This is a genomic window from Enterobacter cloacae complex sp. P6RS, from assembly GCF_014982245.1.
In the GTDB taxonomy this organism is placed as follows: domain Bacteria; phylum Pseudomonadota; class Gammaproteobacteria; order Enterobacterales; family Enterobacteriaceae; genus Enterobacter; species Enterobacter bugandensis.
This window is the reverse complement of the sequence record NZ_JADCLB010000015.1, coordinates 111,556-213,220: the sequence shown is the minus strand read 5'-3', so window position 1 is coordinate 213,220 and position 101,665 is coordinate 111,556. Positions and strand designations below refer to the sequence as shown.

Genomic DNA, 101,665 nt, shown 5'->3' with positions numbered 1-101,665 from the left:
TGTTTTAATTTAGGTCATTAATAAATAAAAACAGATACATAATTAATATCTATAGCAGGCGCTGCATTAGCAGGATAAGTTTTTTAAATCGACAGGGAACATATTGTGCGAGCCGGCTAAATCTGTGGATTGACTTTGTTTTTGCCAGTGGCATGATGCGCACGAAATCTGAACTTCCTCACGGTTTTTAATCCATGACCACCTATACCCGGCCAGTGCTCCTGTTGCTCTGTGGCCTGCTTCTGTTGACCCTGGCGATCGCCGTGTTAAACACGCTCGTCCCGCTGTGGCTCGCCCATGAAAACTTACCGACCTGGCAGGTGGGTATGGTCAGCTCGTCCTTTTTTACCGGGAACCTGTTGGGCACATTATTAACCGGTAGCCTGATTAAGCGTTTTGGCTTTAATCGCAGCTATTATCTGGCCTCGCTGATTTTCGCTGCCGGGTGCGCCGGGCTGGGTCTGATGGTGGGCTTCTGGAGCTGGATGGCATGGCGCTTTATCGCCGGCGTCGGCTGCGCGATGATTTGGGTGGTGGTTGAAAGCGCGCTGATGTGTAGCGGTACCTCCCGCAACCGCGGACGTCTGCTGGCGGCCTATATGATGGTTTACTACGTCGGTACCGTTCTGGGTCAACTGATGGTCAGCAAACTGCCAACCGACCTGATGAGCGTGCTGCCGTGGGTAACCGGCATGGTGCTGGCCGCGATCCTGCCGCTGCTCTTTACGCGCATTGTGAACCAGAACAGCGAACATCAGGAAGCGACCCACGTCTGGCCGATGTTGAGACTTCGTCAGGCGCGTCTGGGCGTAAACGGCTGCATTATTTCGGGAATTGTACTGGGCTCGCTCTATGGCCTGATGCCGCTCTACCTGAATCATCAGGGCGTCAGCGATTCCGGAATTGGTTTCTGGATGGCGGTGATGGTCAGTGCGGGTATTGTGGGGCAATGGCCGATTGGCCGCCTGGCGGACCGTTTTGGTCGTCTGCTGGTGCTGCGCGTTCAGGTCTTCGTGGTGATCATGGGATGCCTTGCGATGCTCAGCAACGCCGCGATGGCACCTGCACTGTTTATTCTCGGGGCCGCAGGATTCACGCTTTACCCGGTCGCGATGGCGTGGGCCTGTGAGAAAGTAGAACATCACCAGCTCGTGGCAATGAACCAGGCGCTATTATTAAGCTATACCATCGGTAGCCTGCTGGGACCGACATTTACCGCGATGCTGATGCAGAATTATTCCGACAATTTGCTGTTTATCATGATTGCCAGCGTGTCGTTTATTTATCTCCTGATGCTGCTGCGCAAAGCGGGCGAGCATCCAACCCCTGTGGCGCACGCCTGATTAAATAAAAGCCTGTCGATGACAGGCTTTTTTGTCCCTGTCACATATAAGACTTTTACGCATTGTTTGTTTTCCCCGCCTGGCGATAATTCAAATGAGTTCTACCACAAAAGGCAACAATCATGTCTATACGTCGTTTTTCCACTACCGCACTTGCCGTAGTGTTGTCTTTAACGTTTGCAACGGCTCCGGTCATGGCTAATCCTGGAAACGGGAATGGCGGTGGTCATGGAAACAGTGGCGGACAAGGTAATGGCGGCAATCATGGTAACGGGAATTCTGGTAATTCCGGTAACCATGGTAATAAGCAAAATAGCGGAAAGGAAAACCCTGGAAAATCGGATAAGAGCTTCAAAAACAGCAAAGATGTCGGTAATGACGTCGACGCTCGCGTGAGCTTCGATCATGCCCGCCACCTGGCACTGAATTATGGCTTAACGGGCTATGAGTCTCTGCCTCCGGGGATTGCGAAAAACCTCGCACGCGGTAAACCGCTTCCTCCGGGCATTGCGAAGAAGACCGTACCAGCCTCTATGCTCGGCCAGCTTCCTTCCTACCCGGGCTATGAATGGCGCGTGGTCGGGGACGATCTGGTCTTAATTGCGTTGAGTACGGCGATTGTGACCTCCGTAATTAACGGCGTCTTTAAATAGAATATAAAAAGGCCCGGTTCTTACCGGGCCTTCTCTTTAATACATGACCTTGTGGCCGTACTGCTCAAGAATACCTTTCACGCGTTCCATCGTCTCTTTTTTCGGCGGCTTCACGCCATCAAGCTTGTACTCTTCGCCCATCGCCACCCATTTATGTTTACCCAGCTCGTGATAGGGCAGAAGCTCAATTTTCTCGACGTTGCCCATGTCGCGGGTAAATTCACCCAGGCGATGCGCGGAGTCATCGTCATCTGACCAGCCGGGAACAACAACGTAGCGGATCCAGGTTTTGATGCCTTTATCGGCGATGTATTTGGCAAACTCCAGCGTACGGTGGTTAGAAACGCCAACCAGATTCTGGTGGATCTCATCGTTCATCTGTTTGAGATCGAGCATCACCAGATCGGTCACGTCGAGCAGTTCATCAATGACCGGATCGTAGCGGCGCACAAAGCCGTTGGTGTCGAGACAGGTATGAATGCCTTCTTTATGGCAGGCGCGGAACCAGTCGCGGACAAACTCAGCCTGAAGAATAGCTTCACCGCCGGACGCGGTCACGCCACCGCCGGATGCGTTCATAAAGTGGCGGTAGGTCACCACCTCTTTCATCAGATCTTCCACGGTGACTTCTTTACCGCCGTGCGTGTCCCAGGTGTCGCGGTTATGGCAGTACAGGCAGCGCATCAGGCAGCCCTGGAAAAAGGTAATAAAGCGGATCCCTGGGCCATCGACGGTGCCACAGGATTCAAAGGAGTGAATGCGACCAATAGTTGACATTGCGGTGATATCTCCGAATTTGGCCCATCCGGGGGCCTGTGTAGTTGCACAGCTCAAAGGCTATGTCGAGTCTGTTTTGGCTGTTATCCATAAAGTATAGATAGCGGACAAAAGAGACTGGTGAAGCGAGGGTGTTAAAAAGGCCCCACTTGCGTGGAGCCTTTATTGTACGCTTTTTAACGCGTGATTTCAGTCAATTCCACTTACATGGACTGAGTGAAAGTACGGGTGATAACGTCCTGCTGCTGTTCTTTCGTCAGGGAGTTAAAACGTACTGCGTAGCCAGATACGCGGATGGTCAGCTGAGGATATTTCTCAGGATGTTCCATCGCGTCGAGCAGCATTTCACGGTTCATTACGTTCACGTTCAGGTGCTGACCACCTTCGATGGACGCTTCGTGGTGGAAGTAACCATCCATCAGACCCGCGAGGTTAGTTTTACGCACTTCGTCGTCTTTACCCAGCGCGTTTGGCACGATAGAGAAGGTGTAAGAGATACCATCTTTCGCGTAAGCAAACGGCAGTTTAGCAACGGAGGTCAGAGAAGCTACAGCACCTTTCTGGTCACGACCGTGCATTGGGTTAGCACCTGGGCCAAATGGCGCGCCAGCACGACGACCGTCTGGGGTGTTACCGGTTTTCTTACCATACACAACGTTAGAGGTGATGGTCAGAACAGACTGAGTCGGGATAGCGTTACGGTAGGTAGTGAGTTTCTGAATTTTCTTCATGAAACGTTCTACCAGGTCAACCGCCATGTCATCAACGCGAGCGTCGTTGTTACCAAACTGCGGATATTCGCCTTCGATTTCGAAGTCTACGGCCAGGCCGTCTTCGTCACGAATTGGTTTAACTTTCGCGTATTTGATTGCAGACAGGGAGTCAGCCGCAACGGACAGACCTGCGATACCACACGCCATGGTGCGGATAACGTCACGGTCGTGCAGCGCCATCAGAGAGGCTTCGTAGCTGTACTTGTCGTGCATGTAGTGGATAACGTTTAGCGCGGTCACGTACTGCTTAGCCAGCCAGTCCATGAAGTGGTCCATGCGCTCCATGACTTCGTCATAGTTCAGCACGTCGCCTTTGATTGGCTCAGACTTAGGACCAACCTGCATTTTCAGTTTTTCATCAACGCCGCCGTTGATAGCGTACAGCATGGTTTTCGCCAGGTTTGCACGCGCACCGAAGAACTGCATTTGTTTACCAACAACCATTGGGCTCACGCAGCAAGCGATAGCGTAGTCGTCGTTGTTGAAGTCCGGACGCATCAGGTCATCGTTCTCGTACTGCAGAGAAGAGGTATCGATGGACACTTTAGCGGCGAATTTCTTGAAGTTCAGAGGCAGTTTTTCAGACCACAGAACGGTGATGTTTGGCTCCGGAGAAGGACCCATGGTGTACAGGGTGTTCAGGAAGCGGAAGCTGTTTTTGGTTACCAGCGTACGGCCGTCAACGCCCATACCGCCGATTGATTCTGTTGCCCAGATTGGGTCACCAGAGAACAGCTCATCATATTCTGGGGTACGCAGGAAGCGAACCATACGCAGTTTCATGACCAGGTGGTCAATCATTTCCTGAGCGTCTTGCTCGGTGATTTTGCCTGCTTTCAGGTCACGTTCGATGTACGCATCAAGGAAGGTGGATACGCGGCCGAAGGACATTGCTGCACCGTTCTGAGACTTAACAGCGGCCAGGTAGCCGAAATAGGTCCACTGAATAGCTTCCTGAGCGTTGGTCGCAGGACCAGAGATATCGCAGCCGTATTTAGCCGCCATCTCTTTGATCTGACCCAGCGCGCGGTGCTGTTCAGCAATTTCTTCACGCAGACGGATAGTCGCTTCCAGGTTTACGCCGTTTTCCAGGTCAGACTGCAGGGAAACGAACTGCGCGTATTTGTCTTTCATCAGGAAGTCGATACCGTACAGCGCAACGCGACGGTAGTCACCGATGATACGGCCACGGCCATAGGCATCTGGCAGACCAGTCAGAACGCCAGATTTACGGCAGTTCAGAATGTCTTTGGTATAAACATCGAATACGCCCTGGTTATGGGTTTTGCGGTATTCGGTGAAGATTTTTTTCAGCATTGGGTCCAGCTCGCGGTTATACGCTTTGCATGAACCTTCAACCATTTTGATACCACCGAACGGGATGATGGCGCGTTTCAGTGGTGCTTCAGTCTGCAGACCAACAATTTTCTCAAGGGCTTTGTTGATGTAGCCAGCATCGTGAGAAGTGATGGTGGATGCAACGGAGGTGTCAAAATCAACTGGCGCGTGAGTGCGGTTTTCCAGTTTAACGCCTTCCATTACGCTGTCCCACAGCTTGGTGGTCGCGTCAGTTGCGCCAGCCAGGAAGGATTCGTCACCTTCATACGGGGTATAGTTTTTCTGAATGAAGTCACGGACGTTGACTTCATTCTGCCAGTCACCTTTCGCAAAACCTTCCCAGGCTGTGGCTAACTTTTCATTAAGCTCGGACATGTAACACCTACCTTCTTAAGTGGATTTTTTATTTACTGCCTGAGACAACCATTAATGATGGTCGCCGCCACGCAGGTAAATGACCCAGTATGTCAACCCAACTAACAGACCCCCACCGATAATGTTCCCGATAGTGACGGGGATCAGGTTATCAGTAATGAAATTCATAATAGTCAGGTGAGAGAAACTTTCCGGGGATGAACCAACTGCGGTCCAGAACTCCGGGCTTGCAAAGTTGCGGATAACAATCCCCATCGGGATCATGAACATATTCGCAATACTGTGCTCGAAGCCGCTGGCAACAAACATCGCAACCGGCAGAACCATAATCATGGCTTTATCCATCAGGCTACGGCCAGAGTAGCTCATCCAGACCGCCAGGCAGACCATCAGGTTTGCGAGGATGCCGAGAGCAACGGCTTCGATAAATGTGTGATGCATTTTGTGGTCAGCGGTTTGCAGGACATTAAGCCCCCAGCCACCGTTGGCGGTCATATACTCGCCAGAGAGCCACATCAACAGAACAAAGAGCAGACAGCCAATCAGGTTACCAACGTAGACGTTAAGCCAGTTGCGCGCCAGTTGACCCCAGGTAATTCTTCCGCTGGCTTTCGCCACAACAATCAGCACCGTTGAGGTGAAGAGGTCGGCGCCGCAAATGACGCAGAGAATCAGACCCAGTGAGAAGCAAATGCCGCCAATCAGTTTGGCCATGCCGAAAGGCATTCCGGCAGTACCGGTGGTGGCGGTGATGTAGAAGACGAAAGCGATAGAGATGAACACACCAGCGGTGATCGCCAGATAGAACGTCTTCATCGGGTGTTTCGTTGCTTTATAGACACCCGCTTCTTCGGCAACTTTTGCCATCGCGGCGGGGAGTAAAAGATCAAAAGGGTTGTCAGCTTTCACACTAACTCTCTCTTTATTTAGTCGGCGACGAGATACTAACAAAGCATTATAGAAGAGAAATTGATATAGATCATATCTCGCCTGGCTTATAGGCCCGCAGTATGTATGGTTTTACAACAAATGCGGAGTAAGTATTTGATTATCCGTATAAAAATAAATTTTAAAAGTTATGAAAAGAGTTGAATTTTTTCGTTCGGCCCCCTTCGAAACAGTTAATTAATATGGAGTATTTACCATAAAAAGTAACAACAAAGCCCAGGCAAATATTATTATATTTACCCGTGTTTAACTTTATTATTACAATCAACAATCATTGCCGAAGAGAATAAAAAACGGGGCAATGAAATTGCCCCGTAATATAGCCCAGACGATTGAATACGCCTACTGCCGTTAATGTTATATGCGTTTATTTTGACCAGTAAGCGGCTTTTGCTTTCTGCAGCTTTTCATAGGCCTTCAGCAGAGACTGATGCGCCGGGAAGGCTTTCAGATCGCTGTCAACCGCCTGCAGACCGTAGAACGGCTCTTCACCGCTCAGCGCCGCGCTGGCGGCTTCAACCGCTTCAGCACCGTACATACGTACGAAAGCGTTCAGGTACTGCAGTGGCTCACGATCGTCTTCCTGCGCAAGCAGCAGCAGGGTTTGCAGGCAGCGGTAATAGTTGGTGCGCTCGGCGGAGAAGACCGACTGGTTAAACTCCATGGTCCATTCTGTCCAGGCCAGAGCCTGATCCAGATCGCCGCCCGCGAGGGCCAGCATCGCTTTCAGTTCACCGATGCGCAGCGTGTACCAGCCGTTGTCTTTCCCGGTCGCCAGACCCAGCAACTCGCGCACGCGGGTAAAGTCATCGTGGCCTTCATCGTCCAGCTGGGCTATCAGGTTGAGATAATCTTCTTTTTCCCACTCGCTGCCCGGCAGGGAGAGTAGGGTTTCACGCAGGTGCGCGCCCATGCTGTTGTTTGCGAGCCACAGATCTTCCGCCGGGTAGATATCGGACATGCCAGGTACGATGATGCGGCACGCGTAAACGCCCAGGTGTTCGTAGTCGGCAATGTAGACTTCCTGATCTTCGGCGTCGAAGATTGCCATCAATGTAGCGAACTCTTCTTCGGTGGTACCGGCAAAGCTCCAGTCCACGAACGGATAGTCCGCGTCCTGCTTGAACATATCCCAGGAGATCAAACCGCTGGAGTCGATGAAGTGGGTTTCGAGGTTGGTGTGCTCGGCTACTTCTTCATCGTCAAACGTTGGCGGGGTGAATACGTCGAGATCTTTCAGGCTACGGCCCTGCAGCAGCTCGGTCACGGTACGCTCCAGCGCCACGCCGAAGTCAGGATGCGCGCCGAAGGAGGCGAAGCAGGTTCCGTTAGTCGGGTTAAACAGCACGACGCAGATAACCGGATATTTACCGCCCAGCGAGCCGTCATAGGCAAAGATTGGGAAACCTTCCGCTTCCAGCTTCGCGATGGATTCCACCACGCCCGGGTAGCGCGCCAGCACGTCAGCCGGGATCTCCGGCAGGCTGATGGATTCAGCGATGATGCGGTTTTTAATGTGACGCTCGAACACTTCAGACAGGCCCTGCACGCGCGCTTCATTGCGGGTGTTACCGGCGGACATACCGTTGGACACATACAGGTTGCCGACGATGTTCATCGGGATATAGACGGTCTGCTCGTCAGACTGACGGGTGAACGGCAGGGCGCAGATCCCACGCTCTTCATTCCCAGACTGCAGATCGATCAGCATGCTGGCGGTCAGTTCGTTTTCCGGATCGTAGAAGGCACGCAGACGGCCATCCAGAATGCCTTCCGGCAGTTCATCGTCTTCGGTCAGCGGGAACCATTTTTCGTTCGGATAGTGAACGAACGGGCCGTTGGCGATGGTTTCACCCAGCCAGAAGTCAGCGAAGAAATAGTTGGTGGACAGACGCTCAAAATACTCACCCAGCGCAGAGGCCAGTGCCGCTTTTTTCGTCGCACCTTTACCGTTGGTAAAGCAGAGCGCGCAGTCTTTGTCGCGAATGTGCACGGACCAGACGTGAGGCACCGGGTTCAGCCAGGAGGCTTCTTCGATGTTAAAGCCCAGGTCGGTCAGTTTCTGCTGGAAGCGAGCGATGGAATCTTCCAGAGCGGCGTCTTTGCCGGGGATAAACGTTTGAGTCATGGCGTTCACTTTTATCGTACGTAAAGCGCGCAATGATACGGGTTTTGCGTGACGGGTGCTATCTCCGGCGAAAATAAATGGCTGGGCTATGCTTAGTAGCAGTAACTGACTGTTAAGGCATAGAAAAATGAAAGCATTTGATCTCCAGCGGATGGCGTTTGATAAAGTTCCACCTGAATTTCTGGGCGAAGTGGCGCTGCGCAGCCTGTATACCTTCGTACTCGTCTTCCTGTTTCTCAAAATTACCGGCCGTCGTGGCGTTCGTCAGATGTCGCTGTTTGAAGTGCTGATCATCCTGACGCTGGGCTCGGCGGCGGGGGACGTAGCGTTTTATGACGACGTGCCGATGGTGCCGGTGTTTATCGTATTTGTTTCCCTCGCCTTGCTTTACCGGCTGGTGATGTGGCTGATGTCAAAAAGTGAAAAGCTGGAAGATCTGCTTGAAGGGAAACCGGTCGTTATTGTCGAGGACGGTCAACTGGCCTGGGAAAATGTGCAAAGCGCCAATATGACCGAGTTTGAGTTCTTCATGGAGCTGCGCCTGAATAGCGTTGAACAGCTCGGACAGGTGCGGCTGGCGATCATGGAAACCAATGGGCAAATCAGCGTCTATTACTATGCTGATGACGACGTTAAGCCCGGCCTGTGTATCCTGCCGGATATGTTAGTAGAACGGTTCAGGGTGATACCTGAAACCGGGGAGTATGCATGTATAAAATGTAGTCATGTTGTGGGGATGCATGCGGGCGATCATCAATTATGCCCTCGTTGTGCAAATCCGGAATGGACAAAGGTTAGCCGGGCTAAACGCCTCGTCTGACAGCGATTTTGTCGGTTTTGTGACGACGAGGCGGCAGATTGTTTTGTGTGACGAAGGGCACATTTCCCCGGTCATAAGTTTTAGACATTGCGGCGCGTGTCACTGAATGATAAAACCGATATCCACAGTTATAACTTATGGCTTTTAGCGTGGTGAGGAGAAATGGCTCAAGTTTTTAATTTCAGTTCAGGTCCGGCAATGTTACCGGCAGACGTACTCAAACAGGCTCAACAGGAGCTGTGTGACTGGAACGGTCTGGGTACGTCGGTGATGGAAATCAGCCACCGGGGTAAAGCGTTTATTCAGGTGGCGGAAGAGGCAGAAAAGGATTTTCGCGATCTGCTGAACATTCCCTCGAACTACAAAGTATTGTTCTGCCATGGCGGTGGACGCGGTCAGTTTGCGGGCATCCCGCTCAATCTGCTGGGCGACAAAACCACCGCTGATTACGTCGATGCCGGCTACTGGGCAGCCAGTGCGGTAAAAGAAGCGCACAAATACTGCACGCCGAACGTTATCGATGCCAAAGTGACCGTCGACGGTCTGCGCGCCGTGAAGCCGATGAGCGAGTGGCAGCTGTCTGACAACGCCGCGTATCTCCACTACTGCCCGAACGAAACCATCGACGGCATCGCCATTCACGAAGAGCCAGACTTTGGCGACAATGTCATTGTGACGGCGGACCTCTCTTCAACCATTCTGTCCACTCCGCTGGACGTCAGCCGCTACGGCGTCATTTACGCAGGTGCTCAGAAAAACATCGGCCCTGCTGGGCTGACTATTGTCATCGTCCGTGAAGACCTGCTGGGGAAAGCCCATAAGTCCTGCCCGTCAATTCTCGATTACACCGTCCTGAATGACAACGACTCCATGTTCAACACCCCACCTACGTTTGCCTGGTACCTCTCCGGCCTGGTCTTTAAATGGCTGAAGCAAAACGGCGGCGTGGCGCAGATGGACAAGATCAATCAGCAGAAAGCCGAACTGCTGTACGGCACGATCGACAAGAGCGATTTCTACCGTAACGATGTGGCGAAAGCGAACCGTTCCCGCATGAACGTACCGTTCCAGCTGGCAGACAGCAGCCTGGACAGCGTGTTCCTGGAAGAGTCGTTCGCGGCGGGTCTGCACGCGCTGAAAGGCCATCGTGTGGTTGGCGGGATGCGTGCTTCCATTTATAACGCCATGCCGCTGGAAGGGGTTAAAGCCCTGACCGATTTCATGATCGACTTCGAACGTCGTCACGGTTAATTTGCTGTTTTTCACCCCCGCAGCGTCCCTGCGGGGTTTTTATTATGTTGAGTTGAGAGTTTAGTTTTCATGGAATCCCTGACGTTACAACCTATCGCGCGGGTAGATGGCACCATCAATCTGCCTGGTTCAAAAAGTGTCTCGAACCGCGCTCTGCTGCTGGCAGCTCTGGCAAACGGCACCACCGTCCTCACCAACCTGCTGGACAGCGATGACGTGCGCCATATGCTCAATGCGCTGAAAGCGTTGGGCGTTCATTACACACTCTCTGACGATCGCAACCGCTGCGAAGTGACCGGCAACGGCGGCGCGCTGCAGGCGAGTGAGGAGCTTGAGCTGTTTCTGGGTAACGCGGGTACCGCGATGCGTCCGCTGGCGGCGTCCCTGTGCCTCGGGAGCAATGACATCGTGCTGACCGGCGAGCCGCGCATGAAGGAACGTCCGATCGGCCATCTGGTAGATGCCCTGCGTCAGGGCGGCGCGCAGATTGAGTATCTGGAGCAGGAAAATTACCCGCCACTGCGTCTGCGCGGGGGCTTTACCGGCGGTACCGTCGAGGTTGACGGCAGCGTCTCCAGCCAGTTCCTGACGGCGCTGCTAATGACCGCGCCGCTGGCCCCGCAGGATACGGTTATCACGATTAAAGGTGAGCTGGTCTCCAAACCGTATATTGATATTACGCTGCATCTGATGAAAACCTTCGGCGTTGAGGTTGAAAACCAGTCTTATCAGCGTTTCGTGGTTCGCGGCGCGCAGCAGTACCAGTCGCCGGGCAACTACCTGGTTGAAGGCGATGCTTCATCCGCATCCTATTTCCTTGCCGCTGGCGCGATTAAAGGCGGTACGGTAAAAGTGACCGGCATTGGCCGCAACAGCGTGCAGGGCGATATTCGTTTTGCTGACGTGCTGGAAAAAATGGGCGCGGTTGTCACCTGGGGGGATGATTTCATCTCCTGTACCCACGGTGAGCTGAACGCCATCGACATGGACATGAACCATATCCCGGATGCGGCGATGACCATTGCCACGGCGGCGCTGTTTGCCAAAGGCACCACCACGCTGCGCAACATCTATAACTGGCGCGTAAAAGAGACGGACCGCCTGTTCGCGATGGCAACCGAGTTGCGTAAAGTCGGCGCTGAGGTAGAAGAGGGCGAAGATTACATTCGCGTCACGCCGCCGGCAAAACTGAACTTTGCTGAAATCGGGACCTATAACGATCACCGTATGGCGATGTGTTTCTCGCTGGTGGCGCTGTCCGATACCCCTGTGACCATTCTCGATCCGAAATGTACGGCGAAAACCTTCCCGGACTATTTCGAACAGCTGGCGCGCATTAGCACCCTGGCATGATGAAGTCTTGCCGCATCACCTGATGCGGCATTTCCTTACGCTTCCTGACGATCTTTCCCGCTCATTTCTTCTACACTCTGCTTCTATCATTCCGTAATTTGCACGCAAAGGTAACAGTTGCGCACGTTGGCGCGTATAATGCGCGGCGTTCATGTTAACGGTATGCCTTATTTAAGGAGAAAAAGATGACGGCAGTTGCCCCGGTAATCACCATTGATGGGCCGAGTGGCGCAGGGAAAGGTACTCTGTGCAAAGCGATGGCGGAAGCATTGCAATGGCATCTTTTAGATTCGGGAGCAATCTATCGCGTGCTGGCGCTGGCTGCGCTGCATCATCACGTGGATGTCGCCTCTGAAGAAGCGCTGGTACCGCTGGCTGCGCATCTGGATGTGCGTTTTGTTTCTACCGATGGCAACCTGGAAGTGATCCTGGAAGGGGAAGACGTGAGCGGCGAAATCCGTACGCAGGAAGTCGCTAATGCGGCCTCCCAGGTGGCGGCTTTCCCACGCGTTCGTGAGGCGCTGCTGCGTCGCCAGCGAGCGTTTCGTGAAGCCCCGGGTCTGATCGCTGATGGACGCGACATGGGAACCGTGGTCTTCCCTGATGCGCCAGTAAAAATCTTCCTTGACGCCTCTTCGGAAGAACGTGCTCAACGCCGTATGCTTCAGTTGCAGGAAAAGGGGTTTAGTGTTAACTTTGATCGCCTTTTATCCGAGATAAAAGAGCGCGATGACCGCGATCGTAACCGCGCCGTCGCACCGCTTGTTCCTGCAGAAGATGCATTAGTTCTGGATTCAACCAGTTTAACTATTGAGCAAGTGATTGAAAAAGCGCTACAATATGCGCGCCAAAAACTGGCACACGCGTAATCGCGACCGATTTAGCAGTACCCCCGCTGCAATGGATTGACGGCGGGTATGTGAAACAACCCCATCCGGCACGGAGCCAGGTGGACGTTAATATTAACCTGAAGATTAAACATGACTGAATCTTTTGCTCAACTGTTTGAAGAATCCTTAAAAGAAATCGAAACCCGTCCGGGTTCCATCGTTCGCGGTGTTGTTGTTGCTATCGACAAAGACGTAGTACTGGTTGACGCCGGTCTGAAATCTGAGTCCGCCATTCCGGCTGAGCAGTTCAAAAACGCCCAGGGCGAGCTGGAAATCCAGGTTGGTGACGAAGTTGACGTTGCTCTGGACGCAGTAGAAGACGGCTTCGGCGAAACCCTGCTGTCTCGTGAGAAAGCTAAACGTCACGAAGCATGGATCACGCTGGAGAAAGCTTACGAAGAAGCTGAAACTGTGGTCGGTGTTATCAACGGCAAAGTTAAAGGTGGCTTCACTGTTGAGCTGAATGGTATTCGTGCGTTCCTGCCAGGTTCACTGGTAGACGTTCGTCCAGTCCGTGACACCCTGCACCTCGAAGGCAAAGAGCTTGAGTTCAAAGTAATCAAGCTGGACCAGAAGCGTAACAACGTTGTTGTTTCCCGTCGTGCCGTTATCGAATCCGAAAACAGCGCAGAACGCGATCAGCTGCTGGAAAACCTGCAGGAAGGCATGGAAGTCAAAGGTATCGTTAAGAACCTCACTGACTACGGCGCATTCGTTGACCTGGGCGGCGTTGATGGCCTGCTGCACATCACCGACATGGCGTGGAAACGCGTTAAGCACCCAAGCGAAATCGTGAACGTGGGCGACGAAATCACTGTTAAAGTGCTGAAGTTCGACCGCGAGCGTACTCGTGTATCCCTCGGCCTGAAACAGCTGGGCGAAGATCCATGGGTAGCTATCGCTAAGCGTTACCCAGAAGGTACTAAACTGACTGGTCGCGTAACCAACCTGACCGACTACGGCTGCTTCGTTGAAATCGAAGAAGGCGTTGAAGGCCTGGTGCACGTTTCCGAAATGGACTGGACCAACAAAAACATCCACCCATCCAAAGTTGTTAACGTTGGTGATGTAGTGGAAGTGATGGTTCTGGATATCGACGAAGAACGTCGTCGTATCTCCCTGGGCCTGAAGCAGTGCAAAAACAACCCATGGCAGCAGTTCGCGGAAACCCACAACAAGGGCGACCGTGTTGAAGGTAAAATCAAGTCTATCACTGACTTCGGTATCTTCATCGGCCTGGACGGCGGCATCGATGGCCTGGTTCACCTGTCTGACATCTCCTGGAACGTTGCAGGCGAAGAAGCAGTTCGTGAATACAAAAAAGGCGACGAAATCGCTGCAGTTGTTCTGCAGGTTGACGCAGAGCGTGAGCGTATCTCCCTGGGCGTTAAACAGCTCGCAGAAGATCCGTTCAACAACTGGGTTGCACTGAACAAGAAAGGCGCAATCGTAAACGGTAAAGTGACTGCAGTTGACGCTAAAGGCGCAACCGTAGAACTGGCTGACGGCGTTGAAGGTTACCTGCGCGCTTCTGAAGCTTCACGTGACCGCGTTGAAGATGCCACTCTGGTTCTGAACGTAGGCGACGACGTTGAAGCTAAGTTCACCGGTGTTGACCGTAAGAACCGTGCAATCAGCCTGTCTGTACGTGCTAAAGACGAAGCTGATGAGAAAGATGCAATCGCAACTGTTAACAAACAGGAAGATGCAAACTTCTCTAACAACGCAATGGCTGAAGCTTTCAAAGCAGCTAAAGGCGAGTAATATCAGGTTCTCAGCATCATTTGAGCTGTAACGCATTTACAGCGCGAAGGATGATGAGCAGACTTGACAGATTGCAGGATTCGTCCTGTAATCAATAACAAAGGGCGGCTACGGCCGCCCTTGTTTAATGAGCTGTTCAGCTAATTGGTTTGAAAGGAACCGGAGGAATCATGACCAAGTCAGAATTGATTGAAAGACTTGCCAGTCAGCAACCGCATATCCCTGCCAAGGCAGTGGAAGATGCCGTAAAAGAGATGCTGGAGCATATGGCCTCCACTCTTGCCCAGGGCGAGCGCATTGAAATCCGCGGTTTCGGTAGTTTTTCTCTGCACTATCGTGCTCCACGTACCGGGCGTAACCCGAAAACTGGTGATAAAGTCGAGCTGGAAGGGAAGTACGTTCCACACTTTAAGCCGGGTAAAGAACTGCGCGATCGCGCCAATATTTACGGCAACTGAGTTTAGCCAGCCGGTTAAACTGGGTTCGAAAGAAAGCACCTGCGGGTGCTTTTTTTGTCTCCGTCACTTTCATTCTGAAGGTGTCTCGCATTTTAAGTTGCATTTTCTGCAACGCGCTAAAAACCTTGCAGCGCTTGCTGTAGATTGCATTTTTCACACCTGACACCCCGCTCGATCTGCCCGCATACTGCCACCCAGAAACAGGGAGGTAGCAATGGGAATTCCCGCTTTAGGTATCTGCGCCATTCTGGCGATAGCCCCGTTACTCTGGTTACCTGAACTGCCATCGCGTTATACCATCTGGATAATGATGGCTGGCGGGGTTGCACTGGCCGCACGCCAAAACGTACGGCTGAAGTATGTGGGGTTGACGCTGCTATTTTGCGTGTGGGGCATTCTGGCCGCGCAAGAGAGCGTCTGGCCGATGCAGCATTTAACCGCAGGTGCCGTGCAGGCCGAGGTGGAGATCGCCGCGACTGATGGTGCCACTGTGCATCAGGGAAAAATACTCACCGTTGATGGCCAGCGCTGGTGGGCGTCAACGGGTGTAACGCTTTATGGTCATTATCTGCCGCAGAAAGCGTGTGCCGGTCAGCGCTGGGCGATGACGCTCCGGCTCAGGCCTGTACACGGCGAACTGAACGACGGAGGGTACGACCCCCAGCGCAGCGCTATTGCCCGCCATCAAACGCTAAGTGGGCGTTTTACCCATGCAGAACTCATCGATGGACGCTGCAGCCTGCGAGCACAATACCTTACATCGCTGCAAAACCGACTTTCAGTTTATCGCTGGGGCGCGGTTATCCTCGGGCTGGGCATGGGAGAACGTCTGGATGTCCCCAGGGAAATAAAAGACCTGATGCGTGAAACCGGCACGCTGCATCTGATGGCGATTTCGGGTCTGCATATCGCGCTGGCGGCCTCCATCGTCTGGTTTCTTGTGCGCGGGCTTCAGTTTTTATTACCTTGCCATCGGGTCAACTGGCAAATGCCTCTGCTGGCAGGGTTATTCTTTGCTGCTTTCTACGCCTGGCTGACCGGTCTGCAACCGCCCGCGCTACGCACGGTCATCGCACTTTCTGTGCTGGCGGCGCTGCGGATCGGTTCCCGGCAATGGTCTCCATGGCAGGTGTGGATCTGCTGTGTCGCGGCGATCCTGATAAGCGATCCCTTAGCCATACTTTCGCAGAGTCTGCTTTTGTCTGCATTTGCCGTCGCCGCGCTGATTTTCTGGTTTCAGTGGTTGCCGCTTCCTCACTGGCAGTGGGCTCGCCGGATACGTCCGCTGCTGAACCTGGTCTATCTGCAGGTCGGCATGCTGTTACTTCTCATGCCGCTACAGGTTCTGATTTTCCACGGCTTTAGCATTTCTTCGTTGATCGCCAACTTCCTTGCTGTTCCGTTGGTGACGTTTGTCTGCGTACCGCTGATTTTACTCGGCATGCTGCTCCATCTGCTGCCGCTGGCGGGGCTGGAAAGCGGCATCTGGTATGCAGCCGATAAGACGCTTGCCGGGTTGTTCTGGTTGCTAATGCGCCTACCAGACGGCTGGCAGAGTGTGGACCAGCGCTGGCAGTACATGACGTTACTGCCGTGGCTTATCCTCATCGGCTGGCGTTTCCGTGCCTGGAAAACCGTTCCTGCCGTTTGTCTGGTGGGAAGTATCTTACTGGCTTCTCCCCTCTGGCGAGCGGCGAAAAGCGACGCCTGGACGCTCCATATGCTGGACGTGGGGCAGGGGCTGGCAATGGTTATTGAACGACAGGGAAAAGCCATTCTTTACGATACCGGGCTTGCCTGGCCGGGCGGGGATAGTGCACAGCGGTTAATTATTCCATGGCTGCGCTGGCATCATCTGCAGCCGGAAGGCGTTATTCTCAGCCATGAGCATCTCGACCATGCGGGAGGCCTTGTATCGCTGCAAAAAACATGGCCCGAAATGTGGGTAAGAAGTCCGTTGCACCAGACTGGGCATCGTCCCTGCTTTCGCGGGCAAAGATGGCAATGGCAGGGGTTAACGTTCACCGTCCACTGGCCCACTGAAAATTATCCGGCTCAGGGTAACAATCACTCCTGCGTGGTAAAAATTGACGACGGCGAGCAGAGCGTTCTGCTGACGGGAGACATTGAAGCACAGGCAGAACAGGCTATGCTTAGCCATTACTGGCAGCATCTAACGTCCACCCTCATACAGGTACCTCATCACGGCAGCAATACCTCGTCTTCATTGCCGCTGGTACAGCGCCTGGAAGGGGAGATTGCGCTGGATTCAGCGGCCCGCTATAACGCATGGCGATTCCCGTCGGCTAAAGTCGTCCGGCGCTATCGAAAAGAGGGATATATCTGGCACGATACCCCCCATTCCGGGCAAATATCGGTGACATTTTCGCACCATCGCTGGCAAATCCGGCGCGTGCGGGATCAATTTTTACCCCCCTGGTATCATCAGTGGTTTGGCGCGCCCGTAGATAACGGGTAGAATATGCGGCTATTTCAACAAATGCTGGTTTTTTGAATGCATAACGACAAAGATCTCTCCACGTGGCAAACCTTCCGCCGACTCTGGCCGATGATTGCACCCTTTAAAGCAGGCCTGATCGTGGCGGGTGTAGCGTTAATCCTCAACGCAGCCAGCGATACTTTTATGTTATCGCTCCTCAAACCGTTACTGGACGACGGTTTTGGTAAAACGGATCGCTCAGTGCTGCTATGGATGCCCCTGGTGGTCATCGGGCTGATGATCTTACGTGGTATCACCAGCTATATCTCCAGCTACTGCATCTCCTGGGTATCCGGGAAAGTGGTTATGACCATGCGCCGTCGTCTGTTCAGCCACATGATGGGCATGCCGGTCTCATTCTTTGACAAGCAATCCACCGGGACGCTGCTGTCTCGTATTACCTACGATTCAGAGCAGGTTGCCTCCTCCTCTTCAAGCGCGCTGATTACCGTCGTGCGCGAAGGGGCGTCGATCATCGGTCTGTTTGCAATGATGTTCTATTACAGCTGGCAGCTGTCGCTGATCCTTATCGTGCTGGCACCGGTCGTGTCCATTGCTATCCGCGTCGTCTCAAAGCGCTTCCGCAATATCAGTAAGAATATGCAGAACACCATGGGGCAGGTGACGACCAGCGCAGAACAGATGCTGAAAGGGCACAAAGAAGTGTTGATCTTCGGCGGTCAGGAAGTTGAAACCAAACGCTTTGACAAAGTCAGCAACAAAATGCGTCTGCAGGGGATGAAGATGGTCTCGGCCTCTTCCATCTCTGACCCGATCATTCAGCTGATTGCCTCACTGGCGCTGGCGTTCGTTCTTTATGCGGCAAGCTTCCCGAGCGTAATGGAGACGCTGACGGCGGGTACTATCACCGTAGTCTTCTCCTCGATGATTGCCCTGATGCGCCCGCTGAAATCCCTGACGAACGTGAACGCCCAGTTCCAGCGCGGGATGGCCGCCTGCCAGACGCTGTTCAGCATTCTGGATTCTGAACAGGAAAAAGACGAAGGTACACGCGAGGTAGAGCGCGCGCGTGGCGACGTGGAGTTCCGTAACGTGACCTTCACCTATCCAGGCCGCGAAACGCCGGCTCTGCGCAATATCAACCTGACGATTCCGGCAGGTAAAACCGTTGCGCTGGTAGGCCGCTCCGGCTCCGGTAAATCCACTATTGCGAGCCTCATCACTCGTTTCTACGATATTAACGAAGGTGAGATCCTGCTGGATGGTCACGACCTGCGGGAGTACACCCTGCAGTCGCTGCGTAACCAGGTTGCGCTGGTTTCTCAGAACGTGCATCTCTTCAACGATACGGTTGCCAACAACATTGCTTATGCGCGCACTGACGAGTACAGCCGCGAGCAGATTGAGAACGCAGCGCGTATGGCGTATGCAATGGACTTTATCAACAAGATGGATAACGGTCTGGATACGATCATCGGTGAAAACGGGGTACTGCTCTCCGGCGGTCAGCGCCAGCGTATCGCCATTGCGCGCGCGCTGCTGCGCGATAGCCCGATACTGATCCTGGACGAAGCAACCTCTGCACTGGATACGGAATCTGAACGCGCGATTCAGTCGGCGCTGGATGAACTGCAAAAGAACCGTACGTCGCTGGTGATTGCGCACCGTCTGTCCACTATTGAGCAGGCAGATGAGATCGTCGTGGTTGAGGACGGCATCATTGTTGAACGCGGAAGCCATGCCGATCTGCTGGAACATCGTGGCGTTTACGCCCAGCTTCATAAGATGCAGTTCGGCGAATGATTGCACGCATCTGGTCCGGTGAATCCCCGCTGTGGCTGCTGCTTTTGCCGCTCTCCTGGCTGTACGGCCTGGTGAGCGGCATTATTCGCCTGTTTTACCGTCTGGGGATCAAGCGTGCCTGGCGCGCGCCGGTTCCGGTAGTCGTGGTGGGTAACCTCACGGCGGGCGGCAACGGCAAAACGCCAGTGGTGATCTGGCTGGTGGAGCAGTTGCAAAAACGCGGCATCCGCCCCGGCGTGGTGTCGCGTGGGTATGGTGGTAAAGCGGCGCACTACCCATTGCTGCTGTCGGCGGAAACCACGACCGCAGAAGCGGGTGATGAGCCAGTATTGATTTTCCAGCGTACCGGTGCGCCGGTTGCGGTCTCCCCGGTGCGCAGCGACGCCGTGCAGGCGCTGCTTGCCGGGCATGCAGTACAAATCATTATTACTGACGATGGCCTGCAGCATTACGCTCTGGCGCGTGATAAAGAGATTGTAGTTATCGACGGCGTTCGTCGTTTCGGCAACGGCTGGTGGCTGCCCGCTGGCCCCATGCGTGAACGCGCTTCGCGTCTGAAGTCCGTTGATGCGGTGATTGTTAACGGCGGTGAAGCAAAGTCGGGTGAAATTCCTATGCGTCTGTTACCGGGAATGGCGGTCAACCTGGTGACGGGTGAACGCCGGGCGGTTGCAGAACTGCCTTCGCTGGTGGCAATGGCGGGTATTGGTCATCCGCCGCGCTTCTTCGCGACGCTGGAGCAGTGTGGCGCCCGGCTGGAAAAACGCGTTCCGCTGGCTGACCATCAGGCGCTGGCGGCAGAGCAGGTTGAGACGCTTACCGCGCCTGGCCAGACGCTCATTATGACCGAAAAAGATGCGGTGAAATGCCGTGCCTTTGCCAAAGAAAACTGGTGGTATCTGCCGGTTGACGCTGAACTCAGCGGCGAACAGCCGGAACAATTGCTTAAGGAACTGATTGCGTTGGTGCAGTAGAGGCTTACGCGGTTCTGGTGGCGCTTTGACTGACAGGAAAACGCATGTCTTTACCGCAACTCTCGCTTTCAGCCGCACGTCATTTACACCTTGCCGCGCAGGGGCTGCTCAAAAAGCCCCGTCGCCGCGCGCAGCTTGCCGATATCCTCTCTACCGTCCAGCGCATGTCGCTGCTCCAAATCGACACCATTAACATTGTCGCCCGTAGCCCTTACCTGGTGCTGTTTAGCCGCCTGGGGAGTTATCCTCCGCAGTGGCTCGATGAGGCGCTCTCCAAAGGGGAGCTGATGGAGTACTGGGCTCACGAAGCCTGCTTCCTGCCCCGCAGCGATTTCGCCCTGGTGCGTCACCGTATGCTTGCTCCGGAAAAGATGGGATGGAAATACCGGCAGGCGTGGATGGAGGAACATGAGGCCGAAATAGAGCAGCTTATCAGCCATATTCAAAAAAACGGCCCCGTTCGATCCGCCGATTTTGAACATCCGCGCAAAGGTGCAGGCGGATGGTGGGAGTGGAAGCCGCACAAGCGTCATCTTGAAGGGTTGTTCACGTCAGGCAAAGTCATGGTCATTGAACGGCGTAATTTTCAGCGCGTTTATGATCTGACGCATCGCGTGATGCCTCACTGGGACGACGAGCGGGATCTGCTTACCCAGGAGGTGGCCGAGGCCAGCATGCTGGAGAACAGCGCCCGCAGCCTGGGCATTTTCCGTCCGCAATGGCTGGCAGACTATTACCGCCTCCGTCAGCCCGCTCTGAAGCCTCTGCTGGACACGTGGCAACGCGAGAAGCGCGTCATTCCCGTTACCGTGGAAACGCTGGGCGAAATGTGGCTGCACGCGGAACTCCTCCCGTTATTGCCTCAGGCCCTGGAGGGCAAACTTCAGGCGACCCACAGCGCGGTATTGTCGCCGTTCGACCCGGTTGTCTGGGACAGAAAACGCGCCGAGCAGCTGTTTGACTTCAGCTACCGGCTGGAATGCTATACCCCGGCGCCAAAGCGGCAATACGGCTACTTTGTTTTACCGCTGCTGCACAAGGGACAACTGGTCGGGCGCATGGATGCCAAAATGCACCGCAAGACCGGCACGCTTGAAGTCATTGCCCTTTATCTGCAAGAGGGCATCAGGGTCACGGCGAGCCTGGAAAAAGGGTTAACGTCCGCCATTAGCGAGTTCGCGCGCTGGCAGGAGGCTCGCGACGTAACGCTTGGCCGGGTACCTGACGGGTTATTCACATCCTGTCGAAGTGGCTGGGAAACAGGCACGCCCTGAAAAGGGAATGTGTTAAGCTTTAGCGATTACCCATACGGAGGAACTATGGATCACCGTTTACTTGAAATTATTGCCTGCCCGGTATGCAACGGCAAACTCTACTACAGCCAGGACAAACAGGAGCTGATCTGCAAGCTGGACAGTCTGGCCTTCCCGCTGCGTGACGGCATTCCGGTACTGCTGGAAAATGAAGCCCGTTCCCTGGTGGCAGAAGAGAGCAAACCATGAGTTTTGTTGTCATTATTCCTGCACGTTATGCCTCAACGCGTCTGCCGGGTAAACCGCTGGTAGATATCAACGGCAAGCCGATGATTGTGCATGTCCTTGAGCGGGCGCGTGAGTCCGGTGCCGACCGCATTATCGTTGCAACCGATCATCCTGATGTCGCCCGTGCGGTTGAGGCCGCAGGCGGTGAGGTGTGCATGACCCGCGCCGATCACCAGTCCGGCACCGAGCGTCTGGCGGAAGTGGTTGAGAAATGTGGTTTCAGTGACGATACGGTCATCGTCAACGTGCAGGGCGACGAGCCGATGATCCCGGCCGTTATTATCCGTCAGGTGGCGGAAAACCTGGCGCAGCGTCAGGTCGGTATGGCGACGCTCGCGGTGCCTATTCACCACGCTGAAGAGGCATTCAATCCGAATGCGGTGAAGGTGGTGATGGATGCCGAAGGCTATGCGCTCTATTTCTCCCGCGCTACGATTCCGTGGGATCGCGATCGCTTTGCGCTCTCTAAAGAGACCATCGGTGATTCTTTCCTGCGTCATATTGGGATCTACGGCTATCGCGCCGGCTTTATTCGCCGCTATGTAGCCTGGGCGCCGAGCCCGCTGGAGCATATCGAAATGCTGGAGCAGCTTCGCGTGCTCTGGTATGGCGAAAAAATCCACGTTGCCGTTGCCCGCGAAGTACCGGGAACAGGCGTTGATACGCCGGAAGATCTTGAGCGCGTCCGCGCCGAGTTGCGCTAATCCCGCCTGCATCCCTCCTTTCGGAGGGATGTCCTCTCCCCGCAAATTCCCCTTTCTTTACCCTAATTGATCTCTTCCGGGTGACATCTTCACGCTGTGCGCTCATTATAAAAGCAGTAGTCTTAATGGGGGTAATCTCATATGGAACAGCTGCGTGCCGAACTTAGCCATCTGCTGGGTGAGAAGTTAAGCCGGGTCGAATGCGTGAGTGAAAAGGTCGATACCGCGCTCTGGTCGTTGTATGACGGCCAGGGCAACCCGATGCCGCTGATGGCACAAAGCTTCTCGTCACCGGGCGTGGCCAGGCAGCTTGCCTGGAAAATGTCGATGCTGGCACGGGAGGGAACCGTCCGTATGCCGACCGTGTACGGCGTGATGACCCACGAGGAACATCCCGGCCCGGACGTACTGCTGATTGAGCGTTTACGCGGTGTGCCGGTTGAAGCGCCCGCGCGTACGCCGGAACGCTGGGAACAGCTGAAAGATCAGATTGTTGAGGCGCTGCTGGCCTGGCACCGACAGGATAGCCGCGGGCTTGTTGGTCCGGTTGACAGCACCCAGGAAAACCTGTGGCCGCTGTGGTATCGCCAGCGGGTGGAAGTGCTGTGGGGGACGCTTAACCAGTTCAACAATACCGGTTTGACCATGCAGGACAAACGTATTCTGTTTCGCACCCGCGAGTGCTTACCGGCGCTGTTCGACGGCTTTAACGACAACTGCGTGCTGATCCACGGCAATTTTACTCTGCGCAGTATGCTCAAAGACTCCCGCAGCGATCAGCTCCTGGCGATGCTAGGGCCGGGGATCATGCTCTGGGCACCGCGGGAATATGAGCTGTTCAGGCTCAGCGACAGCGGGGCGGCGGAAGGTTTACTGTGGCACTACCTTCAACGCGCGCCCGTTGCAGAGGCGTTTCTCTGGCGTCGCTGGCTTTATCTGCTCTGGGACGAAGTGGCGCAGCTGGTCAACACCGGACGTTTCAATCGCGCCAACTTCGATCTGGCGGCTAAATCACTCTTGCCCTGGCTCGCCTGACGAGCCTTTCAGCCACTGCCAGAGGCGTCCGAGCGTCTCGTAGCCAACGCGATCGCTATGCATCAACCACATCGGAGAGGGGATCACCCGTTCCCATGGGTTGAGCGGCGCGCTGATGGCCATCTGGTTTGCCGGTGCGGGAAGCGGGTGCAAACCTTGCTTCTCGAAGAAAATCATCGCTCTTGGCAGGTGCGAGGCGGAGGTCACCAGTAAGAACGGAACATCGCCAATCGCCTGCTTCACCGCGGCAGCCTCTTCCTCGGTATCCTTTGGGCTGTCCAGCGTGATGATAGAGGAACGCGGTACGCCGAGCGATTCCGCGATTCTGGCCCCCGCTTCAGCTGTACTCACCGGGTTGGTTTTGGCCGCTGCGCCGGTGAAGATCATTTTTGATCCCGGATTCGCCAGCCACAGGCGAATACCTTCGTTTAGCCGCGGCAGGCTGTTGTTGATCAGGTTCGAACTGGGGGCCCAGTCAGGGTCCCAGGTATACCCGCCGCCCAGCACAACGATGTAATCAACTTTCTGGTTTCCCTGCCACGTAGGGTACCTGTTTTCGATGGGGCGCAGCAGTCCATCCGCCACTGGCTGCAGGCTCAGCAGCAGCAGGACCAGCCAGCCGAACGTAATAAGCGTTTTGCCACTCTTCTGAAAGCGACTAAACCACACCAGCGCCAGCCCCAGCGCGATGATAATAAGCAGCAGCGGAAGGGGAAGCATCATCCCTCCAACGTATTTCTTAAGGGTAAAAAGCATCCTTTTTGGTTCCTTTTTTGACCATACAGCAGATGATTACCGGTGATATTACACCAGAGAGGTTCATTCTCCGCGCGGGTGTGACAAAATAGCGGTTTTGCAGTTAGCGAGTGGAACTCTCCCAATGCGGGATCGCAATTTTGATGACATCGCGGAAAAGTTTTCGCGCAACATTTATGGCACCACGAAAGGGCAGCTCCGTCAGACGATCCTCTGGCAGGATCTGGACACTATTCTGGCGACGTTCGGTGGTCAAACGTTGCGCGTGCTGGACGCCGGTGGTGGTGAAGGGCAGACGGCGATAAAAATGGCTGAACGCGGTCATCACGTCACGCTTTGCGATCTTTCTGCTGAAATGGTCGCCCGCGCGACGCGTGCCGCAGAAGAGAAAGGTGTGAGCGACAACATGCATTTTATACAATGCGCCGCTCAGGACATCGCGCAGCATTTGGAAACCCAGGTTGATCTGATATTGTTTCATGCGGTGCTGGAGTGGGTTGCCGATCCGCAAAGCGTGTTACAAACCCTGTGGTCAATGTTACGTCCGGGCGGTACGCTGTCGCTGATGTTCTACAATGCTAACGGCTTCCTGATGCACAACATGGTGGCAGGGAACTTCGACTATGTTCAGGTCGGGATGCCGAAAAAGAAAAAACGCACGCTTTCCCCGGACTATCCGCGCGATCCGCAGCAGGTTTACGGCTGGCTGGAAGAGATTGGCTGGCAGATCGTCGGGAAGACGGGCGTCAGGGTGTTTCATGATTATCTGCGTGAAAAACACAAACAGCGTGACTGTTTTGACACCTTAACAGAATTAGAAACGCGGTATTGCCGCCAGGAGCCGTTCGTCAGCCTTGGCCGCTATATTCACGTCACCGCGCACAAGCCGCAGATGCAAGGATAACCTATGAGTGAATTTTCCCAGACAGTCCCCGAACTGGTTGCCTGGGCCAGGAAAAACGATTTCTCCATCTCGCTGCCGGTAGACAGACTCTCTTTCCTGCTGGCGGTTGCCACGCTGAACGGCGAACGGTTGGATGGTGAAATGAGCGAGGGTGAACTGGTGGATGCGTTCCGCCACGTCAGTGATGCGTTTGAGCAAACCAGCGAAACCATTAGCGTGCGTGCCAATAACGCAATCAACGATATGGTGCGTCAACGTCTGCTGAACCGCTTTACCAGCGAGCAGGCGGAAGGAAACGCCATCTATCGCCTGACGCCGCTGGGCATCGGCATCACCGATTACTACATTCGCCAGCGCGAATTTTCCACGCTGCGTCTCTCCATGCAGCTGTCGATCGTGGCGGGTGAGCTTAAACGTGCCGCCGACGCGGCCGATGAAAACGGTGACGAATTCCACTGGCACCGCAACGTTTACGCGCCGCTGAAATACTCGGTGGCCGAGATTTTCGACAGTATCGATCTCACTCAACGTCTGATGGATGAGCAGCAGCAGCAGGTGAAAGACGATATCGCGCAGCTGCTGAACAAAGACTGGCGTGCGGCCATTTCCAGCTGTGAACTTTTATTGTCAGAAACCTCCGGTACGCTGCGTGAGCTGCAGGATACGCTGGAGGCCGCAGGGGACAAGCTGCAGGCCAACCTGCTGCGCATCCAGGATGCGACCCTGGCGCACGACGATCTGCATTTTATCGACCGTCTGGTGTTTGATCTGCAGAGCAAACTTGACCGCATTATCAGCTGGGGCCAGCAGTCGATCGATCTGTGGATCGGCTATGACCGCCACGTGCATAAATTTATCCGTACCGCGATTGATATGGATAAAAACCGCGTCTTTGCTCAGCGTCTTCGTCAGTCGGTACAGACCTACTTTGATGCACCGTGGGCGCTGACCTATGCCAATGCCGATCGTCTGTTGGATATGCGCGACGAAGAGATGGCGCTGCGCGATGAAGAGGTCACCGGTGAACTGCCGCCGGATCTGGAGTACGAAGAATTCAACGAAATTCGTGAGCAACTTGCGGCGATGATCGAAGAACAGCTCGCCGTCTACAAAACCAGACAAGCGCCGCTGGATCTTGGGCTCGTGGTGCGCGACTATCTGGCGCAATATCCGCGCGCGCGCCACTTCGACGTTGCCCGCATTGTGGTAGACCAGGCGGTGCGCCTGGGTATCGCGCAAGCAGACTTCACCGGACTGCCGCCGAAGTGGCAGCCAATTAACGATTACGGAGCCAAGGTACAGGCGCATGTCATTGACAAATATTGAACAAGTGATGCCAGTTAAGCTGGCACAGGCGCTGGCGAATCCGTTATTTCCGGCGCTGGACAGCCAGCTGCGTGCCGGTCGTCACATTGGCCTGGACGAGCTGGATAATCACGCCTTTTTGATGGACTTCCAGGAGTACCTGGAAGAGTTTTACGCCCGCTATAACGTGGAGCTTATCCGCGCGCCGGAAGGCTTTTTCTATCTGCGCCCGCGTTCCACGACCCTGATCCCGCGCTCCGTGCTCTCCGAGCTGGACATGATGGTTGGCAAAATTCTTTGCTATCTCTACCTCAGCCCGGAACGCCTGGCAAATGAAGGCATCTTCACCCAGCAGGAGCTGTACGATGAACTGCTGACGCTGGCGGATGAGAGCAAACTGCTTAAGCTGGTGAATAACCGTTCGACGGGGTCGGATCTTGACCGTCAGAAATTACAGGAAAAGGTTCGCTCTTCCCTGAACCGTCTGCGCCGTCTGGGGATGGTCTGGTTTATGGGCCACGACAGCAGCAAATTCCGCATCACGGAATCGGTCTTCCGCTTCGGCGCCGACGTTCGTGCGGGCGATGATGCGCGTGAAGCGCAGCTTCGCATGATCCGCGACGGTGAAGCGATGCCGGTGGAAAACCATTTGCAGCTCAATGATGAGCATGAAGAGAATCTGCCGGATAGCGGGGAGGAAGAGTAATGATTGAACGCGGTAAATTTCGCTCACTGACGCTGATTAACTGGAACGGCTTCTTTGCCCGAACCTTCGATCTGGATGAGCTGGTCACGACTCTCTCCGGTGGTAACGGGGCAGGTAAATCCACCACCATGGCGGCGTTTGTAACGGCGCTGATCCCCGACCTGACGCTGCTTCACTTCCGTAACACCACCGAAGCGGGCGCGACAAGCGGCTCCCGCGATAAAGGCCTGCACGGTAAGCTGAAAGCGGGCGTCTGTTATTCCGTGCTGGACGTCATCAACTCTCGTCACCAGCGCGTGGTGGTGGGCGTACGTCTGCAACAGGTTGCCGGCCGCGACCGTAAAGTGGATATCAAACCGTTCGCCATTCAGGGGCTGCCAACCTCCGTACAGCCGACCGCGCTGCTGACGGAAACGCTGAATGAACGCCAGGCGCGCGTCCTGACGCTGCAGGAGCTGAAGGACAAGCTTGAAGCCATCGAAGGGGTGCAGTTTAAGCAGTTCAACTCCATTACCGACTACCACTCCCTGATGTTCGATCTGGGCGTGGTAGCGCGCCGTCTGCGCACCGCTTCAGACCGTAGTAAATACTACCGTCTGATCGAAGCGTCCCTGTACGGCGGTATCTCCAGCGCCATTACCCGTTCCCTGCGTGACTATCTGCTGCCGGAAAACAGCGGCGTGCGTAAGGCCTTCCAGGACATGGAGGCGGCACTGCGTGAAAACCGCATGACGCTGGAAGCGATTCGCGTTACCCAGTCTGACCGCGACCTGTTTAAACACCTGATCAGTGAAGCGACCAACTACGTGGCGGCGGACTACATGCGCCACGCCAACGAGCGCCGCGTCCATCTCGCTCAGGCATTAGAATATCGCCGCGAGCTGTTTACCTCCCGTAAACAGCTGGTGGCCGAGCAGTACAAGCACGTCGAAATGGCGCGCGAGCTGGGTGAGCACAACGGTGCCGAAGGCGATCTGGAAGCCGACTACCAGGCCGCCAGCGATCACCTGAACCTGGTGCAGACCGCGCTGCGTCAGCAGGAAAAGATCGAACGCTACGAAGCGGACCTGGATGAGTTGCAAATTCGTCTCGAAGAGCAGAATGAAGTGGTGGCCGAAGCCGCCGAGATGCAGGAAGAGAACGAAGCCCGCGCCGAAGCCGCCGAGCTGGAAGTGGACGAGCTGAAAAGCCAGCTTGCGGACTACCAGCAGGCGCTGGACGTGCAGCAGACGCGTGCGATTCAGTACAACCAGGCGCTGCAGGCGCTACAGCGTGCGAAAGAGCTGTGTCATCTGCCGGATCTGACGCCGGACAGTGCCGACGAGTGGCTGGACACCTTCCAGGCCAAAGAGCAGGAAGCCACCGAGAAACTGCTCTCGCTTGAACAGAAAATGAGCGTCGCGCAAACGGCGCACAGCCAGTTTGAACAGGCTTATCAGCTGGTAGTTGCGATTAACGGCCCGCTGGCGCGTAGCGAAGCCTGGGACGTTGCCCGTGAATTGCTGCGCGACGGCGTCAACCAGCGCCATCTGGCCGAGCAGGTGCAGCCGCTGCGTATGCGCCTGAACGAGCTGGAACAGCGTCTGCGCGAGCAGCAGGAAGCCGAGCGTCTGCTGGCCGAGTTCTGCAAGCGTCAGGGTAAACATTACGATTTCGACGAGCTTGAGGCCCTGCATCAGGAGCTGGAAGCGCGTATTGCGGCCCTGTCCGATACCGTATCAAATGCCAGCGAACAGCGTATGACGCTGCGTCAGGAGCTGGAGCAGCTTCAGTCCCGTTCGAAGGCGCTCCTGCAGCGTGCGCCGGTCTGGCTGGCAGCGCAAAGCAGCCTGAACCAGCTCAGCGAACAGTGCGGCGAGAAGTTCGAATCCAGCCAGCAGGTGACCGAATACCTGCAACAGCTGCTGGAGCGCGAGCGCGAAGCCATTGTTGAACGTGACGAAGTGGGTGCCCGCAAGCGTGACGTCGATGAAGAAATCGAGCGCTTAAGCCAGCCGGGCGGGTCAGAAGATCCGCGTCTGAACACGTTAGCCGAGCGTTTTGGCGGCGTACTGCTGTCTGAGATTTACGATGACGTTGGCCTGGACGATGCGCCGTACTTCTCCGCGCTGTACGGTCCGTCCCGCAACGCAATTGTGGTGCCGGATCTGTCGCTGATTTCTGAGCAGCTCGCAGGGCTGGAAGATTGCCCGGAAGATCTCTACCTGATCGAAGGGGATCCGCAGTCGTTCGATGACAGCGTTTTCAGCGTTGACGAGCTGGAAAAAGCGGTGGTGGTGAAAATCGCCGATCGCCAGTGGCGTTACTCCCGCTTCCCGGAGCTGCCGCTGTTTGGCCGCGCCGCGCGCGAAAGCCGCATCGAAAGCCTGCACGCCGAGCGTGAAACGCTGTCTGAACGCTTTGCCACTCTGTCGTTTGACGTACAGAAAACCCAGCGTCTGCACCAGGCGTTCAGCCGCTTTATCGGCAGCCATCTGGGCGTGGCGTTTGAAGCCGACCCGGAAGCGGAAATCCGCAAGCTCAACACCCGCCGTGGCGAGCTGGAGCGCGCGATTGCCAGTCATGAAAGTGACAACCAGCAGAGCCGCGTCCAGTTCGAACAGGCGAAAGAGGGCGTCGCTGCCCTTAACCGCATTCTGCCGCGCCTGAACCTGCTGGCTGATGACACGCTGGCCGACCGCGTGGATGAGATCCAGGAACGTCTGGATGAAGCCCAGGAAGCCGCGCGCTTCGTGCAGCAGCACGGCAACCAGCTGGCGAAGCTGGAGCCCGTCGTGTCTGTACTGCAGAGCGACCCGGAACAGTTCGAGCAGTTAAAAGAAGATTATGCCTGGTCGCAGCAGGTGCAGCGCGAAGCGCGTCAGCAGGCGTTTGCCCTGACGGAAGTGGTGCAGCGTCGTGCGCACTTCGGCTACTCCGATTCGGCTGAAATGCTGAGCGGTAACAGCGACCTGAATGAAAAACTGCGCCAGCGCCTTGAGCAGGCGGAAGCGGAACGTACCCGCGCTCGCGAAGCGATGCGCAGCCACTCCGCTCAGCTGAACCAGTACAACCAGGTGCTGGCCTCGCTGAAAAGCTCCTTCGACACCAAGAAAGAGCTGTTAAACGACCTGCAGAAAGAGCTGCAGGACATTGGCGTTCGTGCCGACAGCGGGGCGGAAGAGCGCGCGCGCATTCGTCGTGATGAGCTGCATAGCCAGCTCAGCAATAACCGCGCGCGTCGTAATCAGCTGGAAAAAGCGCTCACCTTCTGCGAAGCGGAAATGGATAACCTGACCCGCCGCCTGCGCAAGCTGGAGCGCGACTATCATGAAATGCGCGAGCAGGTCGTGACGGCGAAAGCGGGCTGGTGCGCTGTGATGCGGATGGTGAAAGACAACAACGTTGAACGTCGCCTGCACCGTCGCGAGCTGGCATACCTTTCTGCCGATGAGCTGCGTTCGATGTCGGATAAGGCGCTGGGTGCGCTGCGTCTGGCGGTGGCGGATAACGAACACCTGCGCGATGTGCTGCGCATGTCAGAGGATCCGAAACGTCCTGAACGTAAAATTCAGTTCTTCGTTGCGGTTTATCAGCACCTGCGCGAGCGTATTCGTCAGGACATTATCCGTACCGACGATCCGGTCGAAGCCATCGAACAGATGGAAATTGAGCTGGGCCGCCTGACGGAAGAGCTGACCTCCCGCGAGCAGAAGCTGGCGATCAGCTCCCGCAGCGTGGCGAATATCATTCGCAAAACCATTCAGCGCGAGCAGAACCGTATCCGCCAGCTGAACCAGGGGCTGCAGAGCGTCTCGTTTGGTCAGGTCAACAGCGTGCGTCTTAACGTCAACGTGCGTGAAGCCCACGCGACGCTGCTGGAAGTGCTCTCTGAGCAGCACGAGCAGCATCAGGATCTGTTCAACAGCAACCGTCTGACCTTCTCCGAAGCGCTGGCGAAGCTGTATCAGCGCCTGAATCCGCAGATTGATATGGGCCAGCGTACGCCGCAAACCATCGGTGAAGAGCTGCTGGACTATCGTAACTACCTGGAAATGGAAGTTGAGGTAAACCGTGGTTCAGACGGCTGGCTGCGTGCGGAATCCGGAGCGCTGTCGACCGGTGAAGCGATTGGTACCGGGATGTCGATTCTGGTGATGGTGGTGCAGAGCTGGGAAGATGAAGCGCGCCGCCTGCGCGGGAAAGACATCTCCCCATGCCGACTGCTGTTCCTCGATGAAGCGGCGCGTCTTGATGCCCGCTCGATTGCCACGCTGTTTGAGCTTTGCGAACGTCTCGATATGCAGCTCATCATTGCGGCACCGGAAAACATCAGCCCTGAAAAAGGCACCACCTATAAGCTGGTGCGTAAAGTGTTCCAGAACAGCGAACACGTGCACGTTGTCGGGCTGCGTGGCTTTGCGCCGCAGCCGCCGGAATCATTGCCGGAAACCACGGCGGACGCTTCCTGAGGCGTTTTGTTACAAAGAGCGGCGCAGAAGCGCCGCTTTTTTTATTCTCTTAACTTGTGTTCAGGGCTGCGTTATCTTTAAACTTCTTTACATAAGGTAAGGCAACAGAGTTGTCGTCTACCTATAATAAAAGAAAGCCCCACCGTGATGGGCATGTCGTGAAAACAGGGGGCAAGGGATGTTGCTAAAGAAAGAATGTGGTCGTCAGCTGTCAGCGCTGAGTTTATGTCTGGCAGTGATGTTTGCTCCACTGTTAACCGCCCAGGCCGACGAGCCTGAAATTGTGCCGACTGACAGCACCGCAACGACAGGCGCGCAGCCGACGTCATTGTCTCAGCCGCTGGAACAGTCTACGGCTACGGCCATCATGGCCGGGATTAAGCCGCTGCCGGAAGGCATCGACGTTGAATCGCTCAGCCAGCAGCTCCAGACAGGCCTGCCTGCAGGCTACACGCCTGCCTATATCAATCAGCTCACGCTGCTTTATGCTGCCCGCGATATGAAACCCATGTGGGAAAATCGTGATGCCGTGCGCGCCTTCCAGCAACAGCTGGCGGAAGTGGCGATTGCGGGATTCCAGCCGCAGTTTACGAAGTGGGTTGAGCTGTTAACCGATCCTGCCGTCACCGGTCAGGCGCGGGACGTGGTCCTTTCCGATGCCATGATGGGTTACCTGCAGTTTGTGGCGGGTATTCCGGTCAATGGCAACCGCTGGCTGTACAGCGATAGGCCCTATAAGCTGGCGACGCCAGCCCTGTCGGTGATTAACCAGTGGCAATTAGCGCTGGATAACGGCGATCTGCCGCGCTTCATTGCCAGCCTCGCGCCGGCGCATCCACAGTATGCCACGATGCACCAGTCGCTCCTCGCGCTGGTGGGGGACTCGCGTCCATGGCCGCAAATGCGGGGGACCGCAACGCTGCGTCCGGGTCAGTGGAGCAGCGATGTGCCAGCCCTGCGCGAGATCCTTAAACGCTCCGGTATTCTTGATGGCGGGCCGAACATTGCCCTGCCGGGCGACGATCCGCAAAGCGCGGTGGTCAGCCCGTCAGCGCCCATAAAAGAGAACAAGGCCACTACCCTGAGCAATAAGCCCGAGGCTTACGATCGCGAGCTGGTCGCCGCGGTTAAACAGTTCCAGGCCGCTCAAGGGCTGGGAGCCGATGGCGTCATTGGACCTTCAACGCGTGACTGGCTTAACGTATCGCCTGCGCAGCGGGCCGGGGTGCTGGCGCTTAATATTCAGCGTTTGCGTTTGCTGCCGGGCACGCTGTCTACCGGCATTATGGTCAATATCCCTGCCTATTCACTGGTTTATTATCAGGATGGTAGCGAGAAGCTGGCCTCGCGCGTGATTGTCGGGCGTCCGGATCGCAAAACGCCGATGATGAGCAGCGCGTTAAATAACGTGGTGGTTAACCCGCCGTGGAATGTGCCGCCGACGCTGGCGCGTAAGGACATTCTGCCTAAGGTCTGGAACGATCCGGGTTATCTGGAACGTCACGGCTATACGGTCATGCGTGGCTGGAACAGTAAAGAGGCGATCGATCCTTATATGGTCGACTGGTCGACGATCACGGCCTCCAACCTGCCGTTCCGCTTCCAGCAGGCTCCCGGAGCGCATAACTCGCTGGGGCGCTACAAATTCAACATGCCAAGTTCAGATGCTATCTATCTGCACGATACGCCGAACCACAATCTGTTCCAGAAAGATACCCGGGCACTGAGTTCAGGCTGCGTGCGCGTGAATAAAGCCTCGGAGCTGGCCAACATGCTGCTGCAGGATGCGGGCTGGAACGATACGCGTATTTCTGACGCCCTGAAGCAGGGTGATACGCGCTACGTGAATATTCGCCACAACATTCCGGTTAATCTTTATTATCTGACAGCGTTTGTGGGTGAAGACGGTCGCACGCAGTACCGTACAGATATTTACAATTATGATCTCACCGCGCGATCCGGCGCACAAATTTTGCCAAAAGCGGAACAATTAATCAGGTAAATGAAGTAGTTCGGGAAAAATGATTGTCGTAAGTTATGGTGAATCGGGGCCAATATCGCTGTAAGCCGCGTATTCACTGGGGTTAGGCGCCTTGACGTACCCTGTTTTGCCAGTTAAGGTGCCCTTCGTGCGCTAAGCATATTACGATTTCCTTGACCTGTAGACCTGATTATCATGGACAAATTTGACGCTAATCGCCGCAAGCTGCTGGCGTTAGGTGGTGTTGCGCTTGGCGCAGCGGCCATCTTACCGACGCCAGCATTTGCCACCCTCTCGACACCTCGTCCGCGCGTTTTAACGCTCAGCAATCTTCACACCGGTGAGTCGCTAAAAGCGGAGTTTTTCGATGGCAGAGGCTATATTCAGGATGAATTAGCAAGACTCAACCATTTTTTCCGTGATTTCCGCGCGAATAAAGTAAAAGCCATCGACCCAGGACTGTTTGATCAGCTTTTCCGCCTTCAGGGCCTGCTGGGCACCAGCAAGCCGGTGCAGCTTATTTCTGGTTATCGCTCAATTGATACCAACAATGAACTGCGCGCCCATAGCCGTGGGGTAGCGAAAAAAAGCTACCACACGAAGGGACAGGCAATGGATTTCCACATTGAAGGCGTTTCGTTAGCCAATATTCGCAAAGCCGCGTTATCTATGCGCGCGGGTGGTGTAGGATATTACCCACGTAGCAACTTTGTGCATATTGATACCGGGCCGGTTCGGCACTGGTAATAACGAAACACAGGAGCAGTATGAACTATCGTATTATTCCGGTTACCGCGTTCTCCCAGAACTGTTCATTAATCTGGTGCGAGCAAACCAAACTGGCCGCGCTTGTCGATCCCGGCGGTGACGCTGAGAAAATCAAGCAGGACGTTGCCGACAGCGGCGTGACGCTGATGCAGATTTTACTGACGCATGGTCACCTCGACCACGTAGGCGCAGCGGCTGAACTGGCTAAACACTACGGTGTGCCGATTATTGGCCCGGAAAAAGAAGATGAGTTCTGGCTGCAGGGGTTACCCGCCCAAAGCCGCATGTTTGGCCTTGATGAGTGTCTGCCATTGACGCCCGATCGCTGGCTGAACGAAGGAGAGCGCGTTAACGTAGGGAATGTGACTTTACAGGTGTTGCATTGTCCTGGGCATACGCCAGGCCATATCGTCTTCTTTGACGACCAGTCCCGTCTGCTGATTTCCGGCGATGTGATTTTCAAAGGTGGTGTAGGACGCAGCGATTTTCCGCGCGGCGATCACGGGCAGCTGATTCAGTCGATTAAACAGAAGTTATTGCCGCTGGGTGATGACGTTACGTTTATCCCTGGACACGGTCCGATATCGACGCTGGGCTATGAACGGCTCCATAACCCGTTCCTTCAGGATGAAATGCCTGTCTGGTAACCAGCATAAAAAAAGCCTGCTTAACGCAGGCTTTTTTGTGAGCGCAAATTACAGGACGGCGACAATCGCTTCGCACAGTGGCGCCATGTTGTCAGGGGTCATGCCTGCAACGTTTACGCGGCCAGAGGCTACGGCGTATACGCCAAACTCTTCACGCAGACGCAGAACCTGCTCTTTGGTCAGGCCGCTGAACGAGAACATACCGTTCTGTTTGATGATGAAGCTGAAGTCGCGGTCAGCGCCTTTCTCAGCCAGGGTGTTCACAAACAGCAGGCGCATGCGCTGGATACGCTGACGCATATCGTTCAGCTCTTGTTCCCAAATCGCGCGCAGCGCATCGTTGCTCAGAATGGTCGCAACAACAGACGCACCGTGTGCCGGCGGGTTAGAGTAGTTTGCGCGGATAACGGATTTCATCTGGCTAAACGCGCGATCGACGGTCTCATCGTTAGCCGCAACCAGCGTACAGGCGCCTACACGTTCATTGTACAGACCAAAGTTCTTGGAGTAGGAGCTTGCAACGATCAGTTCCTGATGCACGGCTGCGAACGCGCGCAGGCCTTCGGCATCTTCTTCCAGACCGCGGGCGAAGCCCTGGTAAGCAAAGTCAAACAGCGGCAGCCAGCCTTTTTCTACGGACAGCTTCGCCAGGTGTTCCCACTGCTCAAGCGTTGGATCGATACCGGTTGGGTTGTGGCAGCAGCCGTGGAACAGCACCACGTCACCCGCCTGCGCTTCGCTCAGGCTTGCCAGCAGGCCGTCAAAGTCCAGAGAGTGATTGGCCGCGTCGTAGTAAGCATATTCACGCACTTCCAGGCCCGCAGAGTTAAAGACGCTCTTGTGGTTCGGCCAGCTTGGATTGCTCACCCATACACGCTTCACAGAGGTGTTTTTCGCAAGGAAATCCGCCGCCACGCGCAGCGCGCCGGTACCGCCAGGGGTCTGTGCCGTGCGGGCACGTTTGTCACTCACAATTGCGCTGCCTTTACCAAACAGCAGCTCCTGGGTGCAGCGACCAAATTCAGGAATACCATCAATACCGAGGTAGTTTTTGGTGGTTTCATTTTCCAGCAGATACTGCTCAGCTTTCTTAACGCTGGTCAGTACCGGAGTTTTGCCGGTTTCATCTTTATATACACCAATACCCAGGTTGATTTTGCCAGGGCGGTCGTCGGCACGAAACAGATCGGCCAGGCCCAGAATAGGGTCGGCAGGAGCGGCGGTAATGTTCTCAAACATGACGAAGTTCCATTGTGATTACAGAAGTGAAATCCGCTATCAGGTTAACGGTAGATTTACAAAATGCCAACCGTTTGCGACGAAAAGCGTGCGGCTTTTCAAAAGTCGCCATTATTTTCTGTCAGGCATAAAAAAACAGGGCCGAAGCCCTGTTCTTTATGCATATAACAAAGAGGTGTTCTGATTAGAACTGGTAGGTTACACCCACAGCAGCCATATCGTCGTTGCCGTTCAGACCGCCAACAGCTTTCGCGTAGTCGGTGTCTTTATCCAGCAGGTTGATGTAGTAGTCAGCCCACACGTTGAAGTTTTTGTTGAAGTAGTAAGTGGTACCAACCTGGATGAATTTAGCCAGGTCTGCATCGCCACCGCTGAAGCCGCCGACGGCAGCCAGGTCTTTACCTTTGGTCTGCACGTAGGAGATTGCTGGACGCAGGCCGAAGTCGAACTGGTACTGAGCAACCACTTCGAAGTTCTGAGTTTTGTTAGCAAAACCTGCATCACCGCTAGAACCGGTACGGGTGGTGTTACGGGTTTCTGCATAGGTAGTTGCCAGGTAGAGGTTGTTAGCGTCGTATTTCAGACCCACGCCCCATGCTTCAGCTTTATCACCCTGGCCATCAGCTTTCTGGTTCAGAGTACGGTTAGCGTTGCTGTAAGATGCGATTGCACCGAAGCCTTCACCGAAGTCGTAACCCAGGGAGTAACCTACGCCGTCACCGTTAGAGGTTTTAACGTCAGCACGGTCATTTTTACCCTGGTACTGTACGCCCAGGCTCAGACCGTCAACCAGACCGAAGAAATCGCTGTTACGGTAGGTCAGCAGGCCGGTGCTGCGGCTGGTCATAAAGTTATCAACGTAGTTACCGCCCCAGGTCATACCGGAGAAGGACGGCGCCATATCGGTGTATGACTCAACGTCGTATACGATACCGTAGTTACGACCGTAGTCGATGCTGCCAGCGTCGCCCGCTTTCAGACCAGCAAAGGCCAGACGGTTTTTGTTAGCCTGAGCGGTGTTCTCAGCCTGGTTAGCCATGAAGCGGTATTCCCACTGGCCGTAACCGGTCAGCTGGTCGTTGATCTGAGTTTCGCCTTTGAAACCGATCTGCGCGTAGGTAGCGTCGTTATTGTTAGTGTCATCGCCGGAGGTCACGAAATCGTGCTCGGCGTTAACTTTACCGTAGAAGTCCAGTTTGTTGCCGTTCTTGTTATAGATTTCTGCAGCGTTAGCTGCACCGGCTACCAGCAGGGCAGGGATTACCACTGCCAGAATATTGCGCTTCATCATTATTTATTACCCTCATTGGTTTTTTTATGACACTCGCCACTGCCGTCAATAAATTCTGTCAATAAATATTTCCGGAACTATTGATGAGAGTTTGGTGTCTTTATGTATCTGACAGGCATCTTTCCATTCACCGAAGCGTTTCGCTAGCCTGAAAGTGCTACAATTCTCAAGATTGAGTTACAGAAAGAAAATATGTGTAACTAAATGTGTATTTTTGGGAACTTTGTGAACCATCTCAAATTTCAGAACCCCCTGGCGAATTAAGCATCGGTTTGTTTCCTATATATATGAATTCCTTATGATTAATTTGGATAAAGGCAATTCCTATAAACGAATGTTAAACGACTCGTTTTTTCTTATGACCCAATAAAGACTTCTGGATGGCTGAAAAATTGGTTGAAATTTGTGCTATTACTTCAGGATGTAGTAATCGCAATAAGAATGAGGTTAATTTTTTGTGGCTGGATATTTCGCGGAAACAAAACGTAACAAGTAGCGGTTGTGACGGGGTAGTGGTTTAAAAACGCTGACTTTACGCTGACAAAAACTGACAGGGCAGAATAAAATAATGGCCAGCAAATGCTGGCCATTGTCTGTTGCGTTGCTTAGAAGCTGGCGTTGCGTGGTGTACGCGGGAACGGAATTACGTCACGCACGTTCTGAACGCCGGTAACGTAGGCGATCAGACGCTCGAAGCCTAGACCGAACCCAGCGTGCGGAACGGTGCCATAACGGCGCAGATCGCGATACCAGCTGTAGTCCGCAGGGTTGAGCCCCATCTCTGCCATGCGCGCGTCAAGCACGTCAAGACGCTCTTCACGCTGAGAACCACCAATGATTTCACCGATGCCCGGCGCCAGTACGTCCATCGCTGCCACGGTTTTCCCGTCTTCGTTAAGGCGCATATAGAAGGCCTTAATGTCTTTCGGGTAGTTTTTAACGACAACCGGCGCTTTGAAATGTTTCTCGGCGAGATAGCGTTCGTGCTCAGACGCCAGATCGACGCCCCAGTAAACCGGGTTCTCAAACTTCTCACCGCATTTCTCAAGGATCGCTACCGCATCGGTATAGTCCACCTGTGCAAAGTCGGCAGAGACGAAACGCTCCAGACGTGCCACAGCATCGCTGTCTACGCGTTCAGCGAAGAACTTCATGTCGTCAGGACGCTCTTCCAGCACCGCTTTGAAGACGTACTTCAGCATCGCTTCTGCGAGACCTGCAACGTCATTCAGATCGGCAAACGCCACTTCCGGCTCCAGCATCCAGAACTCCGCCAGGTGGCGGCTGGTGTTGGAGTTTTCGGCGCGGAAGGTTGGGCCGAAGGTATAGATCTTAGACAGCGCACAGGCGTAGGTTTCGCCGTTGAGCTGGCCGGATACCGTCAGGAAGGCTTCTTTACCAAAGAAGTCTTTGTCGTAGTCGACTTTACCTTCCGGCGTGCGCGGCAGGTTTTCCATGTCCAGCGTCGAGACGCGGAACATTTCGCCTGCGCCTTCCGTATCGGACGCGGTGATCAGCGGGGTAGACACCCAGAAATACCCCTGCTCATCGAAGAAGCGATGCAGCGCCTGGGCCAGCGTATGGCGCACGCGAGCCACCGCACCAATCAGGTTGGTACGCGGACGCAGGTGTGCGACTTCACGCAGGTATTCAATGCTGTGACGTTTAGCCGCCATCGGGTAGGTGTCCGGATCTTCAACCCAGCCGGTCACTTCAATGGCAGAGGCCTGGATCTCGAAACTCTGGCCCTGGCCCGGAGATGCCACGACCACACCGGTGACGATAACGGAACAACCCGTCGTCAGGCGCAGAACGTCATCATTGTAATTGGGCAGAGAATTATTAATGACGGCCTGTACAGGATCAAAGCAGGAACCGTCATAGACGGCAAGGAAGGAGATGCCAGCTTTAGAATCTCGGCGAGTACGCACCCATCCGCGCACGGTGACCTCCTGGTCAACGGCGACACGGCCCTGGAGTACGTCGGCTACAGGCACAACGCTCATAATATTCTCTCTGTTAATAGTCGGAAAAAATAAACACTTGTCCACCCCAAGACGGGGGGATATCTATGTTACCTGCCAACCGCTATCAGACAAGTAAATTTCGCAGTCAAAAGAGAAGAATTGAGAAATAAATAAGGGAAGGGAGCCCTGAAGGCTCCCGTAAGCGCTTAACTGGCTTTTTTGATCTGGGGGAGATCGAACGCTTTGCGCAATGCGCGAACAAACGCTTTGTCATGGCAGATGGTTTTACCCGGGCTGTCGGAGAGCTTTGCCACCGGCTTGCCGTTACATTCCACCAGCTTTATCACGATATTCAGAGGTTTTACCTGAGGAATGTCGCAGGTCAACCGGGTACCGATCCCGAAGCCCAGATTAATTCTGGCATTGAAATGACGATACAGTTCGACGGCTTTTGCCAGGTCGAGATTATCGGAGAAGACCAGCACCTTGCTCATCGGGTCAATGCCGAGTTTTTGGTAATGAGCAATCGCCTTTTCGCCCCATTCAACCGGATCCCCGGAGTCGTGGCGTAACCCCTGGTAACGCTCAGCGAACTCGGGACCAAAGTCGCGCAGGAAGGCATCCATCGTAATACAGTCGGTCAGGGCGATCCCGAGTAGATTCGGGTACTCTTCAAGCCACGCAGCCAGCGCCGCACGCTGGCTGTTAGCCAGGTCCGGGCTAATTTGCTGATGCGCCTGGAACCACTCGTGCGCCTGGGTGCCCATTGGCGTCAGGTTGAGGCGACGCGCCAAATCGTAGTTGCTGGTACCCACGAACCACGACTCCTGCTGCAGACGTTCAACGATAGCCTGCTGAACCTCGCGAGAGAAGCGGCGACGGGTGCCGAAATCCATCAGGCGGAAGCGGGACATATCCAGCCCTTCGGTCAGCGTTGAGAATGCCTCAAGTTTGTTCTCCAGCGAGGCGACCGCCTGTTCGACGCCCGTTTCAGGCGAACGGTAGCGGTGAGCCAGCTCGCTGATGACGGCCAGAAGCGGCACTTCCCACATGATCACTTCCCGCCACGGACCTTCAAGACGAATATCCAGCTTGCCGTTCTCGTTGGTCACGCTGACCTGTTCAGGCTTATAGCGGAAGTCGCGCAGCCAGTTCAGATAGTCCGCTTTAAAGAAAGGCAGGCCAGAAAGCCACTGATATTCGTCATCGGTGAGCGCCAGATGCTGCATCGCATCGACCTGTTCACGAATGGAGTCTGCGTAGATACCGAGCAAGTCGTCACCACGGCAGCGGAATTCCGCCGCGACGTGAACGTCATAGTAATGGTGGAAAACGGCTTGCTGCATATGCAGTTTATACGCGTCGGTATCCAGCAACGTATGCAGAACCGGAGAAGCGAATTGAGTCATAGGTGCGCTGTAGCATCCTCTCACGGGAGCGTTTAGTACAATAAACAACTCCGGAGTATACCTTGTTTAGTGATTTATTGAACCCCGATCACAACATAAGCACACTTTATGGTCGAGAGCATTTCGTGCCCCGTGTTATACAAATGTAGCGAAAAAGGTGTTTAAGCCTGAAAAGATGAACATTCTGCATAGCGCGTTTTACGCAACAGGAATATATTGAAACGTTACTCGACAAACGATGCATAAGGTTTTCTATGACACAACAGCCACAAGCCAAATACCGCCACGACTACCGTGCGCCGGAATACCTGATTAGCGATATCGACCTGACTTTTGACCTGGATGCCACAAAAACCGTTGTGACGGCGGTAAGCCAGGTGACGCGCCACAGCGCGACTGCCGTACCGCTGCGTCTGGATGGCGAAGACCTGACGCTGGTCTCCCTGCACATTAACGATGAAGCCTGGTCAGATTATAAAGAAGAAGGCAACCAGCTGGTCATCGACAACCTGCCGGAACGCTTTACGCTGCGCATCGTGAATGAAATCAGCCCTGCCGCCAACACGGCGCTGGAAGGGCTCTACCAGTCAGGCGTGGCCCTGTGTACCCAGTGTGAAGCCGAAGGCTTCCGCCACATTACCTGGTACCTGGACCGCCCGGACGTGCTGGCGCGCTTTACCACCAAAATCATTGCCGATAAAACCCTCTATCCGTTCCTGCTCTCCAACGGTAACCGCGTGGGTGAGGGCGAGCTGGAAAATGGCCGTCACTGGGTGCAGTGGCAGGATCCGTTCCCGAAACCGTGCTACCTGTTTGCGCTGGTGGCGGGTGATTTCGACGTGCTGCGCGATACCTTCAAAACCCGCTCTGGCCGCGAAGTGGCGCTGGAGCTGTTCGTTGATCGCGGCAACCTTGACCGCGCGCCGTGGGCGATGACTTCACTCATTAACTCCATGAAGTGGGACGAAGAGCGTTTCGGCCTCGAATACGATCTCGACATCTATATGATCGTCGCCGTCGACTTCTTCAACATGGGCGCGATGGAGAATAAAGGCCTTAACATCTTTAACTCCAAGTACGTGCTGGCGCGTACCGATACCGCCACCGATAAAGACTACCTCGATATCGAACGCGTTATCGGCCACGAGTATTTCCATAACTGGACCGGTAACCGCGTCACCTGCCGCGACTGGTTCCAGCTGAGCCTGAAAGAGGGGCTAACCGTCTTCCGCGATCAGGAGTTCAGCTCCGATCTGGGCTCGCGGGCGGTCAACCGCATCAACAACGTGCGCACCATGCGCGGCCTGCAGTTTGCGGAAGATGCCAGCCCAATGGCGCACCCGATCCGTCCGGATAAAGTCATTGAGATGAATAACTTTTACACCCTGACGGTGTACGAGAAGGGCGCTGAAATTATCCGCATGATCCACACCCTGCTGGGTGAAGAGAATTTCCAGAAAGGGATGCAGCTTTACTTCGAACGTCACGACGGCAGCGCGGCTACCTGCGACGACTTTGTGCAGGCGATGGAAGACGCGTCCAACGTTGATCTTTCTCACTTCCGCCGCTGGTACAGCCAGGCCGGGACCCCGATTGTCACCGTTAAGGACGACTACAACCCGGAAACCGAGCAGTACACTCTGACCATCAGCCAGCGCACGCCGCCAACTGCCGAGCAGGAAGAAAAATATCCGCTGCACATTCCGTTCAGCATTGAGCTGTACGACAACGAAGGCAACGTCATCCCGCTGCAGAAGGGCGGCCACCCGGTACACCACGTGCTGAACGTGACCCAGGCAGAGCAGACCTTTATCTTCGATAACGTCTACTTCCAGCCGGTGCCTGCGCTGCTGTGCGAGTTCTCCGCGCCGGTGAAGCTGGAGTACAAGTGGAGCGACCAGCAGCTGACGTTCCTGATGCGTCACGCCCGCAACGATTTCTCCCGCTGGGACGCGGCGCAGAGCCTGCTGGCAACCTACATCAAGCTTAACGTGAACCGTTACCAGCAGGGCCAGCCGCTGACGCTGCCGGTGCATGTGGCAGACGCGTTCCGCGCCATCCTGCTGGACGAGAAGATTGACCCGGCGCTGGCGGCTGAAATTCTGACGCTGCCGTCCGCGACTGAAATTGCGGAGCTGTTCGACATTATCGACCCGATTGCCATCGTGGCAGTGCGCGAAGCGCTGACCCGCACGCTGGCGACCGAACTGGCGGATGAATTCCTGGCTCTCTACAACGCTAACAAGCTTGACGCGTATCGCGTGGAGCATGCGGATATCGGCAAGCGTACCCTGCGCAATACCTGCCTGCGCTATCTTGCGTTTGGTGAGCCCGAACTGGCGAACGCGCTGGTGAGCAAGCAGTATCACGAAGCGGATAACATGACTGATGCGCTCGCGGCCCTGGCAGCAAGCGTTGCCGCTGAACTGCCGTGCCGCGATGCGCTGATGCAGGAGTATGACGACAAGTGGCACCAGGATGGTCTGGTGATGGACAAGTGGTTTATTCTGCAGGCGACCAGCCCGGCAGCCGATGCGCTTAGTAAGGTTCGCAGCCTGCTGAAGCACCGTTCGTTCACCATGAGCAACCCGAACCGCGTTCGCTCGCTGATTGGTGCATTTGCCAGCAGTAACCCGGCCGCGTTCCACGCCGAAGACGGCAGCGGATATCAGTTTATGGTGGAAATGCTGACCGAGCTGAACAGCCGTAACCCGCAGGTTGCATCACGTCTGATTGAGCCGCTGATCCGCCTGAAACGCTATGATGCGCAGCGTCAGGCGAAGATGCGCGCCGCGCTTGAGCAGCTGAAAGGGCTGGAAAATCTGTCTGGCGATCTGTACGAGAAGATTGCTAAGGCGCTGGCCTGATGTAAAAAAGCCCGGTGGCGCTACGCTAACCGGGCCTACGTGGGTGCGCGGGGCATCGGTTTTCTCCCTCTCCCTGTGGGAGAGGGCCGGGGTGAGGGCATCAGGCATTGGCCTTTATCCGCTGAATCTCCGCTTCCCCACGTTTCATCACCCGATCCAGCACTTCGGCTTCCAGCTCCGCCAGTCTGGCCGATCCCACGCGGCGAGGACGTGGAATATCTACCGTCAGATCCAGACCAATTTTACCTTCTTCTATTAACAGCACCCTGTCTGCCATCGCCACGGCTTCGCTGACGTCATGCGTCACCAGCAGTACCGTAAAGCCGTGCGCCTGCCAGAGGGATTCAATCAGATCCTGCATTTCTATCCGCGTCAGGGAATCAAGAGCGCCGAGCGGCTCATCAAGCAACAGCAGGCCCGGACGGTGAATCAACGCCCGCGCCAGCGCCACCCGCTGCTTCTGGCCGCCCGACAGCGCCGCAGGCCATTCACCTGCACGGTTTTCCAGCCCGACGGCGGCCAGCGCCTGACGGGCTTCATCCCGCCAGTTGCCTTTGAGCCCCAGCCCGACGTTATCAATCACCGTTTTCCACGGCAGCAGGCGCGCGTCCTGAAACATCATGCGCGTATCGTCCTGAATATTGGCCAGCGGCGTGGTTCCTGCCAGAATCTCTCCTCCGTTGGGGGCTTCCAGCCCGGCTAAAAGACGCAGGAGCGTGCTTTTTCCGCCGCCGCTGCGCCCGACTACAGCCACAAACTGGCCGGCGGGAATGTGCAGATCCAGCCCGTTAAGGATGGTGTTTTCGCCGTAGCGTTTGGTTACGCCGTTCAGCAGCAGCGGCGTGCCCTGATTTAGTCGTGCGGTATTCATGCTTTCGCCTCCTGAAGGGTATAGGCCGGGTTCCAGCGCAGCCAGCTGCGCTCCAGCCACTGTGCGCTGACGTCGGCGAGTTTGCCGAGCAGTGCATACAGAATGATGGCGACCACCACCACGTCCGTTTGCAGGAATTCGCGGGCGTTCATCGCCAGGTAGCCAATACCGGAGTTGGCTGAGATGGTTTCCGCCACAATCAGCGTCAGCCACATCAGGCCGAGCGCAAAGCGCACCCCGACCATAATGGAGGGCAGGGCGCCCGGCAGAATCACGTGAGCAAAGAGGGAAAAACCCGATAAGCCGTAGCTGCGCGCCATCTCCACCAGACCGCGATCGATATTGCGGATGCCGTGCCAGGTGTTGATGTATATCGGGAACAGCGTGCCCAGCGCCACGAGGAAGATTTTGGCGCTCTCATCGATCCCAAACCACAAAATGACCAGCGGGATCAGCGCCAGATGCGGCACGTTGCGCAGCATCTGGATGGAGGTATCCAGCAGCCTTTCCCCCCAGCGTGAAAGGCCGCTTATCAGACCCAGCACCAGACCGATGCTGCCGCCGATGGAAAACCCAATCACCGCGCGCCAGGAGCTGATCGCCAGATGTTGCCACAGCTCTCCGCTGACGCTCAGCGACCAGAACGCTTCGATAACGCCCTCCGGAGAGGGCAAAATGCGGCTCGACAGCCAGCCGGTGGTCGACGCGAGCTGCCAGAGCGCCACGATGCCGACGGGCAAAAACCACGGGGCGGCGCGCAGCAGCCATTTTTGTGAGGTGGCAGACATGGTCACTCCTTAGCTCTGTGCGGCTTTGCGCGGAATAAATTCGTTTGCCACGGCTTCGCCCTGCAGCTGGAGCCGCTGCGGCTGCGGAATTTCCGGAACGGCGACATCCAGATGCGGGAATAACAGCTCGCCCACCCTGTAGGCCTCTTCCAGGTGCGGATAGCCGGAGAGAATAAAGCTGTCGATGCCCAGGTCAGCGTATTCATTAATACGTGCAGCCACGGTTGGCCCGTCGCCGACCAGCGCCGTGCCCGCGCCGCCGCGTACCAGACCCACGCCCGCCCACAGGTTCGGGCTGATTTCCAGATTCTCGCGCTTGCCGTTGTGCAGAGAGGCCATGCGGTGCTGCCCGACGGAGTCGGTTTTGGCAAACGCAGCCTGCGCCTTCGCAATGGTCTCATCGTCCAGATGGGAGATCAGACGGTCTGCCGCCTGCCAGGCTTCTTCATTGGTTTCGCGCACAATCACGTGCAGGCGAATCCCGAAGCGCACCTTGCGGCCATGGGCGGCGGCTTTGGCGCGGACCTGGGCAATCTTCTCTTTCACCAGCTCGGGAGGCTCGCCCCAGGTCAGATAGAGATCGACCTGCTCGGCGGCCAGATCCTGGGCCACATCCGACGATCCGCCAAAATAGAGCGGAGGGCGCGGCTGCTGCACCGGCGGGAAGTAGAGCTTCGCGTCGCGAACGTGAATATGCTTACCTTCAAAGGTGACGGTTTCGCCTTCCAGCAGGCGTCGCCAGACGCGGGTAAATTCGGCGGAGGCTTCATAGCGCTCGGTATGGTCGAGGAACACGCCGTCACCCGCCAGCTCCTGCGGATCGCTGCCCGTCACCAGGTTAAACAGAGCGCGGCCGTTGGAGAGCCTGTCCAGCGTTGCTGCCTGACGCGCCGCCACGGTGGGTGAAACGACGCTCGGACGCAATGCAACCAGGAATTTAAGGCGCTGGGTGACCGGGATCATCGACGCGGCCACCAGCCAGGCATCCTCGCACGAGCGTCCGGTCGGGATCAGCACGCCGGTAAAACCGATTCGGTCCGCCGCCTGGGCAATCTGCTGAAGATAGCCATGGTCAACCGGGCGCGAGCCCTCTTCTGTACCAAGATAGTGTCCATCCCCGTGGGTGGGTAAAAACCAGAAAAGATTCAGACTCATGATTTAGCTCCTTCTTTGCCAGCGGGCTGCCAGATGCGTTCGCGAATATCGACCTGTTTTGGTACCAGGCGGTTTTGATAGAAGAGGTCAGCGGTCTGTTGCTGAAGCGCGGCGACGTGCGCGTCGACAGGCGCAATGGTGGTGGGCGGACGGTGACTGAGGTAGCTCGCGATCACCGGCTCAGGTAAGCCCATGGTTTTTGCCAGCAGGGCGATGCTCGCCTGACGCTGGCTCTGGGTCAGGGCATCTGCCTGCGTAAAGGTATCCAGTACGCCCTGAATAAACGCGCCGTTTTTTTCGGCGTAAGGGCGTGAGGCGAGGTAGAACGAACCGGTTTGCTTCAGCGTGGTACCGTCTTTCAGCACCCGTACGCCACCCTGCAGTAATGCCGCGGAGTAGTACGGATCCCAGATAGCCCAGGCATCAACGTTCTTCTGCTGGAACGCGGCGCGCGCGTCGGCGGGCGTCAGGTAAACGGGCTGAATGTCGGTGAACTTGAGCCCGGCTTCCTGTAAGGCGCGCAGCAGCAGGTTGTGCGAGCTGGAACCCTTCTGGAATGCGACCTTATGGCCTTTGAGATCGGCGACGCTTTTAATATCGCTGTTTTCAGGCACCAGAATCACCTCGGCCTTCGGCTTAGGCGGCTCAACGCCTACATAGACGAGGTCCGCTCCCGCGGCCTGGGCGAAAATGGGGGGAATATCGCCCGTGCTGCCCAGATCGATACTGCCCACGTTCAGGGCCTCCAGCATCTGCGGGCCGGCAGGGAACTCCACCCAGGAGAATTTGGTGTCCGGGAAGCGTTTTTCCAGCAGCTGGTGGCTTTTTGCCAGCACCATACTGACGCTGCCTTTTTGGTAGCCAATCCGTAAACTGTCCGGTGCGGTTTCTGCGGCATGGGCCAGCGAGGTAAACGCCATCAGGCCAGCCAGTCCGAGGCGGGTTAAGGTTTTAAACATGTGCGACTCCCTGCGGCGGATTAAAAGAAGGAACCTGGATATCCCGGCGATGCAGCGCGTGCCAGAAAGTTTCCAGCGAGGCATCAAGGCGCGTTTGCAGATTCGGCGTGAAGTGCGGCTTATGCTGGTAGTCAATGACCTGCGAATCATCCGCGAAAACGCCGTGAAGGATCTCCTGCGCCTTCAGGGCGTTCAGCACCGGCTTCAGGGCGTAATCCACCGCCAGTAAATGGGCCACCGTGCCGCCCGTTGCCAGCGGCAGAACCACTTTGCCGTCCAGTGCGCGCTCGGGGAGAAGATCGAGCAGCGTTTTCAGCGCGCCCGAAAAAGAGGCTTTATAAATCGGGGTCGCAACGATGAGGCCGTCCGCTTCCTTGAGCTGCTCAGTGAGGGTTTTCAGCGCGGGGCTGTCGAAGCGGGCATACAGCAAATCTTCAGGTTCGAAGTTATGCAGATTCCAGTGGCACACTTCGACGTCCAGGGCATTGAGCTTGTCTCGGGCATATTCCAGCAGGGCGCTGGAACGCGAAGGGAATCGTGGACTTCCGGCCAGGGTAATGACGCGCATACTTCCTCCTTATAACTAATTGTTTGCTTTTGTCTAACATTCATAACAATTTTCAGGAGTGTGACACCGCGCGGTTATTCCACTAAATGATTTATCCGCAATTAAACTGCGAAAAACTGCATAAGAAAGAGAGGGGGAGGTAAACGATTGCGTTTTACGCCGATTTTTTTGCCGCAGGTCAATTCCCTTTCGTGACGGGATCGCCCATAATCCCCTCCCGGTTTGCACACCGGGAATCCAGGAGAGTTCATGTACTACCCCTTCGTTCGTAAAGCCCTTTTCCAGCTCGACCCTGAGCGCGCTCATGAATTTACATTCCAGCAATTACGTCGTATTACCGGAACGCCGCTGGCGGCCCTGGTGCGTCAAAACGTGCCGGCAAAGCCTGTGCAGTGCATGGGGCTGACCTTTAAAAATCCGCTGGGTCTGGCGGCCGGTCTGGACAAAAATGGCGAGTGCATCGATGCCCTGGGCGCGATGGGCTTTGGCTCCATCGAAATTGGTACCGTCACGCCGCGCCCGCAGCCGGGAAATGACAAGCCGCGCCTGTTCCGCCTGGTCGAAGCCGAAGGGCTGATCAACCGCATGGGCTTTAATAACCTCGGCGTTGATCATCTGGTAGAGAACGTGAAGAAAGCCCATTTTGATGGGGTGTTAGGCATCAATATTGGCAAAAATAAAGATACGCCGGTTGAGCAGGGTAAAGATGACTACCTGATTTGTATGGAAAAAGTCTACGCCTATGCCGGGTATATCGCGGTGAACATTTCCTCACCCAATACCCCTGGGCTGCGCTCCTTACAATATGGCGAAGCGCTGGACGATCTTCTGAGTGCCATTAAAAATAAACAAAATGAACTCCAGGCGATCCACCATAAATATGTTCCGGTCGCGGTGAAGATCGCGCCGGATCTTTCTGTCGAAGAATTGATCCAGGTTGCCGACAGTTTGGTTCGCCATAATATTGACGGGGTGATTGCAACGAATACCACGCTCGATCGTTCGCTCGTTCAGGGAATGAAAAACTGTGACGAAGCGGGTGGGTTAAGTGGCCGTCCGGTACAATTAAAAAGCACCGAAATTATTCGCGCGCTGTCTGCGGAATTAAAAGGCCGTTTACCGATTATTGGCGTCGGCGGTATCGATTCGGTGATTGCTGCGCGCGAGAAGATGGCGGCCGGTGCGTCACTGGTGCAAATCTATTCCGGCTTTATTTTTAAAGGCCCGCCTTTGATTAAAGAAATCGTTACGCATATCTAATCTTTTTTCTTAATCAGACAACCAGGGCTTTATTTCCAGCCCTGGTTGTTTTATATTCCGTCACTGTTGCTTATTTAGACATTATCGTCTTTTATTACTAGTGTTATAAACGAAGCGGCGAACAGGACATTTTTAGTACAGGACGTTTGGGGACGGGAGAGACACATGCGAATTAAACCTGACGATAACTGGCGCTGGTATTTTTGCGACGAGCATGACCGTATGATGCTCGATTTAGCCAATGGCATGTTGTTTCGTTCTCGTTTTGCCCGCCGAATGTTAACCCCGGACGCGTTTTCTCCATCGGGCTTTTGCGTTGACGATGCGGCGCTTTATTTCTCCTTTGAAGAAAAATGCCGCGACCTGATGCTCTCTAAAGAGCAGCGTGCCGAACTGGTATTAAATGCGCTGGTGGCTATCCGTTTCCTGAAACCGCAAATGCCGAAAAGCTGGCATTTCCTGCCTCACGGCATGGACTGGACGCCAGCAACGGGCGATGCGGCCAGCGTTAACCTGAGCGATACCGCCGAAGAGGTGAGCCTGTTAGTGGTTGAGCCGGGCGAAAATGCCGCACTCTGTCTGCTGGCGCAGCCCGGCGTGACGATTGCCGGGCGCGTAATGCAGTTAGGTGATGCGATCAAAGTCATGAATGACAGGTTGAAGCCACAGCTGCGCGTCGATGCCTTCAGCCTCGAACAAGCGGTTTAAGCTTCCAGCTGTACCGACGTTTTCGGTACGCAGCTACAGCACAGGATTGTGCCGTCATTTCCAATTGCAGATTTTTTCAGCGCACTCACTTCTCCCTCCAGCAGCTTGATGCGGCAGCATCCGCAAATTCCCGCGCGGCAGGAATACGGTACGCGAATACCGGCTTGCTCCAGCTGCTCCAGTAAAACCTGCTGATTGTTGCCACGAATAACCTTGCCCTGCCAGTGAATATCCACCGCAGTGGCGACATTCGTCTCAACCTCGACCATTTCTTCTTCCTGGCCTGAGCCGTACACTCGCGCCGGCCCGCGGGCGAGAATTTCAACCTCATCGCCTACGCGGATTGCGCCGCTGGATCGCGGGATCAGGTTCTGGCCGAAATCGACATCACCGTTGTCCTGCGCGGTACGGAACGATTGCAGCGTTTTCAGCGGCTCGCCGGAAGGATGCTTCTGGCCTTTCTCAGGGCTTACCGTGGTGAAAATGCAGCGGCTGCAGGGTTTGACGACATCAAAGATGACGCTGCCAATGCGGATGACTTTCCAGGTGTCTTCATCCCAGGCGTCCGCTCCGGTCACGACCAGATTCGGGCGGAACTGTTCCATCTGTACGCTGGCTTTACAGCGATTCTGTAAATCACGCAGAGACGCTTCGTTGGTGAGCAGGAACGGGAAGCCATCCGCGAAGGAGAGGGGAACGGCGTCGTGGCGCTTTACGCGACGCGTCAGTTCCGGCCCAACCCACCGCAGCTGCACGTCGCGGGAGAAGAAGCCGCTCAGCCAGCGGTTAATTTCATCCGGGGCGATGCGCGCGGTAAAATGGTTGCCCCATACTTCCGTTGGCGCGTCGACAGCCGCAAAATCAGCAAAGCGAATCACCGCGCTGGAACCGTCCGGCGCGGTCAGATGCAAACCGTCATGAAGCGGGGAAGGGGTAAAACGAACCATCTGCGGGAACTGGCGTGCGGTGATAAACGTACCGTCAGGCTCGGTGACCATAAAAATACGATCGAAGGCGAACCCGCTCATGTCTGCCAGCGCGTGAGTGACGCCGATGCCGCGCATGGATTTCACCGGATGAATAAAAAGCCTGGATAACGTCGCCACTGCACACTCCCTCGAATGAAAATAAGCCTTCAACTTTATGACATACACGCCATATTAGCTATAATGCGCGACAATTTTCTAAGAGTAAAAGTGACGATATGAATTCTCTGTTTGCCAGTACGGCCCGTGGGCTGGAAGAGCTGTTAAAAACTGAACTGGAAGCCCTGGGCGCGCAAGAGTGCCAGGTGGTTCAGGGTGGTGTCCATTTTGAGGGCGACACGCGGCTTATTTACCAGAGCCTGATGTGGAGCCGTCTGGCGTCGCGCATCATGCTGCCGATGAAGGAATGCAAGGTCTATAGCGACCTGGATCTCTACACCGGCGTACAGATGATCGACTGGACAGAGATCTTCACGCCTAACGCCACCTTCGCGGTGCATTTCAACGGCGTGAACGACGAGATCCGCAACAGCCAGTACGGCGCCCTGCGCGTAAAAGACGCCATTGTGGACTGCTTCACGCGTAAAAATAAGGAACGTCCGAACGTCGATCGCGAAAACCCGGACCTGCGTATCAACGTCTGGCTGAACGGCGACACGGCGAGCATCTCCCTCGATCTGAGCGGCGCGGGTCTGCACCTGCGCGGCTACCGCGATCGCACCGGTATGGCACCGATCAAAGAAACCCTGGCCGCCGCCATCGTGATGCGCTCCGGCTGGCAGCCGGGCACGCCGCTGCTTGACCCAATGTGTGGCTCCGGTACGCTGCTGATTGAGGCTGCCATGCTGGCAACCGACCGCGCGCCGGGGCTGCACCGCGGCCACTGGGGCTTCAAAGGCTGGGCGCAGCACGACGAAGCGCTCTGGAAAGAGGTTAAAGACGACGCGCAGACCCGCGCGCGTAAGGGGCTGGCGGAGTATACCTCTCACTTCTACGGTTCGGATAGCGACCCGCGCGTAATAGAACGCGCGCGCAGCAACGCCCGTCGCGCCGGTATCGGCGAGCTGGTCACCTTCGAGGTGAAAGACGTGGCGAACCTGACCAACCCGCTGCCGAAGGGCCCGTACGGGACCGTAATCAGCAACCCGCCATACGGCGAGCGTCTGGACAGCGAGCCTGCGCTGATTGCCCTGCACAGCCTGCTGGGCCGCAATATGAAGGACTACTTCGGCGGCTGGAACCTGTCTCTGTTCAGCGCCTCGCCGGAGCTGCTGAGCTGCCTGCAGCTGCGTGCCGACCGCCAGTTTAAGGCGAAAAACGGCCCGCTGGACTGCGTGCAGAAAAACTACCATCTGGCAGAGAAAGCGGCGGACAGCAAGCCAACCGGCGTGGCAGAGGATTACGCCAACCGCCTGCGCAAAAACCTGAGGAAATTTGAAAAATGGGCGAAGCAGGAAGGGATCGAGTGCTATCGCCTGTACGACGCCGACCTGCCGGAGTACAACGTGGCGGTTGACCGCTATGCGGACTGGGTGGTGATTCAGGAATATGCTCCGCCAAAAACCATTGATGCGCAAAAAGCGCGCCAGCGCATGCTGGACGTCATTGCGGCCACCATTGCCGTGCTGGGGATTGCGCCGAACAAGCTGGTGCTGAAAACCCGCGAACGTCAGAAGGGTAAAAACCAGTATCAGAAGATGGGCGAGAAGGGTGACTTTATCGAAGTGGGCGAATACAACGCGCGCCTGTGGGTCAACCTGACCGACTACCTTGATACCGGCCTGTTCCTCGACCACCGCATCGCCCGCCGCATGCTCGGCCAGATGAGCAAGGGCAAGGACTTCCTGAATCTCTTCTCCTACACCGGGAGCGCCAGCGTGCATGCCGGTCTCGGCGGCGCGCGCAGCACTACCACGGTGGATATGTCCCGCACTTATCTCGAGTGGGCCGAGCGTAACCTGCGTCTGAACGGCTTAACCGGGCGTCAGCATCGCCTGATGCAGGCCGACGTGCTGGGCTGGCTGCGCGATACCGACGAGCAGTTCGACCTGATCTTTATCGATCCGCCGACCTTCTCTAACTCCAAGCGCATGGAGGATAGCTTTGACGTTCAACGCGATCACCTGCGCCTGATGACCGACCTGAAGCGCCTGCTGCGCAAAGGCGGCACCATTATGTTCTCGAATAACAAACGCGGCTTCCGTATGGATCATGACGGCCTGGCAGCCCTGGGACTGAAAGCACAAGAAATCAGTCAAAAAACGCTGTCTCAGGACTTCGCCCGTAACCGTCAAATTCATAACTGCTGGTTGATTACCGCGGTCTGAAAGGAAAAATAAATGTCATTAATTAGTATGCACGGCGCGTGGCTCTCTTTCAGCGACTCACCGCTTCTCGATAATGCGGAACTGCATATCGAAGATAACGAGCGCGTCTGTCTGGTGGGCCGTAACGGCGCGGGTAAATCCACGCTGATGAAAATCCTCAACCGCGAGCAGGGGCTGGATGACGGCCGCATCGTATACGAGCAGGATCTGATCGTCTCCCGCCTCCAGCAGGATCCGCCGCGTCATGTGACCGGCAGCGTGTACGATTTCGTGGCGGAAGGCATCTCCGAGCAGGCGGAGTACCTGAAGCGCTATCACGAGATTTCGCATCTGGTGATGACCGACCCGAGCGACAAGAATCTCAACGAACTGGCGAAAGTGCAGGAGATGCTCGATCACCACGGTTTGTGGCAGCTGGAAAACCGCATTAACGAGGTGCTGGCGCAGCTCGGGCTGGAACCCGACATGGAGCTGTCGGCGCTCTCCGGCGGCTGGCTGCGTAAAGCGGCGCTGGGGCGCGCGCTGGTCAGCGGCCCTAAGGTACTGCTGCTGGACGAACCAACCAACCACCTGGACATCGAAGCGATTGACTGGCTGGAAGGGTTCCTGAAAACCTTCAGCGGCACCATCATCTTCATCTCGCACGACCGTTCGTTTATTCGCAATATGGCGACGCGCATTGTCGACCTCGACCGCGGCAAGCTGGTCACCTATCCCGGCGATTACGACACCTATCTGCTGGAGAAAGAAGAAAACCTGCGCGTGGAAGAGCTGCAGAACGCCGAGTTCGACCGCAAGCTGGCGCAGGAGGAGGTCTGGATCCGCCAGGGCATCAAAGCCCGCCGTACCCGTAACGAAGGCCGCGTGCGTGCCCTGAAGGCGATGCGTCGCGAGCGCAGCGAGCGCCGCGAAGTCATGGGCAGCGCCAAAATGCAGGTGGAAGAGGCGTCCCGCTCCGGCAAGATTGTCTTCGAAATGGAAAACGTTAACTACCAGGTTGACGGCAAGGTGCTGGTGAAAGATTTCTCCGCGCAGGTTCAGCGCGGGGACAAAATTGCGCTCATCGGCCCGAACGGCTGCGGCAAAACCACGCTGCTGAAGCTGATGCTGGGCCAGCTGCAGGCCGACAGCGGCCGCATTCACTGTGGCACCAAGCTGGAAGTGGCCTACTTCGACCAGCACCGCGCGGAGCTGGATCCGGACCGCACGGTGATGGACAACCTCGCCGAAGGTAAACAGGAAGTGATGGTAAACGGCAAGCCGCGTCACGTGCTGGGCTACCTGCAGGACTTCCTGTTCCACCCGAAACGCGCCATGACACCGGTGCGCGCGCTGTCCGGCGGGGAGCGTAACCGTCTTCTGCTGGCCCGTCTGTTCCTGAAGCCAAGTAATCTGTTGATCCTCGATGAACCGACGAACGATTTGGATGTCGAAACGCTGGAATTACTCGAAGAGCTGATCGATGGGTATCAGGGAACCGTGATGCTGGTTAGCCACGATCGTCAGTTCGTGGATAACACCGTGACCGAGTGCTGGATCTTCGAAGGTGAAGGGCGAATTGGCCAGTACGTGGGCGGTTATCACGACGCAAAAGGGCAGCAGTCGCAGTCTCTGGCGCAGAAACAGTCGAAGTCCAGAACAGGTTCTGAACCTGCTGTAACAAAAGCAGAAACTGTCAAGAAAACCTCGGCTAAACTAAGCTATAACCTGCAGCGCGAGCTGGAGGGGCTACCTCAGCGTCTTGAAGAGCTGGAGGCCGCGCTTGAGGGGCTGCAAGCGCAGGTTGCTGATGCCTCATTCTTTACCCAATCGCATGACTATACTCAGAAAGTACTGGCTGAAATGTCCGCGGCTGAAAAAGCCCTGGAAGAAGCATTTGAGCGCTGGGAGTACCTTGAGTCTCTGAAAAACGGCGCATAACAGGGATTAAATATGTGTGACCAGCACTATGCCGACAGGCATATATTATGCTCGCAATGCGATATGCTCGTGACGTTGCCAGAGCTTGGTCACGGACATAAAGCCCAATGTCCACGCTGTGGCGCGACGTTGACAACCGAGTGGGACGCGCCGCGGCAGCGTCCCACCGCTTACGCGCTGGCAGCACTGTTCATGCTGCTGCTCTCCAATCTCTTCCCCTTCGTCTATATGAAGGTAGGCGGGATGACAAGCCAGGTGGATCTGCTTGAAATCCCGGGCGTGATGTTCTCGGAAGATTACGCCAGCCTCGGCACCTTTTTTCTGCTATTCGTCCAGATAGTCCCGGCGTTTTGCCTGGTCATCATCCTGCTGCTGGTTAACCGCGTCAGGATGCCGTCACCGCTGAAAATCCGGCTCGCGCGCATCCTTTTTCAGCTCAAAAGCTGGGGGATGGCCGAGATATTTCTCGCAGGGATACTGGTCAGTTTCGTGAAGCTGATGGCGTACGGCGACGTGGGGATAGGCAGCAGCTTTGTTCCCTGGTGTCTGTACTGTGTCCTGCAGCTGCGTGCTTTCCAGTGCGTGGACAGGCGCTGGGCCTGGGACGATATCGCCCCGGCACCGACGCTCGCGCAGACGGTGAAGGTCGGCGTGCCGGGTATCCGCCAGGGGCTGCGTTCTTGTCCGTGCTGTACCGCCGTGCTGCCCGCCGATCTTGAGGTTTGTCCGCGCTGCGAAACGAAGGGCCATGTTCGCCGTAAAAATAGCCTGCAGTGGACGATGGCACTGCTGGTCACGTCCGTCATGCTGTATCTGCCCGCTAATATTCTGCCGATTATGATCACCGATTTGCTCGGCGATAAAATGCCCTCGACGATCCTCGCCGGGGTCATACTGCTGTGGAGCGAAGGATCCTATCCTGTCGCCGGCGTGATTTTCATCGCCAGTATCATGGTGCCCACTTTAAAAATGATCGCCATTGCCTGGCTCTGTTGGGATGCAAAAGGCCACGGAAAACGCGACAGCGAACGCATGCATCTGATTTACGAAGTGGTCGAATTTGTCGGTCGATGGTCAATGATCGACGTGTTTGTGATTGCCGTTCTCTCTGCGCTGGTGCGGATGGGCGGTTTGATGAGTATTTATCCCGCGATGGGGGCTTTAATGTTTGCACTGGTGGTGATTATGACCATGTTTGCGGCCATGACCTTCGACCCTCGTTTATCGTGGGATCGTGAGCCTGAATCAAGCCATGAGGAAGAGTAAGAGCATGGAAAATAAGAGTGGAGAGGCGAAAGTGCAGAAGGTCAAAAACTGGTCGCCGGTGTGGATTTTCCCCATCGTGACCGCGCTGATCGGTGCATGGATCCTGTTTTATCACTACAGCCATCAGGGACCGGAAGTGACGCTGATTACCACCAATGCCGAAGGAATTGAGGGCGGTAAAACGACCATCAAAAGCCGCAGCGTGGATGTGGGCGTGGTGGAAAGCGCAACCCTGACCGACGATTTAACCCATGTGGAGATTAAGGCGCGTCTTAATGCCGGCATGGAAAAACTCCTGCACGGCGATTCTGTTTTCTGGGTGGTTAAACCGCAGGTGGGACGTGAAGGGATCAGCGGCTTAGGAACGCTGCTCTCAGGTGCCTACATCGAACTGCAGCCGGGTGCAAAAGGCAGCCAGCCGGCGCAGTACCAGCTTCTGGATTCACCGCCGCTAGCACCGCCTGATGCAAAAGGTATCCGCGTGATCCTCGACAGTAAAAAAGCGGGCCAGCTCACGGCGGGCGACCCGGTACTTTTCCGCGGCTATCGCGTGGGTTCGGTGGAGAAAAGCACCTTCGATCCTCAGAAAAGAGCCATCAGCTATCAGCTGTTCATCAATGCGCCTAACGATCGTCTGGTTACCAGCAACGTCCGCTTCTGGAAAGACAGCGGCATCGCGGTGGATCTGACCTCGGCGGGCATGCGTGTAGAAATGGGCTCGCTGACAACACTGTTTGGCGGCGGCGTGAGTTTTGACGTACCCGAAGGTCTGGACCTGGGACAGCCGGTTGCGGAGAACACCGCTTTCCGCCTGTTCGACGATCAAAAAAGCATTCAGGATGCACTCTATACCGATCACATCGACTACCTGATGTTCTTTAAGGATTCTGTTCGCGGCCTGCAGCCTGGGGCGCCCGTTGAGTTCCGCGGTATTCGTCTGGGGACGGTGGGACAAGTGCCTTACTTTGTTCCAGGCCTTAAGCAGATGCTTGATGATGATTATCGTATTCCGGTGCTGATCCGCATTGAGCCTGAGCGCCTGATCAACCAGATTGGTGAGAATCAGGATATCGGCGAGCACATCACCGACCTGATGAATCGCGGTCTGCGCGGCTCGCTGAAAACCGGTAACCTGGTGACCGGCGCACTGTATGTCGATATGGACTTCTATCCAAAAGCGCCGCCGATTACCGGTGTGCGTGAATTTGGTGGTTACAAGATCATCCCAACGGTAAGCAGCGGTCTGGCCCAGATCCAGCAGCGTCTCATGGAAACGCTGGATAAAATTAACAATCTGCCGCTGAACCCAATGATTGAGGCGGCGACAGGTTCGTTACATCAAAGCCAGGCGACAATGCAGCGCCTGCAGACCACGCTGGATAACATCAACAAGATTACTGCAAACCAGAGTATGCAGCAGCTGCCGCAGGATATGCAGAAAACGCTGCGCGAGCTGAACCGCAGTATGCAGGGCTTCCAGCCTGGCTCGGCGGCGTACAACAAGATGGTGGCAGATATGCAGCGTCTCGATCAGGTCTTGCGTGAACTGCAGCCGGTTCTGAAAACGCTCAACGAGAAGAGCAACGCGCTGGTGTTCGAAGCGAAAGATAAAAAGGATCCTGAGCCGAAGAGGGCGAAACAATGAAAAAATGGCTAGCGATTGCAGGAGCGATGGTACTCACGGCCTGCAGCTCCGGGAGCGAAACGAAAAGCTACTACCAGCTGCCTCTGGTGACGCAGGCGGTTACGCAAAGTTCCGCCTCGCAGGGCAACCGTCTGCTGTGGGTTGAGCAGGTCGCCGTGCCGGATTACCTGGCCGGCAACGGGGTGGTCTATCAGACCAGCGATGTACAGTACGTTATCGCCAACAACAACCTGTGGGCCAGCCCGCTGGACCAGCAGTTACGCAATACGCTGGTGGCGAATCTGGGCAGCCAGCTTCCGGGCTGGGTTGTTGCCTCCCAGCCTTTGGGAAGCGATCAGGACACGCTGAACGTCACGGTAACGGGCTTCCACGGCCGTTATGACGGTGCCGTTGTCATCAGCGGCGAGTGGCTGTTGAATCATCAGGGACAGCTGATTAAGCGTCCTTTCCATCTGGAGCTGAAGCAGCAGAAGGATGGCTATGATGAAATGGTGAAAGTGCTGGCTCAGGGTTGGGCGCAGGAGTCAGCCAGTATCGCCAGGGAAATTTCCCGACTGCCATAAGTAAAATTCATCGTCAAAAACCGCAATCGGCCTGGTGCTGATTGCGGTTTTTTTTTCGTTTTTGCGTCAGGTTGTTACTTGTGCCGGGTCACATTTTTTGTACAAATGATCTTCTGGCTAGCTCACAAATATGACACCCGTATGAATTTTGAACGTTGACGCTGGGACTAATTCGGGGTATTCGTTATCTGTGCCTGCGCATCTGGCGCGGACACTGTTTTCTTTCCACCAGACAAAAGAATGAGGGAAACGAGGCATGAAGAGACAGAAACGAGATCGCCTGGAACGGGCTCATCAACGTGGTTATCAGGCCGGCATCGCTGGACGTTCGAAAGAAATGTGTCCTTATCAGACGATAAATCAAAGGTCACAATGGCTTGGAGGCTGGCGAGAAGCCATCGGCGACAGGGCACTTATAGCCTGATAACGTCTCTTTAAAAAAAGAAACCTCCGCACTGCGGAGGTTTCGCCTTTCCGGGGTCGCTTAAAGCGATATCAGAACGCGGAAGTGTCCTGGAACAGACCCACTTTCAGGTCGTTCGCGGTATAGATCAGACGACCGTCTACCAGCACTTCGCCATCCGCCAGGCCCATAATCAGGCGACGGTTAACGATGCGCTTGAAGTGAATACGATAGGTGACTTTCTTCGCCGTAGGCAGAACCTGACCAGTGAATTTCACTTCGCCCACGCCCAGCGCGCGGCCTTTACCTTCACCACCCAGCCAGCCCAGATAGAAGCCAACCAGCTGCCACATGGCATCCAGGCCCAGGCAGCCAGGCATTACCGGATCGCCAATAAAGTGGCAACCGAAGAACCACAGGTCCGGGTTGATATCGAGTTCTGCTTCTACGTAACCCTTATCGAAGTTGCCGCCGGTTTCGGTCATTTTCACGACACGGTCCATCATCAGCATGTTCGGGGCCGGTAACTGTGGGCCTTTCGCGCCAAACAGTTCTCCGCGACCAGAGGCAAGAAGATCTTCTTTTGTATAGGATTCGCGTTTATCTACCATGTTCTCAGTAAGCCTTATTTTAGTGAAGGACGCAGGATAGCTAACACGTGTACGCTGAACAAGTCCGATCAGTTCGAACTGAACCAGCCCAGCCAGCGTAACGGCCATGGATAACGATGGCGAGCATCCTGCTGCGTCGCCTGAGCAATGCGCTCCTGGATAGTCTGCATCAAAGTTGTCTGACCTTCGCCATCCCAAACCAGGTTTGTCAGTAAGGGTAGTGCATCCTCAATCCCTTCGATGGCCCAGATGGCGAATTGTTCCTGTTCAACAGCGTCCAGAATATCCTGGCACAGGCTGAGATGGCGTACGTTAGGCGCCGGAATAATCACACCCTGTTTGCCGTTTAAACCGCGCTGCTGACAGACAGAGAAGAAGCCTTCAATTTTTTCGTTCAGACCGCCAACGGGCTGAGCACGACCAAATTGATCGACCGAACCGGTAATAGCAATGTTCTGGTTGATCGGCACGTCCGCCAGGGCGCTGATTAAGGCGCACAGCTCCGCCATTGAGGCACTATCGCCATCCACTTCGCTGTAGGACTGCTCAAACGTCAGCGAGGCGGAGAAGGGGATTTGCTGCTCAAGCTGCAGCTCAGACATCAAAAATGCCTGCATGATCATCATGCCTTTGGCGTGAATGTTGCCGCCCAGTTCGGCCTTGCGTTCAATATCGGTAAACTCGCCGTCGCCAATATGCACAACGCAGCTGATTCGCGAGGGTTCACCGAACGCGCGCGGATGGCCAGGAAACTCGATCACCGAGAGGGCGTTGATCTGCCCAACGCGTTCGCCTTCTGTCTCGACCAGAATTTGTTCCAGCAGAATTTCATCCTGCATGCGGTCAGCAAGATAGCCTTCGCGCCACTCTCGCTGCGCCAGCATCTGCGTGAGCTGTTCGCCAGTAAACGTACCGTTACCGCTGATCGTACCGACTTCACGCAGCTGCTTGCCGATCCAGAGCGGGCAGAGCGGCAAGGTTTCCTGGTCACCGGTATAGCGAACGGCTTCGCGGATTAAACCCGGCCACGCATCGGCGGCAGGCGCTGGCAATGCAAAACGTTCCGCCACGGCCATCACCCACTGACACCACTGCGCCATGTCGTCCGCATCGGCAATCTGAATGTTGTCTTCGTATTCGCTGTAAACGGCCTGTTCGGCCAGTTCCGGCTCCATCTCCTGGAAGTCCGCCAGCGATTCGCGGTCACCCATCAGCACGACGGTCAGCGACAGCGGCATTGACGGCACGGAGACAGGAAGAGGACGAGACTCGTCGTAACCGACCCAGTCAAAGCGCTGTTGGGTCACAACGGTTTTCAGACGCATCCACAGCAGCGGCTGCGAGAGCAAAGTGCGCAGAGAGATGATGAGCACGCCGCCGTTTGCGCGATGCACCAGCCCCGGCTGCAGGGAAAGCTCGCCGTTAAACTGGCGCAGACAGCCAAACAGCTGTTCAGCCTCGACCCAATTAGCGGTAATTACCTCGCCGTTAGCAGCAAAACGACCGTCGGCCTGGTCCGCCGGTCCGAAGGTAATATTATGCCCCGCGATACGATACTGGCCGCCAAATACCGCGGTGGTGTCTGGCCGCAGCTGGCGCGTGGCATCCCCAAGCAGCGTCAGATATTCCGCTTCTTCCGGGGCTTTCAGCAGCATGAAGGGCGATGTCGCCCACGGGCTTAACGTCTGCTCCAGCGCATAATGTAAGCGTGGTTGCGTATCGCTAAGGATGAATTCATGTTCTTTTGCGAGATCGGGCTGTGCAAACAGTTCCTGATAGCTCTCGGCATCCGGAACAAGGTCACGCCATGCTAGTTTCGTAATGGTCAAAGTTGATGTTTTTTAGTCAGATGTAAAAGCGTGGAGTATACCGTAAGCGGGGGGCTCTACCCAAGCAGGATTGGTGTTTCAGCAGGCGGATTGGCTGCAGTCACTCACAGGATATGATTTCTTTTCAGCAGATTGCTAAAAAACTGATATTCTGAACAGAGTTACGTGGTAACACTGAGATCGCAATGAAATATCAACAACTGGAAAATCTCGAAAGCGGCTGGAAATGGAAGTACCTGGTCAAAAAGCACCGTGAAGGGGAGCTGATCACCTGCTACATCGAAGCCAGCGCTGCGCAAGAAGCCGTGGATATTTTGCTGACCCTCGAAAATGAACCGGTACAGGTCAATGGCTGGATTGAGAAGCACATTAATCCTGCGTTGTTAAACCGGATGAAGCAAACTATCCGCGCGCGACGTAAACGGCATTTTAATGCTGAGCATCAGCATACCCGGAAAAAATCCATCGACCTGGAGTTCGTGGTCTGGCAGCGTCTGGCCGGGCTGGCACAACGGCGTGGTAAGACCCTGTCGGAAACTATCGTGCAGCTGATTGAGGATGCCGAACATAAAGAGAAGTACGCCAACCAGATGTCGTCGCTAAAAAACGACCTTCAGGCGTTGTTGGGCAAAAAATAGATTTTAGTTTTCTTCAGACAATAAAAAACCCCGCATGGCGGGGTTTTTTTATAAGACGATAACTTATGCCGCTGGCTGAGTTACAACGTCTTTAACGCCTTTAACTTCGATCTCTACGCGACGATCTGGTGCCAGGCAGTCGATCAGTGCAGCGCGAGCTTTAACGTTGTCACAGGTGTTGCCAGTAACTGGGTTAGATTCGCCCATACCACGTGGGGAGATCTTGTTAGCTGGGATACCTTTAGAGATCAGGTAATCAACAACAGACTGAGCACGTTTCTCAGACAGTTTCTGGTTGTAAGCGTCAGAACCGATGCGGTCGGTGAAGCCCAGAACCACTACAGAACCGTCTTTAGGATCCAGGTTGCTCAGCTGGGTGTACAGCTGATCCAGTGCCTGCTGACCTTCTGGTTTCAGGGTCGCTTTGTTGAAGTTGAACAGAACGTCAGACTTCAGAGTGAAGTGCTTGGTCTGTACTTCTGGAGCTGGAGCCGGCGCTGGAGCAACAACTGGTGCTGCATCTTCCTGCTGGCCGAAACGGTAGGAAACACCTACGCTCAGCATGCCGTTGTCTGGACGAACGCCAACGGTAGCACCGTCACCGATGTTGTTAACCCACTGGTATTCCAGACGGGTAGCGATGTCACGGGTCATAGCCCACTCAACGCCACCAGCGAATACTGGGGAAACGCCAGTGTCATGGTCGTCGCCAGCGATGTTGTTGCTGGAGTCTGCACGCCATACCATGCCGCCCAGACGGGTGTACACGTCCAGATCGTCAGTTACTGGGTAACCCAGTTTAGCGGTCAACTGAACGCCCTGAGCTTTGAAAGCGCCATTGATGGTGTCGCCTTTGTATGGCATACGACCTAACCAGTCGTAACCCATTTCAAAGCCAACATACGGGTTAACCTGATAGCCACCGAACGCACCTGCACCAAGCTGGCTCTCGTGAGTAGGGCCATCGTTGTTCAGGCTGCTGTTGTACCAGCCAGTGTCATGGAACTGAGACCAGCCCAGTTTACCACCTGCATACCAGGTATTATCTTTCGGAGCGGCCTGCGCTACGGTAGCGAAGCCAGCCAGTGCCACTGCAATCGCGATAGCTGTCTTTTTCATTTTTTGCGCCTCGTTATCATCCAAAATTCGCCATGAAGGTCTCAAGAGAGAATCACGGTTAAATCCTTCACCGGGGGGCGTGGTCAAATATAAATCTACCGATATCTTCGGCTTAGGCCGAGCACCCCTGGCGATGTAAAGTCTACAACGTAGCTGAAAACTTACAAGTGTGAAGTCTGTCAGGCATATGAAAAAAAAAGTTCCGTATACCTATTATTTAACATTTTTAGAACGAATTTTGTGCAATAAAATTAAGGAGAACCGCACCAGACAAGCCTTGCCGCAATTTTGAGGCCGGGAACTAAAACCGCATCCTGCGGTCAAAAAAAATTCCAGGAAAAATCTTAATTTCATTCAATGATACAAATTTGAGTGAATTTTTAGCCCAGAAAGTTGTCCTCTGCGATAAGAATCTGGACGAACCGGGCGCATGATAAACCCGATCGCATTCCCTTCTTCAGCCGCTTCGGTCAGACGAAAATGTTCCTCTTCCGTCAATTCTTCCGGTAACCACCCGATCACCACGCTGTAATTTCCGGTGCGTAACGCGCGAATCATCGATTCGACGGTATCGCAGGGAGAAAGCTGGTTGATCTGCATAACCTTTGCCAGCGGTAGGCCCGCAGACTGCACCCATTGGCGGCTCAGTTTTTGCTGTGGCGTCAGCCAGAGCTGCCAGCGTGATTGCTGACCAAGCTGCTGTAATAACGGAAGCAGCAGGAGTTGGGTCAACAGAGGCTGGTCTTCACGGTAAACCACTTCACTAATAAGCCCCGTCGAAGCACCCCCAACGGTGTTCTGCGCGACAGTGCCCGCGGTAGAGGAGAGAGAAGTTGAGCGATTTGCATAGCCTGAAGTGTACATATTCATTCCAGCCCTGTAGTTACTGTATGAATATACAGTAACCCCTGTATGCATAAAGATCAACCTCATTTTCGGAAAGCGACTCGCAAAATTCATTCAATGTTGATGCCCTTCGAAAAATCATCTTGCTCAACGACGCTAAGTTGCCTATTTTCCTGCTAACGGATCCGCTAGTAAGAAATTTCGTTGTTACTTTATGATTTTGAAGGGAAATATCATGAAAAAGATATCTTATGAACGGATTTATAAATCCCAGGAATACCTGTCACCACTGGGTGAAATTCATCATCGCGCGCTGTTCGGCGGCTATACCCTGGCAGTGGATGATGCGGTTTTTGCCATGGTGTCAGAAGGTGAGCTCTACCTCCGTGCCTGTGAAGAAAGTGCGAAATACTGTGTGAAAAATGCCGCGTCTTTTTTGACCCTGATGAAGCGGGGCCGTCCGGTGCTTCTCAACTATTACCGGGTGGATGACGGGCTATGGCAGGACAGGGAGCGTCTGCTTCAGCTCTCCACTTTCGCACTTAATGCGGCAAGAAAAGAGCGTTACCAGCGGCATCAGCGCAATCGACTTAAGGACCTGCCAAACCTGACCTTTCAGCTGGAAGTGTTGCTCTTTGAAGCGGGCATCACCAACGAAGAAACGCTGCGGGCGCTTGGCGCAAGGGAGAGTTGGCTGAAGATGCGGGCGAAAAATAAAGCGCTGAGTATCAAAGTGCTATTCGCGTTGGAAGGGGCGATCGAGGGGCTGCATGAGGCGGCACTCCCGGCCGGCATTCGCCGGGAGTTGACGGAGTGGTTTAATGCGCTGCCTGAGCCACTGGAGAATCACTCCTCCAGGTAGCGATTTGCTGTTGCAGCCGGCAAATTTCTGGCAGCAGGGCGATGAGCAGGCCAATCTGCTGTAACACCAGGGGCGCTTTGCTGTCGTTTCCAGGCTCAAGATGCGCAATACGTTGGGTAAGTTCATCCAGCGCCTGTCTCACGCGCGGTTCATCGGCTGGCCGGTGATGCAGTGCATCATCGACATAACAGACTGCGTCATCCAGCAGGTTGAGGATGCCCGGGTTGGTGAGTTTTTCGCGGTGGGCGCCCAGCGTGGAAATATAGCTGGTGAAGGTATGGTTCAGGCAGAGCAGCCGGAAAGCCGTCTCACGAATCTCGGCCGTGGCGCGAGGCTCCGTTGACATGTTAGAGACCACCGAGGCCAGTTCCGCATCGCTGTTGTGCGCATCGCGGCGCGCTATCCGGTAAGCCAGGCGGTTATCGCGGCCCTGATGATACTGCTCAAGGATGGCATCCAGGTATCGGCAGTTGGCGTTCATAGCCCTGTCTAACACGCGCGGTAGATTACGGAAACGCCAGTCCGGCCAGATAAAGCTGACGGCGGCCCAGGCGATAGCGCAGCCAATCAGGGTATCGAGTACGCGGGGCAGGGCGACCTCGAACCCTTCACCCAGCAGGTTAAAGCAGAGCAGAACCAGCAGCGTGATGAACATTGTGGCATGGGCGTACTGCACGTTGCGAAACGCGAAGAACAGCACGCCGGTGATCACGATCAGGATCAGCTGTCCTTCAATAGACGGCACGAAATAGAGCACCGGAAGGCCGATCGCGACGCCGACCAGGGTGCCGATAATACGCAATGCCAGGCGGTGTCGGGTGGCGTTATAGTTCGGCTGACAGACAAACAGGCTGGTCAGCAGGATCCAGTAGCCGTGGTGCAAACCGGTTATCTGGATAAAAGCATACCCCACGCATAAGACCAGGGACATTCGCACCGCGTGACGAAACAGCGCCGACTCCGGCGTGAAGTTGCGGCTCAGCCTTAGCCACATATCGCTCACGCTGTGCACGCTGTCATCTGCAAGCTGGTTATCCACCTCGCTGCCCGGCAGTGCCATCGCCTGCTCGGACTCAATCGTCGCCAACTGAGCATCGATCGCCCGCAGGTTGTTGAGCAGAAAACCCAGCGCTTTGATCTGTTCCGGTGACGTTCCGCTGGCCTGCACGCGGTCGAGCGCCGCATCAAGATGGCTAAACACGCGTTCGAAGCGGGAGTCGTGCTGATAGGGCGTGCGCAAAAGAATGGAGCGCGCGAGCTGCTGGCATGCCTGTGACTGCATGGACAGCAGGCGCTGAAAGCGGAACATGACGTCGCTGTAGCGAAACTTCTCGCGCAGGGCGGCATACTGAACGTGTGAAGAGCTGGCGCGCTCATGAATGTCCTGAGCGGCAAAATAGTAGTGCAAGGTTCTGCGCGTGCCGCGCTGGCCGCGATCTCCGCGCAGACGGGTAAGCAGCGAGGCTTTCGTCTGGTTAAGGGTGGCGACCAGCTGGCCGTTTGCCAGCGCCAGACCGTAAAGCGGCGCCTGGCTTTCTTCCTCGATATCCGGGTCGAACAGCCGGGATTTCAGTTCCAGATAATGGGCTAGCTGCTCATAGCTGCGGGCAAGGTTATCCTGCAGAGGACGAACCGGGAAGATTAGGTGGCCGGTTAACGTCAGCAGGTTATACCAGATGGCGCCCAACAGCAGCAGCACAGGCTGCTGATACCACTGGTCGTACAGGGAAACGCCCAGCATGGTGTAGATGGCGATCAGCAGGGCCCCAAAGGCGATAGTGGCATAGCGCTGCCCCAGACCGCCCAGCAAAATAAACCCGCTGGTGGAGAGTGTAAGGCCCAGGGCAAACAGCCACGGCCAGGGGAAAAGTAACTCAACGGACGCGGAGGCGATAAAAAAACAGACCAGCGTAATGACCAGATTCCGCAAACGCCCGGCCAGGCGATCGTCCAGATCCGCCAGCGCTCCGGCCACCACCCCCAGCGTGAGGGGGATGGTGAGCTTGACATCATTCAGCCACCACGGCAGGGCTGCCGTGCCGCAAAGCGCGATAAATATCCTGACGTTGTAGAGCCAGGCGCTGTTCCAGGTATAACGGCGAAGCAGTGGACTTAGCATAAACGCGGCCAGTCCTTATTTACTGAAAACGACGACGAGCGTTCGCTTCACGCGCCGCCTGGGCCACTTCAACCGGAACCACCCTGCGCCCGACGGGCCAAAGGGCGATGGCGGCGATCTTAAAGTTCGCGAGCCCGACCGGAATACCAATTATTGAGATGCACTGCGCAATACCGGCAAAAATATGCATGATGCACAGCCACCAGCCGAAGAAAATCAGCCACAGAATGTTCAGCAAAGTTCCCCCCGTATTCATCAGGGCGCTTTTGCTCTCCGGGTTCAGCTCATTAACGTGGATAGCTTCGTTACCGTAGGGGATGAACGACAGTTTCGTTATTTCCCAGCAGGAACGGGTCAGGGGAAGCGTGAAAATCAGGACGATGCTCACCAGCGTGGCAAAAAGCCAGGAAAGGGTGGTGGCAAAACCGCCCAGCACAAAATTCAACACATTCAGAACGGTACGCATAAACCCTCACTTCCTTTCGATAAAATTAACGCCCAATGATTGTAACGTTTTTTTAGGCTGGAGCACCTTAAAACTGGCAGTTAAACTGTCAGGTAAATTATCTCTTCGTGGATTTGGCGGGACATGGAACTGAAAGCAACTTCTTTAGGCAAACGCCTGGCGCAACACCCCTATGACAGAGTTGTTCTGCTCAACGCCGGGGTTAAAGTCTCCGGAGAACGCCACGAATACCTTATTCCGTTTAATCAGCTTCTGGCTATTCACTGCAAGCGCGGGCTGGTGTGGGGCGAGCTCGAGTTCGTTCTGCCTGACGACAAAGTCGTGCGCCTTCACGGTACCGAGTGGGCGGAAACCCAGCGTTTCCACCATCACCTGAACGCGCTCTGGCAGCAGTGGAGCCACGACATGAGCGTGATTGCCGCTCAGGTGCTGCAGCAGGTGCTGGACGATATCGCGCAAAGCAACGCGCAGCAAACGTGGCTGACGCGCCAGCAGACCGCCGGACTGCAGCAAAAGATTCGACAGGCACTTTCGGCGCTGCCGCTCTCCGTGACGCGTCTTGATGAGTTCGACAATTGTCGCGATGCCTGGCGTCAGTGCCAGGCCTGGCTGAACGATATGGATAAAAGCCGGCTGGCGCATAACCAGGCCTGGACGGACGCCATGCTCACCCAATACGCCGACTTTTTCAGTACGGTGGAGTCTTCACCGCTCAACCCCGCTCAGGCGCGCGCGGTGGTGAACGGCGAGCAGTCGCTGCTGGTGCTGGCGGGGGCCGGAAGCGGTAAAACGTCGGTGCTGGTGGCGCGTGCGGGCTGGCTTCTCACCACCGGGGAGGCCGTTGCCGATCAGATCCTGCTTCTGGCTTTTGGCCGTAAGGCGGCACAGGAGATGGACGAACGCATCCAGGAACGGCTGCACACCCGGGATATTACCGCCAGAACCTTCCATGCCCTCGCGCTGCATATCATTCAGCAGGGCAGTAAAAAAGTGCCTGCCATCAGTAAACTGGAAAACGACGCGCAGGCGCGACAGGCGTTGTTTATTAAAACGTGGCGTCAGCAGTGCAGTGAGAAAAAGGCGCAGGCGAAAGGGTGGCGTCAATGGCTGGAAGAGGAACTCAACTGGGAGGTACCGGAGGGCAGCTTCTGGCAGGATGAAAAACTGGCTCGTCGGCTCGGCTCGCGTCTTGACCGCTGGGTCAGCCTGATGCGGATGCACGGCGGCTCGCAGGCAGAGATGATTGAAAGCGCGCCGGAGGCGATCCGCGATCTATTTTCAAAACGGGTCAAGCTGATGGCTCCGCTATTGAAAGCCTGGAAAACCGCGCTGAAAGAGGAAAATGCCGTTGATTTCTCCGGTCTTATCCATCAGGCGATCGTCATTCTGGAGAAGGGGCGCTTTGTCAGCCCGTGGAAGCATATTCTGGTGGATGAGTTCCAGGATATCTCACCCCAGCGTGCGGCACTGCTCTCGGCGCTGCGGGCGCAAAATAAACATACCTCGCTGTTCGCGGTGGGGGACGACTGGCAGGCCATTTACCGCTTCAGCGGGGCGCAGCTCTCGCTGACGACCGCCTTCCACCACTATTTTGGCGAAGGCGACCGCAGCGATCTGGACACGACATACCGCTTCAATTCACGGATTGGTGAAATCGCCAACCGCTTTATCCAGCAGAATCCGCATCAGCTGGCCAAGCCGCTAAACAGCCTGCGGGCAGGGGATAAAAAAGCGGTCACCCTGCTGGCGGATGACCAGTTGGAGCCGCTGCTGGACAAGCTCAGCGGCTATGCGAAACCCGATGAACGAATCCTGGTGCTGGCGCGTTATCATCACCTTAAGCCTGCTGCGCTGGAAAAAGCCGCTACCCGCTGGCCGAAACTGCAGCTTGAATTTATGACCATTCACGCCAGCAAAGGGCAGCAAGCCGATTATGTGATTGTGGTGGGGCTAAAGGAGGGCAGCGACGGATTCCCGGCTCCGGCCCGCGAGTCGGTCATGGAAGAGGCCCTGCTGCCGGTGCCGGAAGACTTCCCGGATGCCGAAGAACGGCGTTTGCTGTACGTGGCCATCACCCGCGCGCGTCACCGCGTGTGGCTGCTGTTCAATAAAGAGGAGCCATCAGTGTTTGTCGATATTCTGAAGAGTATTGATGTGCCGGTGGCGCGGAAGCCATAACGGCGTCAGGCAAGATTTCCAGGCCGGGTAGACGTAGCCGCCACCCGGCAAAAAAGCTACTTCAGTCTCTCGGAAAGATAGCGCTGATAGTCCGGAATAAGGATCTCAACCGGCGAGTTAAACTGCGGTGATTCAATGATAAAATCCGCCGTTGACAGGTTCGTCGCCACCGGAATATTCCACACCGTTGCCAGACGCAGCAGCGCTTTGACATCCGGATCGTGCGGAACCGCATTCAGCGGATCCCAGAAGAAGATCAGCACATCAATTTTCCCTTCGGAAATCTGCGCCCCGACCTGCTGATCGCCGCCCATCGGGCCGCTCAGCATCGCATTCACCTCCAGACCCGTTTCGCGCTGGATCAAGTTACCGGTGGTGCCGGTGGCCGACAGGGCGTGCTTTTCCAGCAGCGCCTGATGGCGGCGAACCCAGTTAAGCAGCATTTGTTTACAGTGGTCGTGCGCCACCAGCGCAATGTGTTTGCGTTCAGGCAGCGTGCGTGTTGTCAGTTCCATAATCATATCCATCAGGTTAACTGACTACACGATGACGGGAACCGTCTGACGCTGCAAGAGAAAGGCGTAAAAAATGTGGCTTATGATGAAGGTTGTTGCTTTGCCCACTGTAAAAACCGGGCCCGCGTGTCGGGATCGGCCTGCTGGAACCAGAATTTAAGGCGCTGTTCCGTCAGGCTCTGGGACTGTGGCGGAATGACGTCCAGTTCCGAGACGCCGGATAGCAGCGTACTGTCGTCCGCCATCATGGTGGCAAACTGCGGAAGGGAGGCGCGTTTGCCGGCTTTGTTATAGACCTGCGTTGCGGCCTCGTAGTCCGGGTTTTTTGTGGCGCTGGTCAACGCCAGAATATCCAGCTTGACCGGGATCGGCATTGCATTCCCGTCCAGCAGCTCAACGCGCGGCGAGGCGTCGAAGGCCGCTGATTCCTTCTCCGTTTCAAGGCGAGGCAGGGTAATGTTCACCTGGCTGATTTGCCGGGTATTAAAGCTGACAATCAGCGGCGGAGAGATGTACATCCGCTGCTCATGGTTAGTCTGGCCGATCGCTTTTTCGACCCGGAACACCAGCTGATGCGGCCCGTTATCTAACTCAATACTGTCAGCCCCGCGCAATAACGAGCTGGAAACCTTCTTCCCGTCCAAAACCAGGAGATCAATGTCGCCAGAGAGCCGAAGCGTGGTGGCAAAAACGCAAACCGGCATCGCTAACGCAATCAGAGCAGTGGCAAAACCGGTTTTCATAGAAGGCTCCCATTAGAGATACTGTCGCCGCATTAATGTATCTAAATCTTTCGATAATCACGTTTACTAACATATAGACATATTTTGCCGTTTTGCCCTCATACATCAGTATGGGATGGATGGTTGAGATGTGCGCTTTGGCGTACACTTTTAAAAAAGCCAGGAGAAAAACCATGAAAGAGAATGATATTGCCGAGATTCTGACATCCACGCGTACCATTGCGCTGGTGGGCGCGAGCGATAAACCCGACCGTCCCAGCTATCGGGTGATGAAATACCTTCTCGATCAGGGCTATCACGTTATTCCGGTCTCGCCAAAAGTGGCGGGGAAAACCTTATTAGGCCAGCAGGGCTATGCCACGCTCGCTGACGTGCCGGAAAAAATTGATATGGTCGACGTCTTCCGTAATTCCGAGGCGGCGTGGGAAGTGGCGCAGGACGCTATCGCCGTCGGGGCGAAAACGCTGTGGATGCAGCTGGGTGTGATTAACGAGCAGGCTGCGGTGCTGGCGCGGGATGCGGGGCTAAACGTCGTGATGGATCGCTGTCCGGCGATCGACATCCCCCGTCTGGGGCTGGCGAAGTAATAAAAAAAGCCCGTGCATCGGGCTTTTTTACACGCTTAGTTCCGCAGGCGCGGAGCCTGTAACTGTTTGCGGATAGTCTGAGCAAGTTCATCCATAGTGGGTTGCTCCGGATGCTCTTCCTGCAGCTCGCTGCTTAGCTGCGCTTCGGCAAGGTAGGTATGTACGGGTTGTCCGTCGTCACCTTCCATCACCACATGGTACCAGGGTGCAGCGCGAAGCTCTGCGTTCACCGCCAGTTCGTCCGCTGACGGTTCATCAAGGGAATACTCCGGGTCGATATCCACGACCACACCCAAATACCCAAGCAAAGTGTGGCGGACCTGCTGGCCGATACCGAATTTGCTGGCAATCATAGTCACCTCCCGGGAAATACGACTTACACATTAAGTGCGGGCAATATTTCTCTTTTCAAGTTACATGACGCGACAGGCAAACCCTTTCAGATACAGTCCTTCCGGGTAGGTAGCAATCACGGGGTGATCGGCTGCCTGACGGAACTGCTCTATAAATTGTACATCACGACCAGCATCTATTGCGGCATCGGCGATGATTTTTTGGAATAAATCGGTGGTCATCAGCCCGGAGCAGGAGAAGGTGAGCAGCACCCCGCCCGGGTTCAGCAGCTGGATGGCCAGCATGTTGATATCCTTATACCCACGACAGGCGCCCATCAGCTGGCTTTTGTTTTCCACAAACTTTGGCGGATCCATCACGATGACGTCGAACTTCTCGCCCCGATCGCGATATTTACGTAGCAGCTTGAAGACGTCGTCGCGTATAAATTCGGCTTTGCTCAAGTCCAGTTTGTTCAGCTCGACGTTCTGTTTTGCCACGTCCAGCGCTTCCTGCGAGGTATCCACGCTGACCACCTGGGCACAACCGCCCATCAGCGCCGAAACGGCAAAACCGCCGGTGTAGGAGAAGCAGTTCAGCACGCGTTTGTCGGCAACGTACTGACGCGTAGCCAGGCGGCTGTCGCGCTGGTCAAGGTAGTAACCCGTTTTGTGCCCGCCCTGAATATCCACCAGCAGCTTCATACCGTGCTCTTCAATCGGCAGCAGGGCAGGCGGCAGCTCACCCTTGACCGGGCCCTGCGTCAGCTCCATGCCCTCTTTTTTGCGCACCGCCACGTCGCTGCGGTCGTAAATGGCGCACTGTGGGAACAGGGTTTGCAGGGCGCTAATCAGCGCGGCACGCTGGTATTCCGCCCCGGCGCTCAGCAGCTGCAGCACCAGGAAGTTGCCGAAGCGATCGATGGTCACGCCCGGCAGGCCGTCGGATTCACCGGCAATGAGGCGATAGCTGTCCAGCCCGTCGCGCTTTGCCAGCCAGTCACGCCACTGCTGCGCCTGCTGCAGGCGGCGGACGAAGAAGTCGATGTCGATGGTTTCGTCTTTATCGAAGGTCCAGACGCGCGCGCGGATCTGAGACGCTGGCGAGTAAGCGCCTCGCGCTAACCATTTCCCCTGATGGTCAACAATATCAATGGTTTCACCGAGGCTGGCTTTGCCTTCCATACGGGCAACCGCGCCGGAAAAGACCCAGGGATGACGGCGCAGTAATGACTTCTCGCGCCCTTTGGCTAACACTAAACGTACACTCATAATTTGCTGTTCTGTCGATTTCAGGGAAATGGCGCGTAGAGTAGCACATTCAGCCAGGCGCAATCATCTGCGGATGTCGTTGAGCGTTTCGGCAGATCGTGGAGGAGGTGAGAATGGCCGTGGCGCTGTCACAGTTACAGTCGACTCGCTTACCGATCGGTGAAATCGCATTACAATGTGGGTATCTTTCCAGCTCTCGTTTCACCGCCCGTTTCCGGCAGCACTATGGCTGTTTACCGAAAACGCTACGTTAAGGAGAAGAAAAATGTCAAAAGTCTGCACCATTGCCTGGGTCCACGGCCTTGTTCAGGGCGTCGGGTTCCGCTACAGCACCCAGCGCGAAGCGATGACGCTTGGGCTAACGGGATACGCGCGAAATATGGACGACGGCAGCGTTGAGGTGGTCGCCTGCGGCGACGCGGAGCAGGTTGAAAAACTGATGGCGTGGCTGAAAGCAGGTGGGCCGCGCAGCGCCCGGGTTGATAAGGTCTTAACGGAACCGCATCAACCCGGCAGGGAATATGTGAACTTCGGTATTCGGTATTAAATACACTTCACCGGTTTAGGAAGGCCGGCAATTTTGGTGGCCTGTTTTGCCGGGCCCTTCGGGAACAGGCGATACAGATAGCGGCTGTTGCCTTTTTCTTCGCCAAATTTGTTGGCCATCGCCTTGACCAGCATGCGGATGGCCGGAGAGGTGTTGAACTCGAGATAAAACTCGCGCACAAAACGGACCACCTCCCAGTGTTCGGGGGAGAGGGCGATACCTTCGTTTTCGGCGATTTTCTCCGCCAGCGGCTCGCTCCATAGCGTGGTGTCTTTCAGATAGCCTTCGCTATCGGTCTCAATTTCCTGGCCTGCAAAAATGAACATAGTGCTCTGTCGATAAAGTAAAAAACGCCCCTAGTCTAGCAAATAAGGGGCGGCGTGAGAAACCTCGACCTACAGAAGAAGCTGGAGCAGATTGTTGGCATTAAGCTTTTTTAGCGCGTTGCATTTATACGTCGATACCTGTTTTTCGCTCATCTGCGTCATATGCGCGACATGCCGTACCGATTGTCCGTTCACCAGCCTGTCGAGCACGTTGAACTCCATGCCTGTCAGGCAACAATTCAGGGTGCGCACCCGGCGGGGCTCTCTGGCAAGCAGATACGCCGCATCCGCAACGGCAATCCGGTCATCAATGATATATAAGGTCAGCGTGGCAAACCGCTTTCGCAGATGGGTAGCCAGTGCCCAGCCTTTTTCATTGCACACCAGATAAACCGTTCCTTCCCAGCGCCTGGCTTCCAGCTCCAGAAGAATGTCGACCAGCGCCAGGTGCGTCCCCGCGACGGAAAAGCGGCAGCGAACAACGAGGGTGTCGCAGGCCAGCAGCGAACGGCACCACTTTACCGTACCGCTCTCAACCTGCGTCTGAGCGTTACGGCGCAGAAGGGCGTAGCGCAACCCTTCGGCATAAAAACGATTGTTGTCGAGGATGGCGTAACTCACAATGGCCTCTTTATAAGGTACTGGGCGTATAGATAACGCGTAGGGTGCCGGTGTAATCCCCGGCATTTTTACTGCTGGCAGCAAACGCGGGCGTTTTCAGAATGATGGGGGCGGGGACACAAAGTACGCTCTCCCGTCCACCCGGCAGTACAACCTGACGCAGATATTGCGGGTCATTAGTGCCCTGCCAGATCAGCGTTTTGCCATTCGCCGCGGTTTCTGCTGCGCCCGTTACCGGGTTGATCACCGTAACCTGATAATCGAGCCGATCCCGTGCTTCGGTCTGGCTTCCACCGCGTCGTCTGACGGAAAACGCTCCCTCAGTACGGCCCGTGGCCGCTAAACCGTCATCCTCAAAGCGCAGATAGACGCGCGTGCTGGCGCTGTTTTTACCGTCATACAGGCACATATCCAGCGCGCTCTCGCCCTGGATTTCGCTGCCGCCGGGCCGCCCCGGAAAATTGGTCAGATTGAGGTTAACCAGCGGGGTTGAGTGGGGGAACGCCGGCAGATAAATCTGCTGGTTACCCGGATCGACCACCTCAATGCGTATCGTCGCCTGCCAGCGGGCTATGGTGAGGTAGCCCGGACACCCGACGTTGACATCGTTAAAGTTGCCCCCGCAGTCGGCGCTTCCCCATTCGCGCAGGTTCTGCTTCAGCGTTGCGGTCCAGATGCCCGGCTGGGCGAGCTTATCCAGTTCGCCTTTAACGATGTAAAAATCAAAATAGGGTTCCCGGTTCCAGGCCGAGAGATCGGCGGTACCGCCGCTGACAAAGCTGGCAAAGGTGAAAACTTTGTTGTTGATAAACATATGTTTTTCCCCATAGACCTTCACATCTGCTGTTTTATTTGTCGACGTGTGGGTAAAACGCAGCGTAATGGCGTAGGGGGCGGCCGGGTTCGCGCTAAACCAGACCGGCGCTGTCATACACGCTCCGTTCGTCGGGTCGGTGCGGGACTCGCAGGTCAGGGTGTTGCGTCCCCACTTTTGCGGGTCGATAGTGTCGTAACCGCTCGGTTCATGGACCCAGATATCAAAACGCGCAGGCGGCACCGCGCGATCGTAGCTAATCCCTACGCTGGAATTTCTTCCGGCAGGGACGCCCGCCAGCGTCTGACAGCTCCACAGCGTCAAAAAAAGTAAAACAAAGAGGTAGTTGTTCACATCATTTCCCTTTGGTGAGGTGCTCTGCATTCATGGCCGTTGGCCCCGTAGGCACGTTCCGCCCGGCGAGCATCAGTTGCGCCTGGTGCTGGACCGAATCCGGCAGGGCGGAAAAAGTGAGTTCCCGACACGGGATAGACCCGACATAACGCACCACGTCGCGCATGCTTTTCACGCTCAATTCACACTGATAAAACTGCTGCTGACGCACCAGATAAAGGTTGCGCAGCAGGGCGTCGCTCTGGGCGCTGAAACCGCCATTGCCGAGATCGTTCCAGCCGTTCACGTTCAGCGGTACGCCGCCCACGAACGGCGAATGATGTTCGTCAGTGAGCTGGCCGAGCCAGGTGTAGCGGGTGGTGGTTTGCACGTTCCGGCGAAGCATTTTGCCCGGCACCATAAAGAGCGTCCGGCTCCCGGAACCCTGCGTGATTTCACTGCTTGCGCCTGATGAGACGTTCAGCGACTCATTAACCGTCAGCGTTGTTGGCTGATAACCCGGCACCGCAAAAAGGGCACGGCTGTTGGCCGGGATATCCGCGGTGCCGCCGTTATCCAGCGAGACGGCGACGCGTGAATCCCGGGAATCCTCAGGCGTAGCCACGTTTACCGCAACGGCAGAAGCCGGGCGTCCATCGCCCCAGCGGCCAAGCCACAGCCCTGAGCGCGACAGGGCGAGGGTGGAGCTGTAGTTGCCGCTGCTGCTTAACGTATGGCGCCCATCCTGGCGGTCCCATGCGTCGCTCACCGTCAGGCTGGCGTTACCAAAACGTCCACCCTGGCGCGTATACGCTGAGGCATTGAGCGAATCGCTGTTGATCCCCGACGCGCTCAGCCCGTATTCATTCTCGCCGCGCGCGTCGGCATACCAGTTGTGCGCCACGTTGTAGCTCAGCTGGTTTTTCTGATGCTGCTGGTGCTGCCAGGTTGCACCAAGCGAGGTATAGCCTGACGCATCACCCTGACGCTTATGCGCCAGTGAGAGGCTAACGCTCAGATAGCCGCCTTTGTCTTTCCCGTCGCGAGAGTGGTCGTTGCGCATAAACAGGTTAATGCTGCTGTTGATGTTCAGACCGCGCGCGCTAAAGGTATTACTCAGCCCGCCCTGCCAGGCCTGCGTGCGGGAGCGGGTCATATACACCGGCTCCCACGGCAGGCCGGCATCGTGACGATCGTCATGGTCAGGCAGTTCCCGGCGCGTAACGTAGCGCCCTTCGTTGCGGTTATCCGAATACCCCAGGTTGGCGTACCACGAGCCGACAGGGACGGAGAACATGACCGAGAGGCTACGATAACAGCCGTTGACGGCGTCAAAACCTGCGCTGCGGGTATCACAATTTTCTGCGGATAACGCGTTGCGGTAGAAGCTCAGCGAAAACCCATCGTTATAGCTGATTTGCTGAATATTGCCGCGTTGGCCCTTGCTGCCGTAGAGGTAGCTAAAGCGTGTGCTTAATACCCCGTCGATCGGGCCCGCGTTAAAGCCGCGGCTCCAGTCGAGGGCATTTTCCAGGAAGTGCTGCCTTTTCATGACGGTTGCGCCGCTGGTCAGCGCCAGCGTCGGGGTGACGGGCAGGCGTATACCCGCCTGTGCGACCGGGCTGCGTTCATCATTGCGATCGTTATTAGCCGTTTCCCCTGCCTGCATAAACCACTCGACGCGGTCGAATGGCGTAATGCCCGTACGGGTAAACGGAACCTGCTCGGTACGCGTCAGTCGGTTGTTTTCGTAAACTGACAGCGTCACGGTATAGCTTCCATCCGGAAACGCGCGGGTATCCAGAGTTTGTGCCCCGGCGTTGAGGTAAAAGCTGGCCAGCAGCTCCTTGCCGCGGCGCGCGTCGATACGCGCATCGTGCGAAAGCAGCACCGTAATGGGCGTGCCCTTCGATTGCTGAACCGGGTTGATCCATGCCCGGGTCGAGCCCGTGCGCAGGCCACGTATTTTGCCCAGCGGCAGCTGGCTGAGGTTAATATTCCCCCCGGCGTTGCTGAACAGGTCGCGGGTATCCATCTCGCCTATCTGTAGATAATATTCACGCCATAAATCCTGGCGGAACCAGGCATTGTTAACGGTCATTTCCTGCTGCTGCTGATGACGCGAGCGTTGTCCCAGCCAGGTCCAGTCGAGGTTAAGATAGCCGTCCTGGGTCAGCGCCAGCGCCCCGTTGCCCTGAACGGTGGCAGACTGATAATCCCTGTCGGCAACGAAATTGATATTTTGCTGATGAATCAACGCGTTTTCGCTGTCCTGGGTGGGCTGATACCACTGGTTTTCCTCCGAGGGCTTTGGCAAAAAGCGCTTATCAAAAAACAGGTTTATGCGAGCATTGTTTTCGTCATAGATGATGGCCGCACGGCGGGTTTCGAGATAATCACACCCCGTCGCGGAGCCGTTGCTGCTGCAGGCCAGGTTGCCGTTACGGGCAAGCGGAACGGCCAACGCTGCGGAAACGGAGCCGATAAGGGCAGGATCGTCGTTAAACTGACGTTTGATGGCCGCGACCACGGTTTCAGGCGCGACAAAACTGACCGTTTCAAGATTGATATCGGTTTCGAAAAGGCCAAGCGACTCGCCGTATAAGCTCACCTCTGTCCACATGCGCTGCGTTTTCGCCAGGTCCTCGAATCCGGCCGGGACGGCCATCTCAGCGCAGGCGAGGTGGACAGATGCGGGTAATAAAGCAACAAAAAGGAGAGTATTTCTGTGAAACGCCATGAACGAGCCTCGACATCATCCTGACGTCAGAGGGCGGGCGCCCTCTGACGTTATTCCTTAGGTGCTATGGTGTTACGCACCGCCTTCCGTGGTGGTCGCCTGAGTCAGCATCAGGCTTACAACGCCGCTGTACTGGCCGGTTTTCAGAATGCCTTTGGTGGTCTGGGAAATGGTCAGAGGCAGAACCGCAGAACCGTTTTCAATGCTGCCCGGGAACAGTTCGGTTCCGGTAAATTCGGCATCGGTGGTGGACAGAGTTTTATCACCCAGAAGAACCGTCATCGGTACAATCTGATCCCCATCCGTGTTGGTGAGCTTAGCTGCGCTAACGAGGCGTACTTTGACGTTACTGGTAGCGGAGTTGGACCATACCTTGGTGTTCAGGCGGTAGCTTTCCAGGCCCCGACCCGGCAGATACTGCATGTCGATGCTGGCTGGCAGCGGCGTGTTATCGGCCTGGGTCATATCCAGCTGTGAATCAACGCTGGCGTTGACGGTAATATCTTTCTGGATCGCCAGCGCGCTGGCAGATGTGGTCATCGCGGCAACGATCATCAGAGGTTTAATAAATTTACGCATTGATATCTCCATATTTTACAAATGAGCACCCTGGCTCTTTAAACAAACCACAAGGGTTTTTACAGTGACGTCGTGTTATTGCACGACGGGTAAGTCAGCTTCTTCAGCGGTTTTTTTCACCCAGTTGAAGTAGCGGAATTTGTATTGCTTGCCGTTTACCTGATTAAGCGTTTTTAATTTCCGCTCGGTATCCGGATAAATCGTGGCATCTTCTTTAATCCATTTACAGACGTCGTCTGACTGACAAATACCGATCTCCCTGAGCGGCACGCGCAGGGTGCCGGCGTTGGTGACGGTCCCCCGTGCGGGATCGATATGCAGCGAAACGCGCTCCGTGGCAGGGGCCAGATGTACCAGCGCCCCCCAGATAACATTGACCCCAAGCTTTGCCGTCGCTGCCGTGCTTTCGGGCTGGCCGGGAATAATGCTGTCCGGCTGTTTCACCCCTTCAAAATAGACTCGCCAGGTGGTCTCTTTTTCCGGCGGCGTCAGTGAAACAAGGCGCACCACGCGCATTGCGCCTGCAGCCAGGGCAAATTTATCGGGCGTCACCACGACGCCGCCTTCTTTCCACGAAGCAACGTCAATCTCTTTTTCCTGGGCCGTTCCGGGGTTAAGAATTTTCTTTTGCCTCACCCGAATGAACTGAATATCATCCGTTTTCGATGCCACTTTTATTTGCGCTGCGCCGGCGCTATCCACGTTAAGTTCCATTGGATAGACGCTCATATTGGCCCTTGTCATTTCTGAGAAAAATGACAGCGACAGCGCGGCGACATAAAACGCGGTTGTCATATTCACTTTTTGTTTCTGTTTCACATTCAGCCTGCCTGCTCTGAGTTCTTGTGCGGTTTTTAACACCAGGACACCGTCTGCTTTCGTATCGCTTCAGGGCAGGGAAACTTTAACCAGAACAGCAGGTTGTGAAAATTTGTATTAGTTAACCGCTGATATACAGTGATTTATCCTGATTTGCTGGGCTTAAAGTTGTATAGTTAAAAGAAAATGCCGCTACCCAGGATGGGAAGAAAATTCCTGTTGATGAAAAAAGAACCAGCTCAGGAAGCGATTTTCTTGCCGATGTCACAGGGATAAAAAAGCCTGCGGTAATAGCTGAGAGTGAAATATGTTTTTTATATGCAATAATTCGTTGTTATTTGATCCTGAAGCACATGCAATTAGTCTTGTTGGTCAACCGGAGTCTGTATTAACGCTCTCGGCGCCAGCCGTTCGCCTTTTACAGGAGTTTATTCGTCATAAAGGGCACGATCTGAGTCGGGAGGAATTAATTACACGCGTCTGGGAGGAGTATGGCTTTACGCCGTCTGGAAATAACCTCAACAAAGCGGTCAGTGAATTACGCAAAAGCTTCCAGTCTCTTGGGGAACATCATAATTTCATTGTGACGATACCCCGGTATGGATTCCGTTTTGTTGCCGATGTGATTTGCCAGCCTGCGCAAATTGTTCAACCCGCTGAAGCACAGCCGATCTCTTCCGTCGTGCCGTCAGAGGCAAAACGTCAGCGTATTTCCCTTAAATGGGGCGCCGCGGCGGCGGTATTGTTAGCATCAGCACTGGGGTTAGGCCTGCTGTTTAACCAGCAGCAGAAGATCGCTATACCGATGACGCCAAAGCCCGTCGCGCAGAAAATAGCGGGCTGTAGCATCTGGCTTATTAACGATCATGGCCGGCCGCTGGTGCTCTCGAAACTGGCGGTGCTGCTGGAGGCGAATAACGTGGCGTGCGCGCGCGAAGCGTACAATATCTACTATTTCAGCGCCCGCTTTAACCTTGCAGTTGCGGATGAAGTGTTTATTGGTGCATGCCCGCTCAATAAAACCAGCCTGTGCAAAACCATTCGCTATAAAAGCGGGGCAGAAAAATGAAAATGAGACTTCTGTTTGCTGCGGGTGGGGCGCTTGCTGGCGGCGCGCTGGCGCTCTTTATTTATTCCGGGGGCATATATAAGCGTGATGCGCTGGCCTGCAGTACGGAATTTAACTTTACGCGTAACGAGGGAAAAGCGAATGAGGTCCGGGTCAATACCGTGGCCCAGTTCTATTTTCATCGTGACGGCACCGGCTTAACAACGTACAAAGGTGCAGCTATGGCTGAAGGCCGGGGCATGATCGTTGACAGGGATGTGGATTTTACCTGGTCGCGACGGGATGATGATAACGTTATCGTGTTGAGCTACACCAAAACCTGGCGTCGGCATAATGACAATACCCCGGACGAAAAGTGGGGAGGCTTTGCGAGGCCGACAGCCCGCTATTACCTGACGATCTCCGAGCTTGCGCCCGCCGTGTGGCTCATACAGGACCGGCTCTATCCCACCTATATTTGCCGAGGTGACTAGAGCATAAAAAAAGGAGAATGCCTGAGGCATTCTCCTTTTTGTTTCAGCAGGTCTGCTTAATCGCGGCTGGCGAAGCCCAGGATGCTCAGCAGGCTGACGAAGATGTTGTACAGCGACACATACAGGCTCACGGTCGCGCGGATGTAGTTGGTCTCACCGCCGTGAATAATGTTGCTGGTTTCATACAGGATCGCGCCGGATGACAGCAGGATAAACACCGCGCTAATCGCCAGGTGCAGGGCAGGCAGCTGCAGGAAGATATTTGCCACCATACCAATCAGCACCACTACGATGCCCGCCATCAGCATACCGCCGAGGAAGGACATATCCTTGCGCGTGGTCAGCACGTAGGCCGAGCAGCAGAAGAACACCAGCGCGGTACCGCCCAGCGCCATGCCAATCACGTCACCCATACCAGCAGACAGATACGCGTTCAGGATCGGCCCCAGGATATACCCCAGGAAGCCGGTGAAGGCGAATGCGGAAAGAATACCGACCGGTTTATCAGCGGTTTTGTAGGTCAGGAACATCAGACCGTACATCCCCACCAGCGTCAGGATCAGGCCCGGAGATGGCAGCATCAGCACGGTGCTGGCGGTAGCGGTGATAGCCGAAAACGCCAGCGTCAGGCTGAGCATGAAATAGGTATTGCGCAGCACCTTGTGGGTGCTGAGTAGCGATGTGCGGTCGCGTGAGGAAGTAATTATACGATCCATGAGTCACTCTCTTATGACAGATGTAATTAACGGAAAGAATAGGAAACGGCGCGCCAGTCTCAAAGTGGTTTTACCCATCTTTACTCAGCACGTTAGCGCTGAAGGTGGTCGTTTCTTCTGCAAAAGCATATGTAACCAGTATGAACGGCGGTTTAAAAGTATTTACCAGATCAACCTCTTATAGGTTACTGAAAAATATTGCGTTATTGCCTTTCGGGCGCTAAGAGTTATCTCCGGATCGTCATAAAACAGACAATAAGGCGAAGGAAATGAAACCACAAACACGCACGCGCTTTACGCTCTCTTTACTCACCGCCGGGATCCTGTGCGCCAGCACGGCGACCTGGGCGGCTAACGTGCCAGCAGGAACAGCGCTGGCCGAAAAACAGGAACTGGTCAGAAACAATGGCAGCGAACCGGCCTCGCTCGACCCGCATAAAGTCGAAAGCGATGTCGAATTCAATATTATCAGCGATTTATTCGAAGGGCTGGTGAGTGTCTCCCCGTCAGGGGAAATCCAACCCCGGCTGGCTGAAAAATGGGAGAATAAGGACAACACCGTCTGGACGTTCCACTTACGTCCGGGCATCACCTGGAGCGACGGGACGGCCATTACCGCAGAGGATGTGGTCTGGAGCTGGCAGCGCCTGGTTGATCCAAAAACCGTTTCACCGTACGCCAGCTATCCCGGCAACATGCATATCGTCAACGCGGCCGATATCGCTCAGGGGAAAAAATCCCCCGACACGCTGGGCGTAAAAGCAATTAACGATACCACGCTGGAAGTAACGCTCACCCAGCCCAACGCGGCGTTCCTGGCGATGCTGGCGCACCCGTCGCTGGTGCCGGTGGATAAAGTGCTGATTGGCCGTTTCGGCGAAAAGTGGACCAAACCGGAGCATTTTGTCAGCAGCGGAGCGTATAAGCTGTCCCAGTGGGTGGTCAACGAACGCATTGTGGCGGAGCGTAACCCGCGCTACTGGGATAACGCGCATACCGTTATTAACAAAGTCACCTATCTGCCGATCACCTCTGAGGCCTCGGATGTGAACCGCTATAAAGCGGGCGAAATTGATATTGTGTATACGGTACCTATTAACCAGTTTGCTCAGCTGAAGAAAACGCTGGGCAGCCAGCTGGACGTCTCCCCGCAGCTGGCGACCTATTACTACGAATTCAACACCACCCGTCCGCCGTTCAACGATGCCCGCGTGCGCAAGGCGCTGAACATGGCGCTGGATAAAGACATCATCGCTGAGAAGGTAATGGGGCAGGGGCAGCGCCCGGCGTGGCTGATTAGCCAGCCGGACATCGGCGGGGTCAAGCTGCAGAATCCGGATTACGCCAGCTGGCCGCTCGACAAGCGTATTGCTGAGGCGAAAAAACTGCTCAACGAGGCTGGGTATAACGAAAGCCATCCTCTGAGCTTCAACCTGCTCTATAACACCTCTGAATCGCACCAGCGCATCGCGATTGCGGCCAGCTCTATGTGGAAGAAAAACCTCGGCGTAGACGCGAAGCTGCAAAATCAGGAGTGGAAAACTATGCTGGATACCATGCACACCCACAACTTTGACGCGGTGCGCTACGCCTGGATTGCAGACTACGACGACGCGGCGACCTTCCTGAACAACTTCCGTACCGGCGACAGTGAAAACACCAGCCAGTACAGCAACCCGGACTACGATCAAGCCTTGATCAACGCCGCAAAGGCCAAAACGCCGGCAGAGCGGGGTAAGTTCTACCAGCAGGCAGAGGATCTGCTTGGGCGTGATGTGCCTGCCATTCCGGTTTATCACTACGTCCGTACGCACCTGGTGAAACCGTGGGTGGGTGGCTTTACGCCGGATAAGCTGGGGTACTATTTCACAAAAGATATGTACATCAAAAAGCACTAAGCGAGAGGGCTGGATTTTATGCTGAGAAAATCGCCGATGTGTTGTCAGTTCAACCGATTAAGCACATTTTGGCTAATTTTAAAGCGAACGATTGCAGCCACTCTTTACAGCATGCGGTGAGGTGTTTATAGTTCGCCTCACTCAGGAAGTGTGGCCGAGCGGTTGAAGGCACCGGTCTTGAAAACCGGCGACCCGAAAGGGTTCCAGAGTTCGAATCTCTGCGCTTCCGCCAGATATAAACCCCAGCTTACTCGTTAAGCTGGGGTTTTTCTTTTTGCGCGTATCTGAAAACCTGACGTCTATGAGCGGATAAAGGCCAGAATATCCGCGTTAATGGTATCCGCGTGGGTGGTATGCATCCCGTGCGGGAAGCCCGGATAGATTTTCAGCACGCTATTCGCCAGCAGCTGGTCCTGCAGAAGGGCTGCATTCTTATAAGGCACGACCTGATCGTCATCCCCCTGCATCACCAAAACGGAAACCGTAATGGTTTTCAAATCCTCTGTCTGATCGGTTTCTGAAAACGCCTTAATTCCCTCATAGTGGGCCTTGGCGCTGCCGATCATGCCCTGACGCCACCAGTTCTGAATGGTGCCCTGTGAAACCTCGGCCCCCGCCCGGTTAAACCCATAAAAAGGACCGCTGGCGACGTCGAGGTAAAACTGGGCGCGATTCGCGGCCAGCGCTTTACGGAAGCCGTCGAAAACCTCTACAGGTGTCCCGCCAGGGTTGTTTTCTGTTTTCACCATCAACGGTGGAACGGCGCTCACGAGCACCGCTTTGGCAACGCGCCCCTGCGGCTGGCCGTACTTCGCAACATAGCGGGCCACCTGGCCACCGCCGGTAGAGTGGCCGACGTGCACCGCATTGTGCAGGTCCAGGCTTTCAACCACGGCCGACGCGTCAGCCGCATAATGATCCATATCGTGCCCTTCGCTGACCTGGTCCGAACGCCCGTGACCACGGCGGTCGATTGCGATAACGCGATAGCCTTCCGCAAGGAAGAAGAGCATCTGGTTATCCCAGTCATCGGCACTCAATGGCCAGCCGTGATGGAAAACAATGGGCTGAGCCTCTTTCGGACCCCAGTCTTTGTAGTAAATATTGACGCCGTCTTTCGTTGTTACGAATGCCATACCGCAGACTCCTCTGTTAAAGACGCAACGATCGCTGGCTGAGCGCAGAGCGAACCATTATTGTCTTCATGATGTTGGCTTGTTTAGTTTCCCGTACCGACAGTACCCCTAAAGTGTAGGAGAAATAGTAAAACCGGTGGGTTTCATTCGTGTGAATGGTATCCAGAAGGGGAAAGCGAATGATGGGCTCTGGAGTGAGTCCCAGAGCCATCAGAGGAGGGGGCGTTAACGGTTCTCTTCAATATAACGGGCGAGATCGGCCGGGGTTTTCAGCACCGTCGCCACGTCGGTAGGCGGGATCATACAGCCGTAAACGTCCTGCACCTCCAGCACCATGTCGACTGCCAGAATGGAGTCGAGAATGTCGGATTCAATCAGCTCATCGTGAAAGCCAACCTTGCGGGATAACACTTTTTCAAACAGGGCGAGAATATCGTGTTCCATCATTTTTCCTGGGATAATTAATGTGTGCGGGCGTAAGCGTCCAGCAGCTTGCGGTCAATTTTGCCGTTAGGATTTAGCGGCAAAGCGTCTTTTACGATAATTTGTGAAGGCACCATGTAGTGGGGCACCACGTTTGCCAGCGAGGTTTTGATTGCCTCCGGTGCCAACTCCGTCACGCAGAACGCGGCGATGCGCAGCACGCTACCGCAGGGTTTCATCAGCGGCATCACCACCGCTTCGCTGATGCCGGACATGGCCAGCAGGCGGTTTTCAATCTCGCCGATCTCGATGCGGTAGCCATTCAGCTTGACCTGGCTGTCGTTGCGGCCCTGGCAGTAGATGAGCCCGTCTTCATAACCCAGATCGCCGGTCCGGTAGCCGCGGAACGCATCATTTTCCCGACGCAGCAGTTTTGCCGCGTTCTCCTGCGGCAGGTCTAAATAGCCGCGCATGACGTTTTTGCCCCAGATAATCAGCTCGCCCTCGGCGGAAATTTCCATTCTGCTGTCCGGCATCATCACGCCCACCGGCAGCACCGCGCTGTCGCTGTTAAGGATCTCATCCGTGATCTCAACCACGGTTGTCGCAATGGTCGCTTCCGTTGGGCCATAGGAGTTGATGATTTTGGCCTGCGGGAAACGGCGGCGGAGCTGTTTCACCAGCGCTTTATTGAGCACTTCACCAATGAAGATAAAGACGCTGAGTGCAGGCAAATACTCGCTGTTAAAGTGCGGAGAAAGCAGTTGCTGGTAGGCAAAAGAGGGGGTGGAAACCCAGGCGGAGACCGCGTTGCTTTGCAGTCGCTCGAGCCAATTCTCTTTCTGGATATCCTCTTTGGCATTCAGCACGATGTGGCCTCCCATCGCCAGGTTCGCCAGCAGAGGGATCAGGGAGAGGTCAAAGCTGAACACCGCGTGGTTCATCAGCACCGGTTTTTCCGGCAGCGAAAAGTCCTGGCTGACCCACTTCATGAAGTGCCATACGCTTTCACGTCCAATCTGCACGCCTTTCGGTTTTCCGGTGCTGCCTGAGGTAAACATGATATAGGCCAGATCCTGCTCCTCCAGCACCTTGCCCGCCTCGCCGGTGGCGATGAACTGCCGCGTCGCCACGTCGTAGTAGTAAGGGGCGCCGGTCAGGTTGCAGATCTCGCGAAGCCGCTCCTGCGGGTAGATGCAGTCCACCGGGATATACGGAATGTTGTGCAGCAGGCAGCTATAGATCGCCACGGCGAACTCGGCCTGCTGATGGCCGTACAGCACGATCGGCGTACCGTCTGCGGGCTGGCAGCGTAGATAACGCTCTGCCCAGTCCGTCACGGCAGAGGAAAGCTGGAGCCAGCTTAAGGTTTCGTCGCTGCCGCTGATGGCCAGCTGCTGCGGGGAGGCGGGATCGCGCAGTGCCGCACGCAAGAAATCCTGCAGTTCCTGAAGATCGGAGTGATTTTTCATAGAGGTGACATTCCACTGAAGATGTAAAGGGATCCTGCGGCGCTTCCCAGCGTCAGAATTCGTCCCAAAAACGCAACGGCCGGATACTGCAATCCGCGGTGTAACGTTGGGCTGCGTTTGGCTGACCACAGCAGCATGTTGTGCGCGACGGAAATCGCGCCAAACAGCGCGCCGCTGATGACGTAATGGCGTTCCAGGCCATTCCACGCCCCCATGCAGAACAGGGTGCAAAAAATACCGATATTTTGCGCCAGCGTTTTGTTCTGGCGGAAAAAGTTAAACTTCATCAGGTTCATATAGACGGGCATAAAGACCACGTCGCGCAGCCATTCGGACAGGCTGATGTGGAAGCGGCGCCAGAAATCCTGCGGGTTCTTCGCAAGAAGCGGCATGTTGAAGTTTGCCGGAATATTCAGCCCAAACAGTCGACCCGCGCCGATGGCCATATTGCTGTAGCCCGCAAAATCAAAGTACAGATAGGCGCTGTAGGCAATCGACATCACCACGCCCACGGTCAGGGTAAACGGCTTATGGCTCCAGGGCTGCACGACGAGCGAATCGATCAGCATGGCAAACAGGAACTTCTGAATGATGCCGGTAATAATTTGCTCCAGCGCCGTTAAAAACTGCTCGCGGTTCAGGACAAATGCCGGCTTATTCACATCGCTCATCCATGTCCGCCAGCGATACATCGGGCCGGCCAGAATAATAAAGGGCATAAAGAGATAGCAGAAATAGTGCAGGAAATTCTGGCCCTCTTTTTTACTGCGATACAGCAGTACATCCACAGCGCGGAAGGTCATAAAAGAGAGACCGATTGTGCCGAGGTGATAATTAAAATGTAATTTCACCAGAACCAGAGGCAGCAGCGTTAAAACGACCGCCTGCCAGGTTTTTAATCTGCCTTTTTCTTTTAACGTGGCGACAAGATAAAACCAGCAAAAGACGGCCACGGGAACACCGTAATTGCCCTGAAAAATATAACCCCAGCCTAATGCTGTCACCACGGATAAGGAAACTAGCCAGGTCAGACGGTGGCGTAAAACACGATTAACCATCGCAAACGCCAGCGCGGATGAAAATAAACAGACAAAAAACATTCCTGAGCTGTACATCATTTCGCCTCAGAATTTTTGATATTCAAAATGCAGCTGCATACTCATGCTGTCATCGACAGCGGTCCATGCAACGACGGTGATCGCCAGCAGTAAATAAAGGCAAAAAAGACGGATCGCGATTTTCATTATTTAAAACTCTGTGCAATAAAGCGAAGCATTGGCACCCAGGCCAGTTCGGTAGGGTGCAGACGATCCCAGTTCCAGCCGTTCTGATACGGCATGGCGTACATATCCAAATACGGAATCTGGTTCTCTTTCAGAATGGTTTGAATCTGCTTATCGAACGGGCGGAAGGTGTCGGTATTGTAAAGCGCCCAGGGGTTAACCGGGTCGACGATAGCAATCACCTGCACGTGATGCGCTTTCAAAAGCTGAACGGTTTTCCTGAGCGCGGCGAACTGCCCCGGCACCACCGGCGTGTCATCCCACTGCTGCGGATTACCGTCCTCGTCGTAAATCGTTTTGTCCATCCACAGCGTGGCCGCGCTCTGATGGCGCTTTTTATTCAACTCGCGGGCATTCGCCAGCGCTTTATCCCAGTCAGGGGAAAGACGGGCGGTTGGCTGCTGAGGCCAGGGCTGCGCCGTCTGTGGCCTGATGTTGAGCAGCGACAGCCAGTCGTTTTTAATCAGGGTGCAGAAGTTTGCAAACTGAAAACTCAGCTCGTCCCACATCAGCGCCGGATGCCAGCCATACACACGCATTTGCCCGAAGGTTAAATGGCTTATCTCTTTTGCATCAATATGCTTCAGGTAATTAACCAGGAACGGGCGCGCCTGCGGATCCTTCATCAGGGGATTAAAAATCGAGCCCGGAAAATTATCCGCATAGATAGCGGGCGGCAGGCCTTTTGAATAAAAGCCGTCAGGCGCCAGAAGCAGCACCACTTTGCTGTTTGCGTTAAGGCTATCTTTAAAACGCGAGAGAAGTAAAAATTGCGTTTCGTCATCGACAAACGCATCGCCATAGGCCACGACGGGCTGGTGCAATTGCTTATTAAAATAATTAAATACGGCGTAATGTTCCTCTTCTGAGGTGGCGACCTCAGACGCACCAAGGAAGAAAATAGCATTCCCTTCTAGGGCATGGGAAATAGTGGCTATTTTTTCCGCCTGTTCTTTTGTCGTCCCTGCCATGGACTTGATCAGCGGCTGGAATTTAAGCGGCGGATCAAAGCTTGTCACCAGCGGGTGAAAACTCAGGACTAAAATGGCCAAAACGGCCATCAGGATATGTAAGCAAAACGTATTTTTGATTTTCATCATCAACCAGTAAGGCGCTATGACAGTAATGCGTTAAAACCCGCATTACCCGGATTTATTACCATTACAAAACACATGGCCGTCTATTTTTTTTGGCATTCTATACCACGGTGATTTAAAAGGATGAGCGTTGCTGTGTAACGGTATGTACAAGGGGGGAAGGGGGGAGGGCAGGAAAGCGTCCGGGTGACTTTTTGCGCAGTCAAACGCCTGCAGGCAAAAATAGAAAAATTCCTGCTTTACAAGGCGCTAATAGATGTTTATAGTGCGCCTCACTTTGGAAGCGTGGCCGAGCGGTTGAAGGCACCGGTCTTGAAAACCGGCGACCCGAAAGGGTTCTAGAGTTCGAATCTCTACGCTTCCGCCAAATTCGAAAACCCTGCGATAGCAATATCGCAGGGTTTTTTCGTTTTACAGCGCAATCACCAGCTCCCCGGAGTGACTCCGCGAACAGCAGAGCGCCACCTGCTGGTCAGCCGCACTTTTTTCTGCCTCCGACTGCACGCTATCCCTGTGGTCCACCACGCCGTCAATCACCGGCGTCAGGCAGGCGCCGCAGATCCCCATTTCGCAGGACAGCGGCACGTCCACGCCGTTTTCCTGTAATACCTGAGCGATGGTCTTATCCGCAGGCACCGGCCAGCGCTCGCCGGTGGAGGCAAGTTTGACCGTAAAGATCTCGCCTGCGACGCCGCTTGTGACAGGGGGAGCGGGCTGAAACGCCTCGCTGTGGATATGGGCGTCATTCCATCCCTTCGCCGCCGCCACATCGCGCGCTTTCTCCATAAACCCCGTAGGTCCGCACACCCACGCGTGCAGCCCCGCTTCAGGTGCGGGGAAATGCTCCGCCAGCGTGGTTCGTGGGGTGGTGGTATGAATAATGCAGTCACCGCACTGCGAGAGTTCGCGCGCAAACGCCGCGTTTTCCCGGTTTCTGACGTAATAGTGCAGCGTAAACGGCGTTCCGGTCGCTTTCAGCTGCAATGCCATCGCATACAGCGGCGTAATGCCAATCCCTGCTGCCAGCAGCAATACCCGCTCAGCCTGATGCAGCGGAAACAGATTGCGCGGGGCCGAGATTGAAAGCCTCTGGCCCGGACGCAGCGTTTCGTGAACGTAGCGCGACCCGCCGCGCGAGGCGGCTTCTCGCCCCACGCAGATAAGATAGCTCTCGTCGCCACATGCCCCGGTCAAAGAGTACTGGCGGACCACGCCGCAGGGCAGGTGGACATCAATGTGCGCGCCGGGTTGCCACGCCGGTAGCGCGTCGCCGTTTTCGGCCATCAGCCTGACGGCGAGGCTTTTATCCCCCTCGCGCCACAGCCCGTCAACGATCGCGTTCAGCATATTGGCCTCCGTCATACCAGGAAAAATTCGCCAAAGCCCATCTTCTTCAGTCCCCGACGGTAGGCAATCGAGCTTTTATCTGCCGGAATATGGGCTTCCAGAGTGAGATCCAGCGGCAGACTTTCCGGGCGCTGTGTTTCGACCATCAGGCGATCCTCTTCAAAAATGCGCAGGTTAAAGGCATGCACGTCCTCCACCGGAATATGCAGATCAAAGTTGCGCGCGATGGGCGCGAACATGCGGGTCACCCGTGACGAGACGGGCGAGGCGGCGTTCATAATCACCAGCCGCGATTCACCCGGAAAATGAATCGTCAGGGTGGCGGTAAACGGCAGATGCATTTCAAAATGGCGCAGCCACTGGAACCCTTCTGGCGCCTGCACGGGTGAACTGGCGGGATAGTTGCTCACGGAACTCCAGTAATCGGCCACGAAACCGAATGGCGTCTCCTGCGGCTGATAGATAGGGACAAGCTGATTATTGGGATCGGCAAAGGTATCGGTATGGATCCATGCAAAGTGGGCAACATCCAGAAACCCTTCCACCTGGCGCCCGGCGAAGCCGTTCACCTCAAACGCCGGGCAGTTGATCTGCTGAAATCCGTCGTCGCTCCAGTGCGGCATGGTGGGCAGCGGCACGGGATTGTCCGGGTCAAACGCCAGGCAGGTCCAGATCAGGCCGAAGCGCTCTTCCACCGCGTAGTTAATCAGGTTCAGCTTCGCCGGAACGGGCTGGTCGGGGCTGGACGGAATGCGGTTGCAGCGGCCGTCTTCACCAAAGCGTAAGCCGTGGTAGGGGCAAATAATCCCGTGATCGTCGTGAAAGCCGAGCGTCAGCGGCACGCCGCGGTGCGGACACACGTCCCGGGCAACCACGACCTGGTCGTTAATTCGGTAAATCACCAGCTGTTCATCCAGCAGGGTGGCCTTGACGGGGGCCGGGCCGACGTCGCAGGCGCGCGCAACCGGATGCCAGCATTTCGCCAGGCGCAGCCAGTCCTCTGGCTCAAACGTGCAGTGGGCGGGTGGTGTCGGTTCTCTTTTCATCGTTGTCCCTCTTGTTCAGCCTAACGGGCCGCCCTGAATGGTCTCGCACAGACCGTTGATAATGCGTTCCCCGGTCTCCTCTTTGAGTTCCTGATACCAGGCCTGCGTCAACGCCATATCTTTCCCGTGGGTGACGTCGCAGCGTTTACGCGCTTTCAGCACCAGGTCGCGCACCCGGTCGCAGCGCAGGGCTTCGTACTGCCGCAGCGCCAGCGTAATGTTGTGGTTTTCACGCAGGCATTCGCCCAGCACCACGGCGTCCTCCATGGCCGCGCAGCCGCCCTGGCCGATATCCGGCGTGGTGCTGTGCCCGGCATCGCCGAGCAGCGCGACGTTGCCGCGTACCAGGCTGTCGAACGGCTCGATGTCATGGATTTCAATGCGGTTGGTGGTATCGGGATCCAGCGCGGCGATAAGCTTCTGTACCGGCGGCGCCCAGCCGCGGAAGTAGCCCGTGAGATCGGCGCGCAGGGTGGTGCGATCCTCCGCCAGGCCCGCGGGCAGCGGCACGTCAAAAAAGAAATAGAAGCGTCCGTTGGAGACGGGCATCAGCGACACGCGTTTACCCTCGCCAACGAAGGTGGTCCACTGGTGCGCCGGGGCAATCTCTTCGTCAATCTTCACCAGCCCGTTCCAGTTCACGTATCCGGCGTAGCGGCGCTCCGGGGTATAGCCCAGCACGTACGGACGAACCGCCGAGTGGCTGCCGTCGGCGGCAATCAGAAAATCGCCTGTTGCCGTGGTGCCATCGGTAAAGGTCACGCTTACGCCCGCGTCGTCTTCATGAACGTGTTCCACGCGCTTGCCGAACTGCACCTTGTCGCGCCCCCAGAAGTCCAGCATTTCCCGCTGAAGCTCGGCGCGCGAGACGGGGCAGGGACGCCCTCCGGTACGCTCAACCAGCGGGGCAAGGCTAAAGCGGGTCAGGGTGTCGCCGCGCCGGTAATCCTTGTAGGCCATAAAACGCATCGGACCGCCGTAGGTTTCGATGATGTCGCCCATGCCGAGGTGCTGCATACACTTCACGCCGTTAGGCCAGATGGAGATGGCCGCCCCGACGGGCCGGATCTCTTTTACGGCTTCGAACACGGTACAGTCGATGCCCGCTTTCTTTAGCGCGACGGCAGCGCTCAGGCCGCCAATACCCGCGCCAATGACGATTGCTTTCATGCTTCTCTCCTTTTGCAGGGTGTAAAAACATTCAGCAATTTGCGTACCAGGCTGCAGAGTGGCGAAAACGGCGTTGTGGGAGGTGAGTTTGCACTGCTAAGGTGCGCAAACACGGTGAATATGCCTTTTTATGAATCAATAATTTCCTGTCCAGCCATACAGAATCGACTGTTTCACATCGGCGACAAGAGTGGCGTGGTTTGTGCAACAACCCGGAGGAGGACAATAAAGGAGACACTATGATCGCACTGAACGACTTCAATCATCTTCCTGAGAAAGAGGCTCTCGCGCTGCTCACCCCCTGCGTGGCGCTCCCCGGCTGGGCTGAGGCGCTGGTTTACGGTCGGCCTTACCCGAGCCGGAGTGAATTGACGATCGCGGTGCAGGCGCTGATGCTGCGCTGGGACGAGGCGGCATTAACGCAAGCCCTGAACGCCCATCCGCGCATTGGGGAAAAGCCCGCGGGTTCAGCGGCGGAGGCGGCGCTGTCGCGCCAGGAGCAGGGCGCGGTGAATGACCGGGACGCGGCGCTTGCGCAGGCGCTGCGTGAAGGCAATGCCCGCTACGAAGCCCGCTTTGGGCGCGTATTTCTGATCCGCGCGAAGGGCCGCAGCGGCGAGGAGATATTACAGGCCCTGCGCGCGCGGCTGGAAAACAGCGACGTGCAGGAAGTTCAGGCGGCGCTGGAACAGCTGCGGGAAATTACGCTGCTGCGGCTGGAAGGAGTGATTAGCGAATGAGCACGCTCAGCACCCATATTCTCGATATTTCAACGGGCAAACCCGCAGCGGGCGTGACGGTTCATCTCGAACGGGAGGGCGAAATCATGGCGACGGGCGTGACCAACGCTAATGGTCGCATCACCGAATTTGTCCCTTTCCTGCCCGCAGGCCGCTATCGGCTGGTGGCGGAGATCGGGGCGTGGTTTAGCGCAACCGGCCGGGAGACGATCTATCCCTGCGCGCAAATTGATTTTGTGACGGGAGAAGCGGCAGACGAGCATTTCCATCTGCCGTTTGTGATTGCCCCCGGCGGGTGGTCAACCTACCGGGGCAGCTGACCATACCCGCTCGCCGTTGACCCAGGTCTCGCTGATGTTGCGCTCGTCGCCCAGGGTCATCAGCACAAAAAGCTGCTCGTAGATATCCTGACAGCGGCGATTGCGCAGGCGCTGCAGCGGCGTGACGTTGGGGTCGATAACTACGAAATCCGCCTCTTTGCCTGCCGCGAAGTTGCCAATCTTATCGTCCAGCCTGAGGGCGTGCGCGCCGCCCAGCGTGGCGTGGTAAAAGGCCTCGCTGGCACGCAGGCGGTAGCTCTGAAGCTGGCCGACCTTGTAGGCTTCTCCCAGGGTGCGCAGCATGCTGAAGGTCGTCCCCGCGCCGACGTCGGTGCCGATGCCCATCCGCACCCTGTGCTGCCAGCAGGCGGGCAGGCGAAACAGCCCGCTGCCGAGAAACAGGTTTGAGGTGGGGCAAAACGCCACCGCCGAACCGGTGTCGTGCAGGCACTGCCACTCGCTGTGGTGCAGATGAATCGCGTGGGCAAACACGCTGCGCTCGCCGGTCAGGCCGTAGTGGTGATATACGTCCAGATAGCGCTCGTGCTCCGGCCAGAGATCGTTCACCCAGGCCACTTCGTTGGGGTTTTCGCTGAGATGGGTCTGCAGCCAGGTATCCGGAAACTCCTCTCTGAGCAGGCTGACCGCGGCGAGCAGCTCGGGTGAGGACGTTGGGGCAAAGCGTGGCGTAATGGCATACCCCAGCCGACCCCGTTGATGCCAGCGCTGGATCAGCTCCCGCGTCTGCCGGTAGCTCTGCTTTGCATCTTCGCTCAGGTAGTCCGGCGCGTGCCGGTCCATCATTACCTTTCCGGCGATAAGGCGCATGTTCAGGCGCAAGGCTTCGGTAAACAGCGCTTCTACCGATTGCGGATGCAGCGTGCAAAACACCAGCGCGGTGGTGGTGCCGTTGCTCACCAGTTGGTTAATGAAAAATTCGGCGATCTCTTTCGCGTAGGCTTCATCGGCAAACTGGCTCTCCACCGGGAAGGTGTAGGTGGTCAGCCACTCCAGCAGCTGTTCGCCAAAGGCGCCGATCATCTCCGTTTGCGGGTAATGAACGTGGGTGTCGACAAAACCTGGCAGCAGCAGCCTGCCGCGCAGGTCGGTATAGCCTTTGTAAGGGTCAAGATACTGCTCGCCCTCCTGCCACGGCATCTGCGCCAGAATTTTTCCGTTCTGGATAAACAGTAGCCCGTCCTCAAGGTAGCGGGCGTGTTGGGCAATCGCGTCTGCGCTGTCGCAGACCTGGGCGATATCGAAAAATGCACCGCGTATCGCAGTCTGGTATTCCATCGTGGGTCCTGCCTTAGTGTTTGCGTAGCGGGGTGAAAAAGCTCAGCAAGAACGGTGCCAGAATGAACGGGCCGCAGATAAACTGCGGCCGGAGGGAGAGGTTACTCTTTTTGCGTCGCCACGCGGGAGCTGAACGAGGCCGCGCCTGCCGTCTCGCGCTCTTCCCGCGCCAGCCAGCGGTAGGTCACGCCGCCGAGGAAGACGCCGATAAACCAGCTGAAGTTTGCCACTTCATGCAGGGCCGGGATAAAGCCAATCACCAGACCTACGGCAACGGATGGGATCAGCGCGCCAATGGCCTTCGGGTTAAAGCCGTTGCGGTACCAGTATTTGCCCTTTGGCGTGTCGTCGAACAGATCGTCTACCGACACCTTGCCGCGCTTAATCAGGTAGAAATCGGCAATCAGAATGCCGAACAGCGGGCCGATAAACGCTCCGAGCACGTCCAGGGTGTAATGGATGAGCTCCGGCGAGTTGAACAGGTTCCACGGGGTGAGCAGGATCGAGCCGACGGCGGCAATCATCCCTCCGGTGCGGAAGCTGATCTTCTGCGGCGAGCAGTTAGAGAAGTCAAACGCCGGTGAGACAAAGTTCGCGACGATGTTGATCCCAATGGTGGCGGTGATCATCGTCAGCAGGCCAATCGCCACGGCTAGATCGTTACCTACGCGGCTGACGGTTTCGATCGGGTCGGTGATCATGCGGCCAAACAGCGACTGGGTACCGGAGACAATCACCACGGTGACGATGGAGAACAGCAGGAAGTTAAACGGCAGCCCCCAGCGGTTGCCGCGGCGGATCTCACCCATGCTTTTGCCGTAGCGGGAGAAGTCGCCAAAGTTGAGCAGCGGGCCGGAGAAGTAGGAGACCACCAGCGCGGTCGCGGTGATCATCTGCCAGGTTTGCTCGCCCGCGCTCAGGGATTTGCTGGCGAGGGTAAAGGAGATCCCGTCGAAACCGGTCTTGTATACAATCCAGCCCGCGAGGGCCAGCATTACCACGTAGACCGCCGGACCGGCGATATCAATAAAGCGCTTAATGGCGCTCATGCCGTGCCAGAAGACCATCGCCTGCAGGACCCACATGATGGCAAAGCAGATCCAGCCCAGCGGCGACAGCCCCAGGAAGGCACCGGTGGTAAGGCTCGCCAGTGAAGGCCAGAACTTCAGCACCACCAGCATCAGCGCGTTGGCGGCAAGCCAGGTCTGGATGCCGTACCACGCAAAGGCGATAAGCCCGCGGATCACCGCCGGAATATTGGCCCCGAAGACGCCAAACGCCTGACGGCTGATCACCGCATAGGGCACGCCCGCCATCTGGCTCGGTTTGGCCACCAGGTTGGCGCACAGCTGCACAATGCAGATCCCCACCAGCAGGCAGAGCAGCACCTGCCAGCTTGCCAGCCCGAGCGTAAAGAAGCTCGCGGCAACAACGTAACCTCCCATGCTGTGAACGTCGGACATCCAGAACGAAAAGATGTTGTACCAGCTCCAGTTCTGGTCACGCGTCGGTGCCAGATCCTCATTGCAAAGACGTGGGCTGTAAACCGTACCGGAATCAGCGGCCGTACTCTGCTGTGCGTTTTGACTGTTTGGCATGAAACCTGCTCCTGTGAATGAAAACCCGTTGAGTGGGAGTGCAAACGGTGTTGCAGGATCCAGGCCAAAATAATAAATCTTGTATGCAATATTTTATTTTTATGTATACGATTCGATAACGGAAAGTAAAATTCGGAGTGGAGAATGAACAACATAAACGCCCTGCAGACCGCGCCAGACCTGCATGACAAAGACGAAACCATCTTCCAGGCGCTGATGACCGCGATTGTGGAACATCAGCTGCTGCCGGGGAGCAAATTGCCGGAAGAGGCGCTGGCCGAGGTGTTTGGCGTGAGCCGCACGGGCATCCGCAAGGTGCTTCAACGACTCGCCGCTGTGCAAATGGTCACCCTGACGCCCAAACGTGGTGCACACGTCGCCAGCCCGACGGTGGAAGAGGCGCGGCACATCTTCCGCACCCGCGCGCTGCTGGAGGTCGCTAACCTGCCGGACGTGCTGGCGCACTGTCAGCCGCCGCACCTTGCCGCGCTGGAGGCCATTATTCGCCAGGAGCAGCAGGCGCACGAGGCGTACGACGGCCCGGCGGCAATCCGACATTCCGCCAGTTTCCACATACAACTGCAGGCCATCTCCGGTAACCAGGTGCTGACGGAGATAGTGACAAGCCTGAGCCAGCGCTCCTCGCTGGTGATTGCTACCTGGGGCGCGCCGTGGCGTCAGGGCTGCCGCTGCAACGATCACGAACAGCTGGTGGATCTGCTGCGCCAGAAGGCGCTTGAGCCATTAAGCGATGCCCTCATGCACCATTTTGAACACATCGTTTCCAGCCTCTGCTTCGAGCGGGCGGGCGAGTGCCTGCCTGATTTTGCCCGGCTGTTTGCCGGCCACAAGGAGTCGTAATGTCTGTCTGTATACAAGTGATCAACCCCAACACCAGCCTCGCCATGACGGAAACCATCGGCGCGGCGGCCCGCGCGGTGGCGGCACCGGGAACGGAGATCCTCGCGGTCTGTCCGGGCGCGGGCGTGCCGTCTATAGAAGGCCACTTTGATGAGGCCATCGCCGCCGTTGGTGTCCTGGAACAGATCAAAAAAGGCAGGGAGCAGGGCGTGGACGGTCACGTGATTGCCTGCTTTGGCGATCCGGGCCTGCTGGCGGCGCGCGAGCTGGCGCAGGGGCCGGTTATCGGCATTGCCGAAGCCGCTATGCATATGGCGACGCTGGTGGCGACGCGCTTTTCGGTGGTCACCACGCTGCCGCGCACGCTGATTATTGCCCGCCATCTTCTGCACCAGTATGGCTTTCAGGACCACTGCGCGGCGCTACACGCCATCGACCTTCCGGTGCTGGCGCTGGAGGACGGCAGCGGTCTGGCGCAGGAGAAGGTGCGCGCGCGCTGTATACAGGCGCTGAAAGAGGATGGCTGCGGCGCCATCGTGCTCGGCTGCGGCGGCATGGCGACGCTGGCGCAGGAGCTGACCCGCGAGCTGCGCGTGCCGGTGATCGACGGCGTCAGCGCGGCGGTGAAGATGGTGGAGTCGCTGGTGGCGCTGGGGCTGTCGACCAGCAAGCATGGGGATCTGGCCTTCCCGGAGAGCAAACCGTTAAGCGGGCATTTTCAGGTATTGAATCCATTTTAACTTTTGGGGGTGGTATGGGGCTTTTCGAACAGGATTATCCGCGGGATCTGCGCGGCTACGCGGGCAACCCGCCGCACGCGCGGTGGCCGAATGAGGCGCGTATCGCGGTGCAGTTTGTGCTCAATTATGAAGAAGGGGCGGAAAACCACGTTCTGCACGGCGATGCCGGGTCCGAGCAGTTCCTGTCGGACATCATCGGCGCGGCCAGCTATCCGGACAAACATATGTCGATGGACTCCCTTTACGAATACGGCAGTCGCGCCGGGTTCTGGCGGATCCACAATGAATTTCAAAAACGCGGCCTGCCGCTGACGGTCTTTGGCGTGGCGATGGCGCTGGCGCGTCACCCGGAGATTGTTGAGGCGATCAAGGCCGCGGATTACGACGTGGTCAGCCACGGCTGGCGCTGGATCCACTATCAGAATATGGACATCAGCCAGGAGCGCGAACATCTGCACAAGGCGGTGCACGTTCTGACCGACCTGTTCGGCAAGCCGCCGACGGGCTGGTACACCGGGCGCGACAGCCCCAACACCCGCCAGCTGGTGGTGGAGCACGGCGGCTTTGACTACGACAGCGACTACTACGGCGATGATTTGCCCTTCTGGACGGAAGTGGCCTGCGGCGACGGCACCCGCAAACCGCACCTGATCGTGCCCTATACGCTGGATGCGAACGACATGCGCTTTGCGACCGCGCAGGGGTTTAACACCGCCGAGCAGTTTTATACGTACCTGAAGGACAGCTTTGACGTGCTGTACGAGGAGGGGGAGAGCGCGCCAAAGATGATGTCCATCGGCATGCACTGCCGCCTGCTGGGAAGGCCGGGACGTTTTCGCGCGCTGCAACGGTTTCTGGATTACGTGCAGCAGCACGATCGGGTGTGGGTCTGTACCCGCCAGCAGATTGCTGACCACTGGCGGGAAGTGCATCCGTTTCAGAAGTAATTGTGCGATGTTTTGCCGGGTGGCGGTTGCGCCTTACCCGGTCTATACCATCAAACTCACCTGCGCCGCAACAATGCGCCACCCGTAGGCAAACCTTACCCACGTCTGCTGCTGGCGGCCAATCCGCTCCGTACCTTCACGGGTAAACTCGGTGCTGCACACGGCATAATCCTCCCCGAAGGTGGTAATCACGGTGTGGCGCAGCGTCCGCTGAAGCCCGGCAGACGGGCGCGCCGCCCTAAAGGCGCGGATTTCATCGATCCCGTACAGGTTTTCACCCGCCCCCAGACGCACCGTGTTTTTGTCGTGCCAGAACAGCTCGTCCAGCACGGCAATGTTGTTACTCACCAGCGCGTCTTCATAGCGATAAAACGAGGCGGTCACCTCGGCAACCACCCACGGCAGGTTAATGTCATCGTGATTGATCATGCTGCAACCTCCGCCGGGTGGGCATCGGTGATGCCGCTCTCTTCCAGCACGCGCGCGACGCGCAGGCAGGCCTGCTCGTTAAACGGCGCGGCAATCAGCTGCAGGCCAATCGGCGCGCCATGTGCGGTGCGCAGCGGAACGGTGGTCACGGGCAGGCCCAAAAATGAAATCGGCTGGGTCAGCATCCCCATGCTGGCGCGGATGGGGAGCGGCTGACCGTTAATCTCCATGGTTTGCTCGCCGATCCGCGTGGCGCTGCGCGGCGTCGCGGGGGCGATCAGCACGTCGGCCTGGGCAAACAGTGCGTGAAACGCCTGCCGCGCCTGCGCGCGGAACCGCTGGGCCTGAATATACCAGGCGGAGGGGATCATCGCGCCTGCCAGCAGTCGCTCGCGGGAGTGCGGCTCAAAGCGCTCGGGCTCGCGGCGAAGTGCGGGCAGGTACTGATTTCCCCCTTCGGAGGCGCTGATGATAAACGCCGCGGAGCGCGCCAGCTCGGCGTCCGGAAACTGCAGCTCATCCTGCACGTCGAGCGCCTTCGCCACCCGCGCCACGGCGTCTCTGGCCTGTGCGTCGCACCAGGTAGTGAAGTAGCCGCCGAGCACCGCGCAGCGCAGGCCGTCAAGCCCGCGGTCTAGCAGGGGGCGCGTCTGCTCGCGTGAGCTCTCTGCCTGAAAACGGTCGCTGCTGTCCCGCCCCTGAAGCGCGTCGTACACGGACGCCAGGTCGCACACGCGGCGGGCGAAGGGGCCGATATGATCCAGGCTCGCGACAAACGGATGGCTGCCGGATCGTGACAGGCGGCCAAAGGTGGGCTTGAGGCCATAGATGCCGCACAGGGAGGCCGGAACGCGAATCGACCCGTTGGTGTCGGTGCCGAGCGAAAAGTGCACCAGCCCGGCGGCCACGGCGGCGGCTGAACCGCCAGAGGACCCGCCCGCAATGCGCGTCAGGTCGTGCGGGTTACGCGTCGCGCCGTAGTGGCTGTTCTCGGTGGTAAAGCCGTAGGCGTAGGCGTCCATATTCACCATCCCGGACAGCAGTCCGCCCGCGCTGCGCAGCTGGCGCACGGCGAAGCTGTCAGCGGCCGCAGCGGGACGCTGGCTGAACAGCTCGGCGCCCGCGAGGGTGCTGTGTCCGGCAACGTCGAACAGGTTTTTCACCGCGTAGGGCACGCCCGCCAGCGGCGGCAGGGGGCGCTTTTCGCGGCGCAGGGTGTCGATGTTCTCGGCCTCGGCGAGCATGCGTGCTTCCGTCACGGTGGTCCAGGCATTGATCTGCGGATTAACGCGCCCAATCGCCTCCAGCGTCTGGCGGGCAATCTCATGGGCGCTCAGCTCGCCCGCGCTCAGCGCCTGTTGAATGTCGCTGATACTCATCTCGTGTAGCGTCATGCTTTATACACTCCTGCGATCTCCAGACGGTCGTCGAGCGGCAGCGCCATCAGCGGGGCGGCCATGCTGGCAATGCGGCTGAACTGCAGCTGCAGCTCGGCGCGCCGGGCGTCATCCAGCGTCACGCCGAGTACGGATTCCATCTGCGCAAGATACGCCTGCCAGTCGGGCTGATGTGTCGTCATTTTTTTCTCCTCAGAATCCGGCGGCCGCGC

The 101,665-nt window shown here is 56.0% G+C and carries 89 protein-coding genes, 2 tRNA genes and 2 pseudogenes (1 of these 93 cut by a window edge); 47 read left to right on the top strand and 46 right to left on the bottom strand.

Translation table 11 applies throughout. The annotated features are described in order from the left end of the window. Nucleotides 1–194 precede the first annotated feature (194 nt). Nucleotides 195–1,343, top strand: coding sequence for an MFS transporter (locus INF73_RS09635; protein ID WP_045261768.1), 1,149 nt, complete (start codon nt 195–197; stop codon nt 1,341–1,343). A 122-nt stretch (nt 1,344–1,465) separates the two neighbouring features. Next, nucleotides 1,466–1,996 carry an anti-virulence regulator CigR family protein gene (locus tag INF73_RS09630; RefSeq protein ID WP_047368209.1) on the top strand — a complete coding sequence of 177 codons (531 nt, stop codon included), beginning with the start codon at nt 1,466–1,468 and terminating at the stop codon, nt 1,994–1,996. A gap of 36 nt (nt 1,997–2,032) precedes the next feature. On the opposite strand, the gene pflA is transcribed toward INF73_RS09630, so the two are convergent. The 4 genes from pflA to ycaO form a co-directional block, all read right to left on the bottom strand. After that, complete coding sequence (gene pflA, locus INF73_RS09625; RefSeq protein WP_028012563.1) at nt 2,033–2,773, bottom strand: pyruvate formate lyase 1-activating protein; 741 nt, start codon at nt 2,771–2,773, stop codon at nt 2,033–2,035. Nucleotides 2,774–2,976: 203 nt separating this feature from the next. Beyond that, complete coding sequence (pflB, locus tag INF73_RS09620) at nt 2,977–5,259, bottom strand: formate C-acetyltransferase (protein WP_023338210.1); 2,283 nt, start codon at nt 5,257–5,259, stop codon at nt 2,977–2,979. Nucleotides 5,260–5,310: 51 nt separating this feature from the next. Continuing rightward, a complete protein-coding gene (gene focA / locus INF73_RS09615; protein ID WP_028012564.1) occupies nt 5,311–6,168 on the bottom strand; it encodes a formate transporter FocA in 858 nt (285 codons plus the stop codon). A 406-nt stretch (nt 6,169–6,574) separates the two neighbouring features. Then, nucleotides 6,575–8,335: a 30S ribosomal protein S12 methylthiotransferase accessory factor YcaO gene (gene ycaO / locus INF73_RS09610; RefSeq protein WP_049136587.1), complete on the bottom strand. Its 1,761-nt coding sequence runs from the start codon at nt 8,333–8,335 to the stop codon at nt 6,575–6,577. A gap of 127 nt (nt 8,336–8,462) precedes the next feature. Here ycaO and INF73_RS09605 point away from each other — a divergent pair, with 127 nt between their 5' ends. The 13 genes from INF73_RS09605 (at nt 8,463) to INF73_RS09545 (ending at nt 23,389) form a co-directional block, all read left to right on the top strand. Beyond that, nucleotides 8,463–9,155, top strand: coding sequence for a DUF421 domain-containing protein (locus INF73_RS09605; RefSeq protein ID WP_028012566.1), 693 nt, complete (start codon nt 8,463–8,465; stop codon nt 9,153–9,155). Between the two features lie 162 nt (nt 9,156–9,317). Next, nucleotides 9,318–10,406 (top strand): 3-phosphoserine/phosphohydroxythreonine transaminase, encoded by a 1,089-nt coding sequence (serC, locus tag INF73_RS09600; protein ID WP_063449166.1) that lies wholly within the window; start codon nt 9,318–9,320, stop codon nt 10,404–10,406. A gap of 69 nt (nt 10,407–10,475) precedes the next feature. Then, nucleotides 10,476–11,759, top strand: a complete 1,284-nt coding sequence (aroA, locus tag INF73_RS09595; RefSeq protein WP_193540380.1) for a 3-phosphoshikimate 1-carboxyvinyltransferase — start codon at nt 10,476–10,478, stop codon at nt 11,757–11,759. A 185-nt stretch (nt 11,760–11,944) separates the two neighbouring features. Then, the gene (gene cmk, locus INF73_RS09590; RefSeq protein WP_193540382.1) at nt 11,945–12,628 is read left to right on the top strand and encodes a (d)CMP kinase; all 684 of its coding nucleotides are present in this window, start codon (nt 11,945–11,947) and stop codon (nt 12,626–12,628) included. 111 nt (nt 12,629–12,739) lie between these two features. Beyond that, nucleotides 12,740–14,413, top strand: a complete 1,674-nt coding sequence (gene rpsA / locus INF73_RS09585; RefSeq protein ID WP_008499966.1) for a 30S ribosomal protein S1 — start codon at nt 12,740–12,742, stop codon at nt 14,411–14,413. Nucleotides 14,414–14,583: 170 nt separating this feature from the next. Beyond that, a complete protein-coding gene (gene ihfB, locus INF73_RS09580) occupies nt 14,584–14,871 on the top strand; it encodes an integration host factor subunit beta (RefSeq protein ID WP_008499965.1) in 288 nt (95 codons plus the stop codon). Between the two features lie 214 nt (nt 14,872–15,085). After that, nucleotides 15,086–17,350, top strand: coding sequence for a ComEC family protein (locus INF73_RS09575; RefSeq protein WP_193540384.1), 2,265 nt, complete (start codon nt 15,086–15,088; stop codon nt 17,348–17,350). A gap of 36 nt (nt 17,351–17,386) precedes the next feature. Then, nucleotides 17,387–19,135 carry a lipid A ABC transporter ATP-binding protein/permease MsbA gene (msbA, locus tag INF73_RS09570; RefSeq protein WP_028012570.1) on the top strand — a complete coding sequence of 583 codons (1,749 nt, stop codon included), beginning with the start codon at nt 17,387–17,389 and terminating at the stop codon, nt 19,133–19,135. After that, nucleotides 19,132–20,109, top strand: a complete 978-nt coding sequence (gene lpxK / locus INF73_RS09565) for a tetraacyldisaccharide 4'-kinase (protein WP_193066715.1) — start codon at nt 19,132–19,134, stop codon at nt 20,107–20,109. The genes msbA and lpxK overlap by 4 nt, the downstream gene beginning before the upstream one ends. Before the next feature lie 44 nt (nt 20,110–20,153). After that, a complete protein-coding gene (locus INF73_RS09560) occupies nt 20,154–21,383 on the top strand; it encodes a winged helix-turn-helix domain-containing protein (protein ID WP_193066714.1) in 1,230 nt (409 codons plus the stop codon). A gap of 45 nt (nt 21,384–21,428) precedes the next feature. Beyond that, a complete protein-coding gene (gene ycaR, locus INF73_RS09555; RefSeq protein WP_006174474.1) occupies nt 21,429–21,611 on the top strand; it encodes a protein YcaR in 183 nt (60 codons plus the stop codon). After that, the gene (gene kdsB, locus INF73_RS09550; RefSeq protein ID WP_028012573.1) at nt 21,608–22,354 is read left to right on the top strand and encodes a 3-deoxy-manno-octulosonate cytidylyltransferase; all 747 of its coding nucleotides are present in this window, start codon (nt 21,608–21,610) and stop codon (nt 22,352–22,354) included. Before ycaR ends, kdsB begins: the two co-directional genes overlap by 4 nt. 141 nt (nt 22,355–22,495) lie before the next feature. Then, entirely contained in the window at nt 22,496–23,389 is an 894-nt protein-coding gene (locus INF73_RS09545; RefSeq protein ID WP_193066713.1) for a YcbJ family phosphotransferase, read from the top strand. Here the strand turns inward: INF73_RS09545 and elyC are convergent. Continuing rightward, the gene (elyC, locus tag INF73_RS09540) at nt 23,366–24,145 is read right to left on the bottom strand and encodes an envelope biogenesis factor ElyC (protein WP_028012575.1); all 780 of its coding nucleotides are present in this window, start codon (nt 24,143–24,145) and stop codon (nt 23,366–23,368) included. The two genes, INF73_RS09545 and elyC, sit on opposite strands and share 24 nt — an antisense overlap. 124 nt (nt 24,146–24,269) lie before the next feature. On the opposite strand from elyC, the gene cmoM reads away from it, so the two are divergent. From cmoM to INF73_RS09505, 7 genes are all read left to right on the top strand, one after another. Beyond that, nucleotides 24,270–25,049 carry a tRNA uridine 5-oxyacetic acid(34) methyltransferase CmoM gene (gene cmoM, locus INF73_RS09535; RefSeq protein ID WP_028012576.1) on the top strand — a complete coding sequence of 260 codons (780 nt, stop codon included), beginning with the start codon at nt 24,270–24,272 and terminating at the stop codon, nt 25,047–25,049. Between the two features lie 3 nt (nt 25,050–25,052). Then, a complete protein-coding gene (mukF, locus tag INF73_RS09530; RefSeq protein ID WP_041910621.1) occupies nt 25,053–26,375 on the top strand; it encodes a chromosome partition protein MukF in 1,323 nt (440 codons plus the stop codon). Continuing rightward, nucleotides 26,356–27,060 (top strand): chromosome partition protein MukE, encoded by a 705-nt coding sequence (gene mukE / locus INF73_RS09525; RefSeq protein ID WP_008499954.1) that lies wholly within the window; start codon nt 26,356–26,358, stop codon nt 27,058–27,060. Before mukF ends, mukE begins: the two co-directional genes overlap by 20 nt. Next, nucleotides 27,060–31,511 (top strand): chromosome partition protein MukB, encoded by a 4,452-nt coding sequence (gene mukB, locus INF73_RS09520; RefSeq protein ID WP_193540387.1) that lies wholly within the window; start codon nt 27,060–27,062, stop codon nt 31,509–31,511. The genes mukE and mukB overlap by 1 nt, the downstream gene beginning before the upstream one ends. A 178-nt stretch (nt 31,512–31,689) precedes the next feature. After that, nucleotides 31,690–33,513, top strand: a complete 1,824-nt coding sequence (gene ldtD / locus INF73_RS09515) for a L,D-transpeptidase (RefSeq protein WP_192985903.1) — start codon at nt 31,690–31,692, stop codon at nt 33,511–33,513. Between the two features lie 174 nt (nt 33,514–33,687). Next, the gene (locus INF73_RS09510) at nt 33,688–34,239 is read left to right on the top strand and encodes a YcbK family protein (protein ID WP_028012580.1); all 552 of its coding nucleotides are present in this window, start codon (nt 33,688–33,690) and stop codon (nt 34,237–34,239) included. A gap of 20 nt (nt 34,240–34,259) precedes the next feature. Beyond that, nucleotides 34,260–34,907, top strand: coding sequence for an MBL fold metallo-hydrolase (locus INF73_RS09505; protein WP_049136519.1), 648 nt, complete (start codon nt 34,260–34,262; stop codon nt 34,905–34,907). A gap of 48 nt (nt 34,908–34,955) precedes the next feature. Here INF73_RS09505 and aspC read toward each other — a convergent pair whose 3' ends face one another. The 4 genes from aspC to pncB form a co-directional block, all read right to left on the bottom strand. Continuing rightward, nucleotides 34,956–36,146 carry an aspartate transaminase gene (gene aspC, locus INF73_RS09500; RefSeq protein ID WP_008499949.1) on the bottom strand — a complete coding sequence of 397 codons (1,191 nt, stop codon included), beginning with the start codon at nt 36,144–36,146 and terminating at the stop codon, nt 34,956–34,958. A gap of 184 nt (nt 36,147–36,330) precedes the next feature. Next, the gene (locus INF73_RS09495) at nt 36,331–37,437 is read right to left on the bottom strand and encodes a porin (RefSeq protein WP_028012583.1); all 1,107 of its coding nucleotides are present in this window, start codon (nt 37,435–37,437) and stop codon (nt 36,331–36,333) included. Nucleotides 37,438–38,042: 605 nt separating this feature from the next. After that, nucleotides 38,043–39,443 carry an asparagine--tRNA ligase gene (asnS, locus tag INF73_RS09490; RefSeq protein ID WP_028012584.1) on the bottom strand — a complete coding sequence of 467 codons (1,401 nt, stop codon included), beginning with the start codon at nt 39,441–39,443 and terminating at the stop codon, nt 38,043–38,045. Nucleotides 39,444–39,610: 167 nt separating this feature from the next. Further along, nucleotides 39,611–40,813 carry a nicotinate phosphoribosyltransferase gene (gene pncB, locus INF73_RS09485; protein WP_028012585.1) on the bottom strand — a complete coding sequence of 401 codons (1,203 nt, stop codon included), beginning with the start codon at nt 40,811–40,813 and terminating at the stop codon, nt 39,611–39,613. Between the two features lie 254 nt (nt 40,814–41,067). Between pncB and pepN the strand changes: the two genes are divergently transcribed. Further along, nucleotides 41,068–43,680 (top strand): aminopeptidase N, encoded by a 2,613-nt coding sequence (pepN, locus tag INF73_RS09480; protein WP_041910613.1) that lies wholly within the window; start codon nt 41,068–41,070, stop codon nt 43,678–43,680. A 100-nt stretch (nt 43,681–43,780) separates the two neighbouring features. Here the strand turns inward: pepN and ssuB are convergent, their stop codons facing one another. The 5 genes from ssuB to ssuE are packed head-to-tail and all read right to left on the bottom strand — an operon-like array spanning nt 43,781 to nt 48,021. Then, a complete protein-coding gene (ssuB, locus tag INF73_RS09475) occupies nt 43,781–44,551 on the bottom strand; it encodes an aliphatic sulfonates ABC transporter ATP-binding protein (RefSeq protein WP_193540389.1) in 771 nt (256 codons plus the stop codon). Continuing rightward, complete coding sequence (gene ssuC, locus INF73_RS09470) at nt 44,548–45,339, bottom strand: aliphatic sulfonate ABC transporter permease SsuC (RefSeq protein ID WP_028012588.1); 792 nt, start codon at nt 45,337–45,339, stop codon at nt 44,548–44,550. Before ssuC ends, ssuB begins: the two co-directional genes overlap by 4 nt. A gap of 9 nt (nt 45,340–45,348) precedes the next feature. Continuing rightward, entirely contained in the window at nt 45,349–46,494 is a 1,146-nt protein-coding gene (gene ssuD / locus INF73_RS09465; RefSeq protein ID WP_028012589.1) for an FMNH2-dependent alkanesulfonate monooxygenase, read from the bottom strand. Beyond that, nucleotides 46,491–47,453 (bottom strand): sulfonate ABC transporter substrate-binding protein, encoded by a 963-nt coding sequence (locus INF73_RS09460; protein WP_193540391.1) that lies wholly within the window; start codon nt 47,451–47,453, stop codon nt 46,491–46,493. The genes ssuD and INF73_RS09460 overlap by 4 nt, the downstream gene beginning before the upstream one ends. Then, nucleotides 47,446–48,021, bottom strand: a complete 576-nt coding sequence (ssuE, locus tag INF73_RS09455) for an NADPH-dependent FMN reductase (protein WP_028012591.1) — start codon at nt 48,019–48,021, stop codon at nt 47,446–47,448. The genes INF73_RS09460 and ssuE overlap by 8 nt, the downstream gene beginning before the upstream one ends. A 249-nt stretch (nt 48,022–48,270) precedes the next feature. On the opposite strand from ssuE, the gene pyrD reads away from it, so the two are divergent. Beyond that, nucleotides 48,271–49,281, top strand: a complete 1,011-nt coding sequence (pyrD, locus tag INF73_RS09450) for a quinone-dependent dihydroorotate dehydrogenase (protein ID WP_193540393.1) — start codon at nt 48,271–48,273, stop codon at nt 49,279–49,281. Between the two features lie 165 nt (nt 49,282–49,446). Further along, a complete protein-coding gene (zapC, locus tag INF73_RS09445; RefSeq protein ID WP_028012593.1) occupies nt 49,447–49,989 on the top strand; it encodes a cell division protein ZapC in 543 nt (180 codons plus the stop codon). Here zapC and INF73_RS09440 read toward each other — a convergent pair. Beyond that, nucleotides 49,986–51,095, bottom strand: coding sequence for a YcbX family protein (locus INF73_RS09440; RefSeq protein WP_045261710.1), 1,110 nt, complete (start codon nt 51,093–51,095; stop codon nt 49,986–49,988). The genes zapC and INF73_RS09440 overlap by 4 nt on opposite strands. Before the next feature lie 98 nt (nt 51,096–51,193). On the opposite strand from INF73_RS09440, the gene rlmKL reads away from it, so the two are divergent. The 6 genes from rlmKL (at nt 51,194) to rmf (ending at nt 59,120) form a co-directional block, all read left to right on the top strand. Beyond that, nucleotides 51,194–53,302, top strand: coding sequence for a bifunctional 23S rRNA (guanine(2069)-N(7))-methyltransferase RlmK/23S rRNA (guanine(2445)-N(2))-methyltransferase RlmL (gene rlmKL, locus INF73_RS09435; protein WP_193540396.1), 2,109 nt, complete (start codon nt 51,194–51,196; stop codon nt 53,300–53,302). A gap of 12 nt (nt 53,303–53,314) precedes the next feature. Next, nucleotides 53,315–55,222, top strand: coding sequence for an ABC transporter ATP-binding protein (locus INF73_RS09430; protein WP_193540398.1), 1,908 nt, complete (start codon nt 53,315–53,317; stop codon nt 55,220–55,222). A gap of 12 nt (nt 55,223–55,234) precedes the next feature. After that, nucleotides 55,235–56,488, top strand: coding sequence for a membrane integrity-associated transporter subunit PqiA (pqiA, locus tag INF73_RS09425; RefSeq protein WP_193540400.1), 1,254 nt, complete (start codon nt 55,235–55,237; stop codon nt 56,486–56,488). A 4-nt stretch (nt 56,489–56,492) separates the two neighbouring features. Further along, nucleotides 56,493–58,133, top strand: coding sequence for an intermembrane transport protein PqiB (gene pqiB, locus INF73_RS09420; protein WP_193359494.1), 1,641 nt, complete (start codon nt 56,493–56,495; stop codon nt 58,131–58,133). Continuing rightward, nucleotides 58,130–58,696: a membrane integrity-associated transporter subunit PqiC gene (pqiC, locus tag INF73_RS09415; RefSeq protein ID WP_028012599.1), complete on the top strand. Its 567-nt coding sequence runs from the start codon at nt 58,130–58,132 to the stop codon at nt 58,694–58,696. The genes pqiB and pqiC overlap by 4 nt, the downstream gene beginning before the upstream one ends. Nucleotides 58,697–58,952: 256 nt before the next feature. Beyond that, the gene (rmf, locus tag INF73_RS09410) at nt 58,953–59,120 is read left to right on the top strand and encodes a ribosome modulation factor (RefSeq protein ID WP_013097261.1); all 168 of its coding nucleotides are present in this window, start codon (nt 58,953–58,955) and stop codon (nt 59,118–59,120) included. Between the two features lie 71 nt (nt 59,121–59,191). Here the strand turns inward: rmf and fabA are convergent, their stop codons facing one another. Together fabA and INF73_RS09400 are read right to left on the bottom strand one after the other, a co-directional pair. Continuing rightward, the gene (fabA, locus tag INF73_RS09405; protein WP_000227926.1) at nt 59,192–59,710 is read right to left on the bottom strand and encodes a bifunctional 3-hydroxydecanoyl-ACP dehydratase/trans-2-decenoyl-ACP isomerase; all 519 of its coding nucleotides are present in this window, start codon (nt 59,708–59,710) and stop codon (nt 59,192–59,194) included. Between the two features lie 68 nt (nt 59,711–59,778). Continuing rightward, nucleotides 59,779–61,539 (bottom strand): Lon protease family protein, encoded by a 1,761-nt coding sequence (locus INF73_RS09400; RefSeq protein ID WP_193540402.1) that lies wholly within the window; start codon nt 61,537–61,539, stop codon nt 59,779–59,781. Between the two features lie 185 nt (nt 61,540–61,724). Between INF73_RS09400 and matP the strand changes: the two genes are divergently transcribed. Continuing rightward, nucleotides 61,725–62,177 (top strand): macrodomain Ter protein MatP, encoded by a 453-nt coding sequence (gene matP, locus INF73_RS09395; RefSeq protein ID WP_023332611.1) that lies wholly within the window; start codon nt 61,725–61,727, stop codon nt 62,175–62,177. Between the two features lie 63 nt (nt 62,178–62,240). On the opposite strand, the gene ompA is transcribed toward matP, so the two are convergent. Then, nucleotides 62,241–63,296, bottom strand: a complete 1,056-nt coding sequence (gene ompA / locus INF73_RS09390; protein ID WP_108780329.1) for a porin OmpA — start codon at nt 63,294–63,296, stop codon at nt 62,241–62,243. A 354-nt stretch (nt 63,297–63,650) separates the two neighbouring features. Continuing rightward, nucleotides 63,651–64,160 (bottom strand): SOS-induced cell division inhibitor SulA, encoded by a 510-nt coding sequence (gene sulA, locus INF73_RS09385; protein WP_041910604.1) that lies wholly within the window; start codon nt 64,158–64,160, stop codon nt 63,651–63,653. Between the two features lie 217 nt (nt 64,161–64,377). Here sulA and INF73_RS09380 point away from each other — a divergent pair, with 217 nt between their 5' ends. Then, nucleotides 64,378–65,004, top strand: a complete 627-nt coding sequence (locus INF73_RS09380) for a TfoX/Sxy family DNA transformation protein (protein WP_041910603.1) — start codon at nt 64,378–64,380, stop codon at nt 65,002–65,004. Here INF73_RS09380 and yccS read toward each other — a convergent pair. Next, nucleotides 64,961–67,123, bottom strand: coding sequence for a YccS family putative transporter (gene yccS / locus INF73_RS09375; protein ID WP_193540404.1), 2,163 nt, complete (start codon nt 67,121–67,123; stop codon nt 64,961–64,963). The genes INF73_RS09380 and yccS overlap by 44 nt on opposite strands. A gap of 19 nt (nt 67,124–67,142) precedes the next feature. After that, the gene (locus tag INF73_RS09370) at nt 67,143–67,589 is read right to left on the bottom strand and encodes a YccF domain-containing protein (protein WP_041910601.1); all 447 of its coding nucleotides are present in this window, start codon (nt 67,587–67,589) and stop codon (nt 67,143–67,145) included. A 123-nt stretch (nt 67,590–67,712) separates the two neighbouring features. Here INF73_RS09370 and helD point away from each other — a divergent pair, with 123 nt between their 5' ends. Continuing rightward, on the top strand, nt 67,713–69,767 hold the full coding sequence (helD, locus tag INF73_RS09365; RefSeq protein WP_045261704.1) for a DNA helicase IV: 2,055 nt from the start codon (nt 67,713–67,715) through the stop codon (nt 69,765–69,767). Between the two features lie 56 nt (nt 69,768–69,823). Here helD and mgsA read toward each other — a convergent pair whose 3' ends face one another. After that, the gene (gene mgsA / locus INF73_RS09360) at nt 69,824–70,282 is read right to left on the bottom strand and encodes a methylglyoxal synthase (protein ID WP_028012607.1); all 459 of its coding nucleotides are present in this window, start codon (nt 70,280–70,282) and stop codon (nt 69,824–69,826) included. 80 nt (nt 70,283–70,362) lie between these two features. Next, nucleotides 70,363–71,025, bottom strand: a complete 663-nt coding sequence (locus INF73_RS09355) for a DUF2057 family protein (RefSeq protein WP_193540406.1) — start codon at nt 71,023–71,025, stop codon at nt 70,363–70,365. Between the two features lie 173 nt (nt 71,026–71,198). Between INF73_RS09355 and INF73_RS09350 the strand changes: the two genes are divergently transcribed. Beyond that, complete coding sequence (locus INF73_RS09350) at nt 71,199–71,612, top strand: CoA-binding protein (protein WP_008499920.1); 414 nt, start codon at nt 71,199–71,201, stop codon at nt 71,610–71,612. Nucleotides 71,613–71,647: 35 nt separating this feature from the next. Here the strand turns inward: INF73_RS09350 and hspQ are convergent, their stop codons facing one another. Continuing rightward, complete coding sequence (gene hspQ / locus INF73_RS09345) at nt 71,648–71,965, bottom strand: heat shock protein HspQ (RefSeq protein WP_008499919.1); 318 nt, start codon at nt 71,963–71,965, stop codon at nt 71,648–71,650. A 60-nt stretch (nt 71,966–72,025) separates the two neighbouring features. Next, the gene (gene rlmI, locus INF73_RS09340) at nt 72,026–73,216 is read right to left on the bottom strand and encodes a 23S rRNA (cytosine(1962)-C(5))-methyltransferase RlmI (RefSeq protein WP_193540408.1); all 1,191 of its coding nucleotides are present in this window, start codon (nt 73,214–73,216) and stop codon (nt 72,026–72,028) included. A gap of 22 nt (nt 73,217–73,238) precedes the next feature. Here rlmI and INF73_RS22265 point away from each other — a divergent pair. After that, nucleotides 73,239–73,470 (top strand): annotated as a pseudogene (locus tag INF73_RS22265) (helix-turn-helix transcriptional regulator); the annotation flags it as partial. A gap of 11 nt (nt 73,471–73,481) precedes the next feature. Then, nucleotides 73,482–73,763, top strand: coding sequence for an acylphosphatase (gene yccX / locus INF73_RS09330; RefSeq protein WP_048999181.1), 282 nt, complete (start codon nt 73,482–73,484; stop codon nt 73,761–73,763). On the opposite strand, the gene tusE is transcribed toward yccX, so the two are convergent. The 6 genes from tusE to INF73_RS09300 form a co-directional block, all read right to left on the bottom strand. Next, a complete protein-coding gene (gene tusE, locus INF73_RS09325; protein WP_028012611.1) occupies nt 73,760–74,089 on the bottom strand; it encodes a sulfurtransferase TusE in 330 nt (109 codons plus the stop codon). The genes yccX and tusE overlap by 4 nt on opposite strands. 69 nt (nt 74,090–74,158) lie before the next feature. Further along, nucleotides 74,159–74,710: a LuxR C-terminal-related transcriptional regulator gene (locus INF73_RS09320; protein ID WP_100170514.1), complete on the bottom strand. Its 552-nt coding sequence runs from the start codon at nt 74,708–74,710 to the stop codon at nt 74,159–74,161. Between the two features lie 10 nt (nt 74,711–74,720). Continuing rightward, nucleotides 74,721–75,878, bottom strand: a complete 1,158-nt coding sequence (locus tag INF73_RS09315; protein WP_193540410.1) for a CfaE/CblD family pilus tip adhesin — start codon at nt 75,876–75,878, stop codon at nt 74,721–74,723. Between the two features lies 1 nt (nt 75,879). Continuing rightward, a complete protein-coding gene (locus INF73_RS09310) occupies nt 75,880–78,597 on the bottom strand; it encodes a TcfC E-set like domain-containing protein (RefSeq protein ID WP_193540412.1) in 2,718 nt (905 codons plus the stop codon). Nucleotides 78,598–78,669: 72 nt separating this feature from the next. Beyond that, nucleotides 78,670–79,176, bottom strand: coding sequence for a CS1 type fimbrial major subunit (locus INF73_RS09305; protein WP_028012615.1), 507 nt, complete (start codon nt 79,174–79,176; stop codon nt 78,670–78,672). Nucleotides 79,177–79,251: 75 nt separating this feature from the next. After that, the gene (locus tag INF73_RS09300; protein ID WP_227412971.1) at nt 79,252–79,971 is read right to left on the bottom strand and encodes a fimbrial protein; all 720 of its coding nucleotides are present in this window, start codon (nt 79,969–79,971) and stop codon (nt 79,252–79,254) included. A 331-nt stretch (nt 79,972–80,302) separates the two neighbouring features. Between INF73_RS09300 and INF73_RS09295 the strand changes: the two genes are divergently transcribed. Both INF73_RS09295 and INF73_RS09290 read left to right on the top strand, forming a co-directional pair. Next, on the top strand, nt 80,303–81,064 hold the full coding sequence (locus tag INF73_RS09295; protein ID WP_193540416.1) for a winged helix-turn-helix domain-containing protein: 762 nt from the start codon (nt 80,303–80,305) through the stop codon (nt 81,062–81,064). After that, the gene (locus tag INF73_RS09290) at nt 81,061–81,537 is read left to right on the top strand and encodes a hypothetical protein (protein WP_047368236.1); all 477 of its coding nucleotides are present in this window, start codon (nt 81,061–81,063) and stop codon (nt 81,535–81,537) included. Before INF73_RS09295 ends, INF73_RS09290 begins: the two co-directional genes overlap by 4 nt. Nucleotides 81,538–81,593: 56 nt before the next feature. On the opposite strand, the gene yccA is transcribed toward INF73_RS09290, so the two are convergent. After that, complete coding sequence (gene yccA, locus INF73_RS09285; RefSeq protein ID WP_013097244.1) at nt 81,594–82,253, bottom strand: FtsH protease modulator YccA; 660 nt, start codon at nt 82,251–82,253, stop codon at nt 81,594–81,596. Between the two features lie 269 nt (nt 82,254–82,522). Here yccA and INF73_RS09280 point away from each other — a divergent pair, with 269 nt between their 5' ends. Both INF73_RS09280 and INF73_RS09275 read left to right on the top strand, forming a co-directional pair. Continuing rightward, nucleotides 82,523–84,151, top strand: a complete 1,629-nt coding sequence (locus INF73_RS09280; RefSeq protein ID WP_028012619.1) for an ABC transporter substrate-binding protein — start codon at nt 82,523–82,525, stop codon at nt 84,149–84,151. A gap of 144 nt (nt 84,152–84,295) precedes the next feature. Continuing rightward, nucleotides 84,296–84,383 (top strand) — tRNA-Ser (locus INF73_RS09275). Nucleotides 84,384–84,450: 67 nt separating this feature from the next. Here INF73_RS09275 and INF73_RS09270 read toward each other — a convergent pair. The 5 genes from INF73_RS09270 to INF73_RS09250 all read right to left on the bottom strand — a co-directional run bounded on the left by INF73_RS09270 (nt 84,451) and on the right by INF73_RS09250 (nt 89,562). Beyond that, nucleotides 84,451–85,287 (bottom strand): alpha/beta fold hydrolase, encoded by an 837-nt coding sequence (locus INF73_RS09270; protein ID WP_193540418.1) that lies wholly within the window; start codon nt 85,285–85,287, stop codon nt 84,451–84,453. 225 nt (nt 85,288–85,512) lie between these two features. After that, nucleotides 85,513–85,731, bottom strand: coding sequence for an acyl carrier protein (locus INF73_RS09265; RefSeq protein ID WP_028012621.1), 219 nt, complete (start codon nt 85,729–85,731; stop codon nt 85,513–85,515). Nucleotides 85,732–85,748: 17 nt separating this feature from the next. Next, nucleotides 85,749–87,182 carry an AMP-binding protein gene (locus INF73_RS09260; protein ID WP_193540420.1) on the bottom strand — a complete coding sequence of 478 codons (1,434 nt, stop codon included), beginning with the start codon at nt 87,180–87,182 and terminating at the stop codon, nt 85,749–85,751. After that, the gene (locus INF73_RS09255; RefSeq protein WP_126326719.1) at nt 87,179–88,297 is read right to left on the bottom strand and encodes an MBOAT family O-acyltransferase; all 1,119 of its coding nucleotides are present in this window, start codon (nt 88,295–88,297) and stop codon (nt 87,179–87,181) included. Before INF73_RS09255 ends, INF73_RS09260 begins: the two co-directional genes overlap by 4 nt. Before the next feature lie 128 nt (nt 88,298–88,425). Then, the gene (locus tag INF73_RS09250) at nt 88,426–89,562 is read right to left on the bottom strand and encodes a D-alanyl-lipoteichoic acid biosynthesis protein DltD (protein ID WP_193540489.1); all 1,137 of its coding nucleotides are present in this window, start codon (nt 89,560–89,562) and stop codon (nt 88,426–88,428) included. A 279-nt stretch (nt 89,563–89,841) separates the two neighbouring features. On the opposite strand from INF73_RS09250, the gene INF73_RS09245 reads away from it, so the two are divergent. Further along, a tRNA-Ser gene (locus INF73_RS09245) sits at nt 89,842–89,929 on the top strand. Between the two features lie 44 nt (nt 89,930–89,973). On the opposite strand, the gene INF73_RS09240 is transcribed toward INF73_RS09245, so the two are convergent. Genes INF73_RS09240 through hpxO form a run of 3 tightly spaced genes read right to left on the bottom strand, consistent with a single transcriptional unit; the run spans nt 89,974 to nt 93,125 of the window. After that, on the bottom strand, nt 89,974–90,909 hold the full coding sequence (locus INF73_RS09240; RefSeq protein WP_193540421.1) for a PDR/VanB family oxidoreductase: 936 nt from the start codon (nt 90,907–90,909) through the stop codon (nt 89,974–89,976). An 11-nt stretch (nt 90,910–90,920) separates the two neighbouring features. Then, on the bottom strand, nt 90,921–91,955 hold the full coding sequence (hpxD, locus tag INF73_RS09235; protein ID WP_041910590.1) for a molybdenum cofactor-independent xanthine hydroxylase subunit HpxD: 1,035 nt from the start codon (nt 91,953–91,955) through the stop codon (nt 90,921–90,923). 15 nt (nt 91,956–91,970) lie between these two features. After that, nucleotides 91,971–93,125 carry an FAD-dependent urate hydroxylase HpxO gene (hpxO, locus tag INF73_RS09230; RefSeq protein WP_166720871.1) on the bottom strand — a complete coding sequence of 385 codons (1,155 nt, stop codon included), beginning with the start codon at nt 93,123–93,125 and terminating at the stop codon, nt 91,971–91,973. Between the two features lie 239 nt (nt 93,126–93,364). On the opposite strand from hpxO, the gene uraD reads away from it, so the two are divergent. After that, entirely contained in the window at nt 93,365–93,865 is a 501-nt protein-coding gene (gene uraD / locus INF73_RS09225; RefSeq protein ID WP_193540423.1) for a 2-oxo-4-hydroxy-4-carboxy-5-ureidoimidazoline decarboxylase, read from the top strand. Continuing rightward, on the top strand, nt 93,862–94,185 hold the full coding sequence (gene uraH / locus INF73_RS09220) for a hydroxyisourate hydrolase (RefSeq protein ID WP_193540425.1): 324 nt from the start codon (nt 93,862–93,864) through the stop codon (nt 94,183–94,185). Before uraD ends, uraH begins: the two co-directional genes overlap by 4 nt. Here uraH and guaD read toward each other — a convergent pair. Both guaD and INF73_RS09210 read right to left on the bottom strand, forming a co-directional pair. Then, nucleotides 94,165–95,481, bottom strand: a complete 1,317-nt coding sequence (gene guaD, locus INF73_RS09215; protein WP_193540427.1) for a guanine deaminase — start codon at nt 95,479–95,481, stop codon at nt 94,165–94,167. The two genes, uraH and guaD, sit on opposite strands and share 21 nt — an antisense overlap. A gap of 101 nt (nt 95,482–95,582) precedes the next feature. Next, a complete protein-coding gene (locus INF73_RS09210) occupies nt 95,583–97,079 on the bottom strand; it encodes an NCS1 family nucleobase:cation symporter-1 (protein ID WP_193540429.1) in 1,497 nt (498 codons plus the stop codon). Between the two features lie 144 nt (nt 97,080–97,223). Here INF73_RS09210 and INF73_RS09205 point away from each other — a divergent pair, with 144 nt between their 5' ends. The 3 genes and pseudogenes from INF73_RS09205 (at nt 97,224) to puuE (ending at nt 99,627) form a co-directional block, all read left to right on the top strand. Next, nucleotides 97,224–97,940 (top strand): GntR family transcriptional regulator, encoded by a 717-nt coding sequence (locus tag INF73_RS09205; RefSeq protein ID WP_193540431.1) that lies wholly within the window; start codon nt 97,224–97,226, stop codon nt 97,938–97,940. Beyond that, nucleotides 97,940–98,774: pseudogene (gene hpxA, locus INF73_RS09200) on the top strand (allantoin racemase). The gene INF73_RS09205 and the pseudogene hpxA overlap by 1 nt, the downstream one beginning before the upstream one ends. Then, nucleotides 98,728–99,627 carry an allantoinase PuuE gene (gene puuE, locus INF73_RS09195; protein WP_370567528.1) on the top strand — a complete coding sequence of 300 codons (900 nt, stop codon included), beginning with the start codon at nt 98,728–98,730 and terminating at the stop codon, nt 99,625–99,627. Before hpxA ends, puuE begins: the two are co-directional and overlap by 47 nt. Nucleotides 99,628–99,669: 42 nt before the next feature. Here the strand turns inward: puuE and hpxZ are convergent, their stop codons facing one another. The 4 genes in view from hpxZ to hpxW are tightly spaced (at most 10 nt apart) and all read right to left on the bottom strand, a layout consistent with a single transcriptional unit that may run on beyond the window. Beyond that, nucleotides 99,670–100,056, bottom strand: coding sequence for an oxalurate catabolism protein HpxZ (gene hpxZ, locus INF73_RS09190; protein ID WP_193540437.1), 387 nt, complete (start codon nt 100,054–100,056; stop codon nt 99,670–99,672). Further along, nucleotides 100,053–101,450, bottom strand: coding sequence for an AtzE family amidohydrolase (locus INF73_RS09185; protein WP_193540439.1), 1,398 nt, complete (start codon nt 101,448–101,450; stop codon nt 100,053–100,055). Before INF73_RS09185 ends, hpxZ begins: the two co-directional genes overlap by 4 nt. Next, entirely contained in the window at nt 101,447–101,635 is a 189-nt protein-coding gene (hpxX, locus tag INF73_RS09180) for an oxalurate catabolism protein HpxX (RefSeq protein WP_025912972.1), read from the bottom strand. The genes INF73_RS09185 and hpxX overlap by 4 nt, the downstream gene beginning before the upstream one ends. A 10-nt stretch (nt 101,636–101,645) precedes the next feature. Then, nucleotides 101,646–101,665, bottom strand: the 3' portion of a protein-coding gene (gene hpxW, locus INF73_RS09175) for an oxamate amidohydrolase (protein WP_193540441.1). Its footprint extends 1,564 nt past the window's final position; the window shows 20 of its 1,584 coding nt (coding positions 1,565–1,584); its start codon lies beyond the right edge, outside the window; it ends in the stop codon at nt 101,646–101,648.

What these genes read in the sequence shown, in the direction of transcription:
- INF73_RS09635 (WP_045261768.1), top strand. Translation starts at nt 195, where the DNA reads ATGACCACCTATACCCGGCCAGTGCTCCTGTTGCTCTGTGGCCTGCTT.
- INF73_RS09630 (WP_047368209.1), top strand. Translation starts at nt 1,466, where the DNA reads ATGTCTATACGTCGTTTTTCCACTACCGCACTTGCCGTAGTGTTGTCT.
- pflA (WP_028012563.1), bottom strand. Translation starts at nt 2,773, where the DNA reads ATGTCAACTATTGGTCGCATTCACTCCTTTGAATCCTGTGGCACCGTC.
- pflB (WP_023338210.1), bottom strand. Translation starts at nt 5,259, where the DNA reads ATGTCCGAGCTTAATGAAAAGTTAGCCACAGCCTGGGAAGGTTTTGCG.
- ycaO (WP_049136587.1), bottom strand. Translation starts at nt 8,335, where the DNA reads ATGACTCAAACGTTTATCCCCGGCAAAGACGCCGCTCTGGAAGATTCC.
- INF73_RS09605 (WP_028012566.1), top strand. Translation starts at nt 8,463, where the DNA reads ATGAAAGCATTTGATCTCCAGCGGATGGCGTTTGATAAAGTTCCACCT.
- serC (WP_063449166.1), top strand. Translation starts at nt 9,318, where the DNA reads ATGGCTCAAGTTTTTAATTTCAGTTCAGGTCCGGCAATGTTACCGGCA.
- aroA (WP_193540380.1), top strand. Translation starts at nt 10,476, where the DNA reads ATGGAATCCCTGACGTTACAACCTATCGCGCGGGTAGATGGCACCATC.
- cmk (WP_193540382.1), top strand. Translation starts at nt 11,945, where the DNA reads ATGACGGCAGTTGCCCCGGTAATCACCATTGATGGGCCGAGTGGCGCA.
- rpsA (WP_008499966.1), top strand. Translation starts at nt 12,740, where the DNA reads ATGACTGAATCTTTTGCTCAACTGTTTGAAGAATCCTTAAAAGAAATC.
- ihfB (WP_008499965.1), top strand. Translation starts at nt 14,584, where the DNA reads ATGACCAAGTCAGAATTGATTGAAAGACTTGCCAGTCAGCAACCGCAT.
- INF73_RS09575 (WP_193540384.1), top strand. Translation starts at nt 15,086, where the DNA reads ATGGGAATTCCCGCTTTAGGTATCTGCGCCATTCTGGCGATAGCCCCG.
- msbA (WP_028012570.1), top strand. Translation starts at nt 17,387, where the DNA reads ATGCATAACGACAAAGATCTCTCCACGTGGCAAACCTTCCGCCGACTC.
- lpxK (WP_193066715.1), top strand. Translation starts at nt 19,132, where the DNA reads ATGATTGCACGCATCTGGTCCGGTGAATCCCCGCTGTGGCTGCTGCTT.
- INF73_RS09560 (WP_193066714.1), top strand. Translation starts at nt 20,154, where the DNA reads ATGTCTTTACCGCAACTCTCGCTTTCAGCCGCACGTCATTTACACCTT.
- ycaR (WP_006174474.1), top strand. Translation starts at nt 21,429, where the DNA reads ATGGATCACCGTTTACTTGAAATTATTGCCTGCCCGGTATGCAACGGC.
- kdsB (WP_028012573.1), top strand. Translation starts at nt 21,608, where the DNA reads ATGAGTTTTGTTGTCATTATTCCTGCACGTTATGCCTCAACGCGTCTG.
- INF73_RS09545 (WP_193066713.1), top strand. Translation starts at nt 22,496, where the DNA reads ATGGAACAGCTGCGTGCCGAACTTAGCCATCTGCTGGGTGAGAAGTTA.
- elyC (WP_028012575.1), bottom strand. Translation starts at nt 24,145, where the DNA reads ATGCTTTTTACCCTTAAGAAATACGTTGGAGGGATGATGCTTCCCCTT.
- cmoM (WP_028012576.1), top strand. Translation starts at nt 24,270, where the DNA reads ATGCGGGATCGCAATTTTGATGACATCGCGGAAAAGTTTTCGCGCAAC.
- mukF (WP_041910621.1), top strand. Translation starts at nt 25,053, where the DNA reads ATGAGTGAATTTTCCCAGACAGTCCCCGAACTGGTTGCCTGGGCCAGG.
- mukE (WP_008499954.1), top strand. Translation starts at nt 26,356, where the DNA reads ATGTCATTGACAAATATTGAACAAGTGATGCCAGTTAAGCTGGCACAG.
- mukB (WP_193540387.1), top strand. Translation starts at nt 27,060, where the DNA reads ATGATTGAACGCGGTAAATTTCGCTCACTGACGCTGATTAACTGGAAC.
- ldtD (WP_192985903.1), top strand. Translation starts at nt 31,690, where the DNA reads ATGTTGCTAAAGAAAGAATGTGGTCGTCAGCTGTCAGCGCTGAGTTTA.
- INF73_RS09510 (WP_028012580.1), top strand. Translation starts at nt 33,688, where the DNA reads ATGGACAAATTTGACGCTAATCGCCGCAAGCTGCTGGCGTTAGGTGGT.
- INF73_RS09505 (WP_049136519.1), top strand. Translation starts at nt 34,260, where the DNA reads ATGAACTATCGTATTATTCCGGTTACCGCGTTCTCCCAGAACTGTTCA.
- aspC (WP_008499949.1), bottom strand. Translation starts at nt 36,146, where the DNA reads ATGTTTGAGAACATTACCGCCGCTCCTGCCGACCCTATTCTGGGCCTG.
- INF73_RS09495 (WP_028012583.1), bottom strand. Translation starts at nt 37,437, where the DNA reads ATGATGAAGCGCAATATTCTGGCAGTGGTAATCCCTGCCCTGCTGGTA.
- asnS (WP_028012584.1), bottom strand. Translation starts at nt 39,443, where the DNA reads ATGAGCGTTGTGCCTGTAGCCGACGTACTCCAGGGCCGTGTCGCCGTT.
- pncB (WP_028012585.1), bottom strand. Translation starts at nt 40,813, where the DNA reads ATGACTCAATTCGCTTCTCCGGTTCTGCATACGTTGCTGGATACCGAC.
- pepN (WP_041910613.1), top strand. Translation starts at nt 41,068, where the DNA reads ATGACACAACAGCCACAAGCCAAATACCGCCACGACTACCGTGCGCCG.
- ssuB (WP_193540389.1), bottom strand. Translation starts at nt 44,551, where the DNA reads ATGAATACCGCACGACTAAATCAGGGCACGCCGCTGCTGCTGAACGGC.
- ssuC (WP_028012588.1), bottom strand. Translation starts at nt 45,339, where the DNA reads ATGTCTGCCACCTCACAAAAATGGCTGCTGCGCGCCGCCCCGTGGTTT.
- ssuD (WP_028012589.1), bottom strand. Translation starts at nt 46,494, where the DNA reads ATGAGTCTGAATCTTTTCTGGTTTTTACCCACCCACGGGGATGGACAC.
- INF73_RS09460 (WP_193540391.1), bottom strand. Translation starts at nt 47,453, where the DNA reads ATGTTTAAAACCTTAACCCGCCTCGGACTGGCTGGCCTGATGGCGTTT.
- ssuE (WP_028012591.1), bottom strand. Translation starts at nt 48,021, where the DNA reads ATGCGCGTCATTACCCTGGCCGGAAGTCCACGATTCCCTTCGCGTTCC.
- pyrD (WP_193540393.1), top strand. Translation starts at nt 48,271, where the DNA reads ATGTACTACCCCTTCGTTCGTAAAGCCCTTTTCCAGCTCGACCCTGAG.
- zapC (WP_028012593.1), top strand. Translation starts at nt 49,447, where the DNA reads ATGCGAATTAAACCTGACGATAACTGGCGCTGGTATTTTTGCGACGAG.
- rlmKL (WP_193540396.1), top strand. Translation starts at nt 51,194, where the DNA reads ATGAATTCTCTGTTTGCCAGTACGGCCCGTGGGCTGGAAGAGCTGTTA.
- INF73_RS09430 (WP_193540398.1), top strand. Translation starts at nt 53,315, where the DNA reads ATGTCATTAATTAGTATGCACGGCGCGTGGCTCTCTTTCAGCGACTCA.
- pqiA (WP_193540400.1), top strand. Translation starts at nt 55,235, where the DNA reads ATGTGTGACCAGCACTATGCCGACAGGCATATATTATGCTCGCAATGC.
- pqiB (WP_193359494.1), top strand. Translation starts at nt 56,493, where the DNA reads ATGGAAAATAAGAGTGGAGAGGCGAAAGTGCAGAAGGTCAAAAACTGG.
- pqiC (WP_028012599.1), top strand. Translation starts at nt 58,130, where the DNA reads ATGAAAAAATGGCTAGCGATTGCAGGAGCGATGGTACTCACGGCCTGC.
- rmf (WP_013097261.1), top strand. Translation starts at nt 58,953, where the DNA reads ATGAAGAGACAGAAACGAGATCGCCTGGAACGGGCTCATCAACGTGGT.
- fabA (WP_000227926.1), bottom strand. Translation starts at nt 59,710, where the DNA reads ATGGTAGATAAACGCGAATCCTATACAAAAGAAGATCTTCTTGCCTCT.
- matP (WP_023332611.1), top strand. Translation starts at nt 61,725, where the DNA reads ATGAAATATCAACAACTGGAAAATCTCGAAAGCGGCTGGAAATGGAAG.
- ompA (WP_108780329.1), bottom strand. Translation starts at nt 63,296, where the DNA reads ATGAAAAAGACAGCTATCGCGATTGCAGTGGCACTGGCTGGCTTCGCT.
- sulA (WP_041910604.1), bottom strand. Translation starts at nt 64,160, where the DNA reads ATGTACACTTCAGGCTATGCAAATCGCTCAACTTCTCTCTCCTCTACC.
- INF73_RS09380 (WP_041910603.1), top strand. Translation starts at nt 64,378, where the DNA reads ATGAAAAAGATATCTTATGAACGGATTTATAAATCCCAGGAATACCTG.
- yccS (WP_193540404.1), bottom strand. Translation starts at nt 67,123, where the DNA reads ATGCTAAGTCCACTGCTTCGCCGTTATACCTGGAACAGCGCCTGGCTC.
- INF73_RS09370 (WP_041910601.1), bottom strand. Translation starts at nt 67,589, where the DNA reads ATGCGTACCGTTCTGAATGTGTTGAATTTTGTGCTGGGCGGTTTTGCC.
- helD (WP_045261704.1), top strand. Translation starts at nt 67,713, where the DNA reads ATGGAACTGAAAGCAACTTCTTTAGGCAAACGCCTGGCGCAACACCCC.
- mgsA (WP_028012607.1), bottom strand. Translation starts at nt 70,282, where the DNA reads ATGGAACTGACAACACGCACGCTGCCTGAACGCAAACACATTGCGCTG.
- INF73_RS09355 (WP_193540406.1), bottom strand. Translation starts at nt 71,025, where the DNA reads ATGAAAACCGGTTTTGCCACTGCTCTGATTGCGTTAGCGATGCCGGTT.
- INF73_RS09350 (WP_008499920.1), top strand. Translation starts at nt 71,199, where the DNA reads ATGAAAGAGAATGATATTGCCGAGATTCTGACATCCACGCGTACCATT.
- hspQ (WP_008499919.1), bottom strand. Translation starts at nt 71,965, where the DNA reads ATGATTGCCAGCAAATTCGGTATCGGCCAGCAGGTCCGCCACACTTTG.
- rlmI (WP_193540408.1), bottom strand. Translation starts at nt 73,216, where the DNA reads ATGAGTGTACGTTTAGTGTTAGCCAAAGGGCGCGAGAAGTCATTACTG.
- yccX (WP_048999181.1), top strand. Translation starts at nt 73,482, where the DNA reads ATGTCAAAAGTCTGCACCATTGCCTGGGTCCACGGCCTTGTTCAGGGC.
- tusE (WP_028012611.1), bottom strand. Translation starts at nt 74,089, where the DNA reads ATGTTCATTTTTGCAGGCCAGGAAATTGAGACCGATAGCGAAGGCTAT.
- INF73_RS09310 (WP_193540412.1), bottom strand. Translation starts at nt 78,597, where the DNA reads ATGGCGTTTCACAGAAATACTCTCCTTTTTGTTGCTTTATTACCCGCA.
- INF73_RS09305 (WP_028012615.1), bottom strand. Translation starts at nt 79,176, where the DNA reads ATGCGTAAATTTATTAAACCTCTGATGATCGTTGCCGCGATGACCACA.
- INF73_RS09300 (WP_227412971.1), bottom strand. Translation starts at nt 79,971, where the DNA reads ATGACAACCGCGTTTTATGTCGCCGCGCTGTCGCTGTCATTTTTCTCA.
- INF73_RS09295 (WP_193540416.1), top strand. Translation starts at nt 80,303, where the DNA reads ATGTTTTTTATATGCAATAATTCGTTGTTATTTGATCCTGAAGCACAT.
- INF73_RS09290 (WP_047368236.1), top strand. Translation starts at nt 81,061, where the DNA reads ATGAAAATGAGACTTCTGTTTGCTGCGGGTGGGGCGCTTGCTGGCGGC.
- yccA (WP_013097244.1), bottom strand. Translation starts at nt 82,253, where the DNA reads ATGGATCGTATAATTACTTCCTCACGCGACCGCACATCGCTACTCAGC.
- INF73_RS09280 (WP_028012619.1), top strand. Translation starts at nt 82,523, where the DNA reads ATGAAACCACAAACACGCACGCGCTTTACGCTCTCTTTACTCACCGCC.
- INF73_RS09270 (WP_193540418.1), bottom strand. Translation starts at nt 85,287, where the DNA reads ATGGCATTCGTAACAACGAAAGACGGCGTCAATATTTACTACAAAGAC.
- INF73_RS09265 (WP_028012621.1), bottom strand. Translation starts at nt 85,731, where the DNA reads ATGGAACACGATATTCTCGCCCTGTTTGAAAAAGTGTTATCCCGCAAG.
- INF73_RS09260 (WP_193540420.1), bottom strand. Translation starts at nt 87,182, where the DNA reads ATGAAAAATCACTCCGATCTTCAGGAACTGCAGGATTTCTTGCGTGCG.
- INF73_RS09255 (WP_126326719.1), bottom strand. Translation starts at nt 88,297, where the DNA reads ATGTACAGCTCAGGAATGTTTTTTGTCTGTTTATTTTCATCCGCGCTG.
- INF73_RS09250 (WP_193540489.1), bottom strand. Translation starts at nt 89,562, where the DNA reads ATGAAAATCAAAAATACGTTTTGCTTACATATCCTGATGGCCGTTTTG.
- INF73_RS09240 (WP_193540421.1), bottom strand. Translation starts at nt 90,909, where the DNA reads ATGCTGAACGCGATCGTTGACGGGCTGTGGCGCGAGGGGGATAAAAGC.
- hpxD (WP_041910590.1), bottom strand. Translation starts at nt 91,955, where the DNA reads ATGAAAAGAGAACCGACACCACCCGCCCACTGCACGTTTGAGCCAGAG.
- hpxO (WP_166720871.1), bottom strand. Translation starts at nt 93,125, where the DNA reads ATGAAAGCAATCGTCATTGGCGCGGGTATTGGCGGCCTGAGCGCTGCC.
- uraD (WP_193540423.1), top strand. Translation starts at nt 93,365, where the DNA reads ATGATCGCACTGAACGACTTCAATCATCTTCCTGAGAAAGAGGCTCTC.
- uraH (WP_193540425.1), top strand. Translation starts at nt 93,862, where the DNA reads ATGAGCACGCTCAGCACCCATATTCTCGATATTTCAACGGGCAAACCC.
- guaD (WP_193540427.1), bottom strand. Translation starts at nt 95,481, where the DNA reads ATGGAATACCAGACTGCGATACGCGGTGCATTTTTCGATATCGCCCAG.
- INF73_RS09210 (WP_193540429.1), bottom strand. Translation starts at nt 97,079, where the DNA reads ATGCCAAACAGTCAAAACGCACAGCAGAGTACGGCCGCTGATTCCGGT.
- INF73_RS09205 (WP_193540431.1), top strand. Translation starts at nt 97,224, where the DNA reads ATGAACAACATAAACGCCCTGCAGACCGCGCCAGACCTGCATGACAAA.
- hpxZ (WP_193540437.1), bottom strand. Translation starts at nt 100,056, where the DNA reads ATGATCAATCACGATGACATTAACCTGCCGTGGGTGGTTGCCGAGGTG.
- INF73_RS09185 (WP_193540439.1), bottom strand. Translation starts at nt 101,450, where the DNA reads ATGACGCTACACGAGATGAGTATCAGCGACATTCAACAGGCGCTGAGC.
- hpxX (WP_025912972.1), bottom strand. Translation starts at nt 101,635, where the DNA reads ATGACGACACATCAGCCCGACTGGCAGGCGTATCTTGCGCAGATGGAA.